Consider the following 115343-nt stretch of genomic DNA (forward strand, 5'->3'; position numbering starts at 1 on the left):
CCTGCGGGTCGGAGTAGACGCCGGCCGGCGGGGTCCACGGGCCCTGGCCGTTGCGGCTGGTGTCGGTGACGAAGTGCTTCATGGCCGACGGCGCCGCGTGCACATGCGCGTCGAGCCACGCCTGGGCGTCGTTCACCGCCCACCACTGGTTGGGGCAGTCGGCCGCCGGGCCGCCGGCCGACACGTAGCTCAGGCAGGACGAGATCAGCTTGCCGTACCAGGCCAGTTCGCTGTCGGACCGGTAGTTGGAGACGTTCAGGAAGAAGCCGGTGGCGTCGTCGATGCCGCCGGCGACGAGACGGGGCACGATGTCGTTGACGCTGTGCCAGCCGCTGTGCCCGGCGTCCAGGTAGACCTTGGTCCCGGCCAACGGTTCCAGGGCGTCCACCGCGTAGTGGATCTCCGTGTAGCGCTCGGTGGTTCTGCTGCCCTGTGCGTCGTCCTGGCCGCAGTCCGAGGGCAGCAGCGCGAGCGAGTCCGGCTCCAGGATCACGGTGGCGGGCAGGCTGCCGATGCCCGCGCGCACGGCGTCGATCCACGCCTCGTACTGCGGGGTGTCGGCGGCGCCGCCGGCCGAGTACTGGGCGCAGTCCCGGCCCGGGATGTTGTAGAGCGCGAGCACCGGCAGCGCGTGGTGCCGGGCCGCGTCCACGACCGTCTTGTGCACCGACGCCCGCACCTCGTCGGGCGTGCCGTCGCCGTACCACACGGCCTGTGGGGTCAGCGTCATCGCCAGCACGCCGGCCGCGTCCTTCAACTGCCTGTGCCGCACCAGGTCCAGGATCTGCTGGTCGGCGTCCGGGTTCGCGGGCGGGGTGTACAGGGCGGCGGGCGGCGCCGAGTGCGCCGGCGCCGCGGCCTGCGCGGGAGCGGCCGCGAACGCGGTGGCGGCCAGTGCTGCGGTCGCTGCGGCTGCGGCGACGGTGCGTGGCAGCGGGGCTCCGCCGGTTCGGCCCGTTCTGCCGGGTGTTCCGGTGCTTGCGGCACGGTCGCGTGCGGTCATGCGGATGGCTCCTCGGGTGTGTGGGGTGGCCGTGCACGTTCACGGAAGTTCTGGGAGCGCTCCCATGAACGGCACCAAGGAATTAACCCCTCATACGGGAGCGGCGTCAATCCCCCCGACGAGCTTCGAGAAATGAAGGAACACGGCATGACGGGAACTCAGGAAGGCGACGGTGACACGCCGTTGCCGCGGGGAGGTACGGGTCCTGTACACATGACTGACGAGAAGCTACTCACCCACCTCGCGGCGATCGTCGGGCGCGAGCTACCCGGCCCGCAGGTACTCCGGCGGCCGGCGGGACGCCGACGTGGCCGTGATCGGCGACGAGAAGGCGGTCGGAGCCGAGGCACGGTGTTACCGCGACGCCGGCGCCACCGAGGTCGTGTTCTCGGGCACCGAGATCGCGGGCGAAGCGGACCGCCGGCGCGCACCTGGGTGCTCCTCGGCGGGCCGGCCTAGTGAGTCCATCGGTCCGGCGGACCGCTTACGCGAGGCGGTGGAGCAGCACGATCGATGCCCATCGGGTATCACAGGCGCCGGAAGAGGTCTTGGACGCGGGTCCGTCTCCGGGCGCAGGCTTTTCAGGGAAGCCACCAGCCTCGACGGACAGGAGCCACGACCATGAAAATCTTCCTCACCGGTGGATCCGGATACCTCGGCAAGGCCACGATCAGCGCGCTGACCCGCCACGGGCACACGGTTGAGGCGCTGGCCCGCAACGACCGCGCCGCCGACATCGTCAGCTCCCTGGGGGCGACGCCGGTGCGCGGTGGGCTCGGGGACCTCGGTGTGCTGAACGCGGCTGCGGCCCGCGCGGAGGCGGTCGTGCACCTGGCGCAGGCCGAGACCGGGGAGGAGGACCTCGCGGCCGCCACCGCCCTGCAGGACGGCATCGGCCACGGCACGTACGTGCACACCGGCGGCACTTGGGTCTACGGCGACACGGACGGTGTCGTGGACGAGACCGCCCCCTGGAACCCGCCGTCCCTGGTCGCCTGGCGCAAGCCCGTCGAGGAGACCGTCCTGCGGCGTGCCCAGCAGGGTGGCCGACCCGTCGTGGTGCGGCCCGGCCTGCTCTACGGCGGCGAGAACCGACTGATCGACATCTTCTACACCACCCCCGGCAAGGAAGCCGGCGCCATCCCCTGCATCGGCGACGGCGCGAACCACTGGGCGCTGGTGCACGTCGACGACATCGCGGAGCTGTACGTCGCCGCTCTCAAGGCCGAGCCCGGTTCGGTGTACGTCGGCGTCGGCGGCGTCAACCCCACCGCCATGGAGTGCTCGCTGGCCGTCGCCCGTTCCGCCGGCCTCGACGGCAAGGTCGCCTCCCTCACGCTGGAGCAGGCCCGCGAGCAGATGGGCCCGATCGCGGACGCCTTCGCCCTGGACCAGCAGCTCACCCCCGCACGCGCCGAAGCCGAGCTCGGGTGGACCCCCGCGCACACCGACCCGCTCGCCGTCCTCGCCGGCGGCCGGTGAACCGGCCCGGACAAGGGTGCGGCGCCGTCTGTGACGGCTCGCCGCGCCCAGGGCGGTAGATTCGTGATCAACTGCCCCGGTCGTCCCACGGGGCGATCGAGGAGTCGTTCCGAACGGCCGACCGCCCAGGAGGTCGTCGCCTCGGAGAAAGTGAGCGGTGAGTCCGGGTGGATCTCGATCTGCGCAAGCTCCGGTATTTCGTGGCCGTGGCCGAGGAGCTGCACTTCGGGCGTGCCGCCGAGCGACTGCACATCGCCCAGCCGGTGCTGTCCCGGCAGATCCGAAGCCTGGAGGACGACCTGGGCACCGAGATCTTCGTACGTGACCGGCGCGGCACGCTGCTCACACCGGCCGGAGAGCAGTTGCTGGAGGACGCCGTCCCACTGCTTGCCTCGGCCGAGGCGCTGGTTCGGCGGGTGAAGACGGCGGCGCTGGGCACCCCCACGCTGACCATCGGCTTCATGCCCGGCATCACGGTCACCCCTGCCACGGCCGTCTTCACCACCCGTCACCCCGACGTCAACGTACGTCTGCTGCGTACCAGCTGGCACGACCAGGTGGAGGTACTGCTGGACGGCCGGGCGGACGTCGGCGTGGTACGGCTGCCCATCGACCAGCACGGCCTCGAGGTGCGGCCGCTCTTCCAGGAGCCCCGGGTCGTGATGCTGCCCGCCGGGCACCGCCTGGCGGACAAGGCGTCGGTGACCGTCGGTGACCTCGCCGCCGAGCACCTGCTCCAGGATCCCGACGCCGTACCCGAGTGGCGTGACGTCGCACTGGAGTTGCGCGGCGATCGGCGACCCGAGGTGCCGCCGATCCACCAGGTGGAGGAGAAGCTGGAACTGGTGGCCTCCGGAGCCGGCATCTGCGTGATCCCTCTCTCCACCGCCGGCTTCTACACCCGCCCGGACGTGATCGCCCTGCCCGTGGAGGGCATCGGACCCAACAAGGTGGCCCTGGCGTGGGTGGCGTCCCGCCGCTCCCCCCTCGTCCGCGACTTCGCCGAGGCCGCTGCGCAGACCCTGGGCCGGCCCGCGGAACGCCCACCAGCGCACTGAAGCACGCACGAGACGCCCGCCGTGGGTCGGCCCCGGCAAGGCGGCGGACTGCGTGTGACCGGCAGGTGATCACGTGCCCGGCGACCGGCGACCTCGCGGCCGCCCACGGCCTGCTGTGACCCGGGCGCCCGGCGGACGCCTGCGGCCGAGGGTCCGAGTCCCGCTGCCGCAGGCGTCCGTGAGCCGTGGAGCTAACCGCACGTCAGCGTCGGCATCGCCCAGTCGCCGTGGTCGCTGCCGTTGCCGTCTCCGGCGTCGCCGACCTTCAGGTCGACGACCTGCGCGCCGCTGACGTCGACGTCGATCGGCACCGCGGCCTGCCTGCCCCGGATCGTCGGCGTGGTGATCAGGGTCTTGCCGTCGGCGATCACGGAGAACGTCACCGTCCCCGCGCCGCCGGTCTCGTCGTCGACGCCGACGTCCGCCGTCAACCGCGAGCACTTTCCGGCGAGGTAGAGCTCGACGTCACTGACCGAGTTGGTGCCCAGGCCCTTCGTATAGCCGGCGCCGGCGATGCTGATCGGACGGCCGTCCCCGGCCGCCTGCTCGCCGACGCTGCTGTCGCGCTCCACCGGGCCCCACCCGTTGGTGGACGACAGGAACGGCAGGTCGCTCACGGAATTCTGCCCGGTCGGCGGGGCCGGCGGGATTCCGCTGACGATGCGCTCGTCACTCCCGGCGGCCGGCCGTCCATTCTGCACGAAGTGCACCGTGGCGGTGAGGGCAGAGGCGGATGGCAGCTTCCCGTCCGGTGGCTGCACCTTCCAGGTGAAGGTGGCCGACTCGCCGGGGACGAGGCGGTCCACCGACTCAGGGCTCGTGGCGCTCGCGCTCCAGCCCTCGGGCAGGGTCAGCGAGGCCGTCAGCCGGGAGGCGGAGGGCCCGTCCTCGGGCAACCGCACCGTCGCCTCGGCCGTGAAGGCCTGTCCCGACTCCGCGGTGTTCGGCGTGCCCAGGGTGACGTCCGCTCCGGGCCGCTTCGGCATCTCGTACGTACGGTGGTCGTAGCGGGGGCTGTGGTTCTGGGCCACCCGCAGGGAGGAGGCGTAGGTGCCATAGTCGGTGAGCGACACCTTGCCGAGCCCGCCGGTGCTGCCGTCCAGGTTCCACACGGCGATGGCGATGCTGTTCCGGCCGTTCGGATCCAGGATGCCGTTGGGCACGGGGAACGTGTGCTGCGGTCCGAGGTAGTTGACGTAGTTGCCGACCTGCCAGCCGTTCACGAAGATCGTGGCGCGGTACTTGCGCGAGGGGTCGTCGGTGAACGTCAGGCCGAGCGAGGTGTCCTGGCCGTGCGGCAGGTCCAGGTCGACGTCGGTGCGGTACCACGAGACGCCGGGGCGGGTGTCGGTCGTCGGCAGGGACACCCGGTTCCAGTCGTCGTCCGGGTAGCCCGGCAGCGACCAGCCGGCCCGTTCGCCGTACAGGCCGCCCGTCGAGAGCGGGCCGCGCACCGGGTCCTGCGGGTCCTCGCCGCCCCGTACGCCCTGCAGCCGCCAGGTGACCGGGGTCAGCGGCGCCCCGACGAGGGAGGCGCTGGTCAGGCCGCGCGCGGTCTTGTTGCCGTTGGTCGAGTTGTAGTCCTCCTCGTGCCCCATGTTCACGGTCAGTACGGAGATGATGTTGTCGCCCTTCGGCTTCACCAAATCGGCCGGGAAGGTGAGGTCGGCGCTGCCGGTCGTGGAACTGCCCAGGAAGGTGCCGTTGAGCCAGGCGGAGAACGCCTGCGCCTTGCCGCCGGAGTCCGAGACGAGGTGGATGCCGGTCTCCTTGCCGGTGGCGCGGAAGCGGCCGCGGTACCACGTGTTGCCGGTGTGGAACCCGTAGTCGTCCGCGTAGAGCACCGGCAGCGAGTTGACGCCGGAGACGCTGTTGGTGGTCGTCCTGTCGGCGACCTGCCAGCCGGTGTCGTCGAAACCGGGGGCCGCTTCGGGGGACTCCTCGGCGTGCTTCCAGTTCGTCAGCTCGGGCAGGTGGACGGGGGCCGCGACCGGGATCGTGCCGGTGAGGCTGCCGGTGTCGGTGGCCCGGGTGTTCAGCGCGTGGCCGTTCCAGGTGACACGGTCGGCGGAGGTGAACACCTCGATGTTCTTGTCATCGGCGTTGTCGCCGGTGAGTGCCACGGTGTCGCCGCCGTCCAGGCTGGTCGCGGTGCGCAGCAGGTGGGTGCCGCGTACGAGCACCGGGCCGGTGGCCGTGTCCTGGCGCCAGAAGGTCTCCGCCGTCGCCTTGTCGCCGACGAGCAGGAGCATCGGGTGCTTTCCGCCGCCGCTGATGCCGATGCGGATCAGGCCCTTGTGCGTGTAGTTCAGCCGCAGGTCGCCGGTGGCCGCGTCCCAGGTGGTGGTGACCGTGCCGCCGCTGGTGGTCACGGTGGGCTTGGAGGAGTAGCGCAGCACGGTCTCGCCGTCGCTCCCGGAGTCGCCGTAGAGCACGGCGACGTCCCGGTCGCCGACGGCCGCGTGGGTCATGATCTCCGACGTCGAGTACTGCAACTGCGAGTCGCCGAGCCGGTGGTTCGCCACGATCACGTGCGAGTCGCGCCCGTCGAGTGTGATCGCCGTGCCCGGCTGCTGCGGCACGACCGGATAGGTCGGCGTCGCGGCGGCGGCCGTCGGCACGTCGATGGCGTCGATGGACACGTAGTTGTCCGACGACCCCGAGCCGTGGCTGCCGGTGACGACGATCTTCAGCGTGTGCGCTCCGGGCGTCAGGCCGGTCTTCTGGAAGATCACCGCCTGGTTCTCGCCGCCGGAGTCGTCGACCGTGGCCGCCTTGGTGCCGTCGAGGTAGACGTCGGCGTAGCCGTGGTTGTCGGTCTTCGAGCCGATCCAGCGGATCGCGGTGCCGTCGAAGGGGACGGTGACCGAGTCACCGGCCTTGTTGGAGAAGGACTCGGTGTGCTTGTAGTCGCCGCCGGTGTAGCTCTGGTCGGCCACGTGCGACCACGAACCGGTGTACTGCAGCGCGGAGTCGGCGTCGTCCCAGGTGTAGGTGGTGTCCGTGGACGGCTGGGCGTTGAGGTCCAGCGAGATGTGGGTCTTGTCGACCGCCGTGGACGTGGAGTTCCCGTGCCGCAGGACGTGGAACTGCGTCCTGGTGTCGGGGTTCATCCGGGCGGTGTCGACGACGGCCGGGTCGTCCGGTGGCGCGGCCTTGATCGCGTCGGTCTTGGTGAGCGGGGCGACCGACTGCGTGAAGTACCCGATCAGTTTGTCCTCGTAGTACTTCGGGTCCAGCTGTCGGTTCTCGCGGATCGCGGCGCCGTAGTCGTAGGAGGTGTAGTTCTCCGGCATGCCCAGCCAGCCCCAGTTGGTGCCGCCGTAGGTCATGTAGAAGCTCTGCGCGGTGGCGCCGACGGCTATGTTCTGCTTGTAGAACACGTTGGCGAACTGGTCGTTGATCAGCTGGGCGCACTTGTCGTAGCCCGGCCCGCCCCAGGGGTCGAAGGCGCCGCCCTGGAACTCCGGCGAGTACAGCGGCTTGCCCGCCGGATGGTCGTAGGAGATGTCGGGGACGCCGTTCCACTTGGAGGGATTGGAGCAGTTGAAGCCCTGCGGGTAGGAGTCCGGGCCGTCGACGTCCAGGGCTCCTGTACCGGAGTTGAAGGTGCCGTTGTTGTTGCCGGTCAGCGGTACGGTGATGCCGTCGGCGCGGGCCTTGTCCTCCAGGTGCTCCATGTAGGAGCGGCCGGCGGCCGAGCCGTTGTAGTACTCGTTCTCGACCTGGTAGGCGATGACCGACCCGGTGCCGTTGGTCATTTGATGGCGGGCGATGATCCGGTCGATCTGTGTCAGCCACTCGTCCGCGTACTTGAGGAACTGCGGGTCGTCGCTGCGGTTGTGTCCGGCCTTGGTGGTCATCCACCCGGGCAGGCCGCCGCTGTCGACCTCCGCGTTGATGTACGGCGCCGGGCGCGCGATCACGTAGAGCCCGGCCTCCTCGGCCATGTCGAGGAGCCTGTCGACGTCACGTACCCCGCTGAAGTCGTACACACCCGGCTTCGGCGAGTGGTACCCCCAGTCGAAGTAGAGGGAAGTGGCGTTGAACCCGGCGGCCTTCATCTTCTGGAAGATGTCGCGCCACAGGTCAGGACTCGGGAGCCGGAAGTAGTGGAACTCCCCCGACCACAGGTAGGTGCGCTCGCCGTCGACCAGGAACGAGTAGCCGTCGAACGTCACCGTGTGCGGCCGGGAGTCGGCGGCGGGCGTGGCGGCGGCCGCCTGCCCGCGGGCGTCTTCCGCCGCGGCGGGCGCGATCAGGCCCGTGGACAGCGCGATGGTCGCTGCCGTCGCGAGGATCCCCCTCCACCACCGCCGGCGGCCGGGTCTCGCATCTCTTCGACCGACCCGTTCTCTGCGCACTGCGGCCTCCCTGCCGTCCGACCAATCAACTTCAAACAGACTCAGTCAAAGTCGAACAGTAAGCGCGTGCGGGGCACTTCACAATGGGGCGGACCGAACGCGGATCCGGCCAGAACCCCGATGCGACCGATCACGAGCAACTCCCCGGTGCCGCACGGCCGTTGACCGAACGTCCTTGAGGCTGCTTCACTGAGGCAGTGGCTCAGCCACTGAACCAGTGAGTCGTCGCGCCACCGACAGTAGGTCTGGAGGTCCTCCGTGGCAGTGGAGAGCATTCCCCGTCGATCCGTGGTCGACCTGCTGGAAGCCAGGCTGCGCGAGGACATCCTCAGCGGTACACACGAACCCGGCTCCCTGCTGCCCCCCGAGCGGGAGCTGGCCGCCGGGTACGGCGTGACACGCACGACCTTGAAACACGCCCTGACCCGGCTGGAGAAGGCGGGGCTGCTGAGCACCCGGCACGGTATCGGCACCCGGATCCTGGACTATCTGCGGCTCGGCGGCGCCGAGTTGCTCCCGATGCTGGCGGCGCAGGACCCCGCGTGGCTCAGGGAGATCTTCGAGGTTCGACGGCACATCGGGACGCTCATCGCCGGCCGCGCGGCGGTCCGGCGGACAGCACGGCAGGCCCGGCGTCTGGAAGAACTTCTGCACCGAGTGGGCTCGGCCTCGGACGCGGACGCCGCCCAGCTCGCCGACGTGGAGGTGCACCGGGAACTGGCACGGGCCACCGGGAACCGGGTCTATCTGCTGCTCACCAACACGCTGCTCAACGCCTACCTCCCGGTGCGGGGAGCCCTTCGGGCACCGTTCGAGGACGCGGCGGAGGCGTCGAAGCGGCTCGCGCCGGTGGTGCACGCCGTGGTCGGCCACCGGAGCGAGGAGGCGCAGCGCGCGGCCGGAGCGTATCTGCGCGACACCGAGAAGATCATGTTGAGCTCACTGAATCACGCCCGGGCGCGCTCGGCCCACGACGACTCCGCATAGGAAACGACTCCGCACAGGAAACGACTCCGCACAGGGAACGGCGCCCCACAGGGAACGGCTCCGCACAGGAGGGGAATGCTTCCGGGCTGTTCCCGACTCGCTCCCACATATGTCATGTTCCCGTCAAGCGCATCCACCATCACACGCACGACACGCCGAATAGCAGAAGGAGCATGATGAGCAGAGCAAGCAAGCGGCGCCGCGCCCTGATCAGCGTGATGCTGTCGGCCGTCATCGCCGGCAGTGTCCAGCCGGCGATCGCCTCGACGGCCGCGAATCCGGGCAGCCAGGTCCCGCCCTCTCCGCACGCACAGGTCCGAGGTGTCGAGGAGTCGGTCGCGCGGTCGTTCTCCTCCTCACTCCGCGATCCGCGGTGGCGGGCGCAGGTGCGCTCGGCCGCGCTCGGCACACGAGAGGTGGATCTGCAGGCGCTGGCCGGCCAGGCCGTCGATACGGCGGGCGGCCGTCTGCGGGCTTCGGTCTCCGCCGCCGACCGACGAATCACGGCCCTGAAGGGGCTGCCCGAGTCGACGGGATCGCTGTTGCGTGTACGTCTGGGTGCGCCCTCCATGCGCGCGCGACTGCGTGCCGACACCACCCCCTGGGTCGCCGTCGCGGCAGCCGACGACCACGCCACGACTCTCACGGCCTACGACAGCCAGGGCGGCCGTCACACCGTGGACACCGCCCGGGTACCCGAACGTCCGCTCTACGTCCTGGACATCGACGTCTCCAAGGCTCACCGGGCCGGGATGGCAGTGCTGCGTGACGCGCTCGCCGCGGGCGGACTCGACCGGCTGCCGGACAAACCCGTGAGCACTCTCGACGCGGCGGGCTGGTGGGCCACCAAGGTCACCGGCGTCGAGGTGAAGGACGACGAGGAGCCCTGGTTCAAGGGCGGAGCCGAGATGTTCTCCCTGGTGACCGGCTTCGGTCTGGACGGCAAAGTGCGCGTCGACTCGGTCGACATGCCGTACCTGGACGACGACAACACCGTCTACTACCCGAACCAGATCCTGGTCAACTGGTCGAACTACAAGTACAACCTCGCCGACGTCGTCATGATGGAGGACGACGACGGCACCAACTACAAGGCGCTGGCCCAGGCGCTCACCACGGCCCTGCTCACGGTGACCGACCAGGGAACCTACATCCCCCTGGTGAACGCGCTGCTGAGCGCGATGCCCGACTCCTGGTTCACCGATGACCCCGACTACGTGGACTCCTGGTACACCCTGTCGAAGAACTCCACCGGCCGGCTGAACGGCGCCGCGGGCAACGGCTGGATGACGGTCGAGCCGTACTTCGTCGAGGAACTCTGACGGAGCCCGCGGCATCGCTTCCACCTTCGCGGCCTGTCCGGCGGATCTCGCCGGACAGGCCCCTGGTCCTGTGGAGGGCTCAGCGCTTGAGGGTGAAGGTGAAGCCGTCGGAGAGCTTGCCGCTCAGCCGCACCGCCGAGACGAGTCTCCCCTCCGTGATCAGCCTCTCGACCTCGGCCCGCGCAAGACCGCAGCCTTCGGCGATCAGGCGCACCGGCCGCACGGGGATCCGCGCCGCGAAGCGGACCGAGACGTCGATCACCTCGCGGTCCAGGTGATCCGATCCGCCGGTGTCGAGACGCCAGGCGCCCGCCCAGTCGAGGGCGATGCGGTTACGGCGCCGCAGGACCGGATCCTGGAGCAGCTCGGCTGCCAGCCCAGGATCGTTGTCGTGCATCCGGTCCAGCAGCTCAGGTCGGACGGAGCGCACATTCGTCCGCTCCAGGACGGTGAGCTTCGCCGTGTCCCCGCAAACGGTGCAGAGCACCAGGAGCCAGGCGTCGAGAAGCTTGTGGTTCGCGTTGACGCGAAACTTGCCGTTGGCCCGGAAGCGCTCCGACGAGCACGTGTGGCAACGGCGGAGAACGGTCGGCAGGCAGGTGGGCATGACCACCCAGCTATTGAGCACAGAAGTACACCGGTTTCAGTGAGAAGTCCGCAGCAGGAAGCAGCGCGGCGCACATGCGCGACGCGCGACGAATCAGCGCTCGGGAGGTCTCACAGGGTGTACAACGGCACGTCCTTCACCAGACGACTGGGCTCGGCTGCACGGTAGCGGCGCGCAGCCGCGGTGCTCCACCGGTTTTCGAGCGACCCGGTCATGCCCTTGAGGCTGCGTCACCCGCAGGCCGTCGACCTCTACGAGGTACCGGCCTCGCCGCCTGCGGCCCGTGCCGTGTTCTCTCGGCGGGCCACCGCCACTCCGATCGCGCCGACGATCAGCAGTGCGACGACGGTGCCGAGGGTGAACGCCTCGAAGGAGGTGCGGGAGACGCCCCAGACGTCGTGGAAGACGTAGTCGATGCCGAAGAGCTGTTCCAGCACTCCGGGGAAGAGCGCCGACCACGACCCGATGAGGATCCAGGCGTAGACGAGCGCTCCGCAGAGCAGGAAGCCGCGCGTGCCGAAGGGGACGCGATAGGGCCGCGGGACGTCCGGACGGCGGATCCTGAGCAGGACCAGTGCGGGGATGACGACCAGGTAGGACAGCAGCAAGGTGGTGACCGCGACGGTGAGCACCACGGCGAACACGTCGGCCGCGTCGCCGTTCGCGAACCGCATGGCGGCGAGCATGAACACCGTGGCGACGGCTCCGGAGAGCAGGTTGGTGCGCACCGGCGTGCCGAGCCGCGGATGGAAGGTGCCGAGGGCGCGGGTGAAGAAGCCGCCGTCGGCCGCGGCCATGGCCTGCATTCGGTCGCTGACGATCATCCAGGCGCTGCCCTGGGTGAGCAGGGCGAAGACGAACATGACCGCGGTGGTCTTCAGCAGGGGGCCGGCCGCACCGCCGTAGACGCCGAAGACGAGGCGGGCGCCTTCCATGAAGCCGCCGATGCCGGTGACCTGGTGGGCGGGGACGACGGCCAGAAGGGCGAGGACCGGGAGCAGGTAGCAGCAGGCGGCGACCGCGGCGGAGCGGCCGAGGGCGGCGGGCACGTCCCGTTGCGGGTCGTGCATCTCCTCGCCGGCGGCGTTGGGTGCTTCGAAGCCGACGTAGGCGAACAGCAGGATCGGCACAAGTGCGAGGAAGCCTGCGGTGGTCGGGGTGAAGCTGGTGTCGGTCAGGCCGTGGAAGCCGTGCCGTACCCCGTAGAGCATGGCCGTGAGGGTGAACGCGGCGAGGGCCAGGACCTTCATGGCCGCGCCCGCGGTGGTGATCCATTTGCCGCGGCGCAGGGAGACGACGGCCGTGAGGATGGCGATCCAGACGAACAGGAGCTTGAAGGTGTAGTCGGCCACCGTGCCCGAGCCCAGGTGGAAGACGAAGCCGTCCCAGGTCTGCGCGGCGAGGAAGACCAGTGAGCCGCCCAGCCAGATGGGGTTGGTGACCCAGTACATGAGGGTGGTGAGTGCGGCCGCCGGACGGCCGAGGGCGAGCTTGACCCAGACGTACGGGCCACCTTCCTGGGGGAACGCGGCGCCGGTCTCGGCGAACAGCAGGGCGTAAGGGACGAGGAAGAACACGGCGATGGCCGCGGTCCAGGTGGCGGCCTCTCCGCCGCCGGTGGCGATCTGCCCGACGGTGTCGAAGGAGATGACCGCGGCGATGGCCATGGCGGTGATGTCGAAGCGCTTGAGGCTGCGCTGCAGGGCGCCCGCCTCGGGCCGGGATGCGCGTGGTTCGGTGGTTGAGACATTGGAGGACACGGGCAGTTCCTAGGGAGGGAGAGGAGTGACTGCGAGGGGGCGCGTGCGGTGCGCCGCTACGGTGTGGGGTCCGTGTCGGGTGGTACTGGGCCGGGTCCTGCCCGGGGGGCCCGGTCGGGGCCGGGCCTCCCGGGAAAGGCGTCAGGCGGCCCGGATCTCGCCGGTGGGCTCGGTGCGCTCCAGGACGCCGCGCAGGGCGGAGGCCGCTTCCTTGGCCTCGGCCTCGGTCATGATGAGCGGCGGGGACAGCACCAGGCTGTGCGCGGAGTCGCGCACGATCACGCCCGTCTCTCGGCGGATGACGTCGTGCGGCATCCGGTCGGGGTTCAGGGGCAGGGGTGCGCGGGTGGCGCGGTCCGCGACGAGTTCGACGGCGAGCATCATGCCGACGGAGCGGATCTCGCCCACGATCGGCAACTCGCCGAGCTGCGCCTGCAGTTCGGCGTGCAGGAAGGAGCCGATGCTCGTCGCGCGGGCGAGGAGGCCCTCCTTCTCGATGATGTCCAGGTTGGAAGTGGCCACCGCGGTGGCGACGGGGTGGCCGTTGTAGGTGTAACCCATGGGGAAGCCGTGGTCGCGCAGCATGACCTCGGCGACGTGGTCGCCGACCAGGAGGGCGCCGAGCGGGACGTAGCCGGAGGTGATGCCCTTGGCGGTGACGATGATGTCCGGGGTGACTCCGAAGTACTGGGCGGCGAACCACTTTCCGACGCGGCCGTAGGCGGTGACGACCTCGTCGAAGATCAGCAGGATGCCGTGCCGGTCGAGGACCTCGCGCACGCGGGGCCAGTAGTCGGCCGGCGGGACGAGCATGCCGCCGACGCCCATGATGGGTTCGCCGATCATCGCGGCGATGTTGTGCGGGCCGATCTCCTCGATGCGCTCCTCCAGTTCGCGGATGAGGAAGTCGGTGACCTGCTCCGGGGTCAGCGGCTGGTCGCCGTAGAGCTCGCGGCGGTACGGCCACGGGGGCGTGAGGTGGGAGACGTGCGGCATCATCGGGGCGAAGCCCTCGTGGTAGAGGGGGAAGCCGGTGGCCGAGCCGCCGCCGTAGCCGATGCCGTGATAGGCCTTGCTGCGCGCCAGGATCCAGGTCCGGCTGCTCTCCCCGCGCCGGTGGTGGTAGTAGCGGGCCATCTTGATGGCCGCCTCGTTGCCCTCGGAGCCGCCCGAGGTGAAGTAGACGTGGTTCAGGGGGTCGGGGGCGAGGGAGGCCAGGCGCGCGGCCAGTTCGATGGCGCGCTCGTTGGAGAACTCCCAGAAGCTGGTGAAGTACTCCAGCTTCTTCATCTGCTCGTGCGCCACGTCGGCGAGTTCGGTGCGGCCGTGGCCGATCTGGGCGAGCCAGAGGCCGCCGGTGGCGTCGAGGTACCCACGGCCCTCGGTGTCCGTGAGGCGGCAGCCGGATCCGGAGGTCATGACGACGCGCTCGGTGGCGCTGCCCGGCAGGTACGGGTGGATGATGTGCGCTCGGTCCAGCCGGGTGAGGTCTGCGGCGTCGAGGGTCATCGGTGGTGCGTCCTTTGTTCGGTACCGGAGGTGGGCGGGGTGGTCGGGGTGGTCGGGAGGTCTGTTGACGTCCGCTCGGTCAGGAGTGCGCGATCCAGGTCGTCTTCAGTCCGGTGTACTTGTCGAAGGAGTGCAGGGAGAGGTCGCGGCCGTGGCCGGACTGCTTGAAGCCGCCGAAGGGGGTGAGCGGGCTGAGCGCGTCGACGGTGTTGACGGACACGGTGCCCGCGTGCAGGGCGTCGGCGACGCGGTGGGCCCGTCCGAGGTCCCGGGTCCACACGGATGCGGCCAGTCCGTAGGCGGAGTCGTTGGCGAGGCGCACCGCCTCGGCCTCCTCGCGGAAGGGCAGTACGGTCAGCACGGGGCCGAACAGTTCGTCCCGGACGAGCGGGGCGTCGGGTCCGAGGCCGGTGACGACGGTGGGGTCGAGGTAGGCGCCGTCACGGTCGGGGCGCGTGCCGCCGCACACGAGCGTGCCGCCCGATGAGCGCAGGGCCCCGAGAATGCGTTCGACCTGGGCCTCGTCGACGAGCGGTCCGAGACGGGTCGCGGGGTCGAGCGGGTCGCCCGGCAGCCAGCCGCGGGCGTGTTCGGCGACCGCGGCCGTGAACTCCTCCGCGACCGAGGCCTCGACCAGCAGGCGTGTGTTGGCGGAGCACACCTGGCCGGAGTTGTAGACGAAGCCCCAGGCGGCGCGCTCGGCGGCGGCCTCGAGGTCGGCGTCGGCGAAGACCACGTTGGGGCTCTTGCCGCCGGCCTCCGGCCACACCTGCTTCATGTTGGACTCGGCCGCGTAGGCGAGGAACCGCTTGGCCACGGCGGTGGAGCCGGTGAAGACCAGGGTGTCCACGTCCGGGTGGAGGCCGAGCGCCCGCCCGGTCGTCTCCCCCGGGCCGGGTACGACGTTCAGCACACCGTCGGGAAGGCCGGCCGCCGAGGCGAGTTCGGCCAGCAGCAGCGCCGACAGCGGGGACTGCTCGGCCGGCTTCAGGACGACGCTGTTGCCCGCGGCCAGGGCGGGCGCCAGCTTCCAGCTCGCGATGTCCAGGGGGAAGTTCCAGGGCACCACCGCGCCCACGACGCCCAGCGGGGCGCGGCGGACGAGGGCGAGGTTGCCGGGCGGGGCGGGGGCGACCTCGTCGTAGAGCTTGTCGGCGGCCTCCGCGTACCAGGCGAAGACGCCGGCCGCGCCGGGCACGTCGGTGCCGTGGGACTCGGCGATCGGCTTGCCCATGTCGAGGGTGTCGCAGAGGGCGAGTTCCTCGCTGTTCTCCTCGATGAGACGGGCGAGGGCGAGCAGGACCCGCTTGCGCTGCGCGGGCGCGGTGCGCGACCAGCGGCCGTCCTCGAAGGAGGTGCGGGCCGCGGTCACGGCCCGGTCGACGTCGCCGGCCGAGCCGGCCGCCACGTGGGCGGTGGTCTTGCCGGTCGCGGGGTTCACGGTTGGGATCCACCGGTCCTCGGTGGGGTCGGTCCACGCTCCGTCGATGAACAGGCGTGTGCGTGGCGTGAGGTCGGCGGCGCGCTGCCGCCAGTGGTCGTACGACTGCATGTGTGTGGCCTTCGATCGCGTCGTGGGACGTGGGCGAACCGGTGCCGGTGCGGATCAGGTGCGGCCCGGGCCGCCCGAGGGATGCCGTCTCAGGTCGGCGGGCGCGTCAGGCGCGAGGGGCTCGGCAAGGAGCGCCTGGGGCGATTTCTTTGAGTCGAGATTCAAACAATAGGGGAAGCAGCCGTCAATGCTTCTGGCGGGAACTTCTTGCGAAGACTGATACGGATGACAGAGAATCGATCTCCATGGGGAAAGCCGGAAGACCACGCAACCAGACGGCACGTAGGCAGGCCCTCGTCTCCGCCGCGGGGCAGGCGATCGCCGAGCGCGGGCTCGAGGGCCTGCGCATCAAGGACATCGCGGACGCGGCAGGCGTCTCCCAGGGCTCGGTCCTGTACTACTACCCCGAGCTGGACGACCTCGTCCTGGAGGTGCACCGGGGCGCCGTCGAGAGCTACCTGGCCTCCCGGCAGCGGGCCTACGAGGAGGCCCCTGCCGAGGATCCGGCAGCGCGGCTGCGGGCCCTGCTGCACAGCGGTCTGCCGAGCATGACGGACGATCCGGTCCACGGGCTGCTGTACGAACTGCACCGGCGCGCCGGCCGCAGCCCGGGCCACGCCGAGCTGATGACCTCCCTGTTCGCCCGGGAGGTCGCGCTGTACACGACCGCCCTGGAGGTCGGCGCCGCGACCGGTGCCTTCTCCCTCGCCGCGTCCGCGCACGATCTGGCGCACAGTCTGGTGGCACTGGAGGACGGCTACGGCCTGCACATCGTCAGCCACAACGCGGCGCTGCGTCCCGACAGGGCCCGTGAGCTCCTTGTGGCCCATGCGCGGGCGGTGACGGGCCGCACGGATCTCTAGGGGGTGTCTCGTCGATCAGGGCGGATCAGGGAGCGGTGGCTGGTGCCGTACATCGCAAGGCGGAGGAGGGAGTCGATGCGGAGCATCGGCGACCGACGACAACGCCGCGAGGTGCGGTGCCAGGCGCCGCGAGCCCGGCATGATCGACGAGACACCCCCTAGGAAGAGTCCCGCCGGCCACCGCCCGGGAGCTGACCCGTGGGTGGCTGCCGGCTCAGTCCTCGGCGGGCGGCGCGGCGATCTCCCGCAGCAGGTCCATCACCGCGCGGGCGCGGGCGGTCTGGTTCATGCCCCGCACCGAGGCGATCTTGACTTCGAGCGGGGGGCCGCCGTCCCGGAGCTGGAGTTCCGCGATCTCGCCGCCGCCGTAGGTCTGACTGGTCGCCGGCCGCTGGTTGAGCACGGAGTAGCCCAGTCCCCGGGCCACCAGGGAGCGTACGGTCTCGTAGCTCTGGGTGCGGTAGCGGACATCGGGCGCGGTGCCGGTGGCGGCCACCAGCGAGCGGAAGTAGTCGCGGCTGTGGGGAAGATCCAGCAGGACGAGCGGTTCCCCGGACAGTTCGGCCAGCTCCACACTGCCCCGGCCGGCCAGCGGGTGATCGGCCGACACGATGACATAGGCGGGAGCGACGGCGATCGTCTCGCTGATCAGGTCCGGCTCGGCCGACAGACCGAGACCGTAGGTGAGGGCGAAGTCGATGCGTCCCGTCACCAGGGCGTGGACGAGCTGGTCCGTCTCCGCCTCCACCACGTCGATCTCGATGCCCGGATGGCGTCTGGTGCACTCGCTGAACAGGGGCGGCAGATAGGAGGGGGCCAGGGTCACGAAACAGCCGACGGCCACCGGCCCGGTGATGGTCTCGCCGTCCCCCCGGGCCTCCCGTTCGACCTCACGGGCGCGGGCCAGCAGATCCCGGGCCTGCTGGCGGAGCCGCTCCCCGGCGGGTGTGAGGGTCAGCCCCCGGCCCCGGCGGCGGATGAACAACTGCACCTGGAGGTCCCGCTCCAGGTTGTGGATGGCCGCGGAGACGGCGGACTGGGCGATGTGCAGCTCCGCCGACGCCTCCGTCATCGACCCGCGTTCGGCCGCGACGAGGAAGTAGCGGAGCTGAACGAGTGTGAAACCCACTGGTGACGTCATGCGTGACCCTAGTGCCCGGTGACCGTGTCCGCGCCGACCCTATACGGCGCTGGTCAGCGCACCTCCGTGCCCGCCGCTTCCCGCACGTCCTCCGGGCGCAGCAGGGCGGAACCGGCGGTCTCCCGCAGGGACAGTGCGGCGACCAGACCGCAGGCGGCGAACACCATCAGGTACGGTCCGGGCACCAGGGTGCTGCCGGTGGCGGAGATGAGCACCGTCATCAGGTACGGCACGGTGCCGGCGAACAGGGCGGCCGTGACGTTGTAGGCGATGGACAGACCGCTCTGACGTGTCCTGGTGGGGAAGGTCTCCGCCGACCACACCGCGTACGTGCCGAGGATCGCCGCCAGGATCACGCCGAGCAGCAGACCGGCGACCCAGGTCCCGGCGAGCCCGGTCCGCATCAGGAGGAAGGCCGGGGTGGAGACGACCAGCAGGGCCGCCGTCGCGCCGACGAACACCGGCTTGCGTCCCACCCGGTCGGACAGCAGGCCGAACAGCGGCACGAGCACCAGCCCCAGCAGCGAGATCACCGTGGACAGCAGGGCGGCGCCGTCGGCCGAGTGCCCCAGGTGGTCGGTCTCATAGGTGACGAGGTAGGTCAGCACGGCGTAGAAGGGCACGTGCATGGCCGCCATCAGGCCGGCCGCCTGGAGCAGTTGCCGCTTGTGGGAGCGCAGCAGCTCCCGCACGGGGCTGCGCGGGATCGAGTCGCCGGCCTCCAGGGCCCGGTACTCCGGGGTGTCCTCGATCTTGTTGCGGATGATGAATCCGATGACACCCAGCGGCGCGGCGACGAGGAAGGGGATGCGCCAGCCCCAGGAGACCAGCTGGTCCTCGTCGAGCCCCGCGGACAGCAGCAGGAAGACGAACGAGCCGGCGAGGAAGCCCAGCAGGGACCCGACCTCCAGCCAGCTCACCCCGAATCCGCGGCGGCGCCGGGGCGCGCTCTCCGCGAGGAAGCTCGCCGCGCTGCCGAACTCGCCGCCCGCGGCGAAGCCCTGGATCAGGCGCAGGACCACCAGGAGCACCGGCGCGGCGATCCCGATCGAGGCGTAGCCCGGCAGCAGACCGATCGTCAGGGTCGCGCCGGACATCATGAAGATGACCAGCGACAGGGTGCGCTTGCGGCCGATCCGGTCGCCGAGCGGTCCGAACACCAGGGCACCGATCGGCCTGATGCCGAACGACACGGCGAACACCCCGAACACGGCCAGCAGTCCGGTGGTGCTGTTCTCGGCGGGGAAGAAGACGGTGGCGACGGTACCGGCGAGATAGGCGTAGGCAGCCCAGTCGAACCAGTGCACGAACACGCCGATGGCTCCCGCGGCGACGCTCCTGCGCAGCGCGACCACGTCGGTGGCCGCCGCGGCTTGGGTCGTCGTGGCGGCGATGTTACTGGTGCGCATACGCGCCTCCTTGGGGAGAGGGATGGAGAATCCGGTGCCGTGGCTCAGACCGTGGGCCGTCCGGTCAGGGAGGCGGGAGTGGTGAGCTCGCGGAGTTCCGCCTCGGTGAGCAGCTCGCGCTCGCGTATGAGGTCGAGCGCGGGCCGGCCGGTGTGGTGCGCCTCCAGCGCGATGGCGCAGGCGGTCTCGTAGCCGAGTGCGGGGCTGAGCGCGGTGACCACTCCGGTGGAGGCGGCGACGGTCTCCGCGAGCCGGTGCCGGTTGGCGGTGATGCCGCGCACGCAGTGTTCGGTGAGGACGTCGATCCCCGCGGTGAGGTGGTCGAGGCCGGCGCTCAGGCTCCGGTAGATGACCGGCTCGAAGGCGTTGAGCTGGAGCTGGCCGCCCTCGGCGGCGAGGGTGACGGTGACGTCGTTGCCGATGACCTCGAAGGCGATCTGGTTGACCGCCTCGGGGATCACCGGGTTCACCTTGCCCGGCATGATGGACGACCCGGCCTGCCGTGCGGGGAGGTCGATCTCGCCGAGGCCGGCCTGCGGCCCCGAGGAGAGCAGCCGCAGGTCGTTGCAGATCTTGGACAGTTTCACGGCGATGCGCTTGAGCACGCCGGACAGCTGGACGAAGACACCGACGTCCTGGGTGGCCTCGATGAGGTCGGGTGAGGACACCAGGGTCGCCATGCCCGTCAGCCGGCGCAGGTGCTCGATGGCGCGCTCCCGGTATCCGGGGCGGGCGTTGAGTCCGGTGCCGATCGCGGTGCCGCCGAGGTTCAGCTCGTGCAGCAGGTGCCTGGCCTCCGACAGCCGCTGCTCGTCCTCGGCGAGGGTGGCGGCGAACGCCCCGAACTCCTGGCCGAGCGTCATGGGTACGGCGTCCTGCAGCTGGGTGCGCCCCATCTTCAGCACGTCGGCGAACTCGGCCGCCTTGGCCGCGAAGGCCTCGCGCAAGCCGGCCAGGGCGACGAGCAGTTCGGCGATGTGCGCGTCCAGCGCCAGTTTCACCGCGGTCGGATAGACGTCGTTGGTGCTCTGTCCGAGGTTGACGTGGTCGAGGGGATGCAGGACCGCGTACGCGCCCCGGTGGCGTCCGAGCAGTTCCAGCGCGCGGTTGGCGATGACCTCGTTGGCGTTCATGTTGGTCGACGTGCCCGCGCCGCCCTGGATGAGGTCGACCACGAACTGCTCCCGCAGCGCGCCGTCGCGGATCTCGGCGCAGGCGTCCTCGATCACCGAGGCCAGTGCGGGGTCCAGGGCGCCGACCTGAGCGTTGGCGCGGGCCGCGGCCTGTTTCACCGCCGCCAGGGCGGCGATCAGGTGCGGCCTGGCGGCGAGTGTCTCCCCGGTGATCGGGAAGTTGGCCACCGCCCGGGCCGTGTGCGCGCCGTAGTAGGCGTCCGCCGGCACGTCGACGTCGCCGAGCATGTCGTGCTCCGTGCGCGTGCGGTGCTCGTGGTCCGCCGGGGCGGTGCGCCGGCGGCCGGAAGTCAGGGGCATCGGTGTCCTCGGGGTCGTCGGGGATCGAGGGGGCCGGGGGCAGCGGACGGAACGGTCATGCCGCCGCTCCCCCGGCCGGCGCGCCGCGGTCTCCCCCGGCCGGCGCGCTGCGGTCCACGCCGGTCCAGGCCAGCGCGATCGCCCCGTCGAGCAGGGCGCGCTGTGCCGTCCCGCCCACGCAGTACGCGGCGAACTCGTGCTGGTGGTTGGTGGCGGGCAGGGAACCGATGCCGATGTAGGGGTGGCTGGCCGGCACCACCTGCGAGACGTTGCCCATGTCGGTGGAGGCGCGATTCATCCGGGCGGCCTGGCCGGGCGGTGCGAACTCCCGGCCCAGGGCGAGGGCGTTCGCACGGTAGTGGCCGAGGGCGGTCTCGTCCGTGCGGAACTCCGCGTACGGCTTGCTCTCCGGCTCGATCTCCAGCTCGCAGCCGGTCGCGAGGGCACCGGCCTCGAAGGCCCGCATGACCCGTGGTTCCAGCTCGGCGAGTTCGGCGAGCGTCTCCGCCCGCACGTACCACCGGCCGGCCGACCGATCCGGGATGGCGTTCGGGGCGTCCCCGGCGTGGGTGACCACGCCGTGCACCCGGGCCGAGGCCGGCAGCTGCTGGCGCAGCAGGCCGATCGCGACCTGGGCCACGGTGAAGGCGTCGGCCGCGTTGACCCCGGCCTCCGGATAGGCCGCGGCGTGCGCGGACTTCCCGGTGTAGGTGACCTTGGAGTGGCTGACCGCGAACGGCCGGGCCTCGGCGACGTCGACCGGCGCCGGGTGCACCATCATCGCCAGGTCCACCCCGGCGAAGGCACCCCGGTCGAGCATCTCGATCTTGCCGCCGCCGCCTTCCTCTGCCGGGGTGCCGTAGACCTCGACGGTGAGGCCGGCGTCGTCGGCGACGGCGGCCAGGCCGAGCGCGGCGCCCACCGAGGACGCCGCGATGAGGTTGTGCCCGCACGCGTGGCCGAGGCCGGGCAGCGCGTCGTACTCGGCGCACAGCGCGATCCGCACCGGCCCGCGGCCGAACCGTGCGTGAAAGGCGGTGTCGAGTCCCAGGTAGGAGGAGGTGACGGCGAATCCGGCGCGGTCCAGCAGTTCTGGTACGGCGGCGGCGGCCCGGTGCTCCTCCCAGGCGGTCTCCGGGTCGGCGTGCAGCCGTTCGGAGAGGCCGATCAGCTCCTCGGCACGACGGTCGACGGCCCGCCGGGCGGCCTCTTTCAGCGCGCCCGTCACAGGTCGCCCGGGACGCCGTAGGAGGGAGCGGAGGCGGGGTCGAGTCCGCGCCGCACGTAGTCGTCCCGCTGCGGCAGCCAGACGTCGAGGAGTCCGCCGAGCCGGTCCACGGGATCGTCGGCCCAGTCCACCCGCAGGTCGGTCACCCGCCAGTCCACGTCCGCGACGACCGCCAGGCCCGCGGAGTGCAGCGGCCCCTCCTCGCCGCCGGCCGCGACGCCGGCCCTCAGTGCGGCGAGCAGGCGCTCCTCCAGGTCCCCGGAGGCCGCGGCATAGGCGTCGAGGAGAACGCCGGGGATGTGCTCGCCGGCCAGCATGTTGCCGGCCGCCACGGCACCGTCGGCGGTGGCCGAGGCGTGCTTGCCGAGCGTCCGCGAGCCGCTGTACGCGAACCCGGGACCGGAGCGGCCCAGCACCGTCAGCTGCCGGTGGGCGATGGTCTTCGCGTTGCGCGCCGCGCCGATGACGTCGGCCAGGGCGCGTTCCGCGTCGCCGTGGTCCGCCAGCCCGTCCAGCAGGCTCGCGCCGAGCGTGGGGTCGGTGACGTTCTGCGAGGCCGCCGCGCCGAGTCCGGGCCGCAGATGGGCGACCCGGGCCGCGACCGCCGGGGACGAGGAGCTGACCACGATGCCGAACCGCTCGCCGTCGCGCACCACCAGGGACATGGTCATGCCCGGTCCTCCTCGGGGATCACGGCGATCGCGTCGATCTCGCACAGCCACTCCGGGCGGGCGAGGGCGGAGACCACCAGGCCGGTGGAGATGGGGTGCACGCCCTTCGTCCAGCGCCCCACGGTGCGGTACACCGCCTCGCGGTAGCGCGGGTCGATCAGATAGATCGTCAGCTTGACCAGGTGTTCCATGCGGCTGCCCGCTTCTTCGAGCAGCATCTTGATGTTGGCCATGGCCTGCTCGGCCTGCGCCTCGGCGTCGCCGATGCCCATGGACTCGCTGGTGTCGAGGTCCTGGCCGATCTGGCCCCGGACATACACGGTGTCGCCGGCGACGACGGCCTGGCAGAGGTCGTTGTCGAGGTTCTGCTCGGGATAGGTGTCGCGCGTGTTGAACGGGCGGATCCGGGTGTGCCCGCCGGCGACGATCGGGGCCTTGGCCTGGCGGCCCCCGCTCGTGGACGTCATCCTCTGCTCCTCAGTTCTTCCCGGTCGCCTGCGCGGCGACGGGTCGGTCGGTGGTGCCGTACGCGAGGTAGCCCCGCTGGGTCGCGATGTGGTCGGCGACATGCCGGGCGTCGTGCCACACGCCCCAGATGAAGCTGGAGCCGCGGCGGGACAGCCAGGGCAGGCCCAGGAAGTAGACGCCGGGCTCGGAGGACACTCCTCGCCGATGGCTCGGGCGGCCGTTCTCGTCGAACGCGTCGACCTTCAGCCAGCCGTAGTCGGCGGCGAAGCCCGTCGCCCAGACGATCGAGGTGACGCCGGCCTCGGCCAGGTCCAGCTCCAGGAGGGGACTGGTCACGCAGTCCGGGTCCGGCCCGAGGACGTGGGCCTCGGGCTCCTCGGGGAGGTCCAGCCCGTTGCGCTCGACGTACTCGTCGGCCGCCTTCAGGAAGGCCAGGTACTTGTCGTCGCCGAGCGCGATGTTCGTGGCGAGGTCCGGCGCGAAGCGCAGGACGCCGGCGTCGTAGGACGCGGTCATGCCGACGAGTTCGATGCCGGCGCCGGCCAGGGCCCGGAAGTCCACGGTGTGGCCGCCGCGGGCGCCGCTGACCGCGATGGTGACGTGTTCGGCGCCCTGGGGAGGCGTCTCCGTGTCCCAGATGCCGAGCACACCGAGCCACCAGCAGAAGTCACGTCCGCGGTACTGGCGGGGAGGACGGTCGTGCGGTCCTACGGAGAGGAGGACCCGGCGACCGGAGCGGCGCAGCTCGTCGGCGATCTGGACCCCCGAGGAGCCGGCCCCGACCACGAGGACCGCGCCCTCGGGGAGCTGCTCCGGGTTGCGGTACCCGCTGGAGTGGATCTGCACGGGCACGGCGCCGTCCGGGACGATGGGCGGGATCACGGGCCGTTGGAACGGTCCGGTCGCGACCACGACGAATCGGGCGTCGACGCAGCCCTCCGACGTCTCGACCCGGAAGCCGGGCCGGCCTGCGTGCCGGCGCACTTCGGTCACCTCGACGCCGCAGCGGACCGGGGCACCGACCTTCTCGGCGTACGCGACCAAGTAGTCCGCGACCTGTTCCTTCGAGGCGAAGGCATCCGGATCGACGTCGGTGAACTCCAGTCCCGGGAAGCGGTCGTGCCACGCGGGCCCGTTGGCGACCAGGGAGTCCCATCGCTCCGAGCGCCAGCGCTCGGCGATGCGGTGCCGCTCCAGGACTATGTGCGGTATGCCATGGGCTCCCAGGTGCTCGCTCATCGCCACGCCGGCCTGACCGGCCCCGACGACGACTACTTCGGTCTCTTCACTCGGCATTTCAGCCTCCACTCAGGCGGTAGTCCATCCCGGTGTCGCGTTGACTGTGCTACCGCGCGAAACATCCTCGGAGGCATCCGGAAACCTGTCCAACAGATGTTTCCGTTATGAGTGAACTGATTTTCCGATGTGGCCGCCACACCCCGCCGATGCAACCGTGCGGCCCGAAGTGTGGGCGGTGCTGATGGTGGTCATGCGTCGCGCCGGCGCAGCAGGAGTGCGGCGAGCAGCAGCGATGTGGCTGCCCATGCGGTGAGGACGCCGAGGCCGGCCCATGGGCCGATGGGCTCGGAGTGGGCGGTGGCGGTGGCCTGGACGGCGAGTCCGGCCGTCATGGGTGCGATCTGCTCGATGTGCCGCCGCAGCGGGTCGGCGAAGGCCTGGGCAAGAAGTGGCGGCAGGTAGAGCACGCCCATGACGACGGCGATCGCCGGGGCGGTGTCGCGCACGACGGTAGCGACGCCGAGGGCGAGCAGGCCGATCAGGACGAGGTAGCAGACGCTGCCGATGGCGGCCCGCAGGGTGGGGCCGTCGCCGAGGGAGATGAGCGGATAGCCGTGCGCCGGATCGAGCCCGGCCCCCGGGAGCATGAGCCGGCCCACCAGCAGGCACCCGGTGACTGCGAGGACCCCCGCGGCGAGGGCGAGCGCAGTGGTGGTGGCCGCCTTGGCGGCGAGCAGGACCAGGCGGCGCGGCACCGCGGCCAGGCTGACGCGGATCATCCCGGTGCCGTACTCCTCGGAGATGGTCAGGACGGCGAACACCGCGACGACCGCCTGGCCGAGGTAGATGCCTCCCAGGGCGACCTTGGTGGGATCCTCCTGCCCGCTGTGCGCTGACACGTGGGTGGCGGCGGCGATGCCCGCACTGAGAGCGACGGTCACGGCGACGGCCCCCGCGAGCAGCCACGCGCCGCCGCCGGCGGTCCGCGTCTTGGTCCACTCCGCTCGAAGCGCTGCGATCATGCGTCCCTCCGGCGCAGCACAACAGCAGCGATCGCCAGGGCGAGCGCGGCCCAGGCGGCGAGGACACCGAGGCCGGCCCAAGGGGCGAGCGGGTAGTAGCCGTTGCCGAAGGTGTATGGGTAGTCGACCAGCGCCGATCGCGGCAGCGCCTGCAGCACCGACAGGCCCGCAGCCGGGGAAAGGCGGTACAGCCACGTCACGGCGCCACCGGAGCCGAGGGAGCCGATGAGCGAGGGCAGGACGAACACCAGGATGCCCCCGGCGACCGCGGCGGCGCTCTTGCGGGTGATGGCGCCGACGGCGAGCACAGCGATGGCGGTGATGGCGGACAGGGCCGCGGTGCCGGCGATGATGCGTACGACGGTCAGGGCGCCGGCCGGGAAGACGTACGCCCCGTTGGCGTGCAGGACGTGCTCGCCGAGGGGGATGGAGGCCGCCGCGGCGACGGCGGCGATCACGAAGGCGACCGCGCCGATGACAACGGCCTTGGCCGCCAGCACGCGGCCCCGGCCGGGGATGGCGGCGAAGGTGATGCGGATCAGGCCGCGGCGGTACTCGGCGGTGATGAACATGGCCGCCACCACGATGAGCACGATCAGCGCGACGGTGAGCCCGAAGGGCTGGCTGCTGGCGGCCGTGTTGGCGCCGAGGAGCCCTTGGACGACGGCGGGGGCAATGTCTCCGGAGCCGCTGACGACGAGGGAGTCGCCGGCCCGGTGGTAGCCGCCGGAGCGCAGCGTCGGGTAGAAGTCCTGCTCGCCGGCTCCGATGTTCTGACCGCGCCAGGCGCCGGGCGTGGCGTGCCCGGAGATGACGGTGTGGTCGAACGTGGCTGTGGCCAGGGTGCGCGAGCCGTCGGCCGAGGATCGGAAGGAGACCGGCGAGGTGACGAACAGCCCGATGTGGACGGTGGCCGGCAGCCCGGCCAAGTGCGCGGTGCCGATGCGCGTCCACGTCGTGCCGTCGGCCGAGTCGTACCCGGCGAGCGTGTTGCCGGTGCGTGTCAGGCGCAGCCAGCGCGGCGCGCGTCCGGGGCGGCCGGCGTGGTCGTGACCGTAGTTGTACTGGAAGCGGTCGCCGTGGCCGCCCGTGGCCATCACCGCGGCGTACGCCGAGCCCTGCCGGGTGCTGGGGCGCAGCAGGATCCCTGCCTTGGCCCAGGGGGTCAGGCCCGGGCGGGTCTGCCGCGCCTGGGACGGGGCGACGCTGGTCGGGGCGGTCGAGGTGACGCCGGTCAGCGTGGTGATCCGGGTGGTGATGGTGCCGTCGCCGGTGAGCTGCCGTCCGACGGTGTAGTAGCTGTCGGCGACCGCCTGGCCATCCGGTCCGGTGGGCACGAAGGCGTGGCCGGGCGTGCAGTCGCCGGTGCCGGTGCAGTAGTCGGTGTGAGTGCCATTGGCGACCAGATAGGTGAAGAGGACGCACAGCACGGCGGCCATGACGGGGGCGATCACCCAGCCTCGTACGGTACGGAACTTGGTCCACTCGGCCCGCAGCACGGCCGTGAAACGGGCCCGCTCGGGCGTGCCGGCCGCCGCGGGTGGGGCGGTGGTCGTGGTCATCGCCGTACCGCCGTTCCGGTGCGGAACTCCGTCTCTTCGTTGGTGAGCTGGAAGTAGACGTCCTCCAGCGTCGCCCGCCGGGTGCTGACCTCGGCGAAGGCCACGCCGGACCGGCCGAGGGCCTCCACGACCTGGCGGGCGCTGAGGGCGGAGATGCCCAGGGTGCTGTCGTCGAGGACCGTCGTGGCGCCCCCGGCGCGCTGCAATACTTGGGCCGCCTCGGCCGGCGCCGGCGTCTGCAGCAGCACCTGCTCGCCGGTCAGCAGCTCCTCGATGGCAGCGTCGGCAAGGATCTTGCCGCGTCCGATTGCCACGATGTGGTCGGCGATGCCCTGCAGTTCACTCATCAGGTGGCTGGAGACGAGCACGGCCCGGCCCTCGGTAGCGAGGGTGCGCAGCAGAGCGCGCATCCAGACGATCCCCTCCGGGTCCATGCCGTTGAACGGCTCGTCCAGGATGACCACCGGCGGATCGCCGAGCAGCGCCGCCGCGATGCCGAGGCGCTGGCGCATGCCCAGCGAGAAGCCGCCCGCCTTGCGCCGGGCCGCCGCGGTGAGGCCGACCTGCCCCAGCACCGAGTCGACCCGGCCGGCGTCCAGGCGCTGGGAGCGGGCCAGCCACAACAGGTGGTTGCGCGCGGTACGGCTGGGCTGGACGGCGGCGGCGTCGACCAGCGCCCCGACGTGGCGCAGCGGGTGGTTCAGCGCCTGATAGGCGTGTCCGCCCACCCAGGCGCGGCCCTCGTCGGGTTCGTCGAGGCCGAGGATCACCCGGATCGTGGTGGACTTCCCCGCCCCGTTCGGGCCGATGAAGCCGGTCACCTTGCCGGGCGGGGCGGTGAAGGACACGCCGTCGAGGGCGAGCGTGGGTCCGTACCGTTTACGCAGACCGGTGACTTCGATGGTTGCCTCGTTCACGGGCTCGTCCGTCCTTGTCTCGGCGACAGCTCTCGACGTAGATGTACGACACGGCCGGTGTCAGCCCGGTGTCGGCTGCCGACACCGGGCTGACACCGGGGCCCTGGCATGGTGGGGGTGAAGGCAGCCGCCCGGACCGAAGCGGAGGACGTTCGTGAGAGTGCTAGTCGTCGAGGACTTCGAGGTGCTGGCCCGCTCGATCGGCACCGGCCTGCGCCGCGAGGGCATGGCGGTGGACGTGGTCCTGGACGGCGGCGACGCGCTGGAGCACCTGGCGATCACCCGCTATGACGTCGTGATCCTGGACAGGGACCTGCCCGGCGTCCACGGCGATGAGGTGTGCCGGAGCATCGTGGCCGACGGCTGCGGCAGCCGGGTGCTGATGCTCACCGCGGCGAGCACGCTCAAAGACCGCGTCGACGGCCTCGGCCTGGGCGCCGACGACTATCTGCCCAAGCCGTTCGACTTCCCCGAACTCGTCGCCCGCGTGCGCGCCCTGGCCCGCCGCTCCACCCCGGCGACGCCGCCCACCCTGAGCGCGGCGGACCTCACCCTGGATCCGGCCCGGCGCGTCGCGTTGCGCGCCGGGCGGCGCCTTGAGCTCAGCCCGAAGGAATTCGCCGTCCTCGAATGCCTCCTGGCCTCCGGCGGCCGCGCGGTCTCCGCCGAAGAGCTCCTCGAACGGGTCTGGGACGAGCGGGCCGACCCCTTCACCACCGCCGTCAAGACGACCATCCGCCGGCTGCGCGCAAAGCTCGGCAACCCGCCGGTCATCCACACCGTCCGCGAAGGCGGCTACCGGATCGGACACGCCTGATGCGCCCGTACGAGAAGGTCATGTCCCTGCTGCGCCGCAGGCGGCGGCCCATGCTCCGAGCCCAGCTCACCCTGCTGTATTCGGGGTTCTTCCTCGCACTGCTCGCCGCCGTGCTCCTGGCAACCAACCTCCTGTACGGGCACACGGCAGCGCGGGCCCCCGCCGGCGCCCCTGCGGGTGTCGACCACGTCGGCGGCAGCCGCCACTTCGACCTCGCCCCCGCCGCCATCGGGCTGGCCGCCGCTGCCGTTGCGCTCGCCGGAGCCTGGTGGCTGGCCGGACGGTTCCTGCGGCCCCTGCGTGCCATCGCCACCACCGCCCAGGAGATCTCCGCAGGCAACCTCGGCCGCCGCCTCGACCTCGACGGCCGGGGCGACGAGTTCACCGACCTGGGCAGCACCCTCGACGACCTCTTCGCGCGTCTGGAGGCGTCCTTCGAGGCCCAGCGCCACTTCGTGGCCAACGCCTCCCACGAACTGCGCACCCCGCTCGCCGGACAGCGCGCCCTCCTGCAGGTCGCCCTCGCCGACCCCGAAGCCGGCATTGAAGACCTGCGGGGGGCCTGCGAAGAAGCACTGCGCCTCGGCGATCAGCAAGAACGCCTCATCGAGGCGCTGCTCACCCTGGCCACCGGCGAACACGGCGTCGAGGAGTGGGAATCGGTCGATCTCGACCAGATCGCCGCCACCGTCATCGCCGGCCGCAGGCAGCAGGCCGAACGCCGCGGCATCACCATCGACGCCGCGCTCGGCCGGGCACTTGCAACCGGCGACCCCCGGCTCATCGAACGGCTGGTGGTCAACCTCGTCGACAACGCGCTGAGCCACAACACCCCTGGCGGGCACGTCGAGATCACCACGGACCTGGTGGGAGACGAGGCCTGGCTCGCGGTCAGCAACACCGGCCCGGACATCCCCCCTGCCGAGGTCGAGCGGCTCTTCCAGCCGTTCCAGCGGATCGCCAGCCCGCGCGTGCGCCCCGCCGGCGGCCACGGACTCGGCCTCGCCATCGTGCGCGCCATCGCCCAGGCCCACGGCGCCACGCTGACCGCTCGCCCCGGCCTCGAAGGAGGCCTACACGTCGAAGTGGCCTTCCGCTGACCCGTCACCGCGTCGAACTCCCTCTCAGGGACCACAGCATCGCACGGCCCCACATGGCACCCCGTTCGGGTCCCCCAGTACTCCCTTGCCGCACAAGCTGATCTGCCAGGAGTTCCGTACCTCCTGTTCAACGAGGGGTTGCCGCCGGCGGAAGGCCCCTAGGCTGGTGAAGATCCCTCTGACCCAGCTCAGGGGCTGGCCCTGACCGGCGACTTCGAGGGCGTGGTCGGCTTCGGGGCCGCGTTCCGCGCCCACCCCCGTCTACCACGCCTTCACGCTCCACAACCCGGAGCGCCTCGTCCTGGACGTCAGGCACGCCGACCGCTTGCGTGACGCCGCCGTCGGTGAACGGCACACCCGTCCCGCGGCAGCCTGCGCCGCCCCGCGTCACTCGTTCTGCCGTGCGGACGCGGGGCGCCGGGCCGGTTTCCGGGCGCTGTGCTCGAACGGCGTGCTGGGCCGCGGCCTGCGGCCGGAGTCGGGGTGGCCGGAGGCCACCAGGACGATCTCGGCGTACAGCGGCCGCTGACCCCGGCAGCATCCTGCACGCCGTGACGTCGTTACTGCCGTGTGCTGATGCTCATCCGTCGCCGTCCCGGTATTCCGTGCAGGCGTCGACGAGCCAGGTGGCCAGGTAGGACGCGAACGAGGAGCGGACCAGCAGCCAGACGCTGGAGGCCGCCTCACCGCGTACGACCAGGGTGACCGGCGCCTGCGCCAGCAGCGTGTTCAGGCACGAGCCGACGGGCGTCACCCGCGGATCCAGGTCGACGGCGCAGCCCTGGGCGAGCACCGTGCGGACCAGATGCCCGGACAGCGCCAGGGTCGTGCGCTGGGCCGAGACGTCGGTGACGGTGGCGAACTCGTCGCCGATGGCCGCCCGCAGCCGGCCGATGAGGTCGTCGGCCGGCCCGTCGGGGGCGACCAGCAGGCATTCGTCCGGGCCCATCCACAGCGCCTTGACGTCGCCCGACATCTCGGCGCTCACGGGGCCCGGCAGCGTGATGTCCAGGGCCGCCTCGACGGCCTTGGCCGCGGTGCTGCCGGGTTCCACCCGCAGGGTGAGCTGGGTCAGGCAGGGCAGTTCCCGGACCTGCACCCCGGTGGGCAGCTGCGCCAGGGGGTCCTGCCACGCGGCGAGCGGGCTGAAGCGAGTGGGCGTCTCAACCGTCACGGCGAGTTCCCTCCTTGTCGAAGAGCACGGGGTCGGTCACGGTCACCGGGATCGTCCGGCCGTCCAGCGGGACGTAGAGGGTGTCGCCGATGCGCTGGGTTCCGGAGCGCACCAGGGCCAGGGCGAACGTGCGCCGCAGGGCGTCGCTGCGGTAGCTGGAGGTGACATGACCCAGCATGGGGACCGGCGGTGCCGGGATGTCGCTGGTGGCGATGATCTGGGCGCCTTCGGGCAGCAGGAGCTGCTCGTCGGCGGGCAGCAGGCCCACCAGCTGCTTGCGGTCGTCGCGTCGGTTCTCCCGGCGCGAGAAGGACCGCTTGCCGATGAAGTCGGGCTTCTTCTTGGACACCACCCACGACATGCCCAGGTCCTGGGGCGTGATGGTGCCGTCGGTGTCCTGACCGATGATCGGGTAGGCCTTCTCGGCGCGCAGCACGTGCATGGTCTCGGTGCCGTACGGGGTGATGCCGAAGGGGCTGCCCGCCTCGAACAGGGCCTTCCAGACGGTGATGCCGTGCCAGGCGGGGACGTTGATCTCGTAGGCAAGTTCACCGGAGAAGCTGATGCGGCACACCCGCGCCGGGATGCCGGCGACGTCCGCGGCGCGCCAGGACATGAACGGGAAGGCGTCGTTGTCGACGTCCAGGCCGGGGGCCACCAGGGCGAGCACGTCGCGGGAGCGGGGGCCGACCAGGGGGATGGTGACCCAGTGCTCGGTGACGGAGGTGAGGTGCACCCGCAGGTCGGGCCACTCCGTCTGGAGCCACTCCTCCATCCACTCGAGGACCTTGGCGGCGTTGCCGGTGGTCGTGGTGAGCAGGAACTCCTGCTCGGCCACCCGGATGACGGTGCCGTCGTCGAGGGCCATGCCGTCGACGCCGCACATCACGCCGTAGCGGATCCGGCCCACCTTCAGGGTGCTCATCATGTTCGTGTAGAGCCGGTCCAGCAGTACGCCGGCGTCCGGGCCCTGCACGTCGATCTTGCCGAGGGTGGAGCCGTCCATCATGGCGACTCCGGTGCGGGCGGCCCGGCACTCGCGCAGCACCGCCTCCTCCATGGTCTCGTCCGCCTTGGGGTAGTACCAAGGGCGCTTCCACTGGCCGACGTTCTCGAACAGGGCGCCGTGCTCGACGTGCCAGGGGTGCAGCGCGGTCACGCGGACCGGGTCGAACAGCTCCCCGCGGTTGCGGCCCGCGAACGCTGCGAAGGCCACGGGGACGGCGGGCGGACGCAGGCGCATGGTGCCGAGGTCGGCGACGTCCACGCCCAGCGCCTCGGCGACGATGCCCGACGTCATCACGCCGGAGGTGCGTCCCTGGTCGTGGGCGGTGCCGATCGTGGTGTAGCGCTTGACGTGTTCGACCGACCTCAGGCCCGCCCCGGTCGCCCGCAGTACGTCGGAGACGAGGGCGTCGCGCTGCAGGTCGACGAACTGGTGGGCGCCGTCCTGGCCGTCGCGCGGGCTCGGGACCCGCCACAGCACACGGGTGGGCGCTGCATCCGGTTGCGGACTCGTGGCCGGCAGGGCGATCGTCGGGCCGGTCGTGCCGAGCGCCGACAGGGCCCGGCGGGCGGCGTCCGCGCCGTCGGCGAGACAGCCGGCCAGGGTGAACGTCCCCGTGGCCGATCCCGCCGTGCGGACTGCGTCCAGGTCCTGGGCGGGGACGAAGGCGCCGATCGCGGCGTCGTAGCGGAGGCTGCCGCGGGCCTGGCTGAACAGGGCCACGGCCGGGTTCCAGCCGCCGGAGACGAGCAGCAGATCGCAGTCGATGCCCTGCCGGTCGCCGAGTCGGCCCTGGCCGAAGGGGGCGACATGGGCCCGCGAGACGTGTTCGACGCCGCTGGTTCCGGTGACGACATGGCCCGCGCGGATGTCGATGCCCCGCTCGTCGCAGGCGGTGCGCCAGTGGGCCGGCACGTCGTCGCGGGCGTCGATCACCGCGGCGACGCGCACGCCGGCGTCGGCCAGTTCGAGCACTGCCGGGTAGGCGCTGTCGTTGGTGGTGAACACGACGGCCTGCCGTCCGGGCAGGACGCCGAAGCGGTTGAGGTAGGTGCGCGCCGCACCCGCGAGCATGATGCCGGGGCGGTCGTTGTCGTCGAAGGCGACCGGACGCTCGTAGGCGCCCGTGGCGTACACGACCTGTTTCGCGCGGATACGCCAGACGCGCTGCCGTGAGACATGGGCGGGCGCCGCGGCACCGAGGTGGTCGGTGCGCTTCTCCAGGGCCAGGACGAGTCCGTCGTCGTAGTGGCCGAAGGCCGTGGTGCGCCGCAGTACCCGCACGTCGGGGCAGGTGTCGAGTTCCGCGACTACGGCGCCGACCCACTCGGTGGCGGGCCGGCCGTCGAGCAGTTCCTGGCTGCCCAGCAACGAGCCGCCGGGCTGCGGGAGTTCGTGGACGAGGATCACGCGGACGCCGGACCGGGCGGCCGCCAGGGTGGCGGCGAGACCGGCGGGGCCGGCGCCGACGACCAGCAGGTCGCAGTGGGCGTGCATGGTGTCGTAGCGGGCCGGGTCCGGCTCGCCGCTCAGGCGGCCCTGGCCGGACAGACCACGGGCGACGAGGCCGTCGTAGAGCTCCACGGTGGTGGCCGTGAGCATGGGCTCGGGGAAGGGGGCCTCGATCTGCACGAGGGCGTTGGGCTCTTCGACACCTGCGGCCAGGACACCGCGCGGCCTTGCGTACTTGCTGCTGCCGGCCACGTGGTGCACCCCGTTGGCGAGCAGCGCCGAGGCGAGGGTGTCGCCGGGGTGGCCGGCGTAGGGGCGGCCGTCGAAGGTGAACGTGAGGGTGGTGTCGCGGTCGATGTGACCGTGGCCGCGGGCCCGGAACGGGTTGGTCATCAGCTGACCTCCTGGCCCTTGCGCTGGTGTGCGGCAGGTGCGGTGCCGGTGGTGAGGGGGTGCTGGGCGCGGATGTCGTGGACCGCGAGGAACTCGTGGGTGACGGTGTCGCGCAGGGCGTTGAACCAGCGTCGGCAGCCGGCCGCGTGCACCCACCGCTCGGCGAAGGGGCCCTTGGGGTTGTCGCGGAAGAAGACGTACTGGGCCCACTGCTCGTCGTCGAGCGCGTACGGGTCCTCGGGGTAGGCGATGTGCGCCTGCCCGCCGTAGTGGAATTCGATCTCTTCGCGCTGACCGCACCAGGGGCAGGTGATGAGCTGCATGTCGGTCTCCTTGGCTGGGGCGGTGGTCAGTGGGCGACGGCGGCCGCGCCGTGTTCGTCGACCAGGGCGCCGGTGGTGAAGCGGTCGAGGCTGAAGGGGGCGTTGTAGGGGTGCGGTTCGCCGGTGGCGACGGTGTGCGCGTAGGCCCAGCCGACTCCTGGTGTGGCCTTGAAACCGCCGGTGCCCCAGCCGCAGTTGAGGTACAGGTTCTCGACGGGGGTGAGGCCGACGATGGGTGAGGCGTCCGGGGTGACGTCGACGATGCCGGCCCAGGTGCGCAGCATGTGGGCGCGGGCGAAGACGGGGAAGAGCTCCAGTGCGGCGGCCATCTGGCGTTCCAGGATGTGGAAGGAGCCGCGCTGGCCGTAGCCGTTGTAGCTGTCGATGCCGGCGCCCATGACGAGTTCGCCCTTGTGGGCCTGGGAGACGTACACGTGCACGGCGTTCGACATCACCACGGTCGGATGCACCGGTTCCAGCAGCTCCGAGACCAGTGCCTGGAGCGGGTGGCTCTGCAGCGGCAGCCGCAGGCCGACCATGGCGGCCAGCACGGAGGAGTGGCCCGCGCCCGCGAGGGCGACCTTCCCGGCGGCGATACGGCCGCGGGTCGTGCACACGCCCGTCACCCGGCCGTCCTGGACGTCGATCCCGATGACCTCGCAGTCCTGGATCAGGTCGATGCCGTAGGCGTCGGCCCGGCGTGCGAAGCCCCAGGCGACGTAGTCGTGCTTGGCGATGCCGGCACGCGGCTGGTAGGTGGCGCCGAGCACCGGGTGGCGCACGTCCGGCGAGGTGTTGACGATGGGACAGACCTCGGCGACCTCCTCCGGCTCCAGCCACTCGGCGTCGATGCCGTTGAGCTGGTTGGCGTAGACGCGGCGCTTGCTGTCGCGGACGTCCTGGAGGCTGTGGGCGAGATTCAGGACGCCGCGCTGGCTGAAGAGGATGGGGTAGTCGAGGTCCTCCTCGAGGGTCTCCCACAGCTTCAGCGAGTGCTCGTAGATGCCGGAGCTCTCGTCCCAGAGGTAGTTGGAGCGGATGATGGTGGTGTTGCGGGCCATGTTGCCGCCCGCGAGCCAGCCCTTCTCCAGCACGGCGATGTCGGTGATGCCGTGGTTCTTGGCGAGGTAGTAGGCGGTGGCCAGGCCGTGCCCGCCGCCGCCGACGATGACGACGTCGTAGGACGGCTTGGGGTCGGGGTTGCGCCACAGGAAGTCGGGGTGGTCGGGCAGGACGTCACCGGGTGTGGCCTGAGCGTTGTCGTACGGGTGCATCACTGAGCGCCTTCCTGGGCCGCGAACTGCGGGTCGACGGGGTACAGCGGGAAGCGCTCGGTCAGGATCCGGACGCGTGCGCGCAGGGCGGCGGCCACCCGGTCGTCGAAGCCGGGCAGAAAGGCCGTCGCGATGATGTCGGCGACCTCCGTGAACTCCTCGGCGCCGAAGCCGCGGGCGGCCAGGGCGGGGGTGCCGATGCGGACCCCGGAGCTGACCATGGGCGGGCGCGGGTCGAAGGGGACGGCGTTGCGGTTGACGGTGATGCCGATCCGGTGCAGCCGGTCCTCGGCCTGCCGGCCGTCGAGCTCGGAGCGGCGCAGGTCCACCAGGACCAGGTGCACGTCCGTGCCTCCGGTGAGCACGCTGACGCCGGCGGCCTTGGTGTCCTCGGCGAGCAGCCGCCGGGCGAGGATGGCGGCGCCCTCCAGGGTGCGGCGCTGACGGTCGGCGAACTCCGGCTGGGCGGCCATCTTGAAGGCCACGGCCTTCGCCGCGATGACGTGTTCCAGGGGGCCGCCCTGCTGGCCGGGGAAGACGGCGGAGTGATCTTCTTGGCGAGGTCGGCGGTGGACAGGATCACCCCGCCGCGGGGGCCGCCGAGGGTCTTGTGGGTGGTCGTGGTCACCACGTGGGCGTGCGGCACGGGCGAGGGGTGCAGGCCCGCGGCGACCAGGCCGGCGAAGTGGGCCGCTCGCGGGTCGGGGGTCTGGACAGTCATGAGGACTCCCTCGAACGAAACCGGACGACTAGTCGTCGAGTGATGGGAGACTGAAAGGCGACTGATATATCAATGGCTCCGTTGCGATACGCTAGGAGAGTGGATCGGGCCACGTCAAGGGAGGGATGTGGGTGTGACGTCGTCGACCTTCGCCGCCGAGAGACCTGGAACGCTGGCCGACCAGGCCTATCGCTCCATCGCGGACCGTCTGGTGACCCTCCGGATCCGTCCCGGCGAGCCGATCAACGACGACCGGATCGCCGCCGAGCTCGGCTTCGGGCGCACCCCGGTCCGCGAGGCACTCAAGCGGCTGGAGCACGAACGCCTCATCGTCGCCTACCCCCGGCGCGGAACCTTCGCCACCGAGGTGCAGATTGCCGATCTCGGCCACATCTCCGAAGTACGCCTGCAGCTCGAGCCCCTCGCCGCGGGCCTGGCCGCCGAGCGGGCGAGCGACGCCGACCGCGCCGAACTCACCCGCCTGCTCACGCGGCTGGCGAAGTCGTCCGACAGCGACGACGACCTGATCCGGCTCGACATGACCCTGCATCGAGCGATCTACGCCGCCACCCGCAATCCCTACCTCGAGGACACCCTGATCAGGTACGACAACCTGGCCACGCGGATCTGGTGCCTCTTCCTCGACCGGCTGCCGGGACTCGCGGGGCATGTGCACGAGCACGGACCGCTGCTGCGCGCCATCGTGGACCGCGACGCGGAGAAGGCCCGAGCGCTGGCCGCCGGCCACGTGGAGGGCTTCGAGACGGCGATCCGCGGCGTCATCTGATCACCGGCGCGGGCGAGAACGGTTTCTGCTGGACGACCGGAACGAAGGGGGCGATGGATGCGGGTCGATCAGATTTGGCGGTATCCGGTGAAGTCGGTGGGCGGTGAGCGGCTGACCGACGCCGCGGTCGGTGCGCTGGGCATCGAGGGGGACCGGAGCGTCGCCGTTCACGACGAGCGGGACGAAGTCACCTGGGCCGGAGCGATTCCGGCGCTCATGCGGCTGCGGGCGGTCGCCGTCGGGCCGGGCCTGGCCGAGCTGATCCTGCCGGACGGCCGGCGGTTCCGCTCCGATGCGCCCGACGCCGCCGACCGGCTCAGTGCCGCGGTCCAGGCCAAGGTCACCCTGGCCGAGCACCGGCCGCCGCACCCGCCGCACGCCGCGCTCCATGTGATGACGACGACGGCGCTGCGCAGCCTGGGAGCGGCGCTGCCGGACAGTGCGCTGGACGCCAGCCGGTTCCGGCCCAGCCTGGTGCTCGACGACGTCCCCGGCGAGGTGGACGGCGACCGGGCGGGCGGGTACCCCGAACACGAGTGGATCGGCCGCCGGATGGCCATCGGCTCACTGCGGTTGCGTTTCACCGAGGGATGCGACCGCTGTGTGATGATCACCAAGGAGACTCCGACCGTCCCGCACGACCGCTCCGTGCTGCGCTGGGTCGCCCGCGAGCTGGGCAACACCCTCGGCGTGTACGCGGCGGTCGAGACGCCGGGCCGGGTCCGTGTCGGCGACACGGCGCGCTGGCTCTGAGGGTGGGTCCGACTTCCCTGTGGGCCCGGGCGGCAGGCGCACGCCGGGCCTCCTCAGGAGGTGGCCTCGTCGAGGAGTTCCAGTACGTGCCGGTAGGGGCGGCCGGTGGCGCGCGTCATGCCCATCTCGCAGGTGCGGTTGCAGGAGGCGTACGCGTCGTACGCGCCCGAGGTGATCTCGGCCGCCTGGGCTGCCGTGGCCGCCGCGGTGATCTCCGGGTGGAGCAGGCCGCGGTCGCCGGCGAACGCGCAGCAGCCCCAGTTCTCGGGAACGGTGACCGTGTCGCTCACGGCCGCGGCCACGGCGCGCAGGGAGCCGTCGATGCCCAGGTGCACGGTGGAGCAGGTCGGGTGCAGGGCGAGGCCGGCCAGGCGGCGGGGTTCGGGCAGGGCGGGCAGCAGGTGCTCGGCGGTGAAGACGACGCTGTCGACGAAGCGCAGGGAGGCGAAGCGGGTGCGGTCCGGTTCCGGGACCGCGTCGAGCAGTTGCTCCAGACCGTGGGTGCACGAGGAGGCGTCGCAGACCACGGGCAGCCGGCCGTGGTCGCTCGCCTCCCACAGCGCCTCGAGCGTGCGGGCGGCCATCGTGCGGTGCCCGGCGGTGTACCCCTTGGACTGCCAGGGTGTTCCGCAGCACAGGCCCGCCAGCCCGCTGGGCACGGTGACGGGAACGCCTGCCCGTTCGCACAGCCGTAGGAAGGCGGCCGCCGCGCCACCTGTTTCCCCGGTGGCCGCCTCGGGGGCGAAGACGCTGCCGATGCAGGCGGCGAAGAACACCGCGCGTGCCGTCGCGGGCCGCCGGGGCGCGGGGCGGGGCGGGCCACCGCGCGGGATGTCGTCGCTCCAGGCGGGCACGAGTTCCCCCGCCCCGAGCCGCCGCACGGCCCCGGTGGCGGCACGCAGCGCGGGGGCGGGCAGGGCGTGGGCGGTGTCCAGCGCGGCGCGCACGCCCTTGACCGCCGTGCCCCAGTGCCGGGCCGCGGCGTTCCCGGCGCGCTGCGCGGTGGCGCCGTGGCGTTCGGCGCGCAGGCGCTTCATGACCGCGCCGGTGTCGATGGTGACCGGGCAGGCGGTGACGCAGAGGCTGTCGGCCGCACAGCTGTCGACGGCCGCGTAGGCGTAGTCGGCCTCCAGGACGCGGCGGCGTTCGTCGTCACCGGCGGCGGTGGCCAGCGCGATCTCGCGCTGGAGGGCGATGCGCTGACGAGGTGTGGTGGTGACGTCCGCGCTGGGGCAGACGGGCTCGCAGTAGCCGCACTCCACGCACGCGTCCACGGCGGGGTCGACCTTCGGGACGCTCTTGAGGCTGCGCAGGTGCGCGGCCGGGTCGTCCTCCAGGAGCACACCGGGGCTCAGGACGCCGTGCGGGTCGCACAGGCGCCTCAGCTCGCGCATCACGTCGTGCAGTTCGTCGCCGTACTGGCGGCGGACGAAGGGGGCCATGGCGCGGCCGGTGCCGTGCTCGGCCTTGAGCGTGCCGCCGGCGTCCAGGACCAGGTCGACCATGGCGTCGGTGAACCGGGCGTAGCGTTCGGTCTCCTGGGCGGAGTCGAAGTCCTGGGTGAGCATGAAGTGCAGGTTGCCGTCGCGGGCGTGCCCGAAGATCACCGCGTCCTGGTAGCCGTGCCGGTCGAAGAGGCCGATCAGGCCCTCGCAGGTGCCGGTCAGCCGTTCCATCGGCACCGCGATGTCCTCCAGGAGCGCGGTGGTGCCGGGACGGCGCGCGCCCGCGACCGCGGTGTACAGGCCCTTGCGCAGATGCCAGAGCCGGGCCCGCACGCGCGGGTCGCGGACGAGTGCCGTGCCGGTGACGGCGGGCAGGCGGTCCAGGACCGGCTGCGCGGTGGCCACCCTCTCCTCCAGCAGTTCGGCACTGTCCTCGGCGAACTCGACCAGCAGGGCGGCGTGCCGTTCGACGCGCAGGCCGCGCAGTTCGTCCACGGGATCCGGGGACTGCTGGGCCACGCGCAGCGACGCGGCGTCCAGGAGTTCGGCGGTGCGGGCGCCCGCGGCCAGCAGTGCGGGCAGCGCGTCGGTGGCGTCGGCGAGTCCGGGCAGCACCAGCAGGCCCGTGGCGGTGTGCGGCAGGAGGGGGACCGTACGGAAGACGGCTTCGCCCACGAATCCCAGGGTGCCCTCGCTGCCGATCATGAGGTGGGCGAGGATGTCGGCCGGCTCGGAGTGGTCCAGGAACGAGTTCAGGCCGTACCCCATGGTGTTCTTCATGGAGAACAGCCGCTCGATGGTGGCGCGTGACGCGGCCGAGGTGCGGACGCGGTCGCGCAACCGCAGCAGTCCCGCGTGCAGTTCGGGCTCGCGGGCGCGCAGCGCCTGGTCGGCGTCGGGGGCCGCGGTGTCGACCACGGTGCCGGAGGGCAGCACGAACTGCAGGGACTCCATGGTCCGGTAGGCGTTGTCCTGGGTGCCGCAGTTCATGCCGCTGGAGTTGTTGGCCACCAGGCCGCCGATGGTGCAGGCGGACTCGCTGGCCGGGTCGGGGCCGAGCCGGCGGCCGTACCGGGCGAGGCGCGCGTTGGCCTGCCGTACCGTCAGGCCCGGTTGCAGCCGGATGCGCCGGCCCTCGTCGAGGATCTCGGCGGTGCGCCAGTGGCTGCGGACGTCCACGAGGATGCCGTCGCCGCCCGCCTGACCGGCCAGGCTGGTGCCGCCCGAGCGCAGGGTCAGCGGCAGTCCGGCCGCGCGTGCCCCGGCCATCAGGGCGCCGACCTCGGCCGCGGACGCGGCGCGCACGACGGCCCGCGGCGTGAACAGGTACGGCGACGCGTCGTGGGCGGCCGCGATGCGGCGGGGCAGCTCGGTGCTCACCCTGGCCGGGTCGCTGACGCACCCGGCCAGGAGTTCGGCGAGACCGGCGGCCGGGGCGGGCGGTGTGGCGGCGGTGCGGCTCATGGGTCCTCGGTGCTGGAGTGGGAGGTCAGGGGGCGATCCGCAGCAGGCGCGGCGGTCGTGCGGCGGGTTCGGGCAGACGCAGGGGCGCCCGGCCCGGGGTGATGCTGCCCAGCAGTGTGGCCCGGCGCGCTCCGGTGCCCGACGTCAGTGTGCCGGGGAGGCCGTGGGCGGTGAGGAAGCCCAGGATCGCGAAGGCAAGGGCCTCCTTGGCGTCGGAGGGCAGGCCCAGGTCGTCGCTGGGGCGCAGCGGCACGCCGGGCAGTTCTTCGGCGATCATGCGCATCAGCACGGGGTTGCGGGTGCCGCCGCCGGAGGCGACCAGCTCCGTGACCCCGTGGGCGCGGCAGGCGTCGGCGACGGTGACGGCGGTCAGCCGGGTCAGGGTCGCGAGTACGTCGTCGGGTCCGGGGGCGGGCGTGGGCAGTGCGTCCAGCGCCCTGTGCAGGTAGGGCAGGTGGAAGTGTTCCTTGCCGGTGCTCTTCGGGGCGGGCCTGCGGTAGTAGGGGTCGTCCAGCAGGATGCGGAGCAGCTCGGGGTGGGTGTGGCCGGCGGCGGCCCGGCGTCCGTCCTCGTCATAGGCGGCGGCGCCGTCGGTGAAGTGCCGTACGGCCGCGTCCAGCAGGGCGTTGGCCGGGCCGGTGTCGAAGGCCAGCGGCTCGGCTCCCTGCGCGAGGACGGTGACGTTGGCGATGCCGCCGAGGTTGAGGGCCGCGGGTGCGCCGGGGAGGGCGCGCAGCAGGAGGGTGTCGGTCATGCCGACCAGCGGGGCGCCCTGCCCGCCCGCGGCCACGTCCCTGCTGCGCAGGTCGGAGACGACCGGCAGCCCGGTGGCCTCGGCGATCCAGGCCGGCTGGCCGAGCTGGAGCGTGCCGCGGACGGTGCCGTCCTCGACCCAGTGGTGCATGGTCTGGCCGTGGGAGACCACGAGGTCGGCGTCGCCGTCGCACAGGTCGCGCAGGGCGCGTTCGGCGGCGTCGGCGAAGGCCTGTCCGATGCCGGTGTCCAGGGCGCACACGGCCTGGGTGGTCGTGGTGGCCGGCGGCAGGGTGGCGGCGATCAGGTCCCGCACCTCGTGCGGGTAGGGGACGGACAGATGGCCGAGGGGACGCAGCAGCAGGGTGTCGCCGTCCAGGGTGAGGTCCGCGGCGGCGGCCTCGATGGCGTCGTAGGAGGTGCCCGACATCAGGCCGATCACACGCACGGCGTCTCCCGGTGTACGTTCCGCCACGCCGGCGGGGTCGGTTGCGGCACGGTTGTTCTCCTCCAGGTGTCGGTGCGGGGCCGCCGTGGTGGCGGCCCCGCACCGGGTGGTCACTCCTGGCCGGCGGCCACGACCCGGTCGGGGCCCAGGCCCGGCTCGTCGTCGCCCGCGGGGATCTCGGCGATCTCGGGGGCACGGTGGAACAGGCTCATCAGGCCACCGACGACCAGGGTGATCAGCACGCCGAGCGGCACCAGCCACTGGGCGGCGATGGCCGTCGGCACGGTGGCACCGGCCACGGTCACGTCGATCTTCACGTCGCGCACGATGTACGTCATGACGCCGACCGTCACCAGGAACGCCACGATGGAGTCGATCTCGTTGGCCCGGCGGACGAGCCGGCCGAGCAGGAACGCGCCGAGCAGCGCGCCGTAGGTGTAGCCGGCGATGGTCAGGCCGGTGAGGTAGACGTTGCCGGTGCTGGTGCTGAAGGCGCAGGCGAAGATCGCCATCAGCACCGCCCACACCAGCGTCATCACGCGGGCGAGCTTGAGCAGGAACTCCTCGGAGGGCGTGCCGCGGAAGAAGCTGTGGATGATGTCGGCGACCGTCGAGTTCGACATGGAGTTCAGCGCCGAGGACAGCGAGCCCATCGCGGCGCCGAGGATGCCCGCGACGAGCAGGCCGGAGATCACCACGGGCAGCCCGTGCAGGATGAAGTTCGGGTAGAGGTTGTCGGAGCTGGTCAGGCCCAGGTCCTGGAAGCTCTTGCCCTGGTTGTACGACCACAGCAGGGCGCCGACGAGGGAGAAGGCGGCGAACTGCAGGGTGACGAAGACACCCGAGGCGATCATGGCCTTCTGGCCGTCGCGCAGCGAGCGGGTGGCCAGGACGCGCTGGACGATCAGCTGGTCGGAGCCGTGGCTGGCCATCGCGAAGATCGCGCCGCCGATGATCGCGGTCGGCAGGGCGAACGGGCTGGTGAGGACGTGCGCCAGATCGAAGTTCGTGTCGAAGAGCTTGAAGTGGCCCGTGTGCAGGGCGCTGGAGAATCCGTCACCGCCGACGTGGCCGGAGAGCACGGCGATGGCGAGGATCGCGCCGCCCAGGTAGAGGCCCATCTGGATGGCGTCGGTCCAGATGACCGCCTTGATGCCGCCGAGGTAGGTGTAGACGACGGTGATCAGGGTGAGCACGATGATGATGACCCGGTAGCTGGTGTGCACGCCGAACTCGTCGAGCAGCAGCTTGATCGGGATCGCGGAGGCGAACAGCCGGACGCCCTCGGCCAGGAGCCGGGTGAAGACGAAGGTCACCGAGGCGAGACCCTGGAGTTTCAGCCCGAATCTGCTGCCCAGGTACTGGTAGGCGCTGACGAAACCGCCCCGCTTGTAGAGCGGGATCAGCACGGTGGCCACCACCACACGGCCGATGACGTAACCCAGCGCGAGTTCGACGTTGCCGAAGCCCTGTCCGCTGTACGCGCCGCCGGGGACGCTGATGACGGTGAGCACGCTGGTCTCGGTGGCCACCACGGAGAACGAGACGGTCCACCACGGCATGTGTCCTTCGCCGACGAAGTAGTCCTTCGACGTCTTCTGGCGGCCGGCCAGGCGCAGTCCGATCATGGCGATCGCCACCAGATAGACGACGACCACCACGAGGTCGAGTTGGCGCACGCTCACTCCTAAGCAATGGCCGACGGGTTCGCCGGCCGGGTGGGGACAGGGGACGGGGTCGTCGTCCGTCGCAGGCGGACGACGTGTGGTTCGTGGGGTGCCGACGTGTTCAGAGCCAGCAGGCGTGCGCCGTCCAACGGGTCCCCGAGCGGGGGCCGCAGGTGGAGGGGGCGCGGGGAGGCGGCGAGTGCCGAGCGCAGCGGATCGAGGAGCGGTTCGCCGAGGCCGGTGAGCCCGCCCGTGATGGTGACGGGGAGAGCGTCGCCGCCGATGCGGCGGGCGGCGGCGACCACCGCCTCGCCGAGCGCGGTGGCGGCGTCCTGGATGATCGCGGCCGCGGCGGCGTCACCCGCGGCGGCCGCGCGGGCCACGTCCGGGGCGAAGGAGGCCGCGGTACGGGCCGGATTGCCGTCCCGGCCGACGGCCGAGGGCAGCCGGTCGGGATCGCCGAAGCGCTCCACGGCGGCGGCCAGCAGCGCCGTGTCCGGTCCGCGTCCGTCGTGGGCGCGGAGTGCGGCCCGCAGTCCGGCGGCGCCGATCCAGGCACCGCTGCCCTCGTCACCGAGCCAGGGGCCCCAGCCGTCGACGCGGGCGTAGGACCCGTGGTCGCCGATGCCGACGGCGACCGAGCCGGTGCCGATCGCGAGCACGACACCGGTGCGGCCGCCGAGGGCGCCCGCGTGGGCGGTGACGGCGTCGCTGGTGACGGCCACCTCGTCCGCGGGCAGGTCGTGCAGGAGCAGGCCGGCCAGTTCGCGGGCCGCCTCCGGTGCGGAGGCCGCCCCCGCCGCGCCCACGCAGAGCGCCGCGAGCCGGAGCTGTGGCTGCCCTTCCAGGAGCGGCAGGACGGCGGCGCGCACGGCGTCCCGGGCCATCGCCACTCCGTTGTCGGCGGCGAGCCCGGGGGCTCCGGGTACGTCGTGGATGTCGCGGGCGGGGCCGGTGCCGTCGTGCCACAGCACGGCACGGCAGCCGGTCTTGCCCAGGTCCACCGCCACTGCTGCTGTCATGCGCCACGCCTTCGTGTCTTCGGGGATCCGCCGCGTCCGACGCGGTCACCGGACGGCCGGCTGACGCCCGAGGCCGGTGACCGGCGCGGATGCGGTCCAGCGAGTATCGGAAGGCCAACATCGGGATGTCAATAAGTAACTTCATGCAATTCGGTACGTAACTTTTTGACGTGGCGTCCGGCGCATGGTTAACGTGTCGCCCAGCCACTGTGAAGGGAACCGCCGATGGCCCGCCAGGAACCACCCCGTGCACCAGCCCAGTCGGCGCAGGACACCTCCCCCGCCGCGACCCTGGCGCGCATCCACGCGGCACTGCCGTCCCTGCCCCCTTCGGAACGCCGGGTGGCCGAGGCCGTCCTGACCGATCCGGCACAGGCGTCGGAACTGTCCATCAGCGCGCTCGCCGAGCGTGCCGCCACCTCCGTGGCCACCGTGATGCGCTTCTGCCGGACCATAGGGATCGGCAACTACCCACAGCTGCGCCTCACCCTGGCCGCGGCCGCGGCCCGCGAGAGCGCCCTCGGCGGGGAACGCCCCGCGCCGAGCACCGACATAAGCGCCACGGACACGCTCAGCGAGATCGTCAGCAAGATCATCTACAACGAGGTACGCGCTCTGGAGGACTCCGGGGAGGAGCTGGACGTCGAGGTGCTGCGGGGCGCGGTCGACGCCGTGGCGGCGGCCCGGCGGATCGACATCTTCGGCGTCGGCGCCAGCGCGTTCGTCGGCCAGGACCTGCACCAGAAGCTGCACCGCATCGGCCGCATGGCGTTCGTCTGGACCGACCGGCACGCCGCCCTCACCGCCACCGCTCTCCTCGGGCCGGGCGACGTCGCCCTGGCCATCTCCCACTCCGGGGAGACCGAGGACACCGTCGAACCGCTCCAGGCCGCCGCCGAACGCGGCGCCACCACCATCGCCCTCACCAACGTGCCGCGCTCCAGCCTCGCGGAGAGTGCGGACCTCGTGCTGACGACGTGCGCCCGGGAGACCCCCTTCCGCTCCGGCGCGACCGTCAGCCGCATCGCCCAGCTCGCCGTCATCGACTGCCTGTTCGTCGGCGTCGCCCAACGCTCCTTCGACGCCACGACCGCGGCGCTGGAGAAGACGTACAGGGCCGTGTACCGCCGCAGGCGCCCGCAGTCGCAGCGCCGCGCCCCGGCCGGCGACTGACCCGCCGGCCGGCGACACCCCTGAGCACCACCCCGAAAGGACGACCGCTTCCGTGGACCTCAGCACACTCGGCACCGAAACCCGCAACGAACGGACCGCCGAACTCGACCGCATGCCGGTCTCCGAACTGCTCTCGGTCATGAACGCCGAGGACCAGACCGTCGCCCTGGCGGTGCGCGACGCCCTCCCGGAGATCGGTGCCGCCGTCGAGGCCATCACCGAGTCGCTGCGGCGCGGCGGACGGCTGATCTACCTCGGTGCCGGCACCAGCGGCCGCATAGGCCTGCTGGACGCCGTCGAGTGCCCGCCGACCTTCGGCACCTCCCCCGACCAGGTGGTGGGCCTGCTCTCCGGCGGCCCGAGCGCCTTCGTCACGGCGGTCGAGGGGGCGGAGGACGAGCCCGAGCGGGCGGTCGCGGACCTGGACGAGATCGGCGTCGACGAGCGGGACACGGTCGTCGGGCTCGCCGCCAGCGGCCGTACGCCGTACGTCGTCGGCGGCCTGAGGCACGCCGCCGCCAGGGGCGCCGCGACCGTGTCGGTCGCCTGCAACCGCGACGCGCTGATCAGCCGTTACGCCGACATCCCGATCGAGGTCCCCACCGGCCCCGAGGTCCTCACCGGATCGACGCGCCTCAAGGGCGGCACCGCCGAGAAGATGGTCTGCAACATGCTCTCCACCGCCTCGATGGTGCGTGTCGGCAAGGTCTACGGCAACCTCATGGTCGACGTCCGGGCCAGCAACGACAAGCTCGTCGACCGGGCCCGCCGCATGGTCGTGCAGGCCACGGGCGCCGACCCGGAGACCGCCGCCGAGGCCCTGCGCGCGGCCGGCGGCCACGCCAAGACCGCCGTCGTCATGCTCCTCGCCCAGTGCACGGCCGCCGAAGCCGCCCGGCGCCTGGAGGCGGCCCACGGCGACACACGGACGGCCATCGGCCACCCCTGAGCGGGCCGGTCCAAGAGGTGTTCGCGGCCGGGATCCGGTGCGGAAGGCGCCGAGACGGGGCACGGATGACGAAGACGTACGTCCGCTCCGAACACGGAAGGAATCGGCATGCCCCTGAGCCGCGAAGAGCGCGAGAATTTCCTTGCCGAACCGCACATCGCCGCGTTGGCGGTCGATGCCGGCGCGGGCAGGGGCCCGCTGACGGTGCCGATCTGGTACCAGTGCGAGCGGGACGGCACCGTATGGATCATGACGGGGCTGGACTCCCGGAAGAACCAGCTGATCCAGGGCGCGGGCCGGTTCTCCCTGATGGTCGACCGGCTCGAACCCACGATCCGGTACGTCTCCGTCGAGGGGCCCGTCATCGACACGACACCCGCGACCATCGAGCGGCTGCGGGAGATCTCGTCCCGCTATCTCCCGGCCGAGAAGGTCGACGCCTACGTGGACTTCGCGTGGAAGAACCATGGCGAGCAGGTCGTCATCCACATGCGGCCCGAACACTGGGTGTCGTCCGACCTGGGCTCGGTATGACGGACGCCCCCTCTTCATGACGTGTGGATCACCGTGCCGCATCCGCTCCTTGCCGGAGGGCCTCGGCGATGATCTGCACGAGGTGGCGGCTGTCCAGTCCGGCGAGATCGCTCACCTGGGTGCGGCAGGAGAAGCCGTCGGCGAGGATCTGCCGGTCCGGCCCGGCGGACGCCCGGGCCAGGATGCCGTCCCGCGCGATCTTCTCGGAGAGCTCGTAGTGGCCCTTCTCCATGCCGAAGTTCCCGGCGAGGCCGCAGCATCCCGCGGAGATCTCGACGTCGCAGCCCATCGCCTCCAGGAGCGCCTGATCCGGTCCGTACCCCATGACTGAGTAGTGGTGGCAGTGCGGCTGGACGAGGAGTTTCCGTGCCGTCCGGGGCGGTGTCCAGTCGATGGAGGTGAGGAACTCGGCGATCGTCCTGACCGACCGGGACAGCTCCGCGGCACGGGGGTCGTCGGGCAGGAGCTCGAGCAGGTCCGAGCGGAGCGTGGCGGTGCAGCTCGGCTCGAGGCCGACGACCGTCCTTCCGTCCCTGACATGGGGAAGCAGGAGGTCGACCGTCTTTCGGAGTGTGGCTTTGGCGGCGGTGAGCTGGCCGGTGGAGACCAGGGTCAGTCCGCAGCAGGCCCCAGGACGGGCGATCTCGACGTCGCACCCGGCGGCGAAGAGGACTTCGAGGGCGTCCCGTGGGATGTCCGGAGCCATGGCGTCCGAGAAGGAGTCGACCCAGAGCAGCACCTTGGGCGCGCCCGGGTCGGCGCCGCCGGTCCTCGCCGGCTTCCGCCGGCGGAACGGCGTCCTGGGCAGCGGCGGCAGCGACCGGCGGGTGTCCGCGCCCATCATCGCCATCATGGCTTTGCGCAGCACCGGGACACGGCCGGCGAGGTTGACGAGCGGCGCCAGTGGCGCGGCGAGCCTGAGCCACTGCGGAAGCCGGCCGAGCGTGTAGTGGCTGAGCGGACGCAAGCGACCCTTGTAGGTCTGGTGGAGCGCCTCCGACTTGAACATGGCCATGTCGATGCCGGTGGGGCAGTCGCTCGCGCAGGCCTTGCAGCTCAGGCACAGGTCAAGAGCCTCGTGCACCTCGGGAGAGCTCCAGCCCTCCTTGACGACTCCGCCGTTGAGCATCTCCTGAAGCGTCCGCGCACGGCCTCGGGTGGAGTCCTTCTCGTTCCGTGTGGCGGTGTACGAGGGACACATGAAGCCGCCCTGCCCGCGAAGATCGGCCCGGCACTTCCCCACCCCGACGCATCGGTGGACGGACTCGGTGATGTTCCCGCCGTCGTGCGCGAAGGCGAAGCCGTCGCCGGCACGGAGCTCAAGCGCCTGCGGACGGCGCAGGTCCGCGTCCAGCGGCGCCGGCCGGACGACGACTCCGGGGTTCATCAGGTCCTCGGGATCCAGGAGCGCCTTGAACGCCTCCATCGCTCGCAGGGCTTCCGGGCTGTACATGGCGGGCAGCAGCTCGGAGCGGGCCCGCCCGTCCCCGTGCTCACCGGACAGGGAACCGCCGTGCTCGGCGGCCAGGGCCGCCGCGCGCTGCAGGAACCTGCGCATGAGCGCGCCCCCGCTCTCGAGCGGGAAGTCGATGCGGACGTGCACGCACCCGTCGCCGAAGTGGCCGTAGGCCAGTCCGGACACCCCTTCCTCGGCCATGAGGGCCTCGAGCCCGCGCAGGTAGTCTCCGAGTCTCTCCGGGGGTACGGCGGAGTCCTCCCAGCCCGGCCAGGCCTGCTTGTCGTCGGCGGTGCGTCCGGCGAGGCCGGCGCCGTCGGCGCGGATCTGCCAGAGCCTGGTCGCCTCGGGGCCTGTGGGCAGGACCACGGCGTCGGTCGAGCTGGATGCGGCGACGAGCTTGTGCGCTGCCTCGACCGCCTCCTGTGAGGTCGCGCCGCCGACCTCGGCCATCAACCATCCCCCGCCCGCGGGCAGCGCCGGGACACCGGCGCCGCCGTGCGCCCGGCGGACGACGTCGACGAGCTGTGCGTCCAGGCCCTCCAGCGCGAGTGGCTCGCAGGGGAGCAGGTGTGGCACGTCGTCCGCGGCGGCGGCCATGTCGCTGTAGCCGAGGACGGCCAGAGCCGGCGCCGACGCTCGGGGGACGAGCCTGACGGTGGCTTCCAGGAGGATTCCGCAGCTGCCTTCGGTGCCGGTGAGGGCGGCTGCGAGGTTCCGTCCGTTCTCCGGGAGCAGGTGCTCGAGGGAGTAGCCGGAGATCTGGCGTCCGAAGCGTCCGAACTCGGTGCGCAGCACGGCCAGGTTCTCCGAGACGAAGGCGTCCAGCCCGGGAACCGCTGTGAGTGCGCCGGCTCCCGAGCCGGCGGTGATGACCTCGCCGCGGCCGGTCAGCCAGGTCATGGAGATCACGTTGTCGGCCGTGCGCCCGTAGGAGAGGCCGTGCGGGCCGCAGGCGTTGTTGCCGATCATTCCGCCGATGGTGCAGCGGGTGGCGGTGGACGGATCGGGGCCGAACCGCAGTCCGAAGGGCAGGGCCGCGTCCTGGAGCGCGCTCAGGACGACCCCGGGCTCCACCACGGCCGTGGAGGACTCGGGGTCGATGGAGACGACGCGGTTCATGAAGCGGGAGAAGTCGATGACGAGGCCGGGACCCACGGCGTTGCCGGCGCAGGAGGTGCCTCCACCCCGGACGGTGACCGGAACGCCGTGCGCGCGGGCGATCCGGACGGCGGTGACCACGTCCTCCTTCGCGCTGGGCGTGAGCACCGCCAGCGGGACGACCCGGTAGTTCGAGGCGTCGGTCGAATAGAGCGCTGTGGTCAGGGACGAGTCGTCGACGAGGCCGCCGAGGCGCGCGCGGAGGTCGTCGAGGAACGCCTCGGCGCCGGCCTGGGGACTGTCTGTTGCGTCTGTCGCGGTTGCGGCCATTTCTCCTGCTGTTCTCTCCTGCTGTTCCTGCGCCTCGATGTGCTGGTGCCGGTGGGGACCCTTTCGCGGCGGAGTCGTGGCCGCGCGAGCTTGCGGCCGGGACCCGGGGCGAATCGGCTTCTTCGGATCGGCCGTTGCCGGTCGTCGCCGTCAGGGGAGAACGAGCCTCCTGGGCGTGTCGCCGGCGGCGTCCCGAAGCAGTCCAGGGTCCAGTCCCTGGCCGGCGAGGGTGTCGATGAGCTGGTTCAGGGCCATGGGGGGCTGCGGGCTGTCGGGCTGTCCCGCGTCGGAGGCAAGGACCAGTCGTGGCCCCGCTGCCCGCGCGACGGCGGCCAGCCTGGAGGCCGTCATCCCCGGCTGGTGGAGGAGTTGGTAAGCGGTGATCTCGACATGGGCGCCTCTGTCGGCGAGTTCGGCGATCTCCGGCACTGCCATGTCGGGGACGGTGTAGGAGGGGTGCGTGAGCAGGAATCTGCCGATGCCCCGGTCGAGGGCCTGTTCCAGCAGCCACCTGCACTCCGCGCCGCTGAGATGCCCGGTGCACAGCACGGCGTCGTGCTCGGCGATCAGGTCCAGGACGAGGCCGATGTTCTTCACGGCTTCGTCGTCCGCGGGCAGGACCGGGGGGACGGCCAGCACGGAGCGGTCCAGTCGCTCGTCCAGGTCTCCCAGCCGCGGCAGGTGCGCGCTCTCCTGTGTGTGGGCGTCCGCTGTGGGAAACCACACGACCCGGCCGCCCGTGGACAGGGCCGAGAGGACGGCCGCCGGGTTGATGCCGCCCACCGCACGGTTGAGGGCCACTCCCCCGACGACCTCCAGCCCCGAGGAGCGGCTGAGGGCGCTGGCCCGGCCCACGGTGGATTCGTGGTGGGCCTTCAGGACGAAGCCGCTGTAGCCCGCCGCGGCGTAGCTCTCGCCGATCTGGTCGTCGTAGCCGATGCGTGCCAGCACGTCGGGGGCGGCATGGACGTGGACGTCAAACACGCGTGTGCTCCCGTTCCAGGATGTGGCCGGCCCCGAACGCACCGGCCAGAACGTCGGTCCGGGATTCCGTGAGCAGGGGGACGTCGCCGCGCAGCCGCCGCAGGGCCGTCAGGTCGAGCTCGGCCACGGCGGCCCCTGGCTGGTCTCCGAGGCGAGTGAGGACGCTGCCGTGGGGGCCCAGAACGCGTGAGCCACCCCAGAACCGGTTTCCCTCGTCCGTGCCGCAGCGGTTGACGAAGACGACGTAGCACTGCAGCAGCACGGCGGCGTGTTCCAGGATCACCTCCCAGGTGCGGCGGATTCTCGCGGGGTCGGCGCCCTCCATGCTGGCCACGGGAACGACCAGGACCTCGGCTCCGCTGTGGGCGGCCAGCCAGGGGATGACGGGGTGCCACATGTCGTTGCAGATGGCGGTGGCGATGGTGGCGGTGCCGATGTCGGCGGTCGGCAGTTCGGTGCCGGGCTGGAACGTCAGGTGCTCGTTCCACGGCGCGTAGGAGACGGGGTGGAGCTTGCGCTGCAGGTGCCGGGTCCCTGTCGCGGGATCGGACAGGAGGTAGCTGTTCCAGGGCAGGCCCGAGGCGCTCCTCTCGGCGAAGCCCACCGCGACTCCTTGCGAGGTGAGTTCGGCCAGCCGGGGGTCGTCGCTCGTGAACAGGTCCGTGTCGCTGTGGGCGGTGAATCCGTAGCCGTTGACGGACAGTTCCGGGGTGAGGGCGAGGTCGACCGGGCCGAGGCTGCCGTGCAGGTCGGCGATGTGGGCGAGGTTGTCCTCCACCGCACCGAAGACGGGCGCCGTCTGCAGCAGCCCCACACGAAGTGTCCGGGACTCGCGGCCGCTCGTCACTTCAGGTTGTTGTCGCTGAGCCACTGGCCTGCGACCTCCTCGGGGGTCTTGCCGTCGACGTCGATCCGTGCGTTGAGCTTCTGCAGCTGGGAGGTGGTGAGCAGCTTGTTCACCGGAGCCATCACCGTCGATATCTGCGGGTTCTTGTGCAGGACGGTACCTCGCACGTTGAGGGAGAGGTTGTAGGGCGGGAAATACCTCTTGTCGTCCTTCAGGAGGGTCAGCCCGAGGGCGGAGATCCTGCCGTCGGTGGCGAAGACCTCGCCGAAGTCACAGGGGTTGCTCTTGGCGACGGCGTTGTAGATCGGCCCCTCCGCGAGCTCTGCCACTTTGCCCTTGGGGAGTCGGAAACCGTAGGTCTTCTGCAGCCCGGGCCACCCGTCGTCGCGGCCGAAGAACTCCGAGGCGCCGCAGAAGCCGGCGCTCCCCGGCTGTGCCGTGGCGAGCCGGGCGTAGTCGGAGAGGGTGGAGACGTGGAGCTTCTTCGCGGTTTCCGTCTTCGCCGCGACGGCATAGGTGTTGTTCGCCGCCGCGGGCGGCAGCCACACCACATCGTTCCTGGTCTTGTCCATGGCACTGAGCTTGCGGTACAGGGCCTGTGGGTCGGTGACGGTCTCCTTCTGCTGCAGGGCCAGCCAGCCGGAGCCGGTGTACTCCCAGTACATGTCCACCGCGCCGCTGGTCAGCGCGGCGCGGACGGCGTTGGTTCCGCTCATGCCGCACGTGCGCTTGACCTTCGCGCCCTGTGACTCGAGCCGCTGGGCGGTGATCTCGCACAACAGCAGTTGCTCGGTGAAGTTCTTGGAAGCGACATTCAGGGTGACCCCCTTGAGGGGGCCGTCCTCGGCGGGGCCGCCGCCTTGGCCCGGGGGGCTGCTGGTGAGAGCGCAGCCGCTGCTCAGCGTGGCGCAGAGCAGGGCTACGGCCGCGGACATGACCTTGCGCATGCGAAACACCTCCTACGGTGAGGGACGGGGGTTGGTCCGGGAGCGGGCGCGGTCTCAGATGCCGCGCGGGCGCAGAACGCGCTCGGCGAGGCCGGCCAGCCAGTCGACGGCCAGGGCCAGGGCCATCGTGAGAGCGCTGCCGACGATGAGCACCGGCATCCGGTCGAGGGCGATGCCGGAGGAGATGACGGAGCCGAGGCCTCCGGCGTTGGTGAAGGCGGCGAGGGTGGCCACGCCGACGTTCAGGATCAGCGCCACGCGGATGCCTGCGAGCATCACCGGTACCGCCAGGGGCAGTTCGATGGTGCGGAGCACCTCGGTGGCGCTCATCCCGATGCCGCGTCCCGCGTCGATCAGTGCGGGGTCGACCTGACGGATCCCGACCATGGTGTTGCGCAGCACGGGAAGGAGGGCGTACAGCACCAGGGCGACCACCGCCATCCAGAAGCCGACGCCGAAGATCATGGCCAGCACGACCAGGACGCCGATGGACGGCACCGCCTGGCTGGCGTTGGCCGCCGCGAGCACGATCGCGCCGGCCCTCTTGGTACGGGGCCTGGTCAGGAGCACTCCCAGGGGGACGCCGATGGCGATGGTCAGGAGCGTCGATGCGACGACGAGCTGCACATGCTCCCAGAGCGCGGTCAGGACGACGTCGGGTGCCAGGCTGCGGGCCTCGATGGAGTCCATGTGGAGAGAGTGGACGTAGGCCCAGACGGCGCCCAGCAGGACGAGCACGACCAGCGGCAGCACCCATGCCGTGGAGCGGCGCGTGCCGGGTGCGGGAACTTCCTCGACCGCCGCGGTGCTCATGAGAGCACCTTCGTCGGCTGTGCGGCGGCGATGAGCAGGGTCTGGAGGTCGAGGTAGCGGCTGCCGCCCCCGGCCACGCCGACCCTGATGCCTTCCGCCCTGGACGCCAGCACGAGTTCGAGAGCCCTGTGGACGGTCTCGGTGGCGTCGACCGGAATGACGTTCGCCGTGCCGGGCATGTCCGCCGAGGACGACTCGACGACGTCCGAGACCTTGAGGAGGGACAGCCTGCGCACCGGGGCGCCGGATCCGACGAAGTCGCGGACGAAGTCGTCGGCGGGATTGCTCAGGATCTCCAGCGGCGTGTCGAACTGCGCCAGGCGGGAGCCGGGGCCGAAGACGGCGATGCGGTCGCCCAGCCGCAGCGCTTCGTCGATGTCATGAGTGACCATCACGATCGTCTTGCGTATGCGGGTCTGGAGTTGCAGGAACTCCGTCTGGAGCTTCTCCCGCACGATGGGGTCGACGGCGCCGAACGGTTCGTCCATCAGCATCACCGGGGGGTCCGCGGCGAGGGCCCGGGCCACGCCGACCCGCTGCTGCTGGCCGCCGGAGAGCTGCTTGGGGTACCGGCCGGCGTAGACGGCCGGATCGAGCCCGACCAACTCCAGCAGTTCCTCCGCCCGCTGGTGGCGTTCGGACTTCTTCGTCCCGAGCATCTTGGGCACGAGAGCGACGTTGTCCGCGATGGTGAGGTGGGGCAGCAGGCCGATCTGCTGGATGACGTAGCCGATGCCGCGTCGCAGGCTGTCCACGTCGGCGTGGGTGACGTCCTTGCCGTCGATGAAGATCCGTCCCCGGGTCGGCTCGACCAGGCGGTTGATCATCCGCAGGGTGGTGGTCTTGCCGCATCCGGACGGGCCGACCAGGACGACGAACTCTCCTCGCCCGATCTCCATCGACAGCTCCGAGACGGCTGCCTTCGCCTGGCCTGGGTACTGTTTGGAGACGCCGTCCAGGAAGATCATGGCGTCCGGGCTCGGGGCGGGCCTATCTGACATTCAGTCCTCGCAGAGCAGTGATCTTGGCAATCCCGATGAACAACAGGTCGAGGATCAGAGCGACGAGCACCACTCCGATCACTCCCGAGAGGGCTTCCTCCAGGGCGTTCGCTCCCCCGATGCGCTCGAGCCCCCGGAAGATCTCCTGGCCGAGGCCGGGACCGTGCACGACGGCTCCGATGGCTGCCGTGGCGACCAGCATGATCGTGGCCGTCCGGATCCCGTTGAGGATGACGGGCCAGGCCAGGGGCAGGACGACGGTGCGCATCCTGCGTCCCGCGCCCATGCCTAGGCCGCGCGCGGCCTCGATGACGGCGGGGTCGACTCCCTCGATGCCGGTGACCGTGTTGCGCAGGATCGGGAAGATGCCATAGACGGCGAGAGCCACGATCGTCGGTGCCACGCCGAGCCCCAGGAGAGGAATCATGAGCGCGAACAGGGCGAAGGAGGGGATGGTCAGCAGGGTTCCCGTCAGGGACAGCAGCGCGTGACGCAGGCGCGGGGCGGACTGGGTGAGGAGGGCGAGCCCGATCCCGATGACGGCGGAGATCCCGACGCTGACCAGCACGAGTTCGATGTGCTGCTCCGTCAGGAACAACAGCAGGTCGGCGTTGTCGGTCATGTAGGCGACGAGTTTCATCGGCCGGCCGGCCCTCCTCGGCCACGGCTCGCAGCCGCGCCGGGAAGCGGCCGGCGCGGGCCGGTGGCGCCGGACTCGGTGAGGGGTTGGACTGGATGTTCCATGGTTGTCGTCCTGGGCTCTGATCGATGGGTGTCGGTGGTCGTCCTCGAAGGGATGGGGTGCCGGGGGTGCCGGCGGTCGTTCAGGGGTCGCTCGGGTCGGCGCCGGTGCGCACGTCGGAGCAGAGGGAGGCCTGCAGGGCCTGCACCGTCGCCAGCAGGTGCCCGGCGAATGCCTTGATGTGCGGCTCGATCCGGAACGCCGGACCGGAGATGTTCACCGCGGCGTCGATCCGGCCGGAGAAGCCCCGCACCGGCACCCCGATACCCAGCAGTTCCGGGTCGAAGATCCGATTCGCCACCGTGTATCCCCGCTTGCGGGCCTCCTGCACCCGGGCGAGGAACTGGCGGGCTTCGCGGGGTGAGACCCCGTCCTCCTCACGCTGGACCATGGCGAGGATGTGCTCGTCGTCGTGGTCCAGCAGCAGGGCCATGCCGCTGGAACTCCTGTTCACCGGCACCGTCCGGCCCACCCAGTTCACGGCCTCGATCGAGCGCCGGGAGCTCTCCGAGTGGACGGTGAGCACCTCGCCGTCGCTGAGCACGGTCAGGTAGCTGCGCTCCCGTACGGTCTCGGACAGCCTGAGCAGCAAAGGGGCCGCGAGTTTGGTCAGCCGCTGGTCTCCCGCGCGCACCGCGAGCGCGAAGAGCCGCCAGCTCAGCTCGTACCGGCCCGATGGGCGCCTGGCGATCAGCCCCGCCTCGAGCAGGCTCCTCAGCTGCCTGGACACCACGGACTTCTCGCGCCCCAGCGCCCTGGCCACGTCCGCCACGCTCAGTCCGTCCGGGAACGCGACAGGATCGGCCGAGGAGAGTGCGTCCAGTATCGCCATCACCCGCGAAGCGCCGCTCTGCGCCGCGGGAACACGCTTCTGCTCCAGAACCATCCCGGCACCTTAGAAACAGGTTGTGAAACACGCAACGCCCGGTTGCATGTTCTGCATCACACGGCGGTAGGGCGCCCGCTGCCGCGGTCCCGGTCAGGCCGAGATGCTCCGGGCGGGAGCGGCGCCGGCCCCGAAGGCCTCCTCGAAGAACTCCTTCAGGCGGTCGCACAGGAGCAGGAACTCCGGGTGGTCGCTGTACATGAAGTCGTTGTGCCGCCCGTCGACCGTGTAGAGGGTCTTGGGGGAAGCGGCGGACGCGTACAGGGACAGAGCCTCGTCGTAGGGGTGCAGCGTGTTGCGCTCGCCGTGCGCGATGAACAGCGGGGTCGGCGAGAGGTTCGCGACCACGCTCTCCACCTTCAGGTCCAGGATGGACTCGGTGAACTGCAGCCGCGTCGGGTGCCCGAAGCCGTAGACCTGCGCCAGCTCCTTCTGGACGTAGTCGTCGGTCGCCGGGTCCAGCGGATAGTGGGCGAACGTGTCCGCGAGCTTGGACTCGCCCTGGAGGACTCGGTGCACTCGGTCCTCCTCCACCTCGCCGACGATCTTCCGAAACTCGTCGTAGGTGTGGATGGACTTGAGCCAGCGCTCCCCGTCGTAGAAGCCGTTCAGGGCGGCCACGCCGGCGACGTCCCCGCCCTTCTCGGCGGCGAGGACGACGTTCGCGGCCCCCATGCCCCAGCCGACGAGGCCGACACGGCGGGGGTCGATGTCCTCCTGCGCGCGGATGAACGTCACGGCGTTGCGCACGTCCTGGGCCTGCTCCTCGATCAGGACCCGGCCCTTCTCGCCCTCGCTGTCCGCCATGCCCCGGTAGTCGAAGCCCAGGCACACGAACCCGCGCTCGGTCATCCGTCCGGCGAACATCTTCGGGTAGAACTCGTTGAACCCCTGGTAGCCGGAGTTGATCACCAGGGCCGGGTGCTGTCCGCCGTCCGACAGGTCGTCGGGGTAGTAGACGGTGGCCTTGAGGCGGCAGCCCTCGCTGTAGAAAGTCGTTTCCTTCTCGATCACCGCAGTGCTCCTTGCGCTTGGTGCGTCCGACGGGTTCACCATCGGCGCACGATGCAATGAGCGCAATCACGCAGTGCGTTTTCTGCAACTTCCGGCCGCTGCCGAGACTTCAGGGACGCACGTCCTTGGTGCAGCGGTCGGGGGTGCCGGGCCGGACGTGGCGCCGTCCGGCCCGGCGTGCTCCGTCAGTCGGATCGCGCGGCCCGGACGGGCCCGACCGACTGCAGGGTCGGCACCACCGGCTCGATGGTGCCGTCCGCGGCGAAGCGCATACGGTCGATCGTCGTCTCGCGATGGGTGCCGTCCCCACCGGCCCTGCCGGGGCCGTTCAGGGCGAACCGGTGGTAGGCGATGTACCAGTCGTCGGTGCCGGGGACGTTCACCACCGAGTGGTGGCCGGTGCCGAGGATTCCGTGGTCCGGGCGCTTGGACAGGATCGTGCCTCGCTTGGTCCACGGTCCCAGTGGAGTCGGCCCGGTCGCGTAGGCGACGTGGTAGTTCTCGCTGCGGGTGTCGTCCTCGGACCACATGAAGTAGTACGTGCCCTTGCGCTTGATCACGAAGGAACCCTCGCGGAAGTTGTCCGTGGTGATGTCCTTGACCTCGGCCGGGTCGTACGACGTCATGTCCGCGTTGAGCGGGACGACGTAGGCATGCCCGTTGCCCCAGTAGAGGTAGGACTGCCCGTCGTCGTCCGTGAAGACGGCCGGGTCGATCATCTGGCCGCTCAGGCTCCCGCCCTTGGCGACCAGGGGCTTGCCCAGTGCGTCCTTGACCTTCGGATTGTCGGGATTTCGAACAGGGTTCGCTCAACCGGTCAGACGCTAGAGGCGCGTCCATGACCCGTCAATGCCCGTGTAAGCCCTTTCTACTCGGTACGGCACGCGCGCCGCCGCCCCTCGAAGCAAGCGGTTCCAGTGGATTGACGGCAGGTCACGCACTCACTAGTGTTCCGGCGGCATCGCGACATCCTGAACAACGTTCGATATGACGAACAGCCATGACCGTCCGGGGCACCGGACGCAGTCAGGGTTCGGCATGCGTTCAGGCACCACGCTCATCGCAGTCACCGAGGAGAACCGCCTGTGGAACTGTCCCGTCGCGCCTTCACCACTCTGACCGGGGCGGCGGCCCTGACCGCGGCCCTGCCGACCGCCGCTCGTGCCGCCGTCCCCCAGGCGGGCTCGGGCGCGCAGGCCGCGCGGCACACCGTCACCTTCGACCGGTACTCACTCGTCGTCGACGGTGAACGTGTGCCGCTGTGGTCCGGTGAGGTGCACCCCTTCCGCCTGCCCAGCCCCTCGCTGTGGCGGGACGTGCTCCAGAAGATGCGGGCGAGCGGCTACAACGCCGTGTCCGTCTACGCCTCCTGGAACTACCACTCGCCGGCACCCGGCCACTACGACTTCACCGGCGTCCGCGACCTCGGCCGCTTCCTCGACATGGCCGCCGAGACCGGCCTGTACGTCATCGCCCGGCCCGGCCCGTACATCAACGGCGAGACGGACGCCGGAGGTTTTCCCGGCTGGCTGACCGCCACCTCCGGCCATGCCCGCACCAGCGACCCCGACTACCTCGAGTACGCCGACGAATGGCTCACCGCCGTCAACGAGGTGATCGCCCCTCGCCAGTACACCAAGGGCCGCGGCACCGTCGTGCTCTACCAGCTGGAGAACGAGTACGCCTCGTACGTGACCAGCGCGGCCGGCCGGGACTACATGGCTCACATGTACGCCAAGGTGCGTGCCGACGGCATCGAGGTGCCGCTGTTCCACAACGACAAGGGCCGCAACGGCTACTGGGTCCCCGGATCCTTCTCCACCGGTGACGAGAACGGCCGTTACCTGTACGCCTTCGACGGCTACCCCTCCGCGAGCGGCAACCCGCCCGACTGGGGCTACTTCGGCCCCGGCGGTGCCAAGGGCGGCTCCACCGCGAGCCCCGACACCCCCGGTTTCCTCGCCGAGTTCGCGGGCGGCTGGTTCGACTGCTGGGGCGGCGCCGTGTTCGCCGGCCGGGGCTACGAGGGCTCCCGGGCCGAGCGGAACGCGGCGTACGAACGCCGCTTCTATCTCACCAACCTGGCCAACGGCATCAAGATCCACAACGTCTACATGACGTTCGGCGGCACCTCATGGGGCTGGCTGCCCGCGCCCGTCGTCTACACCTCCTACGACTACGGCGCCGCCATCGACGAGGCCCGCAACCTCACCTCGAAGATCCCGCCGATGAAGCAGATCGGCTCCATGCTCGAGACCTTCCCCGACCTGGCCCGGCTCGACCGTGCCGAGGACGCCGCCGCGAGCAGCACGTCCGTACGCGTCTACCACCTGGCCGACCCCGAGCGCGGCTCTCACCTGTACTTCCTGCGCAACGACACCACCGGCGACGCCATGTGCACCCTGCCGGTGACCACCGTCGCGGGCACCGTGACCGTGCCGGCCGCGGGCGGCGGCCTCAAGGTGGCCGCCAAGGACATGAAGGTGCTCGCCACCAACCTCTCGCTGGGGCGCCGGGCGCTGCTCTACACCACCGCCCAGCCGATGTGGCGGGCCACCGGTCCGGTGCAGGACCTCGCGGTTCTCACCGGCCGCCCCGGGGACCCGGTCGAGATCGTCATGAAGAGCAGCAGCCGGCCCACGGTGACAACGGCGGGCGGCAACGCCGAGGCCGTCCACGACCCGGATGCGGGCACCCTGCGGATCAACGCCGTCCTCGACGGACTCACCCGTGTCCGCGTCGAGGGCGGCGACCAGGAGGTGCCGTTGACGCTGCTGCTGGCCGACGACACGGCGACCACCGGACTCTGGCCCCGTACCACCGACGACGGCGCCCTGCTCGTCAGCGGCCCGGCCCTGGTGCGCGAGGCCCGCGTGGACGGCGCGACCGTCCACCTCACCGGCGACACGACCGCCCCGAGCGACCTGGAGATCTGGTCGCCGCGGCGGATCCGGACCGTCGTGTGGAACGGCCGCCGGGTACCGGTCACGGCCACCGGATCCGGCAGTCTGGCCTCCCGCGGCCGGCTGGCCGGCCCGGCCGACGTGGCCCTGCCCGCGCTCACGGGATGGCGCTACGCCCCGGAGAACCCCGAGTCCCGGCCGGAGTTCGACGACGGCGACTGGAAGGTCTGCGACCTGACCACCACGCACAGCACCACGAAGGTGCCCGCCGGACAGCCCGCCGTGCTCTTCGCCGACGACTACGGCTTCCACTACGGCGACGTCTGGTACCGCGCCCGGGTGGCGGACGCGAGCAGCGCGCAGAGCCTGGCCCTGACCTATCAGACCGGCACGCTCGGCCTGCTGATGGCCTGGTGGGACGGACGGCCGCTCGGCACCCACCGGCTGCCCACGCCCACCAAGGACCAGTCGACCTGGAGCACCTGGTCCGGCACGGCGACCTTCACCGTCCCCGCCGACCTGCGCGGCGACGGCCCGCACACCGTGGCGGTACTGGTCCGGCGCATGGCGCACGAGGAGGACGGCGGCGCCAACGACGCCTTCAAGTCCGCCCGCGGCCTGACCGCCGCCACCCTGGACGGTGCTCCGCTGACCTGGCGCATCCAAGGGGCCGCCGCGCCCGACCCGGTCCGCGGACCGCTCAACACCGGCGGCCTGTACGGCGAACGCGAGGGCTGGCACCTGCCCGGCTTCCCCGACCGGCAGTGGACCCCGGTGACCCTGCCGCACACCGACACCCGGCAGGGCGTGGCCTGGTACCGCACCGACTTCCAGCTGTCCGTCGACCGCGGCACCGACGCCTCGCTGGGTCTGACCTTCACCGACGATCCGTCCCGGGCCTACCGGGTGCAGATATTCCTCAACGGCTGGAACCTCGGCCAGTACGTCAACGACGTCGGCCCTCAGCACACCTTCGTCCTGCCGAGCGGCATCCTCGATCCCCGCGGCCGCAACACCCTGGCCCTCGCTGTCCTCTCCGACGGCACCGCGCCCGCGGGCCCGCCGCAGCCCACGCTCACCGTGCTCGGGCTGGCGGCCGGTGGTGTGCCCGTGGAGAAGGTCACCTCACCCGTCTACACACCAGGCACCATAGGCACTAGGCACTAGGCACTAGGCACTAGGCACTAGGCACTAGGCACTAGGCACCGAGATAGTCGATGCGCCGCCCGCCGCCGGCGAGTTGGGTGACGACCTCGGGGTCGAGGGCGGTGCCGCCCGCCGCGACCCTGCTCAGGGCATCGGTGAACTCGGCCACGCTGGCGACCCGGTCCTTGAGCAGGTAGCAGACGCCCACGGAGCCGGCCGCGAGGAGCCCGTTGGGGCCGAGAAAGCCGGTGACGGCGCCGGGACGGACGTCGAAGTCGAGGGCGTCGACGGCGACGGTCCGTCCGTAGCGTTTGGTGAGTCCGCGGGCTTCGATCATGGGTGTTTCCTGGTCGCTTGGCTCATGCCTCGAAGCCATGGCTCACCGTCCCACGCCCGGAACGTGGCTGGCCTCCGTCTTCGGCTGGGGTATTTCCCCCAGACCCCGCCCGTGAGCCGGCCGCCACCGCGCTGACCGCAGGCGGGCCGTCCGCGCGCGGTCGATCTCCGCCACGGTCTTCGGCGTGCTCTCAGCTGATGGTGACGACGCGTGCCCAGGGCGGCGGTGCGGCGGGTGTGTAGTCGGGGTTCTCGTCGTTCACGGCGCGGGCGGGGCGGGGGAAGAGACCGACGACGGTGCGGCAGGGCGGCTGCGCGGAGGGCCACGGCGTCTGTCCGTCCGTCAGGGCGACGATCACGTCCGGGCGAGGCCGGGAGCGGAGCGCCCGGGAGAAACCGGAGCGCAGATCCGTTCCCCCGCCGCCGACCAGTTCGATGTTCTCGGCCCGGCACAGCGGTACGGCGACCCCGGCCGCCGCGTCGCAGGAGATCACCGAGACCAGGTCGCGCCGCCCGCCCACCGCCCGCGAGATCGCCGCCACCTCCAGCAGCGCGCTGCCCAGCTCGGCGTCGCTCACCGACCCGGAGGTGTCGATCACCACGCACACCCGGGGCGGCGTGCGGCGCAGGCTGGGCAGCAGCACCCCGGGGACACCGGCCGAGCGCCGGGACGGCCGCCGGTAGCTGTGGTTCTCGCCCACCCCCGGCGCGCCCGCGGCCGAGCGGACCGCCGCCCCCAGCAACTGCCGCCAGGGCTGCGGCGGATGGAACGCCTCTTCCGCCCACCGGCGCCAGCCCTCCGGCGCGTTGCCAGGCCGGCCCTTGATGCCCTCCGCGACCCGGAAGCGCACGGCGTCCCGCTGCTGCCTGCTCAGCCCGTGCGCCCCGTCCGGCCCCAGCTCCCACGGCCGGTGCTGACCGTCGGCACCGCTGCCGCAGTCCAGCCAGGCCAGATCCGCGGCGAGCCCGGACATCGACGCCGTCCGCAGGTACTCCTCCATCAGCAGCCCGTCGGGCAGCCGCAGCAGTGACGGCAGCGCGGCTCCGGCGGGCACGGGGAGGCCATCGCCGTAGATGTCGTCGTTGATCTCGAAGTCGGCGGCGATGTTCCTCCGCAGCCTGCTCCGGCTCTCGGCCGAGGAGAACCCCGTCTCGTTTCGCTCACCCGGCCCGTGCTCCTCATGTTGGCGCGCATACCGTTCGCCCCGCTCGTGGTGGTCCCGCAGCAGATGGGAGACCTCGTGCACCCAGACGCCCGCCAGCTCCTCCACAGGGGTGCGCGCCACGAAGCCGGGAGAGACGTAGCAGCGCCAGTACGCGTCCACCGCCATGGTCGGCACCGACCGGTCCTCCACGACGTGCAGCGCGAAGAGTGCGTCGGCCAGGTAGGGACGGACCTTCACCGCGTGGAGGCGGGCGGCCAACAACTTCTCCATGTCCAGAGCAGGTCCGGGCCGCTCGGCCGCTCGGCCCGGCACGGTGGCCCGCACCGGGCGCGGCGGCGCGGGCGGGGACATCGGGCGCGGGCGCGGCATCGGGCGTGGAGCCGGGTGCGGGCCCGCGTGGGGACCCGGGTGCGGACCCTGGTGGGGGCCCAGGTCGGGACCTGAGTGCGGGCCCGGGTGCGGGCCCGGGTGCTTGGTGGTTCCCGTCATCGGCGTTCCCCCGAAGCGCGCCCGCCGCCGGCCGCCGCGGCCCGCCCCACCGACCTCTCCGCCCGCCGGGCGAGACCGACCACCCCGGCCAGCCGCTCCACCGACTGCGGCACCTCCCACTCATCGCGCCGCAGCGCGGCCAGTGTCGTCGCCGGGGCGACCAGCAGGTCCGGGGCGCCGGTCTCCAGCGCCCGTGCCAGCACCGCCCAGCCCGCTTCCCAGCGCTGTCGCTCCGGCCGCGCTCCTACGGCGGCCACCACCGCCTCCAGCGCCGCCTGACGCAGGTCGCCTCGGACCGGAAGGTCCGCGGATGCCGGATCGGCCAGCAGGGACTCCGGGTCCGGCAGGTCCATCCGGTCCAGATGAGCGAGGAGTTCGAGCCCCGGCCCGTCCCCCACCGCGCCCCGCACCAGCAGTGCCAGCACCTCCCGGGACACGGAGGCCGCCGTGGCGAAGGCGAGCAGGGTCAGTGCGGCCTCCCAGCTCCGAGGCGAGGGCCAGGCACCGCCACGCCGTGTCTCGCTGCTCGGCAGCCGGTGGATCAGTGTCGGCCGGGCCCGAAGGAAGCCGCAGACCGCGCGCCGCGCGAAATCGACCGCTTCCACCAGCCGCTGCGGCACCAGCCGGGGCAGCTGCGCCCGGGGCCAGACCCCGCCCAACCCGCGCACCACCACATCCGGATCGTGCACCCAGTACAGGTGCACGAAGCGGTTGGCCAGCGGCGGGCTCAGCTCCCATCCGTCCGCGGCCGAGGCGCGCGGATTGGCGGCAGCCACGATCCGTACCCCCGGCGGCAGTTGCAGCGCACCGACCCTGCGCTCCAGGACGACCCGGAGCAGGGCGGCCTGGACGGCCGGGGTGGCGGTGGACAGCTCGTCCAGGAAGAGCAGCCCCCGCCCGGCCCGAACGAGCTCGACGGCCCACTGCGGCGGCGCCATCGGCACACCCTGCACGGCCGGGTCGTCGCCCACGACGGGCAGCCCGGAGAAGTCGGACGGCTCGTGGACGCTGGCGATCACGGTGGTCAGCGGGAGGTCGAGGGAGGCGGCGAGCTGGGTGAGGGCCGCGGTCTTGCCGATGCCCGGCTCGCCCCAGAGCAGCACGGGCAGGTCGGCCGCGACGGCCAGCGTGAGCGCTTGAAGCTGCTCGTCGGGGCGCGGCTCGGTGGTGCTCGTCCGCAGGAGGGTCAGCAGGTCGTCGGCGAGGGTGAGTTGGGCGGCGTCTGCGGACCGGTCGGCGGGGGCGGATTCGGGCGCGGCGGCCGCGGACGGACCCGGGGACGGGGCAGGCAGGACAGTGCTGGAGGTCATGGGCATCACCTGGGGTGGGACGAGGGAACGGGCGGAACGGCCCGCCCCGGAGGACGGTGGAGACGTGCGGCGCGGCGCACCATGCGCGGTGCGCGGTGCGGAAAAGGGAGTTTCGGCGGGGAGACGCCGGTCAGCGGTGCAGGCCGGTGCGGGGCCGGGCCCGGCTGCTCAGCTTGCGGCGCAGTACGGCTGGCGTACGGCGGTCGAGCCGGGGACGGCGGCTTGCGTGTGCGTGGTCCACGCCCGAGGCCTGCCCGTCCCCCACAGCACCGGCACCGGGGCGCAGGGTGAGCAACCCCGAGCGGAAGAGTCCGTGGTCGATACGGCGGGCCGCGGCCGACTCCAGTTCCTCTCGCAGCGGCCCGTCCCGCAGGACCGCACCGGGACCGAGCAGGGCCTCGACCACGGCCAGCGCCCCGGCCACATCCCCGTGGCGAAGCCGTTCCCGGACCGCGGGCAGTGCCTGCGGGCTGCGGTGCACCGCGTCGATCGCCCGCAGGCACGGCAGCGCCGGCCCGCCGAGCGCCACCAGCAGCTCCTCCCTGCGCAGTTGGACCGGATCGTGATCGATCGCCGTCAGCACCCCGTCCCGCAGCGCGATCCGGTGGACCTCCCCGCGGCATTCCACCCGGTGCGGATCGCCGGGCTCTTCGGCGGGGCCGCCCACCCGTGCCGAGCCGGACGCCGCCAGCGCTGCGGCGACGAGCGGATGCAGCCGCTCGGCCACGACCAGCCCGGCCCGCAGCAGCTCCAGATCCGGAAGGACCCGGGCCGCGGCCTCCGGCAGCACCGGAAGCGCCGCGACCTCCTGTGGCGCCGGCGCCTCCCGCAAGGGCCGGAACGTCGGGGCATGGCTGTCGTCGGGAGCGACCAGTTCGAGCACGGCGCGGCGTTGCGCGTCGAGCCGCACGGTGAAGGCCCCGCGAGGGCGCCCGTCGGCCCGCAGCAGCAACTCCGCCTCGGCGGCCCACCGTGCCACCGCCCACGGTGAATCGTGGACGGTGAGCCGATCCGGCAACACCGGTCGACCGGGTACGCCGGGCTGGTCGGGCCGGTCGGGTACCCCGGACCGGCCGGACGGCGCCGCGGACGGTGCACCGCCCGCCCCGCACCGCCGCGCCAGCTCGCCACTACACCCGGAGTCCCACAGATGCCGATGCAGGTCGAGCCGGAAACGCCGGTCGGGGTGGGGGTGCGGATGCGGAGGATGCCCGGGTGCAGCATCCCAGGACCCGGGCCCCTCCCACAGCGCCAGGGACATCCATTGCCCGGCGTCCGCCCAGGCCGGCGGTGTTCGCACCACCAGTTGCAGCGGTGTGGCGCCGTGGGTGCGGTAGCGCGCCAGGGAGAGGGTGAGGCCGGGCCGGAGCCGCCCGTCGGGGGCGATACGGGGCATGTGCCAGCGGAGCAGATCCGGCGCCAGCCGACGCAGATCCGCACGCAAGCGGGTGACGAGGTCGCTGCCGTGACGGTCGCGCACGGCGCGCAGATCGAAATCGACGTTGATCCGGGCGGCGGCGCAGGCCCCCGCCCAGTCACCGACGGCACGCCGTGCGGTCGCGGCTTCGATCATGGACGGTGGCACGGCGTACGCACGTACGCGCTGCCACATCAACAGGCGGGCTGGAATCTCGTTCGCGATGTGATGTGCCATCAGCACTCACCTTGCGCGAACGATTCCCCCAATCCGTACGAGGAGAAGTTCTTCACCCGAACATCATAAGACAACGTCTCCAGCAGCGGTGGGCATTTGACGACCGGGCAGGGGCGGCCCGGGGACCACACATGATGACCGGGCAGGGGCTGCCCGGGCCACACAAACCGCGCGGACACCGATGCGGGCCGCGCGCCCAGTGATCGCCCGGTCCCGGACAGCGGCTCCAGAGGCCGTGCTTGACGGTCTTCATGGTGAAGTGCGAGGTGACGTTCTTGACCCGGGGGATGGTCATCACCCGCTGGCTGAGGAAGGTCTCGTAGGCCGCGAGATCGGCGACCGCCACGCGCACGAAGTAGTCGGGGGTGCCGAACAGCCGGCGCAGTTCCAGAACCTCCTCGGCCTGCGCCAGCATCTGCTCGAAGCGCTCGACCGTCTCCGCGTCCTGCGCCTCCAGGCTGAGGTCGATGAGCACCTCGAAGGACCGGCCCCGGGCGGCGGGGTCGATCACGGCCCGGTAGCCCCGGATGACACCGTCGGCCTCGAGCCGTTGAACGCGCCGCAGGCAGGGCCCGGTAGTGAGCCCGACCCGCTGGGCCAGCTCCACATTGGTCAGCCGCCCGTCGCGCTCCAGTTCGGCGATGATTGCACGATCGATGTCATCCACACACAATAGATTGCACCAGCGGCGGCTCCTACCGTCACGCCGCTCGCCGCGGTGGCCGGGACCGTCCTCATGGTCAACTTCCGGCACGTGTTCTACGCCTTCTCCTTCCCCCTGCACCTGGTGAGGCACCCGGTGGCGAAGGCGTACGCGGTCTACGCGATGATCGACGAGGTGTACGCGGTGAACGCCTCCCTCGACGAGCACGAGCGCTCGGCGCCACGCCTGCTGGCCATGCAGATCGCCTGCGAGGTCTACTGGGTGGGCGGCGGCCTGACCGGTGTGGTCCTCGGCACGGCTCTTCCGGCCCCGGTGAAGGGCCTGGAGTTCGCTCAGTGCGCCCTGTTCACCGTGCTCACCCTGGACGCGTTCCGCTCCCGCCAGGAGATCCTCCCGGTCCTGCTGGCCGGCGCAAGCGTGACCGTCGCCCTGGTCCTGACACCGGGGGCGGCCATGTTCACCGCGCTGCTGCTGTTCGTCGGCCTGCTGCTGCTCCTCCCCCGCCGTCCGCTCCGCTCGAGCGGGGGGACTCCCATCGCCGTCACCGCCCGCCGCGCCGCCGAGGAAACCGCCGATGCCTAGCACCTCGTATCTGATCGCCGTCCTCGCGATCGTCTTCGCCATCACTCTCGCGCTGCGGGCCCTGCCCTTCGCGGTCCTCGGGCGACTGCGTGGCTCGGCCGTCGTGCAGAAGCTGTCGGTGTCGATGCCGGTGGGCATTCTCGCGATCCTGGCCGTGACCGCCCTGCACGGCACCATGGCCAAGGACGCGCACGGCGCGTGGTACGCCCTGCTCGCGACCGCCGTCACCGTCGCCGTCCACCTCGCGTTCGGCCGGCGCACCATTCTCAGCGTCGGCATCGGCACCGGCCTCTACGTCGTCCTGCTCAACACCCTGTGAAGCACCAGAGGAGAACCGTCCGTTGAACTCCCACTCCGACACCGGCAGCTACTACACCCGCATCGACACGTCCCGCTACAAACCCACTGCCCATGCCGGCGGCGCCTGGGACCCGGACGAACAGCACTTCAGCCCGCTCGGCGGCCTCGTGGCCCACGCCATCGACCGTCACCTGGCCGCACGGCCCGACGGTGGCCGACTGCTCCTGGCCCGGATCAGCTACGACATTCTCGGCCGCCTCGCCCTCGACGAGTGCGAGATCCAGGTCGAGACCGTCCGGCCCGGCCGCACCATCGAACTCCTCGAAGCCACCGTCCGCATCGCCGACCGGCCGGTGGTCAGGGCCCGCGCCTGGCGGCTGGCCGCCCTCGACACCTCGGCCGTCGCCGGTGACCCCGCCGAGCGGCTCACTCCGCCGGAGCGACTCGCCCCCTGGCCGATGAGCGACCTGTGGCCCGGCGGTTACATCGCCTCTCTCGACGTGCGGCCCCTCACGCCGCCGCTGCCCGGCCGCACCACCGCCTGGGTGTCCACCCCGCTCGCCCTGGTGGCCGGCGAACCCAGCAGCCCGGTCGCGTCCTACCTCGCCCTGGTGGACACGGCCAACGGCATCGCCGTACGACAGCCACCCACCGCGTGGATGTTCCCCAACGTCGACCTGACGGTGCACCTCCACCGGCAGCCCGTGGGCGACTGGACCGGCCTGGACACCACCGTCACCTTCGGACCCAGCGGCCAGGGACTCACCAGCACCGTCCTGCACGACATCACCGGTCCGGTGGGCCACGCACAGCAGATCCTCACCGTTCGCCCGCTGACCCACTGACCGAGCCGGTCAGCCGAGACATGGTCGACTTCTGGTCCTCCACGTCGGAGACCGGATGTCGGCCCCTGCCGCCGACCGGCTGGAAGAGGCGGGCGCGCAGGTGCGGCGTGAGGTTCTCGAGGATCTCGCGCAGCCACGGGCTGCGGACGGCCGGCAGCCGGACCAGGGTGTCCTGGAACGTTCCCGGGTCGGCCCGGAGCAGGTGACCGGGGTGCGGCGTGGGCGGGTCGTCGCGGAGGACACCGTCGGGCATGCCGCCTGACAAGGGGACGGGCGGATGCGGTTCAGGTGAGGCCAGCCACAGCCACACGCCGAACGGCAGCGGCACCGGGTACGCCGAGGCGGCCGGGCCGGCCGGTGTCCAGGTCTCTCCGGTCTGCGGATGGACCGGCACGAGGAGGATGTCGGCGTCCGTGTCGGAAGCGGACCGTCCTGGTCCGGCAAGCGCGGCGGGCCGCGCTTGCGGACCTGCGGGCAGCAGGGCATCGAGGGCGCGTTGGAACATCTGCGCGATCAGGCCGTCCGGGACGGTCACCGGCCGGCCTTCCGAGGCCGCCAGCAGGTGGGCGAGCGCCCGGCCGCGGCCTCCCACTGCGGGCTCCACGACCACCAGTGGTTCAGGCCCAGCCGCGACCCCCACGTGATCTGCGCCCGCAGTCCCACAGGTGCCGGGATGCCCGCGGGTGCCTGTCCAACGCGGCGAGGAGGCTGCCCGTTCCGGCGGCCACCGCGAAGAGCATCGCGACGAACAGCAGACCACTGCCGAGGAAGACCGTGGCGAAGAACCTGTCCTCGGCCTCTCCGATGTGGCTGCGCACCGCTCCCATGACCACAGGAAGATTCCGTCGAACGGCAGCACCGCCGGCTCCGTGCGAGCCGCGGTACGGCTCGAGGAACTGCTGAGCCAGTCCGTGCCGTGCGCCGGCCCGCCCGGGATCGCGCTGTGCACCAGGACGATCGTGGCCGCCGGCAGCACGGCGAACAGGACGCCCGCCGCACCCGCTGCCCGGGGTGTGCTAAGAGACCGGCCCACCGGCCCGACGGCGCCCGCTCCTGGCTGACGCACCCGCCGGTCACCCGGCCCCGGCCTGGAACAGCGGCCCTGTGACGGACAGGTGGGCGCCGGACTGCGTGAGGGGGGAGACGGTCACTTTCACGAACGTGACCGTGCGTGCGGAGGTGGCCAGGTCTGTCACCCAGTCAGGCACGGAGGCGGGTGTGACGGTGACGGTGCGCTCCGGCGGGAGCGGGGCGCCGCCCAGGTCTGTGAGCGTGCCGGACAGCGCGCGGAGGTAGAGCGTCACCACATCGTTGCCGCCCTCCCCCTTGAGCGTGGACGTGGTCCCGGCTCTCGTGCGCAGCCGCGTCACCGCGCGGCCCCGGCCCGCGGTCATGTCGAGGCTGACGGCGTCCACCGATCGCGCGGTGAACTTCAGCGCCTCGACGGTGCCGGCCCCCGTGCGCACGGTGACCACGCCGCGGAAGGCGGCGGCGCGCAGTACGAGTCGGTCGGCGCGCAGCACCCAGGGGGCGTCCGCGGGACGAACCGGCGGCGGGTCGAGTGGTGGTGCACCGGAGGACGAGGGCGCGGCGCTCGTCACCGATGGTGCGGTACTACCGGACGGTTGTGCCCCGTGCGCGGGGGCGGACACGCCGGCGTCGGGGATGGCCGGCGAGGAGCCGGCCGGTGCTGGGACGGCGCTGATGGGGGGCGTTGTGCTGCCCGGAGACGGTGGTGCGGTGGGCGTGGGTGCCGGCACGGCGCTCACCCGTGCCGTGGGCGTGGCTGTGCCGCCGGGGGTGGAGAGCGGGTCCGGCGAGGGCCAGGGGGTGGGAAGGTGCAGGGCCAAGGGCACGGTGGCCAGGGCGAGCGCGCGGGCGATGGACCGTGGTGCCCGGCCGGGCGCGTGACCGAACGGCCGGGTGCGGTCCGGGCGGTGGGGCTCGGGGCCGAAGGGGTGGCCGATGGAGTGGCCGAAGGGGTGCGTGTTCCGGTGGGTGTGGTCAGGTGCCACGTCGGCTGTCTCCTGGCGGCACGGTCGTGGATTCCTCGTGCGCGGTGACGGTGGACGGTTCGGCGGCGTCGGGCGGGATCCAGGAGCAGGCCAGGCTGCCGCCGATCAGGCCGCTGATCAGCCCGAGGAACAGGCCGCCGAGGTTGGCGACGGGAAAGGAGACGAGGGTGAGCAGCAACGTGGCGATCCCCGCGAACACGCGAAGATGCTGGCGGTACCAGAGGGTGAGCCCCAGGACGACAAGCAGAACTCCGATGATCAGGGATCCGGCACCGGATGTGGTCGAGAGGGCCAGCGGAACTCCGCCCAGGTCCAGGTCGGCGTACGGCCAGTACAGGATGGGCAGGCCCGCCATCGAGGTGAAGAGCCCCGCCCAGAAGGGGCGTTCACCGCGCCAGGTTCTGAACCTGCGCCGGGCGTGCGCGGCGAGGACGCGCAGTCGGGGGCGTTTGCCGGAGAACGGTCGGGGCGGTCTGCGGGCGAGCAGTCGGAGTCGTCTGCCGGAGAGCTGGATGATCACGTGCCGTCCTGGTCAGCGGTGTCGCGTACGCGAAGAGCCGAGTGGGGTGGAGCCCGGGCCCACCGCGGGTGCTCCCACCGGGGACAGGAGCACCGGGGACAGGAGCACCGGGGACAGGAGCACCGGGGTCAGGAGCACCGGGGTCAGGAGCACCGGAGTCAGGGGCATTCGTGGTGGCCCTTCTCGATCCGCAGGCGCAGGTCGGGGATGTTGAACGTACCGGCGGAGATCGCGACCGCGGTCACGCGCACATGGGTCAATGTGGCCGACACGGCCTGCTGCCCGAAGCCGCTGGGGTCGAAGAAGCGGGAATTCCTGTCCCCCGGGTCGATCGGTCCCTTGGTGATCGCACCCTGCGCGACGCCGATGTCGATGTCCCGGAAGTCCGCCTGCCCGACCGACTCGGTCGTCGCGTCGAGGAACATGTTCGTCGCCGTGGCGGGGCGTGTGTCCCCGCCGGTGATCTTGAAGGTGTGCGGACCCAGCAGCGGCAGGTCGATCGGTACGGACTGGCACAGCCCGCTGATCGTCGCGTGCCGGGCACCGGTGACCATGACCGGCACTCGCTCGCCCTTCTTGGTCACGTCCACCATCACGTAGATGCTGAACCCGCGGATGGTCAGGGTGTCCACGTTGACCTGGAACCTCTGTCCGGAGATGAGGAACGACGCGGCGAGTGCTCCCTGGGCCATGGCGATGCCGAGCGCGGCGCAGGCTGCGACACTGGGGGTCAGGATGAGCGCGAACCGTCGCCACCGGGTTCTGCCGGCACGGTGCGACATCCTGTCTCCTTCGCTCATGACCCGCGACCCGCCGGTTCCAGGCACGGCAGACATCTGTTGTCCAGTGACGGATCCTAGGCTCGCGGTCACATCGATCCGCGGCACGTCAGGCCCGGCGTACGGGTGATGCGACTCCCACCGGGCCCTTCGGGCTGTGGATGTGGAGCCGGGCGAGTGACCGCACGCCCCGTTCACGCCCTCCCCCGTCCGCCCTCCCACGTTCTCCACCTGGTCTTCACCAGCCTTGCCGACCGCGCCCGTACCGGCCAACTCGCCCATGTGGCAAGGTTTTTGGCCGGTGCCCACCCGCTGGGACGGCGAGCAACCCGCGCTCCCACCCTCGGTGGCGACAGGAGAGGACCGATGGCCGACTACGTGATGGCTGCCACCGAGGTCGGCGGCGAACGGCTCGGCGAACGTCTCCTCTCCACGGCGCCCACGCTCGGCGAAGCCGCCGAGTTCGGCGACCGTCACCGGACGAACTACGTGTCGGTCCGACATGGCCACGACATCACCCTCTACGGCAGAGACGCCACCGGCGCCTGGTCGGTCCTCGTCTCCGATGCCCCCGCCGCTGTCGTCGTGGAACTGCGCCGTCAGCACGATGCCCTGTGCCGGCCGGAACCGGCCTCGCACGGCAGCTCCCACGTCGGCTTCGAGTACCCCTCCACCCCTGAGGACGACTACGTGCTGACCGCCGTCGACGTGGACGGCGAGCCGATCGCGGAACGCGTCAGCTCCACGGCGCCCACGCTCGCCGAGGCCGCCGAACTCGGCGAACTCCACAAGGCGAACTACGTCATAGCCGGCCGGGACGGCAGCGACGTGGTCACGCTCCACGCGCGGGACGCCGGCGGCGGCTGGTCGGTGGTCGCGGCCGATGTCGATGTCGAGACCGCCGAGGAGGTGTGCCTCTGGTTCGACCTCACGCACCACTACCAGGGCCGGTCGTCGGCCGGCAGCGCCGCCGGCGGCCCCACCGGCCGCCACCCCCTCGACCACGTCACGACACCCGAGGGTGGGCAGATCGCCGCAGCGCAGGCGGTCTCGCTGGTCGTGGAACGGATCCGGACCCGCCGTCTGGACTACCCCACGCAAGGGCTGGCCGCGGATCGCTTCGAAGGAGGTTGGAGCGTCTACGCGCCGGTGGACGTCGACGACAGCGACCCGATGGCCTTCCTGGACATGCCGGTGGGCCGGTCGGTGTTCCTGGTGAGCGACATCGGGCGGGTCAAGGAGACATCGAGCGCGATCCCTCCGCGGCAGGCGGAGGAGATGTTCACCGCGGAGGAGGCGTACGTTCGCCGCAGGCCCGCCGAGGAACGGTTCATGGAGCTCCTCCGGGACGAGGTCACGCGGCTCGACGCCGCGCCGGAAGGTCCGGCGGGCATCGCCTCGTTCACCATCGACGCCCCCGCCACGGAGGTGACGGCGGCCAGGGCGTCGGCGCTGCTCGGTCCGATCGCTCAGCAACTGGCCCAGCTCGGACCTCCGGGGTGGGACCGCTTCACCGCGGTCTTCTCCTTCACGGTCTCCGCCGAGGTCGCCCGACTGCGGTTCGGGTCCGGAAACCAGAGCACCGAGGTCAGGGTGCCCGAGCAGATGGCCGTGCTGGTCCGCAGGCAGCGGCACCTCGCCGCGCTGATGCCGGCGGGGCCGTGGTGGCGCCTGCTGCTCACCGTCAGCCACAGCACGGGAGTGAACGCCCGGATCACCACGGAGTACGACTACGGCGACCGGCCCTTCCCCGACGATCATCTGCTGGCCCCCGCGAACTACCGCGACGACCTGGCGGCCTACCCACGCGCACAGACTCCGGCATGGCTCTTGGAGTACATCGCCGCAGCCGACGGGCCGACCCCCGCGACCCGCACGGCACCGCACACCGCCGACGCGACGACACGGCCGGGCCAGGTTCCGGTCCTGGGCACCAAGCTCGGCTGGACCAGGCTTCACGCCGACCCTCACGTGATCACCTACGGCCGCAGATCGATCACCCTCGACCAGGTGGAATGGATCAGCTACTCGGCGACCCAGACCGCCCAAAAGCGCTTCCTGTACCCGACGACCTACGACAACACGTGGGACTTCCAGGTGGGCCGGTACCCGTACCACGGGGGGCCGAAGGTCTCCGTGCACTTCTTCAGAGCGGGCCGCCGAGCCGACCAGCCGGAGGAGTGGACGTTCCTGGTGAACCTGACTCACCAGTACCTGGCTCCCCGGTTGCTCACCGAACTGCTCACCCAGGTCCGCCGAGGTGAGACCGTCACCGTCGGCGGCAGCGTGAAGGTGACCCAGTCCGGCATCTCGTGCGCGAAGCCACGCCTCTCCCTGCCCTGGGATTCCATCAGCGGTGCGCAGTTGCACAACGGCATGATCTGGATCCGTCAGACAGGCGTGGAGAAACCGGTGCTGACCGTGCCACTGAGCCACCCCAACGCGGTGTTGATCCCAGAGCTGTTCACCACTCTCATGCGGTGACGGCCGAGCACCGGCCGGCCCCGGCTCGTCCCCGCCCGGGCCGAACCCGGCGTGCGTGAGGCTGTCACGAGTAGGCAACTCCTACACGGAATCAGCACACCAGCTTCACAACTCACGCTATTTTCGGCACCCTCAACACGCCCTGGGGGGACCACATGGCCAATCCGTACACCAGACCGCCGCAGCCTGCCGCGCCTGCTCCCAGGTGGGCGCGCAAGCGATATGTGCTGCCCGCGATGGGCCTCGCCTTCTTCCTCGGTATCGGTGCCGGCGCCGGCGGGCAGGACAACGGGAACGACGCGAAGGCTGCGTCCGCGAAGGTGCAGCCGACCGCCACGGTCACCGCGACAGCCACGGCCACGCAGACCGCGACGCCGAGCCCTGTGCCGACGGTGACGGCGACGAAGACGGTCGAAGTGAAGGTGACCGTCACCGCGAGGGCCGTCAGCTCCGGTTCGGGAAGCAGCGGCAGTTCGTCCAGCGGGTCGTCCGGGAGCGGTGGCTCGGGCTCGTCGGGTGGTTCGAGTTCCGGCAGTGGCGGCTCCAGCGCCTCGGGAGGGTCCAGCAGTGCCGGAAACGGCGCCACCGCCCTGTGCAACGACGGCACCTACTCCTACGCGGCCCACCACCAGGGAGCCTGCTCGCACCATGGCGGCGTGGCCGTCTTCTACAGGTAGGCCGACTACGTGACCAGGGACGAACGCGGCGGCCGACCCGGGAGGATCCGGGACGGCCGCCGCTGCGGTGCCGGATGGTGCGGCGTCAGGAGACGGTGCACGCAGCACCGTTCAGGGTGAACGCGGTGGGTGAGGTGGTGCCGGAGCCCGTCCCCTGGAATCCGAAGCCGGTGGAGCCGCCGGCCGGGATGGTTCCGTTGTAGCCCAGGTCGGTGGCGGTCACGGTCGCGCCGGACTGGGTGGTCTTGGCGTTCCAGGCGCTGGTGATCTTCTGGTCGGCGGGGAAGGTCCATTTGAGCGACCAGCCGTTGACGGAGCCGCCGCCGGTGTTGCGCACGGTCACGTCCGCGGTGAAGCCGCCGGACCAGGCGTTGGAGACCTTGTAGCTGACGGAGCAGGCGGCCCCGGCCGGGGGCGTCGTCGTGGGCGGCGTGGTCGTCGGCGGGGGCGTCGTGGGCGGGGTGGTGGTCGGCGGGGGCGTCGTGGACGGCGTGGTCGGCGACGTGGTCGGGTCCGACGATCCTGCGGAGGCCAGCGCGTAGGCCACGTCCGGCAGGAAGGTACCCGCGGCGCCGGCGCAGCCGTCCGCCTCACCCGGGGGCTTCACCCAGAGGAAGGCGTCGATCGCCGGGTCCCCGGTGTTGGCCGTGGGGTAGTTGCCGATCGCCCGGCCGGACGGATCGCACCATGCCCCGCCGGGGGCCGGGCCGTTGCCGTTGCGGCTGGTGTCCACCACGGCGTGCAGATTGGCCGGGTTGCCCAGCGCGGCCAGCACGTTCTTGGCGAAGTTGACCTCGTTCGCCGTGGTGTTGAAGTTGGAGACGTTGGTGAAGAGGCCGTCGGCGTTGGTCAGGATGCCCGCACTGCGCAGCCGGCCGGCCTGCTCCGAGGCGCTGTTCCAGGCCGAATGACCGCCGTCCAGGTAGACCTTGGCGTTGGGCGAGGCGGCGTGGATGGCGCCCGCCGCACGGGAGAGCGAGGCGAACCGGTCGGCCTGCTGCTGCGCGGAGAGGCAGGTGGTCAGGGCGATGGAGTCGGGCTCCAGGATGATGATCGACTGACCGCTGCCCAGCCCGGCGGCGAAGTTGCGCACCCAGGTGTCGTACGAGGCCAGGTCCGGCGCGCCGCCGGCGGAGGCGCCGCCGCAGTCGCGGTTGGGGATCTCGTAGACCGCCAGCACCGGCACCTGTCCGGCGGCCGCAGCGGCTGTGGTGACGGTCTTGACGTCGTTGGTGACGGTGGAGGGGCGGTAGTTGGAGAACCAGATCGCCTGCGGCTGGGAGGCGATCCGCCGGGAGATGACCGGCTGGCGGGAGTCGCCGGGGTTGGCGGCGACCCAGCGGGCGACCTGGGAGTTGGGGTCCTTGTAGAACTGGGTACCGGCGGGGATGCTGCCCTGCACCGCGGCGCCCGCGGTGACCTTGGTGCTCAGCGCGATACCGGCGGCGGCGAGGCCTGCGGCCAGGCCGATCGCCGTGGCCCTGCGCAGCCGCGACCCGCGCGCGGGGGCGGCCGCCCCGGCGGGGTGTGGGGTGCGGATGAGGGGTGTCACAGTCGTCCTCCGTGCTCTCGGGGGGAGAGGGCCCCCAGGGGTGCGGGTGGGATGCGGCGGGCGTTCATGGGAGCGCTCCCGCGGCAACCGGGCCGAGCCTAGCCAGCTTGACGTGGGCACGTAATCCCTTGGGAGGGGTACATTTTTGGCCATCATGGGAGCGCTCCCGAACCAAGACAAGTCATGTCCCGTACCGGCCGCTCAAGCGGCCGGTACGGGACATGACTTGCCGACGGGTCGGTTCCGTCGCGGGGCGTTATCGCCCACGGTGGTTCAGGCCACGAGGAGGCGGAGTCCGAGTTCTGCCGCGTCGAGGGCGACGAGGTCGCGGTTGCGCTCGGCCCACCGGCCCGAGGACAGGTCGTCACGGAGGCTGTTCACCGCCCGCTGCTCGGCCTTCGGTCCGACTCTCGTCCACACCGATACCGCGCGGCGCACATGGTCGTCCAGGTACGCCTCGGGCCGACGCCAGTAGGCTTCGAAGAAGCCGTCAGCGCAGTCCCACGGGATGAGGACCGGCTCCGCGCGGCCCCCGATCGCGCCGGTCAGGTCGGCCAGCGAGGGCCAACCGGCGAGCAGGTCGGCGAATTCAGGCAGGTAGTCGCGGGAGAGCCAGAAGCGCTCACGCCAGCCCGGGCCGCCGGCGTCGTACGTGAGCACCACCACACGGCGGGCCACGCGCCGCATCTCCCGGAGCCCGGCGACCGGGTCCGGCCAGTGGTGAACGGTGCTGACCGCCATCGCGGCGTCGAAGGACCGGTCCTCGAACGGGAGGCTCTCCGCACTGGCGGCCACGCACGGCGCCGAGCCCGCAGGACGCTGTGCCCGCATGACCGCTGAGGGTTCCACCGCCGTGACGTCGCGGTCGGACGGCTCGTAGGAGCCGGTGCCGGCTCCGACGTTCAGCACCGTCCGCGCGTCCCCGAGCGCCTCCCAGATCCTCGCGGCGATCCGCGGCTCGGTGCGCCGCGTCGCCGGGTAGGCGGAACCGATCGCTTCGTACAACTGCGCGCCGAACATTGCCAGTTGTTCCTCCGGCGTCGTCCTGATCCCCATGGCCCGCGCCTCCAGTTCCCTGTCTATGGCCGTCACCATGGCACCTGCGCGGTCGCGCTGTTCCAGCAGCAGACCACGCAGGCGGTACAGGTGCGCGACCGTGTCGGTGGCCGGGTCGTCGACCAGATCCGCGATCTCGCGCAGACCGAAACCCAGCCGCCGGTAGGCAAGAACCTCCCGCAGTCGCTCCACGTCCGCCGCCGAGTAGGCCCGGTACCCGGCCGCGGTCCGCGCGGACGGCTGCACAAGGCCGATCCCGTCATAGTGATGCAGCGTGCGGACACTCACCCCGGCCAGCTCGGCCACACGTCCTACCGTCAGGTGTTCTTCCACGCCGGTGACAATGCGGCATGACGCCACGTGAGGGTCAAGCGCCGCGACCGGGGGTGGACACCTCGGCAGGAGGTGCGGGCGGTCAGCCGGCCGGGGTGAAGCGGTGGTGGGGGGCCGGCCGCAGCGGTCGTGCGGCGGCCGGCCCGCGGCTGGTGGCGTGCCATGATCCGACCTCAGGGGCACCACTGCCGCGAAGTGGGGTCCGCCCGAAGGAGCGACAGCGCATCGTCGATGCCGACTGACCACTTGAAGCCGGCGCCTGTCTCTTTGAAACGTTCAATTCAGGTTCGTCACCGTCACGCCGCAGCCGGCGACCCCCGGATGAGGGAGCCGCCGGCTTCCGGGCCGAGGCCGCTGCCGACTCAACGGTTGCGCAGGATCATGCCGAGGTCGATCGCGTCGGCCATCACCTTGTAGCCCAGGTCGCCCGGGTGCAGGTGGTCGCCCGAGTCGTAGGCCGGGAGCATGTACGACGGGTCGGCGGGGTCGCGCACCGCCTTGTCGAAGTCGATGACGCCGTCGAACGCGCCGCTGGTGCGGATCCACTGGTTGACGGCCAGGCGCTGTCGCTCACCGTAGGCGCTGCCGTAGTCGCCGCCGAACCGGGGGTTGGAGCCCATGAAGGGCGTCAGCGTGCCGCCGTAGATCCTCAGCCCGCGGGCGTGCGCCCGGTCGATGATCTCCTGGTAGCCGGAGATCAGGGACGTGGCACTCGCGCCGGCCGCGCCGATGTCGTTGATCCCCTCCAGCAGGATCACGGACTTGACGCCGCTCTGGGCGAGCACGTCACGGTCCAGGCGGCGCAGGGCGCTGATCCCGAAGTAGACCGGGACGCGGTCGACCAGCACCTCGTTGCCGCTGATGGCGGCGTTGGCCACGGCAGGGACGGAACCGGGCAGCGCCGACAGGCGGCGGACCAGGTAGTCCGGCCAGCGGTGGTCGGCGTTCAGGGTGGAGGCGGCGCCGTCGGTGATGGAGTCGCCGAGGGTGACGACGGTGCCGTCGGCGTCGCGGTTGCGCACCACGTCGACCCCGTCGACCAGCATCATGCAGGTGATGGACGTCGGGTAGCCGGAGCCGTCGCCGCTGCCGGCGTGGTCACCGGCGCCGGACATGAAGCTGTGCTGCATGCCGAGGCGGTGGTTGGTGACGGGGCCGGTGGAGCCCGGCACATACACGCTCACCGACAGGTGCGCGAGTTCCTGGACGCTCAGGTTGACCGGGTCGCTGAGCAGCTGCGCCCCGGCCGGCACATCGACGGACTTCTTGCCGGAGAAGGTCAGTTCGCGCAGCGTGCCGGGCTGGAGGGAGGCACCGGTGCCCTGACGGGCCACGGTGGCATGGCCGACGTGCAGTTCGCTCGTCCCGAAGGAGTTGCTCAGCCGGACGCGGATGCGGTTTCCGGCCGCCCCGGTGGTGACGACGTTGCGGACCGTCCGGTCCGTCAGGCCCTCGGCGCTGGGGCATGTGGCGGTCGAGGTGATGCCCTGCACCGGGCTGCCGGCCCAGGCCGTCGCCCACTGGCCGGCGGCGGCCCCGGAGGTGGCCGAGGACGGGGCGGCCACGGCGAGGCAGGCACCCGCGGCGAGGGCGGTGGAGAGGGCGATGATGCTGGTGCGTGCTCTCGGTCTGGCCATGGAATCTCCTGGTCCGATGCTGGCGTTGGTCCTTGCGGTCGCGCACGTGCGGTGGGAGATGGGGAAGCGCCGGGAGTCGACGGATGCGTCGGTTCGGGTCGGCGGTGCCGGCAACCCGTGCCGGCGATCGGCGTCGGTCAGTGCGGTCCCTTATTGCCCGTCAGGAGTGAGCGCCACCTGTTCGAAGGGGGTGGGGGACTTGCCGGTCCAGCGGTAGAGGCGGATTTCGCCCTCGTACTTCGGTACGCCGCCGTCGTCCACGGGCCGGCTCTCGGCCACGTAGTAGTAGCCGCGGCCGAGGGCCTCGAAGCCGTACTCGCCGTGGAACTCCCAGCCCCAGACCCCGGTGGCCGGGTCGTACAGCCCGTTCGGGCGGAGGGTCAGCAGCTTGCCGGTCTCGGGCTTCGGCTGTCCGACGATCTCGCCGCGCTCGGGCTCGGCGGTGGCGTCGACGGTGAAGAGGGAGTAGTTCGGGAAGCCCGCCTTCTTGCCCCGGTAGACGGCCATGATCCAGTTCTTGGTGTACGGGTCGTACTGCAGGTTCTGCACACCGTAGGTGGTGTTGCCGGTGTACGCGAAGTACTTCCCCTCTGGGTGCTTGGGGCCGCTGCGGTGCGGCGCGTCCTGGGTCAGCGGCCGCTCGTACTTCTGCCAGTCGCCGATGTCGTACTCGAGGACGACCTGGTGGTCGTTGTCGGTGCGGGAGGTGTTGGAGTAGATCCCGTAGGCGACCATGAGCTTCTGCGGGCCGCCCCGCTGGCCGAAGCCGGGTCCGAAGGAGACGCCGTCGATGCCGCTGCAGCCGTAGCGGTGGTCGGCCGTGTCGGCGGTGTCGCCGTCGAAGACGCCGTTGCCGTCCATGTCGGCGGTGAAGTCCTCCACCACCTCGTCGAGATGGACGGCGGTCATGATCCCGTCGGTCTCGGCGTCCATCCCGACCCGGTCGATCCGGTCCACGTCGAAGACGGCGATGTAGAACGCCTTCTCCGCCTTGTACTCCAGCGACCCGTAGACGCGCCCGTCCTGGTGGTTGAGGTCGATGTCGCCCAGGTGGCCGGTCAGGCCCTCGACCGTGCCGATGACATTGCCCCGCAGATCGGTCTTCACCAGCATCTGGGTGAACGACCAGTAGGCGTAGCCCTTCTTGGTGTCCACGGTGACGCCCTGCAGATGGCTGGTCGGCCATGCCCCGCCGTAGATGTGTGCCGGCAGTGTGGCGGCAGCCGGCTCCGGAGCCGCGGTGGCGGCGACGCCCCGTGCCGGCAGGAGGACCGATGCGGCCATCGCGGCGACGATGACTGCTCTGCGTTTGCGCATGCGTGTTCCCTTCGTCGGGTGCGTCGATGGATCTTTCCGCGTTCACGGAAGTCGAACGGGAGCCCTTGCGCGGAACGTTGGCGACGAGGTCTGCCCGGATCCGCACTGTGCCTGCGGGGTCGGCGTCAGGATGCCGTGGGACCGTCCGCCAGGGCCTGCGGGTTGGCGCAGTGGTGCAGGGGGCGGCCCGTCAGGTAGCGGTCCACCTCCGCGGCGACGATCGCGGCGGCGTTCAGCGCGGTCTGCCTGCTGGCGCCGGCGAGGTGCGGCGTCAGGACGAGGTTGGGGGTGGTCAGCAGCCGTGAGTCCGCGGGGAGCGGCTCGACGGGGTAGACGTCGAAGGCGGCACCGAAGAGCCGGCCGGCGTCGAGGGCGTCGCAGACGGCGTCGTAGTCGACCAGGGAACCGCGGGCGCAGTTGACCAGCACGCCGCCCGGGGGCATGAGCTCGATCCGGCGCCGGGAGAGCAGGCCGGCGGTGTCCGCGGTGGCGCGGGCGTGGACGGTGACGAACGTGGCGCGCCGCATGAGGTCGTCGAGGTCGGTGAGTTCGTACGGGGCGACGCCGGCCGCGGTGGCGAAGGGGTCCGCCACCAGTACCTGGGCTCCGAAGCCGCTGACGATGCGGGCGACCCTGGAGCCGACGGCGCCGTGGCCCACGATGCCCACAATGCTGCCCGCCAGCTCCGGGCCGACCTTGTCGTACATGTAGTAGTCGCCCCGCCAGGTGCCGGCGGTGAGGTCCGTGTGGGTGGCGGGAACGCGGCGGGCCGCGGCCAGCATGAGGGCGACGGTGTGCTCGGCGGTGGCGCCGGCATTGCGGCCGGGCGCGAAGGTGACGGCGACGCCCTGCCTGGTCGCCGCTTCGAGGTTGGCGTTGACCGGGCCGCCCCTGCTCACGCAGAACAGCCGCAGGTCGGGGCTGGCCTTCAGGATCCGCTCGGTGAGCGGCGCCATCTGCGTGACGCAGATCTCCACTCCGTCCAGTGCCTCGATGAGCTGGTCCTCGGTGCCGGATGCCTCGTGCACCTCGGCGACGTCGCCGAAGGGCTCGACCGGCCAGGGCAGGGTGAGTTCGCGGACGGTGGCGTCGGGGACGACGGGGCGGAGCCGGTCGCGGAACAGGGAGTTGGAGACGAAGTGGTCGCCGGCGGTCAGGATGGTGGTCACGTGGGTGCTCCTGGGGTCACGGAGGTCACGGGGTGGTTCAGCGCCAGCAGCGAGGGCACGCCGTCGCGGAGGATCAGCTCGTTCAGCGCGCAGTTGGCCAGGAAGGGGAAGACCTGGCGGTAGGAGCGCAGCGGCAGTCCCAGCATGCGGCAGAGGGTGAGCCGGATCGCCGTGGAGTGGGCCACGACGAGGACGCGGCCGCCGTCGGGGTGGGTGGCCTTCAGGTCGGCGAGGAACTCCAGATAGCGGTCGGTCGCCTCCAGCGGGTTCTCCCCCTTGGGGAAGTGGTGGCGCACCGGGTCGTCCTGGAAGGCGGCGAGGTGTTCGGGGAAGCGCCGGCTCATCTCGTCGCGGGTGAGGCCCTCGGCGATGCCGAAGTCGAGCTCGCGCAGCCGCGGGTCCACCTCCAGCGGCAGCCCGGTGTGTGCCGCGCTGGCGCGCGCCGTGTCCAGGGACCGCACCTGCGGGGAGGCCCAGACGGCGGTCAGGTCCGCCTGCTCGGCCCAGTGGGCGAGCGCGCGGGCCTGGGCGTGCCCGCGCTCGGTGAGGGCGATGTCGGTGCCTCCGGCATACCGGTTCTCGGCGTGCCAGACGCTCTCCCCGTGCCGTACGAGGATGACGTGCAGGCTCATCGCGCGGTCCTCTCTCGCGCGTGGGCGGCGACCGGGCCGGGGAGCCAGCCGCGCTCAGCGAGCAGGTCGAGCAGCCGGAGGTAGCGTTCGTCGTGGATGGTTTTCACAGAGCTCCGTGGTTCCAGGATGTGGTCGGTGCGCACCATCGCGGCGGCGGCAGCGTCGAGGGTGTCGCGGGTGGACGCGGCCAGGACGGCCATGCCGAGCGCCGGCTGGGCGTGGCGCGGCAGGGTGACCGGGCGCTGGAGCACATCGGCGCGGAGCTGGTTCCACACGGGGTTCCGGGTCGCGCCGCCGGTGAGGACGACGGCGCCGTCCGTCGGGGCGCCGAGGTGGTCCACGTAGTCGAAGCAGAGGCGTTCGGCGTACGCGGCCCCCTGCAGCAGGGCGGCGAACGCCTCGGCCGGTGAGGCGGGCTCCCGGCTGGAGAAGGCGCGGGCGTCCGGGGCGGCGAAGGGGAACCGCTCCCCCGGCGAGACCAGCGGGTAGCGCAGCAGGTCGGTGGGGAGCAGCGGCGCGGCCTGGGCGGTGAGCCGGTCGAGGTCGGCGTGCGCGAACTCCCGGGCGATGAGCCCGGCGCCCACGCTGGAGGCGCCGCCGGGCAGCCAGTGGCCCGACGGGGAGCGGTGGGAGTAGAGGACGCCGTGGGGGTCGCGTACGAGGTCCTTGCTGACGCCCTTGAGCACCAGGGTGGTGCCCATGACGGAGTTCCAGCTGCCGACGGCCGTCGCGCCGGAGCCGAGTTGGGCGGCACAGCCGTCGGTCATCCCGGCGACGACGGGGGTGCCCTCTCTCAGTCCGGACTCGGCGGCGGCGGCCGCGCAGACGCCGCCGATGACCGTGCCGGGCAGGACGAGTCCGGGCAGCAGCCGGGGCGCGATGTCCAGGGCCGCGAGCACCTCCTCGGGCCATGTCACGGTGGCGGCGTCGGCGCCGGTCTTCAGGGCGTTGCTGGTGTCGGTGGGCACGTCGTGCCCGACGAGGGCGCGGTTGACGACGTCGTTCTGGTGGACGAGACGCCAGCCCTCGGCGGCGGCCCGGGGGTGCCGGTCGAGCAGCCAGCGCAGTTTGGGCAGGCCCCAGGAGCGCTGCATCCGGCGGTAACCGGCCTTCTTCCACTGCTGTTCGCCGACGGTGTTGACCTGGTCGGCCTCCGCGCCGGCGCGGCCGTCGTCGTACATCAGGGCCGGGGTCGTGCACCTGCCGCCGCGGTCCATCAGGGCGATGGTGCCGGAGGTGGCGTCGACGGCCATGCCCCGGACGCGGCCGAGGTCGGCGCCGGCGGCGCGGGCCCGGCCGATGGCGGCGCACACCGCCGGCCACCAGGAGTGCGGGTCCTGTTCGTGGCGGTCGCCGCGGCGGCGGCTGGTGAGCGGGGCGGAGCCCTCGCCCAGCAGCCGGCCGTCGGACGCGGCGACCACGGCCCGCACGCCCTGGGTGCCCAGGTCGATGCCCAGCCAGGCGTCCTCGTCGTACCAAGTCATGCGCCGGCACCGCCGATGGGGCGGTTCCCGCTCTTGCCGCCGCTCCCGCCGGTTGCGCCGCCGTCGTGCCAGGCCGGCCGGTGTGTCTCCCTGAGCCGCAGGAAGCCGCGGTAGCGGTCGCCGTAGCCGTCGGCGGTCCGCGTGTCCGGCTCGTAGGTGGCCGTGGTGCGCACGTGCCGGGCGGCGGCGGTGCTGAAATCCGGCTCGCGGCCGGTGGCGACCAGGCCGGTGAGCCAGGCGCCGCGGGCGCCGACCTCGGCGTCGACGGGGACGGTCACGGGCAGCCCGGTGACGTCGGCGATGAGCCGCATCCAGAAGTCGCTTCTGGTGCCGCCGCCGCAGAGTGCCAGCCGGTCCGGCAGGGCGGGCGATGCGGCCAGGCAGTCACGGATGGCCATGGTCACTCCCTCCACCAGCGCGCGGGCGACGTCCTCGCGGCCCGCCTCCAGCGACAGGCCGGCCAGTGAGCCGCGGGCGGCCGGGTCGAAGAACGGCGCGCGCTCACCGGCGGGCGAGAGATAGGGCAGGAACCGCACCCCGGCCGCGTCGGGCCGGCCCTGTGCGGCCAGGGCCATCAGCTCGGCGACGGAGTCGAGGCCGAGCATCCGGGTCCCCCAGTCCAGCACATCGCCGCCGCTCATGGTGGGGAAGGCGCGCAGATAGCGGTCCGGCACCCCGAGGGTGACGGTGATGCCCACCGGCTCCACCGGCTCCTCGGTGACCACCTCGTCGGTGACGATCTCCGTGGACAGGGTGGTACCGAGGATGCAGCAGGCCTGTCCCGGGGACACCGCGCCGGCGCCGATGGCGGTGGCGCAGATGTCGTACGGGGCGAGCACCACGGGGATGCCGACGGGAAGTCCGGTCGCCTCGGCCGCCGCGGCGGTCAGGGCGGTGACGCGGTGGTCGTCGTCGCGCAGGTCGGGCAGCAGCCGCCGGGCCCAGGGCATGCCGTACAGCTCGAGCAGCCGGTCGGACCAGGCGCGCTTGCGTACGTCCAGGAACGGCGCCGAGGCGTCCGACTCGTCGACGACCGGCTCGCCGGTCAGCCGTAGGTACAGCCAGCCGCCGCAGGTCAGCACCTGGCTGGAGCGCTCGATCCGCTCGGGGTCGTGGGCGCGCAGCCAGGCGAGCACGGCATGCGGCATGCCGGTGGACAGCCGGGAGCCGCAGATGCGGAACGCCTCATGGACGGTGCCGTCGCGCTCCCAGCCGGTGAGCAGGTCCGCGGCCCTGCCGTCGTTCCACAGCACGGCCGGCCCGGTGGGCCGGTCGCGGTCGTCGACGAGCCAGGCGCCGTCGCCCTGGGCGGTGACGGCGACCATGTCCGGCGGCTCGGGCAGCCGGGCGGCGACCTCGCGGGTGGCGTCGGCCACCGCGGCCCAGACCTCGGCCATGTCCTGCTCGGACCAGCCGGGGTGCGGACGCAGCACCCGGGTCGGGCGGCGGCCGACGGCCAGTTCGGTGCCGTCGTCCGCGTAGCCGACGGCCTTGACGAGCGTGGTTCCGGCGTCGATGGCGATCGCGGTCATCTGCCTCATCCCCTTCCGTGTGCCTGCCGCGAGCGGCGGGCGGCGGAGTCGAGGGCGACGGCGACGATCAGCACCGCGCCCGTGATCACGAACCGGTACGAGGAATCGAGGTTGAGCAGCGTGAGGCCGCTGGAGATCGACTGGATGACCAGCACGCCGAGGAGCGCGGCGAAGGCCGAGCCGCGCCCGCCGAACAGGCTGGTCCCGCCGATGACCGCGGCGGCGATGGCGTTGAGGTTGACGTCCGCGGTGCCGGTGCTCTGGTTGGCGGCGGCCAGCCGGGCGGCGAAGAGGATGCCGCCGAACGCGGCCAGGCCGGAGCACATGACGAACGCCGAGGTGTAGACGCGCGGCACGTCGATGCCGGCCCGGCGGGCGGCCTCCGCGTTGCCGCCGACGGCGTAGATCGACCGTCCGAACTTGGTGTGGCGCAGCGTGTAGTGCACCGCCAGCACCAGGGCGACGAAGAGGACGAACATCCAGGCGACGCCGCGGGTGCGGTTGAGGTAGTAGACGGCGAACACCAGCACCGCCAGGAGCAGCAGCGACTGCGCGAGCAGCCACTGGAGCGACGAGGAGGACAGGCCGGCGCGGCGGCGGCTGCGGCTGCGGATCCACCCGGCGGCCAGGAACCCGCCGGCGGCGGCGACGGCCAGCAGGTAGGACAGCCAGCCGGGGACGAACCACACCTGGGCGAACTTCACCAGTGTGGAGTCGTAGGGGATGTTGATGGCGTTCTGTCCGCGCAGCAGCCACAGCTGGGCGCCGAGGAAGGCCAGCAGCCCGCCCAGGGTGGCGACGAAGCTGGGTACGCCGAAGCGGTTGAACGCCTGCCCGTAGATCCAGCCGATCAGGCAGCCGGCGGCCACGGCCGCGAGGATCGCCAGCACCATGGGCTGCTCGTACCGGACCATGACGACCGCCGTGGTGGCGGCGGAGACGCCGCTGACCGAGCCGACGGAGAGGTCGATCTGGCCGGCCAGCAGCACGCAGACGATGCCGAGCGCGATGACGCCGATCGGCACCATGTCGAAGGACAGGTTCACCAGGTTGGTGCTGGAGAGGAACGTCCGGTTCAGGGCCTGGAAGATCGTCCAGATCAGCACGATGCCGGCGACGACGGGCAGCATGCCCAGGTCGCCGTCGCGCACCCGGCGGGCCGCGGCGCGGAGGTGGCCGCCGATGCCCTGCGGGGCGGTGAGGCGTTCGTCCTGCAGGTCGGTGGCCGGTGCCACCGAGGTGTCGAGGGAGGTCACGGCACATCCTTCTCTGTCCGTGGGGTGGCGGCGCGGCGGGCGGCGCGCCGGGCGACCACGTTGTCGGCCGCGCCGGTGATGGCGGCCACGACGTCTTCGGAGGAGACGTCCGCGGCGTCGAACACGCCGTTGTTGCGGCCGAGCCTGAGCACCGCGACGCGGTCGGCGACCGCCCGGACGTCCTCCATGTTGTGACTGATCATCACCACGCCGAGCCCGTTCTCGCGGAGCCGCTCGATCAGGTCGAGCACCTCGGCGGTCTGCGCGACGCCGAGGGCGGCGGTGGGTTCGTCGAGGAGGATGACCTTGGGATCGCCCAGCAGGCAGCGGGCGACGGCGACGGTCTGCCGCTGACCGCCGGACAGGGCGGCCACCGGCACGTCGAGCGTGGGGATCTTCGCGGAGAGCTCGCGCAGCAGCCGCCAGGAGTCCTTCTCCATCGCGACGTCGTCCAGCATCCAGGGGCGCAGCTCCTGGCCCAGGAACAGGTTGGCCTTGACGTCGAGGTTCTCGCACAGCGCCAGGTCCTGGTAGACGGTGGCGATGCCCATCTCGCGGGCGGCGGCCGGCGAGTCGAGGCGGACCTCCTCGCCGCGGAAGAAGATGGTCCCCGCGTCGGGTGTGTGGACGCCCGAGAGGACCTTCACTAGCGTCGACTTGCCGGCGCCGTTGTCCCCGACGATGGCCACGACCTCGCCGGCCGCGACGTCGAGGTCGATGTCGGTCAGCGCGGCGACCGCGCCGAACTGCTTGCAGATCCCGCGCAGCGACAACACGGTGTCCGTGGCCGCGCCGGGAGCGGCGGGGGCTGTCATCATGGCCCTTCCTCGGTCCGGGAGTCCGCTACTTGATGCCCAGCCGCTCGCAGTCGGCGGCGTACGGGCGGGTGCACACGTCCTTGACCTTGAGGACGCCCTCGGGGCCGAAGATGACCTGCTTGAGGTTCTTCTGTGTCACGACCGTCGGATGGAACAGCTGTGCCGGGGTGTTGAAGAGCGTGGTGTCGGCCTTGGGCTTCTTGCCCTGCATCAGGTCGTGCGCGACCTCGGCGGCCGCCTCGGCGACGATCTTGATCGGCTTGGAGATGGTGTTGTACTGGTCGCCCGCGACGATGCGCTGGACGGCGGCCAGCTCGGCGTCGTTGCCGGTGACCGGCGGGACGTCGACCTCCGCGGCCTTGAACGCGGCGATGGAGCCGCCGCCGGTACCGTCGTTGGCCGCGACCACGCCCGCGATGCGGCCCCGGTACTGGGCTATCTGCCCGCTCACCCACTGCTGGGCCTTCTCCGGTGACCAGTCGGGCGTGTCGTACTCGGCGAGCAGCTTCAGGCCGCTGTCGTCGACGGCCTTGTGGATGCCCTTCTTGATCAGGCCGGCGGCGGCGTCCGTGGGCGAGCCGTTGACCTCGAGCAGCCCGCCCTTGGCCTTGGTCTCCTTCAGGTGGTCGACCAGGGACTGGCCGATGGACCGGCCGATGGCCTCGTTGTCGAACGACACGTAGAAGTCGGCGGGCTTGGCGGGGATGGGGCGGTCGTAGGCGACCACCTTGACACCCTGGGACTGTGCCGTCTGCACGATCGTCGCCGCGGACTGCGAGTCCACCGGGTCGAGCACGAGCACCTTGGCGCCCTGTGCCATGGCGGAGTTGGCCTGCTGCTGCTGGAGCGAGGCGTCGCTGGCGGCGTTCTGGTAGATGACCTTGCACTTGGCGCACAGTTCGGCCATGCGCTTCTTGAACAGCGGTGCGTCGTACTGCTCGTAGCGAGTGGAGGCGAGGTCGGGCATCAGGAACGCGACCTTGCCCGAACCCGAACCGCCGCCCTTCGCGGCGTCCGCGGTGCCCGGCTCCTCGGCGCACGCGGTGAGGCTGCCCAGCGCGAGGATGCCGGCGAGAGCGAACCCGGGCAGTTTCCTCATGTTCCACTCCTTCGTGGGGCCGTTCCGGGGACGGTGGATTGCTGTGAGGTGACGCACACGTAACCTGTGGGCTCGCGAAAGTGTCAACTATTCCTGAGAATTGAACATCAGGGGTTCACATTTGATCGCCTACGATGTTCGTCAAGCCGGTGCGTTCTCACCTCGGTAGACCGTGTCCGGTGCCGACTCTGCAGCGACACAGGTCGGTTGCGCCCGCGCCGCCTCGGGGGGATCACGACAGCTGGGACGAAACCGGCGCGCGACCAAAGATGTTCGCTTCACAGAAAACGAACAGGAGTCATCGATGGGGGAAGAAGTGCAGCCGTCGGCCGACGAGGGCGGGCGAAAGCCCCGCGAGCGGCGGGAGCAGATCAAGAGTCGCGTCGTGGACGAGGGCTTCGTCCGGATCGAACAGCTCGCCGAGGAGCTGGGCGTGACCCCGATGACCATCCGGCGCGACCTCGACCATCTGCAGAGCAAGGGATGGCTGCGCAAGGTGCGCGGCGGGGCGACGGCACAGCCGTCGACGGCGTTCCACGGGGACGTCCGCCACCGCACGCGGGCCATGGCGGAGGAGAAGGACGCGCTCGCCCGCACCGCGCTGCCCCTGGTCAAGCCCGGTCAGTCGGTCATCCTTGACGACAGCACCACGGCGCTCGCCCTCGCCCGGCTGCTCACGCAGCGCGGGCCGCTGACGGTCATCACCAACTTCGTGCCCGCGACCCAGGTCCTCGCCGGCAGCCCGGGCATCGAGCTCATCTCCCTCGGCGGCACCTATTTCCCCGCCTACGACGCCTTCCTCGGCGTCCGCACCGTCGACGCCGCGGCCAGCCTGCACGCCGACCTGCTGTTCGCCTCGACGACGGCCATCACCCGCGGCCACTGCTACCACCAGTCACAGGAGACGGTGGCGGTGAAGCGGGCCCTGATGGCCGCCTGCCACCGCAAGGTCCTGCTGGTGGACCACACCAAGTTCCGGCGCCGCGGCCTCTACCAGCTGGCCCCCGTGACGGCCTTCGACCTCGTGATCGTGGACCCCGGCATCCCCCTGGCCGACCTCGACGCGCTCCAGGCACAAGGCGTGGACGTCATCGTGGCCGGCCGGGAGTGACCGGGTGACCTGGTGTCGTCCGGCAACCAAGATCGATTGTCAGTGGTGGGTGGGACGATAGGAGCATCGACTCGGAAAGAAAGAGGGGGGAGCCGTCGTGTCCGGAACCCAGAACTACATCAACCACGTTGCTCTCGTACTGGATGCCAGTTCGTCCATGTCGCACCTGAGCCGCACGGTCGTCGAGGTCGCCGACCAGCAGATCGAGTACCTGGCCCGGCGATCGAGGGAACTGGACCAGGAGACCCGCGTCACGGTGTACGTCTTCGCCGACAAGGTGGAGTGCGTCATCTACGACAAGGACGTGCTGCGGATGCCGTCGCTGAAGCAGCTGTACCGGGTCGGTGGCATGACCGCTCTGCTGGCGGCCGCGCTGAAGTCGCAGCGGGAGCTGGCGCAGACCGCTCAACTGTACGGCGACCACAGCTTCCTGACGTTCATACTCACCGACGGGCAGGAGAACGCCAGCCATCGCTGCCCGGACGCCCCTGCCCGGGATCCGCGTGAACTGGTCGAGGCCGTGGCCGAGATGATCAAGACGCAGGAGGACAACTGGACGCTGGCCGTCCTGGTGCCGGACCAGATGGGCAGGCGCGAGGCCATGCAGTGCGGTTTCCCGAAGGACAACGTCGCCATCTGGGACGCCACGAGCACACAGGGTCTGGAGGAGGCCGGGCAGGTCATCCAGCTGGCCACCGAGAAGTTCATGGTGGGCCGCACCAAGGGCATCCGTGGATCGCGGGCGGTGTTCTCCATGGGCGCGGAGGCGGTCAACAAGGACACCATCGAGGCGGCCGGCCTCACCCCGGTCAGTCCGTCGGAGTACCAGCTGCTCACGGTGGATCGCGAGGCGGCGATCCGGGACTGGGTCGTCGAGCTAGGGCACACCTACCGTACCGGTGGCGCGTTCTACCAGCTGAGCAAGTCGGAGAAGATCCAGGCGCGGAAGCAGATCGCGGTGGTGGAGAAGAAGACGGACCGGGTGTACACGGGGCCGGAGGCCCGGGCCCTGCTCGGCCTGCCGGACGTGGAGGTCCGCGTCAAGCCGGACCACAACGACGACTTCACCATCTTCGTGCAGAGCACCAGCGTGAACCGGAAGCTCGTGCCGAACACGCGGCTGCTGCTGATGCTCTGACGCCGTGAAGTCCTCACCCGGTCCCGGACCTCGTCGTGCCGACGTCCGTCAGTTCAGTTCCGTCAGCCGGCGTTCGAGGAAGCGTCGTTCGACGCCGTCGTCCGTGAGTCGTCCGGCTCGCCGGTAGGCCTCACGTGCCTCCTCGGTGCGCCCGAGGCGTCGCAGGAGGTCGGCCCTGGTCGAGTGCAGCTAGCGGTAGTCGTCGAGACGGAGCTCGTCGACGATGCGCAGACCTGCCTCGGGGCCTTCGGTCTCGGCGACGGCGACGGCACGGTCGAGTTCCGCGATGGGTGAGCCGGTCCGGCGGGCGAGTTCGCCGTACAGGGCCGCGATCTGTCGTTCCTCCTCATGGCCGCCATCAGGTGGCAACGCATTAAGACGAACGGCGAGCCGCGAAATCGACAGGCCGGCACCGGAAATTTTTCCGCACCCCTGCAGCGCTCGGCCTGCCTCATCAATCCGGGTGTGGACAAATCAGTCATCCGGGTACGGACAAAACGCGTGGCCCGGATCGAAGGCTGCTCGGTACGGTCGCGGCCATGTCCACCGTTCCCGCGGCCCGCGACAGCGGACGAGCCTGGGCCCTGCTGCTCGTTCTCTGCGGCACGATCTTCCTCGAGGGCAGCGATGTCGCCATGCTGGCCGTTGCCGTCCCCACCATCCGCGCGGACCTCGGTCTGACCACCGGCACCGCGGCGTGGGTGATGAGCGCCTACGTGCTCGGCTACGCCGGCTTCACCCTGCTCGGCGGCCGCGCCGCCGATCTGCTGGGCAGGCGGCGGATGTTCCTCACCTGGCTGGGCGTCTTCCTGGTCTTCTCCACGCTGGGCGGCTTCGCCGTCGACGGCTGGATGCTGATCGTGGCCCGGTTCGTCGCCGGCGTGGCTTCGGCCTTCATGACACCCGCCGCCATGTCGATCATCACGACCTCCTACCCGGAGGGGCCGCGGCGCGACAAGGCCCTGCTGGTCTTCGCCGGCGTCGGCGCCGGCGGCTTCTCGCTGGGCCTGGTCATCGGCGGGCTCCTGACGGAACTCGGCTGGCGCTGGGTGTTCTTCGCCCCGGTGTTCCTGGCCGGCGCCATCCTGCTCTCGGCGCTCAGGCTGGTGCCGGCCCAGGCCCGCCCCGAGCCCGCGCGACGCGGCTACGACCTGTCCGGCGCCGCCGGCGCCGCCGCCGCGATGCTGGTGTTCGCCTACGGCATCGTCCGGCTGGAACACGGCAGTGAAGGACTCGGACCGACGCTCGGCGCACTCGCCGCCGGGCCGGCGCTGGTCGCGGCGTTCATCGTGATCGAACGGCGCGCCAAGGCGCCGCTCGTCCCGCTGGGGATCTTCCGAAAGACCGCGATGGTGCGGGCCGACCTCGGCGCGCTGCTCTTTCTGGGCGCGTTCTTCGGGTTCCAGTTCATCGTCACGCTCTATCTTCAGGAGCTGCGCGGCTGGTCCTCGCTGCAGACCGCGATCACGCTGATCGCCATGGGCTGCGACGCCGTGCTGGCACCCACCCTCACTCCGCGCCTGGTCAACCGCTACGGCAACAGCCGGGTGATCCTCGGCGGCTTCCTGCTGGCGATCGTGGCCTACGGACTCTTCCTGCCGGTCGGGATGCACTGGCCGTTCGCGGCGATGTTCCCGACGCTGATCATCGCGGGCACCGCCTTCGCCCTCGCCTACGGGCCGCTCACCATCGCGGCGACCGAGAGCGTGGCCAAGGAGGAGCACGGCCTGGCCGGCGGGCTGCTGTACACGTTCACCCAGTTCGGCTCGGCGGTCGGGATCTCCGCGGTGACCGCGGTGTACGGGAGCGCCGTGGCCGGCACCGACGGCTCACCCGGCGCGGTGCTGGACGCCTACCGCACCGCGCTCGTCGTCCCGGTGGTCATGGTGCTGCTGGGCGCGGCCGTCTCCGCCGTCGGCCTGCGCGGCGCCAGGGCCGCCGACGCCCGGCGCGAGGGCACGGCGCCCGCGCCCCGCGACGAGGTGGGCGACGTTCTCTCCGGGCCCTGACGACGGCACGCCGCGGCGGCTACGACGCCGACGAGCCGGTCGACCGGGCCGTCGAGACACCCTGCGCGGCCACCTCCTTCGCGCACCGCCCGTCCTCCATGGGCGCCTACCCCAGGGACCGGAGCCTGGCCACGCTGTCGGCGAGGGTACGACGGCAGAAGGCGAGGTGGTCGGAGCCGAAGCCGCGGGGGCCGCACTCGATGACGAGCAGCAGGCCGAGATAGAGGTGGTAGAGGGCGAGCCGGTGGTGGAACGCGGGGCCGAAGTCCAGGCTGCCTCCGGCCCCGGTGTAGCCCGCGACGAGGTCGCTGTCCGGACCGGCGTCGCCGCCGAAGGCCAAGGAGACCAGTTCGGCGGCGGGATCGCCCCAGAACGCCCGCTCATGGTCGATGAGTCCGGTGATCCGGGCGTGCTCCCCGTCGTCGGTGAGGTGGACGAAGATGTTGCCCGGCCACAGGTCGAAGTGGACCAGTCGGGGTTCGGTGACCTCGTCGAGGGCGTACCCGCCGTCGGCGACCAGTTTGCGTATGTCGGCGTGGGACACCCCGAGCGGGGACTGCCAGCGCTCGGCGTCGTCCAGGAGCGCGTCCACCATGGCGGAGAACGCTGTCCGCCAGTCGGTGGCGGACAGCGCCGACTCGGCGGCCGGGTAGCCGAACCGGCCGTCCTCCGGTGCCAGGGTGTGCAGCCGTGCGGTGATCGCGCCCAGCTCGCGGCGCAGTGCCGCGTGGACGGTGGGTGACAGGCTGTCGGTCGCCTTGTCCCAGGGTGTGCCCACCAGGTGGGAGAGGACGAGGAACTCCTTGCCCGCGTGCAGCAGGGAGGGGGCCGGCACCTCACCGTCCGGGAGGCCGGCGATGCGCCGGTAGACCATGGCCTCCGTGCCGAGAATGCCCAGTTCGTAGCGGAGGACCGCGACGTCGGCCGGTGGGGCGATCTTGACCACGGCGGGCCGGCCGTCGTCCAGCGCGACACGGTAGGCGGTGTTGAACCAGCCGTCGGCCAGTTCGGCCTCCACGCGGCACCCGACACCCGCGGAGGCACGGAGCATGGTGTCGAGTTCGTCGGGGGTCACGCTGCGCTTGGTCTGGCTCTGCATGAGGCACGCTTTCGGACACGGGACTTGGAAGCGCTCCCATGGTGCCGGTCGTCCGCGGCCCCGTCCATACGCGGTCTTATTGGATTGCCGCCGCCCGGCCCGGTCGGATAGGAAGCCCGCATGCTGAAGGGCGACAAGGTCGGGCTCAGGGCCCGGCACGAGGACGACATCCCGATCCTGCGGACCGAGCTCTACGACGACGTGGTCAACTCCTCGCGGGCCGAAAGTGGGCCGTGGCGGCCGATCGGGCCCGGCTCGAAGGATCCACGGCTCGTGGTGGACGACAAGGAGCAGGGGCACGTCCCGTTCTCCGTGGTGGAGTTGGACGGCGGCACGCTGGTCGGGACCGCGACGCTGTGGGGGATAGACAATCACAACCGGTCCGCGCACATCGGGTTGGGGCTGCTGCCGTCCTGCCGCGGCAAGGGCTACGGCAGCGACGTGGTCGCGGTGCTGTGCCACTACGGTTTCGTCGTGCGCGGCCTGCACCGGCTGCAGATCGAGACCCTCTCGGACAACGCCGCGATGCTGCGCGCAGCCGAGCGCAACGGCTTCGTACGCGAAGGCGTGCTGCGCTCCTCGGCCTGGGTGATGGGCGAGTTCCTGGACGAGGTTCTGCTCGGACTCCTCGCCCGGGACTGGAAGCCGGACTCGAAGGGTTAGGGCCTGTCCGGCGGATCAAGGTGCGGGTAAGGGCGCGGTCAACCCGGTCTGCGCGATGGTCCGCCAGACACCCCTTGGTCCGCATCAGCACGCGGGCGGTCCGGGCATGCCTGGGGTGGCCGAGGTGCCACGACTTCCGGACAACCGCCCTTACGCGCGGGCAGCGAGTCACCGGCAAGGGTGTACCGGCAGTACACCCTCCCACGGCCTGCGGGACGTACGGTCGAGGGGTGGACAACCGTGAAGAGGTCCGCGAGTTCCTCACCTCGCGGCGCGCAAATATCACCCCCGAGCAGGCCGGACTGCCCGCGGGCTCCCGGCGCCGCGTGCCCGGCCTGCGCCGCAGTGAGGTCGCCGCCCTGGCCGACATGAGCGTCGAGTACTACGCCAAACTCGAACGCGGCAACCTCGCCGGTGTCTCCCCGGCCGTCCTGGAGGCCGTCGCCCGCGCCCTCCAGCGGGACGACGCCGAACGCGCCCACCTCCTCCACCTCGGGCAGGCCGCCGACGGCTCCGACGTCCTCACCCGTCCCCGGCGGCGCCGGTCCAAGGGCCAGTGGAAGCCCCACCGCAGCCTGCAGTGGACCCTGGACGCCATCACCGCCGGACCCGCCTTCGTCCGCAACGGCCGCATGGACCTCCTCGCCGCCAACCAGCTCGCCCGCGCCTTCTACCGCGACGTCTACGCCGGCCCCGCGAACCAGTCGAACCTCGCCCGCTTCAACTTCCTCGACCCCGCCTCCCGCCGCTTCTACCCCGACTGGGGCCTCTTCGCCGACATGGCCGTCGCCATCCTGCGCACCGAGGCGGGCCGTAACCCGTACGACAAGGAGCTGCACGACCTCGTCGGGGAGCTGTCCACCCGCAGCGAGGAGTTCCGCACCCGCTGGGGTGCCCACAACGTCCGCCACCACGGCACCGGCACGAAGCGGTTCCATCATTCGGTCGTCGGCGAACTCACCCTCGCCTTCGAAGGCCTCGACATGGCCGCCGAACCCGGCCTCACCCTCACCATCTACACCGCCGAGCCCGGCTCGCCCTCGGAAGAGGGCCTGCGCCTGCTCGCCTCCTGGGCCGCCACCCACGAGGCCCCGGCGCCCTGGCGACAGCCCACGACGAGCTGACGCTCCGCGCCTTCCCCTGAGCTTCCTGGAAGGGTGCGCCGGCACGTCGCAGCCAATTAGGTAGACTGACCTACCTAGCGACTGCAGGAGGCGTGATGAGCAAGACCGATGCCGTGGCACCGGAGCCCGGTAGGCGGCGGAGACCCGCACGCGAGCGGTTGCTGGCCGCCGCGTCCCGCCGCTTCTACGCCGACGGTGTCGCCGCCACGGGCATCGACACGATCACCGCCGAAGCGGGCGTGGCCAAGATGAGCCTGTACAACAACTTCTCCTCCAAGGCCGACCTGGTGATCGCCTACCTCGACGCGCGGCACGAGGAGTGGCTGGGCCTGTACCGGCAGCGGCTGGCCGAGGCGGAGGGCGCGCGCGGCGGCGTCCTCGCCGTCTTCGACGCGTACGCGGACCATGCGGCCTTCGCCTACGAGCACGGCTTCCGGGGGTGCGGTCTGCTCAACGCGGCCGCCGAACTGCCCGCGGGAGACGAGGGGCGCCTCGTCGTCCGCCGGCACAAGGAGGAGGTCGAGTCCCTGCTCGCCGAGCACGTCGAGGACCTCCTGCCGGATCAGCCCGAGCGGGCCCGTGCGGTGGCGGAGCATCTGGCGTTCCTGCTGGAGGGCGCGATGGCCCGCGCGGGTCTGGAGGGCGCCGGCACCCGGCTCGAGCACGCCCGGACGATCGCGGCCGACCTGCTGGACCGGCTGTGACGCGGCCCGCCCGACACATGACCGGCATGACCGGCTCGACGGGCGTGGGCTCGCTGTGCGTGCTGCTGGCGTCGGTGCTCTGGGGCACCACGGGCACCGCGGCGACCTTCGCTCCCGACGTGGGACCTCTCGCGATCGGCGCCGTCGCCATGGGATGCGGAGGGCTGCTGCAGGCGCTCGTCGCCGTCCCCCGCATCCGCAGGGAAGCACCCGCGCTCCGCAGGCGGCGCGGAGTCGTCCTCCTCGGCGGGGCGGCGGTGGGCGCCTACCCCCTGGCGTTCTACAGCTCCATGCACCTGGCCGGAGTCGCCGCGGGGACCGTGGTGTCGATCGGCTCGGCCCCGCTCGCCTCGGCCCTCGTCGAACGCGTCATGGACGGACGCCGCCTCACCCGCCGCTGGACGGCCGGCGCCGCCCTGGGCCTGACCGGCACGGTGCTGCTCTGCGCGGCCGAATCCGCCGGTGCCCACTCCGGCCCCGCCACCCGCTCGACCGGGTCCATCGTGCTCGGCGTAGGGCTCGGCCTGGTCGCCGGCCTCACCTACGCCCTGTACTCCTGGGCGGCGCACCGCCTGATCAGCCGCGGCGTCAGCTCCGCCGCGGCCATGGGCACGGTCTTCGGCCTCGGCGGCGTGCTGCTGATGCCCGTGCTGCTGGCCACCGGCGCCCCGCTCCTCGACAGCCGGTCCAACGCGGCCGTCGGCGCCTATATGGCCCTGGTGCCCATGTTCATCGGCTACGTCCTCTTCGGCTGGGGCCTCGCGCACGTCCCGGCGAGCACCGCGACCACCCTCTCCTTGCTGGAGCCCGCCGTCGCCGCCGTACTGGCCGTCCTGGTCGTCGGCGAACGCCTGCCCGCACTGGGATGGGCCGGCATCGCGTCGGTGGTCTGCTGCCTCGCCGTGCTCACCGCACCGACCGCACCAAGACCTCGGACCACCACCCCACCGCACACCGGCGCCCACGCCGACGGCAGACCTCAGCCGGACCCCGCCCCGGCCCTGGACACCACCCGCTAGCGTGAACCGAACTTTTCCGCCGCACGATGCGGAACGGTCTCGTCGTCCAGGACAGGAGAACACCGACTCATGCGCATACGTCTGGCCCTCGCCGTCACCGCGGTCGCCGCCCTAGCCCTCACCGGCTGTTCCGATCAGCACAAGCCCGGTCCCGCCGGCAAGGTGACAGCGAAGGACACCGACCGCGAGTGCAAGTCCAAGGGGACCGGCAAGAAGAAGAAGCGCTCGTGCCACACCGAGTACGAACTGACCGTCCGTACCTCGAAGGGGGACGAGGTCGAGGTCGACGTGTCCGGTTCGGACTACAACTCGTGCTCCGAGGGCGCCTCCTATCCGAGGTGCGCGAAGCAGTGACCGGGCCGCGCACGGCCAGGTGCGCGCAGGACCGCGGACGTACGAAGGCCTCCGGTCGTCCCGCGTACGGCGGGACTGCCGGAGGCCTCAAGCAGTCGGCGAGGAAAGCGAAGAGACTGGAATCAAGGAGTGATGAGAAGGAAGCCTCTTCATGGCCTCGCCACGGCCACGGTAACAGTCAGGCGGGGATCAGGTCACCCAGATTCCCGGGGGTCACGATCCGCGAGTCGGGGTGCAGCCCATCGGGCCGCTCCAGGCCGATGTAGGTGACGGGGCCCGCCGGCAACGTCTTCCCGTCCCACATGGTGACGGTCGTCGTGCTGTCGGTCATGAGGTCGACGAGATGACGGACCGTGAGCTGCTCGACCTCGACGACGGCGCGCAGCAGCGCCGCGACCGTCACCCGGTTGCCCTCGACCCGGTTGGACGTCGGAGTCCCCTTCAGGTACAGATGCAGCCACTTGGCGCGCCACCGGCCGTCGGCGCCCCGCAGGAACACCAGCGGCAACGCGACCCGGCCGGGACCGCGCAGCTCCGACTTCATGCGCACGGTGCGCGGCTCGAACGGGCGTCCCTTCTGCTCGGCCTCGCGCAGCATGAACCCGAAGAACGACTCCTCGACCTCCTCGAAACCCTCCCCGGAGAAGATGTTGACCTGCGGGACGACGCAGCTGCCCCGCACAGCGCCCAGTCGTAGGTTGATGAACTCCGAGGCCCCCTCGGGCGCGTCCGTGATGTCGCCGGAGTGCTCGCCCTCGGCGTCACGGAGGTTGGTGTACGACAGCCAGGAGACGGTCGCGTAGTCGGCGTCCAGCAGCAGCGCGGACAGGTCGTAGTCGGTTGTCCGCTCGGTCTGCTTCCAGTACACGAAGAAGCGCAGCAGTTCCCCGTCGACCGGGGACACCGAGCCGCGCGGCAGCACACCGAACCCGGACGCGGTCGCCTTGCCGCTGAGCGGCAGCGCCACGTCCAGGGCGTCCGGGTCGATCAGCAGGTGGTCCACGGCGGGCAGCCGGCGGCGCAGCTCCGCGTCCAGCGCGGCGATCAGCCGCTCGCGCTCGGGCGCGCGCACCGGCGCGCGGGTGTCGTCGGTGACCCAGGCCCGGCCGAGGCGGTTGACGAACACCCGCCGCCGGCCGGTCTCCACCGCACGGTTGTGCAGGTGCTGGCGCGCCGACAGCACGACCCGGCCGGACACGTCGGCGACGACCTGCTCGGCGGCGGCCACGACGGCGTCCCGTTCGCGCTGCGTGCGTGCTGCGCGCAGCAGCCGGTCCAGGGAGCGGAACAGCCTGCCGGGCGCGGTCCTCAGCAGCTCGACCGCGCCGGCGACGTCGCTGATGGCGAGCAGCTCCTCCACTCGGCTGTCCAGGGAACGCGCCGCCTTCTCACCGCGGGCGACGGCGAACACGTCGGCCGCGTGCGGCCACTGCGGGTACTCGTGCGGGTGCAGCCGCTCGCCGAGCCGCTTCCACATCTCGCGGTGCGCGTGTACGTCGGCGAGCTTGGCCGGCGCGGCGGCGACGACCGCGTCAAGGCCCGCGAGCAGCGCCCGACGCACCGCACGGGGCAGCGTCCGGAGCCGCGTCGGCTCCCGCAGGGTCACGTCACCGCCCACGAGCGCGCAGGCCAGCCGGAGCACATCGGTGACCGTGTCCACCAGCAGGCTCGCACCGGCCATCAGCCGGACCTGGTTGATCAGGGCCCGGTTCTCCCGCACCGGGATCCGGGCAGGCTGCGGTCCGTCCGCACAGTGACCGGCGAGGTCCTTCAGATCCCGCAGGCCGTCCTCGCCCAGGGGCGTGCTGCTGCCCGCCAACGCCAGGTAGAGGCCGGTGAGTTCGTCCTCCGACGCGCGGCCCAGGTGCAGAACGGTCAAACGGTCGCCCGCCGCGGCGATCAGCTCGTCGTGGTGGGCGAGCATCTCGGCGTACGTGTGCCGGTAGTTGCCGTACGACGGAAGGGTGAGCAGGTTCACCAAGCCGGCGCTCAGCTGCTCGAGCGTGCTCGTGCGCGTCCTGTCGTCGGCGAGCGCCTCGGCGATGCACCGCATCCAGAAGTCGAACGTGTCCGGCACGTTGGCCGGGAAGTCGATGAAGTACGTATTGTGCCGGACGTGGTCGCCGACCATCTCACGGACCGTCTCCAGCGTCCGTACGGCGGTGTCGACGACTGTGCCCTCGGACAGCCCCGACAGATGCTCGAGCACCTCCGCCGAGAGTTTGAAGCCCACGGACATCAGCGCGGCGTCGAACTGCTGCGCCGCGACGGCGCCTTCCCCGGCGGGACCCGCGGGAGCGGGGATGCGGTGGGTGTGCCGGATGACCAGAGGGTCGAGTCGGTGGGCCATCCCCGCATGCTCCCAAGGCCGGGCGAGCGGCCGCACCCGGTTTTCGCGAGAGCCGGCGGACCGGGGTCAGGTCAGGGTGTGCCGGCGAGAATCGCCTCGCCCAGGTCCCCGGTTCCGGCGTCGTAGGTGCCGACGTCCATCTCGCTCGCCTCGGGCGGACAGGAACGCTAGGCTGTGATCTTCGGTCGGTGGAAGCCGGCTGGAGTCCCAAAGGCTGTGCCGACGATGAACCTCCCCGACGGTCCCTCACGACTCCGACTCGACCGCGCCATGGACAGCTTGGCCGTCACCTTCCGCGGTATGACCGCCCGCAGTGACGAGACACAGTGCGACTGCCACTGGGGCAGCGAGGAAGAGCTCGCGCTGTTGAAGACCCCGGACGTGGAGCTCGATCCGGACCTTCTGCATCGCACATGGCGTGCCCCCGACTGGACCGACCACGGCGCGGTACTGCGCCGCATCCTCCCCCAGTTCGCCAGAGCACTGGTCGGCGGGCTTGTGGAGCCCCTGTTCGGCATGGACGAGGTCGGACTCTCGTTCACGCGTGGCCACTGGCAGCAGTGGCCCGCGCACCAGAGCGCGGCGGTGTCGGAGTTCCTGCGTGCCTGGTGGGCTCACAGTCTCATCGAACCGGATCCCGCCGTGCCCGTGTACGAGGTTCTCGCGCTGTGCGCGGAGGCGTCCTCCGTGCTCGGCCCGTGGCTCGGTACCTGGGAGGCGCTCGACCATCCGGTGGCCGACCGGCATCTGGCCGAAGCCGCTGCCCACTGGGAGTACGACCTGCTGGGAGACCAACTTCCCTGGGACACATGGCACGACGCCGACGCGTTGCGCACCGAACTCGCGGGATGGCTGGTCCGTCACGCGCCCGCACGGCTGCGCGCCCAGGGTGCGCCCGAGGAACTGCTCCACCGGATACGGCTCATAGGACTCACCGGTCTCGCTCGCTGGGAGGACCCGCACTGGCCCGGCCACCGCTACTGAACTCGCTCCGAGCGCCGTCGGCCGGGTGGTGGGGGCGGCTCGCCGACGGAGAGGCGCGGCTCATGTGTGCGAGCCCTCGGCCACCGCGACGATGAACAGCACCATCGTGATCAGAAGGAGTGCGGCGAAGACGACGGCGCTCGGGCGACCCGGTCGCGGCCGCTCGACGCGGCCCCGCTCACCCGCTTCGTCCGCGACCGACGCCTCGGACGTGGCCACGTAACGCCAGCCGCGGCACGCGGCGCAGGGCCGCACCGGGAAGGGGACCCGGACGCTGCGGCTGCTCAGCCCCGAGGTGGGGAAGACGGGCCGCACGCCGACGGAGGTGGGGGTGAATCCATGGAGGTAGATGGCGGTGCGCCCGCGGTCGAGGATCGCCGAGACGTCGTCGCCGGGGTGAGCCAGCGCGGCCACGACGTGTGCCGTGACCAGGGAGACCAGCTGGATGTCCACCCGGGCGCCACGCGCGGCCTCGGTGTCGGACGCCGCGCGCCGGAACGCCGCCGCGCACTCGTAGCAGGGCGTACGCCTGCCGGGGAGCACCCACAGGATCTCGCCGACCTCGGCGTCACGGATCCGGGGATCCACCCAGAGTGCCGGGTACACCGCGGGTCTGCCGACCGACAACGCGACCCGGTTGACGTGCCGTTGGCACGCCGCCGAGTCGGTCGCGGCCACCACCACGTCGGCGTCGCCCACCAGCATCCGCTGCCGGTCGGCCGGCAGCGCGAGGAAGTCGGCGCGCAGACCGGTGCTGTCGCACGGCGGGAAGTCGCGGCGGATCTTCTCGGCCAGTGCGGGCGCTTTGGGCCGTCCCAGGGCGCCGGCACCGAGCGGGTGCCGGACCAGGTTCTCGACCTCGAGCGTGTCGGGATCGATCAGCCGAAGCGGACTGAACCCGATCCGTGCCAGCTCTTCGGCCAGGAATCCGCCCACCGCTCCCGCACCGACGATCAGAACCGAGCCCGTACGCCGCCGGTGCCGGGCCCAGACGCGGTCCTCGGGCAGCTCGGTCAATCGAAGGTCCAGCGGGACACCCTGACGGCGCGCGGCCCGCTCTGCGGGTCGCGACCGGACCGCTGGTCCGGCTCGTCCGGCTTCAGCTCCCCGGTGTCGGTGTCGAGGAACCATGAGCGCTCGCTGTCGCGGGCCTCTTCCCGCGTCGGTTCCGCATGCTGCAAGGTCTCTGGTGCTGTACCCACCATCGCTCCTTCCGTCTCCGGCGACGGCGCGGCCTCGCTGTCTCGCCGCTTCTCGCCCGCCGCCATCGGTCACCACCCCGCGTACCACGGTGTGACAGAAGGGATGCGTCTCCCGCCTCGGCCGGTGTCGGCCGTGTGCCTCTGCGTCTTCTACGTTACCCGTCGGTGTGGACGCTGCATCCCGGGAGCGGGCGATGACCGCGGCGGCGTCCTGAGCGCGACACGGACGACGCGTGGAACCGTCCGATCCCGGTCACTGCGCCCGCCGCTCCGTCGCACGGATCCGGCGCGGTACGGGCGGCGAGGCATCGCCGCCCGCGGTCATCGACGCTGCGCCGAAGACCGGCGGTGCCCGGGCGTGCCGTGCGGGCACGCGTTCGCGCCGTCTTCAGCGGCACCTGTCAGCTGCAGGTGGCGGTGGTGCCGTTGGCGGCGCTGTAGATGTTCGACGCGTCACGGATGGTGCGGAAGTTGGTGCGGTAGGCGTCGAAGACGGAGCCGGCGGCCGCCGGGCTGGTGTCCTCGTACTGCAGGACCGTCTCGTCGCTCTGGCGGAGCGAGTTGTAGCTGAAGTTGGCGCTTCCGGTCCAGGTGATCGAGCGGTCCGGGACGTCGTAGTAGTTGCCCTCGACCTGGATGTACTTCGAGTGGATCCACACGTTGGTGTGGTCCTTCTGGCTGCCCGAGGCGGCGTTGTCGGTGCAGTAGTAGTGGACCGCCACGCCGTTGTACGCGCTCGACGTCGCCTTGAGCAGGGCGCTCATGGCGGCGTTCTGGTTGGAGTCGGTGGGGTCGTAGGTCTCCGCGACCTCGACGTAGCAGCCCTGGTTGTCCAGGGCGGCCAGCTTCTGCGCCAGGTAGCTGCGGCTGAAGATGTCCATGGCCACCCGGATGATCGTCCGGTGGGTGCCGTCGTTCGTCCCCACCGTTGTGTTCCCGGTGCACTTCACATGGTCGAGGACCGTCTCGATGGTGTCCGTGGACGGGTCGCTGTAGGGGCTCGAGGCCCCGCTCGACTCGTGCCGCGGGAAGAAGTGGATCTTCGCGTTGCCGGACGCCACCGGAACCCGGCCGGTGTTGTAGTAGTCGTCGTTGCGCTGCTGGGCCTTCAGGTCCGAGAAGTAGCCGCTGTAGGCGTTGTAGATGCCGGTGTTCCCCACCAGCATCAGCGCGTTGTTCCAGCCACCCAGGCCGTCCCGGCCGGTGTGCAGGTTCGCCGACGACTGCACCACGACGTTGGTGGCGCCGTTCGTGCTGGAGAACAGGAAGAACTTGTTGTGGTTGATGGCCTCGGTGGAGCCGAGGGTGCGCTGTCCTATGCATCCTCTGCCGGCGCCGCACGCCAGCACCCACGACGAGGCGGAGAGATTGGTGCCCAGCCCGGAGACCAGCGTCTGGTACGGGGCCATCCCGGTTTCCTTGTTGCTGAAGACGGCCTGTACGTTGACGCCGCGGTTCTTGGCCGCGACCAGCGCGTTCGGGATGGTCGGGTCGTCGGCGTAGAACATGGCCATGCGGACCAGCGAGCCTGCCGGGGCGCCGTTGATCAGGGAGACGATCTGGTCCTGGATCACGGTCTTCTGGTCCGCGATGTTCGGGTTGTTGAAGTACGCGGTGCTGACGGGCGTCGCGGCGTGGGCCGGCGCGGGAAGGACGGCGGTGGCGGTGGCGAGGGCGGCCACCGCGAGCAGGCGTCTGATCACGCCGTTGATCGTCTTTTTCATGGATACCACCTTGGATGATGTGGACCTGACAGTACGGGGACGGTGGGGGTCGGTGGGTGCGGATCTCGCCGGTCCGCAAGGGGGCGGACCGGCGAGATCCGGTGGGAGCCGGTGGTGAGGGCGGTGCCTAGCCGGCGGTGATCTCGGCCGCGGAGCAGTAGGAGCCGCCGCTGGCCGAGATGGCCTCCAGTCGTACGTACCGGGCCGTGACCGGCGTGAAGGTGGCCGTCTTCAGGCGTGCGTCGGCGGCCCAGGTGCCGCCGGCCACCTTGGTGAAGGCCTGGCCGTCGGTGCTGACGTAGACGTTGTAGCCGGTGATGGTGCCGTTGAGGTTCCCGTCGAAGCGGGGCTGGTAGATCAGCTTGCTCACCTGTCGGCTGTCCTCGAGATTCAGGGTGATCGACTGGGGCAGCGGGGTGGGCGGGGAGTATTCGGAGTGCCAGAAGGTGTTGATGTCCCCGTCGACGGCGTTCACGGGCGGGAAGCCGGAGTGGTAGCTCGTCGCCACCACCGGCGGCTCGGTGCACTGCGACGGCGCGGACACCGGCAGCTCCGTGGTGAGCTGACCGATCGTCACCCTGACGTCATAGGTGCCGACGGCGCTCTGCTGAGGTGCCGTCACCTTCAGCGGCAGGGTGCGTGCCTGGCCCGCGGGCACGGTGAGGCTGCCGGACCCCGGGGTGACCTGCAGCGGTGCCGGCGCGTCCACGGTGACGTCGTCGGTGATGCCCTGGCCGGTGCCGTTCACCACGCGGGCGAGCGCGGCACCCTTGCGCACGCCGAGTTCGCAGCGGTCCAGCGTGACACTCGCCGGGGCCACCGAGCGCCGTACCGGCTGCCCGGCCCGCACCACCGCCCACCCGAAGGGCGCGTCGGCGTAGTACATGCTCCGGCACTTCGGCGGCGCGGAGGCCGACCGGCCCGCGTCGAACGCCTGCTTGCACGCGGCGCGGTCCGCCGACGGCAGGGCCTCGTCGTATGCGGTGTCGACGTACGCGTCCGTCACGTTCCCTCGGGCGAAGACATAGGCGGTGTTCTTCAGCGTCGGCGCGGCCGAGCGGGCGAAGAAGGCGTCGTCGTAGCCGTAGGTGCTGGTCAGCGTCGTCCAGAAGGCCTGGGCGGCGCAGTCGACGGGCTGGTAGGCGCTCGGGTCGACGCAGCGGCCGGCCCGGTAGTCGCCGCCGAGCACCGGTACGGCGTCCTGCGGTCCGGCGGTGCCGGCCAGGCCGGCCGCGACGGTGTGCAGTTGCTGGGCGGCCGGCAGCGGATCGCCGGCGGCATGGGCGCTGATCAGCGACAGCCGCAGGCCGGTGGCCTTCTGCGTGACGGCCGCGGATGCCTGGTCCTCGCCCTGGACGCGTACGAATCGGCCCTTGTCGGCGACCCGCATGGTCGTGGTGTTGACGACGATCGCCGACTCACGCACCGCGCCGTCCGCGAGGAACGCGGAGCGGCCCGGCGCCAGCAGCACCTGGTAGCCCTTGCCGGTGGCGGCCGTGAGCCGGTCGGCGATCCGGTGTGCGCCGGGCCCGAGCACCTCGGTCAGCAGCAGCACATCCGGCGGACGCGGGGTGCTCGCCGTCAGACGCCGGACGAAGGTGTCGAGGTCGTGGGTGTCGGCGGCATCGGCCGGACGGACGGCGTCCTGCAGGTCCGCGGAGACCACGAGGGCGCCGGCGTTCGAGGACGACCGCGCGTTGTCCGGGCCGAACCGGTGCAGGTCGGCCAGGCCGACCGTGGCGGCGACGAGGACGGCGGCCAGCGCGGGCATGAGCCATGCCGTCTGGCGCCGTCTCTTGCGGGGCGGGTGTATCGCGACCTCACGCATTCTGCAGTCCCCTCCGGCCGGCTTCGACGACGAACGACGCGCGCAGCGAGGTGGTTCCGCCGGGCCTGGTCACCTTGTCCATCACCAGGTAGTCGGTGGTCCATTCGGTGGGCGTCACCCGGCAGCGCACGTAGCCGCGCTGGTTGTTGTAGAACTTCAGATGCGGGTTGGCGGCCAGCCACTCCTTGCCGCCGGTGGTCATGTCTGAGCCGTCCTGGCCGGAGGTGATGGAGGTGCCGAGGAATTCCGAGGCGACGACGGGCGAGTCGGGGTCGTCGAAGTCGGCCTTGAGGTCGGCGGCGCAGTTGAAGTGAGCGTCGCCCGACATGACGATCGGATTGGCGACCTTGCGCTCGACGATTCCGTGCAGCAGCCGCTCGCGCGCGGTGGCATAGCCGTCCCAGGTGTCGGGGTTGAGCTGCTGCAGTCCGGGGTCCGTGAGCCGGTCGAGCTGAAACATCATCACCTGGTTGGCCAGTACGTTCCAGGTGGCCCGCGAGCCGCCCAGGCCGTCGAGCAGCCAGCGCTCCTGGGCGGCCCCGAGCATCGTGCGGCGCGGGTCGTCGCGCTCACCGATGTTCTCGGGACTGCGGAACTGGCGCTCGTCCAGGACGAACAGCGTCGCCAGCGCGCCGAGGTCCAACCGCCGGTACAGCGCCATGTCGTACGCACGAGGCAGGGAGGACCGGCGCAGGGGCAGGTGCTCGTAGAAGGCGCGCAGCGCGGCGGCGCGACGGCGCAGGAAGTTCTCCGGCGTCGCACCCGTCGGCTCGCTCGGACCGGCCCAGTTGTCCTGCACGTCGTGGTCGTCGACCATCGCGACGAACGGCGCGGCCTGGCGGGCGGCTATGAGGTCGGGGTCGGAGCCGATGAGGGCGTGGCGCAGGCGGTACTGCTCCAGGGTGATGGTCTCGAGGGAGTGGGCGGCCGACAGCGGGATGCCGCGTACTCCGGCGGTCGCGTTGATGCCGCCCTCGTAGATGAAGTCGCCGAGGTGGACGACCGCGTCGAGGTCCTGGTCGGCCAGGTGCCGGTAGGCGGTGTAGAAGCCGGCGTCGTACGCCTGACAGGAGACGAAGGCGAGGCTGAGAGGGGTCGCGGCGTCGCGCGGCGGGGCGGTCCTGGTCCGGCCCACGTCGCTGATCTCGCCGGCCGCCTCGAACCGGTACCAGTACTCGCGCCCCGGCCGCAGCCCGCCGACCTCCACGTGCACCGAGTGCGCCCAGTCGGGATCCGCCGTGACGGTGCCACGGCGGATCACCCGGCGCATCGCACTGTCCTCGGCGATCTCCCAGCGCACCGGTACGGTCCGGCGCGGCATGCCCGCGAGCCCGTCTTCGGCGAGCGGGACCGGTGCCAGCCGGGTCCACAGCACGACACCGTCGGGGGTGGGATCGCCCGAGGCCACGCCGAGCCGGAAGGGGTGGTCGGGCAGCCTGACGGCACCACTCCCCTGCCCGGCGGGCAGCCTGTTCAGGGCGAGCAGCCCGGCACCCCCGCCGCCCAGCGCGAGCAGCCGTCGGCGGGACAGCTCTGGTCTCGCCCTTGGAACCCGCAGGGCAGCACTCCGTTCGTCCCATGGAACCCGCATGGCTGGACTCCGTTCGTCGGTTGGTGAGCAGATCACATGAAGACCGTGGTCGTCCGATGAACCCGCCTCCGATCGTATTCATTAATTAGGATTAATAGTTAAGTGTTGTTGAGTTGGCCGGTTCTCGCCGGTGGCCCGGATCACTTCTCCAACTCGCGCGTGCGGCGGCAGGGCTGACGCCACGGCAGGGCACCTGCAGTCGAGCTTTCGCCGGGAGGCTCACGCCGCCGAGATCGAGGCCGCGGCGGGGCGGCCGGGCGCGGCTGGATCCGAACGGCGCCCCGCGCCCCGCCTGCGTCCCGGGGCTCCTTCTTACGCCCGGGGGATACACGCCCGCAGTCGTGCACCCGCACCCGGGTCGCCCGCTACCACGCAGAGCGTCCCCCCGTGTGCCCGCGCGATGTCCCGCGCGATCGGAAGCCCGAGGCCCGAGCCCCCCGTGTCCCGGGCGCGGGCGTGGTCGAGACGGGTGAAGCGGTCGAAGACGGTGTCGTGGTGTTCCGGGGGGATGCCCGGACCGTCGTCCGTCACATCGAGGATCGCGTGATGCTCGCGGGTGGTGAGGCGGACCGTGACCGTCGTCGTGGCGTGGCGTACCGCGTTGTCCACGAGGTTGGTCACCAGGCGGCGCAGGCGTTCCGGGGCGCCGTTGACCTCGATGTCCGAGGTGAGGGCCAGGTGGACGCGGACGTCGGGGCGAGGGCGGGTGCGGGCCGCTTCCTCGGCGACCAGTTGGGCGAGGTCCAGCGGGACGGCCCGCAGGGGCTCCCGGGCGTCCAGGCGGGACAGCAGCAGGAGGTCGGCCGTCAGCAACTGGAGGCGGTCCACGTCGTCCAGGGCCTCCGCCGCCAGGTCCTTCGCCTCCGGGCCGGCCAGTTCCAGGCGGGTTCGCAGGACGGTCAGCGGGCTGCGGAGTTCGTGCGCCGCGTCGGCCACGAACTGGCGGTGTGCGTCCACGGCCGTGCGCAGGCGGTCCAGGGTGGCGTTGACGGTGCGGGCCAGGGCCGCGATCTCGTCGCGCGTGGGCGGTTCGGGGACGCGTTCGTGCAGGTCGTACGCCGTGATGTCGGCGACCTTCGCCCTGATCGCGGAGACGGGGCGCAGGACCCGGCCGACCGTGAGCCAGGTGAAGAGGGCGACGAGGGCGAGAAGGGCCGGGACGCCGGGGACCAGTACGTCTTTCAGGGTGGTCATGGCCGCTCGGGCGGGGGCCGTGGAGGCCGTACCCGTCACCGTCACCGGGCCGTTCGCCGTCTCGACGACCTTCGTGACCACCACCTTGCCCTGGGTGTCCTCGACGCCGGTCGGTGGGGAGCCGGCCCATCCGGGATCCCCTGGCGCGATCAACCCGTACTTCGTCACGGTCCCGCTGTCGGCCCGCCCCTTCAGGTAGGCCGCCTTCGCCTTGGCGTCCTGAAGCGCCGTCAGGCGGGTGGAGTCGGCCAGGCTGGCATCGAGCGTGGCGAACAGGGCGGCCGCGGCCAGGAAGAGGGCCACCGCGACCGCCGCGGTGGCCATCAGCGTCGTACGAAGCCGTACTCCCATCGTCACGCCTCCAGGCGGTAGCCCGCGCCCCGCACCGTGCGCAGCGTCGTGCGGCCGAAGGGTTTGTCGATCTTGCGACGCAGGGCGCTGATGTACACCTCGACGACGTTCGAGTCGCCGTCGTAGGCGAAGTCCCAGGCTCTGCAGAGGAGTTCGGACTTGGTGACCACCTCGCCGGCGTGCCGTGCCAGGCAGTGCAGGACCGCGAACTCCTTGGGGGTCAGCGCGATGCGTACGTCTCCTCGGCTGCACTTCAGGCCCGCCGGGTCGACGGTCAGATCCCCTACCGACAGTGCCGTCGGCCGCTCGCGGACCGCGCGGCGTGCCAGCGCCCGTAGCCGGGCCAGGAGCACCACGAAGGAGAACGGCTTGGTCAGGTAGTCGTCGGCGCCGGTGTCCAGCGCCTCCGCCTCGTCGTACTCGCCGTCCTTCGCGGTCAGCATCAGGATCGGGGTCCAGTTGCCGCACTCGCGCAGCTCGGCGCAGATCCTGTAGCCGTGCATCGACGGCAGCATGACGTCGAGGACGATCACGTCGTAGGGCTGCTCGGTCGCCAGCCACAGGCCCTCGCGGCCGTCATGGGCGACGTCGACCGCGAAGCCCTCTCGGGTCAGGCCCTCCCTCAGCAGCGCCGCCAGCCTTGCTTCGTCTTCCACCACCAGTACGCGCACAGCAGCAGCATGCGCCGCGCGGCTGAAGCGAACATGAAGATCATCTGTGTGTTCTTCAGGTTGGCTTCAGGTGGAGTGGATCACGGTGTGCGGTGTCCGATCAACCGATCCACGGAAGTGGAGCAGAGCATGAACAAGACTCGGGTCCTCGCCGCCGTCGCCCTCACAGCGGGGCTCGGCATGGCAGGGGTGACGACGGCCTCGGCGAGCGGCGCCGCCGGCTCCACCGGCTCGCGCGTCGAGTACGGCACGGTGGCCGCGGCCAAGGCCAAGGGGCACGGTCGCGAGGTTGTCGTCGTCTGCCACGCCAAGCGCGGTCCGGCCAAGGGCGCGCCGGCGAAGACCACCGTCAGGCTCGTGGACGGGAAGGTCTACGTCAACGGCAAGGAGGTTTCCAAGGCCGGGCTGAAGAGCAAGTTCAAGAACTCCTGCGGGCCGCTGCCCGTGCCGCCCGTTGCGGGCAAGGGCGGCAAGGGCGCCGTCGTCGTGTGCGCCGTCGAGGGCGGCGGCAAGGGGGACGGTCCGGTGCTGAAGAAGCCCAAGGCCGGCACGCCGAAGATCGTCGTCAAGGCCGTGGACGGGAAGATCTACGTGAACGGCAAGCAGGTCCCGCCGGCCAAGCTGCATCCCGAGCCGGCCCAGAAGGGCAAGGGCGGACCGAAGGCCACCTGCCCTGTGAAGCCCGCCGTCCACTAGGGGGCGTCCGCGGCCACCGTTGGGGCGGCGGATCGTGTGCCACACGTCCGCCGCCCCTTCGCGCCTCCGCGATGGACCTGGCCACCTCCTCACAGAATTTCCGTACACCGGCGGAACGTTTCGCAGGGACGGTCCCTCTGGTGGGTGACGGATCACCGAAGTCCCGCAGGAGGACCCCATGCCGTACCGGCCCGACGCACCCGCCCCCGCCCCCGCCCGCGCCGCCGCGCTCGTCGCCTCGGTGCTCGTCGCGGACGCGCTGCTGCACCTGTACTGGACGACGGGCGCCACCTGGCCCGCGACCGACGACAGCAGCCTGTCCGAAGCGGTTCTCGGTACGGACGTGCCGTTCACACCGCCGGTCCTGCTTCCGCTCGTCGCCCTCCTGCTCACCGGCGCCGCCCTCGTCGTCGGCCACTCCCGCCGCCCCGGCAGGCTGGTCCTCCGCCTCGGCGCCCTGGCCGTGTCCGCGGGTCTCTCGCTGCGCGCCCTCGCGGGAATCTACTGGCTGTTCGCCAAGGAGACAGGCACCGCCTTCTACTGGCTGAACCTCGCGCTCTACACCCCGCTGTGCGCCGTCCTGGCGATCGCCGCCCTGCGCGTGGCGCGGTGGAAGGATGAGGCACGTGCCCGATGAGCGATCCGACGACCGATCGGTCCGGCTCGTGCGAGCCGCGCAGCGAGGCGACACGCTCGCCATGGCCGAGCTGGTGGACCTGCTCGCCCCGTACGTGGGCCGCGTCTGCTCGGCCATCGCCCTGGACCAGGGAGCGGACGCGGCGCAGGAGGCCCTGGTGGCGGTCTTCAGATCGCTGCGCACCCTGAAGGACCCGGGCGCCCTGCGCGGTTGGGTCCGTGCCATCGCGGTGCGCGAGGCGGTCCGCGTCGCGCACCGTGCCGCCCGCACCGTACCGGCCGACCTCAGCGCGCTCCCCGCCCGGGGCGACCCCCAACTGGCCGCCGACATCAGGGACGTACTGGACCGGCTCTCCCCCGAGCACCGGGCGGTGCTGATGCTGCGTGACGTGGAGGGCCTGGACGAGCGCACCGCCGCGGCACTGCTCGGTGTGCGCACGGGCACCGTCAAGTCGCGGCTGCACCGGGCCCGCGACACCTTCCGGAAGGCGTGGACGTCATGAACGAGCTCTGGCCCACCACCGACCTCGACCCGGTACGCCGTCTGCACGCCCTGGCCGCCGGTGTCCGCGGCGCCCAGGTGACCGAGGCGTACCTCGACGCACCCTTCGAGCGGGTCTGGTCCCTGCTGGGCGACCTGGAGGGCGGGTTCGGACAGGTCGTGACCGACATGCGGCGGCTGCGGGTCGTCCGCCGGCAGGGCGAGCGCGTCGAGGCGCTGGCGCGCAGCAGGTACGGCATGGGGGCCCGGCTGCGCGGAGTGCAGCGGCCGGGCTGGTGCTGGCTGCAGAGCCGGTTCCTGCTGATCGGCGTGGCGGCGACACCCGAGGGCCTGGGCACACGGGTGGCGTTCACCGGAGGCGTCCGGCTGCCGTCCCGTGCCGCACTGGTCCCGGTGGGCGTACGGCGTGAGGGAGCCCGCAGCGTGGAGAAGCTGACCGCCCTGCTGTGAGCCAGGGCGGCGAGCCCCCGCACATATTCCGTGGCAGATCGGGGCGGAACCCCCGTAGGGTCCCCGGACACCCGACGATCCGACCGTGGAAAGCGCAGGCGAACTCTGCGCCGGCCTGCTGCCCGCGTACGGCCCGGTGCGCGCCGTCTCCCGGTTCGCCGAGGGGTCGGTCACCGGCGCGTATTGCATCGAGTTCGCGCACGCCGATTCGTTGCCGGTCGTGCTGAAGATCTACGGGACCGACGACCTGCGGCTCGCGTCCAAGGAGGCGCGTGCCCTGAGGTTCCTGACGGATCACGGCATCGACATCTCGCCGCGCGTGCTGGCGTTCAGCAGGTCCGCCGGGGCGCTCGCAGGGCGTCCGTGTGTCATCTCCTCGCTCTGTCCGGGCCGTACGCTCGCGGCCGCCGACGACGAACTCACGTGCGCTCAGCGCCATGAGGTCTACCGGCGGCTCGGTCAGGTGCTGGGGCGCCTGCACGCCGTCCCCGCCCATGGTTACGGCTACGTCCACGGTGAGAGCCGCGACCCTCTGCTGGACAACTCCGCGCACATGGCCCGCATGGTCGAACGCTATCTGCGCGAGTTCCGTGAGCACACGGCCGACCCCGCCCTGGCCGACCGGATCGCCGCGCACGTCGCCGCGCACGCCTCGGCGTTCGCCGCGTGCCCCCGGCCGTGGTCACCGACGTGGTTCCTCGACTCACCGGCTCACCGGCGACCCGATCTCGAACGCAGCCTGGTGGCCCGCGCCGAACACCGCTCGGGGTACCGCTGAGTTGAGGCGGAAGCGAAGCCAAGGCGGTGCCCTGTGTGGTGAGGCGGTCGTCGGCCGACTCCCGGCGGATCCGGGCCGCCGCCAACCAGTCCTTGCCACACGTAAAAAGCAGGGGCGAATACGGCGTACGCCCAAGGCGTCCCCTCAGGAAGGCCCAGGCGAGCCTCGGGAGCGCCGTCCATCAGTGCGTGCAGGCATGCTGCAGTACGAGAACAAGGCCGACACCGAGGACGACTGCGATCACTCCCAGGACCATCACTTTCGTCTGATCGCTCATCTGCGGCCGTTCCTTCCTGCGGAGGGCTCGGTTCCTACCGGCGACTCGAAGTCCTTGACGGCCCGGACAGCGAGCCGGCCGTCGCCCGCACTGCAGGCCCGCAAGAGCTGCCGGACACACCCGACATCCGCACGGGCGAGGGGAACGTGGCTACTGGTTTTCTGCCTGGTCAGAATGGCACGGCAAGGAACTGAGGCGCATCACATGATCTGGTGATCGGTCCGACCGATCCCTCCCCTGTCGCGAGTAACTCCTCCTTACTGGTGACCGTGCGTTGGCGACGAGATACTCGACGGCGCACCCAGGGATCGCCCTGAGTCGATCTTTCTGCGGTCAAGCCCGAAAGGGACGCCTCGAAGAAGGGCGGCCAGCTCGCGGTGAGGCCGCAAGCTCCTCATCCACGCCTACCGCGTGCTGCGCGAACTCGACGCGGCAATGTGCTGGCACCATCGCATGTAGTGGCGGACCTCGTACTTCTACGACAGTGGCCGCCAGCGGGGCGCAGGCGAGGTAGTACGCGATCTTGTCGGGCTTGCTCATGCTGCGGCGGCCCAGCATCCGCCGCTGCCAGGTCGGCTCGCGCGGGCCGTGCACGGGCCGCGACTTGGGCACGGCGAAGAGCGGCGGGGTGCCGGCGTCGATGGCGCACCCCGCCCGCTCACCGCGGCGAGACCGGTCAAGCGGCGAAACGATCAGGATCGGCGGCCTTCCAGTCCACCGCCCAGGACTCCGGCGGCTCGATCAGCAACTGCCCCGGGTCCAGCCATTCATAGAGCTCCGCGTAGGAGCGGACCGTGACCGGATCCACGCGCCGGCGCAGCATGTGCGGGCGCAGCTCGGCCGGTCCGTTCACGCCCAGCGAGGCGATGATCTTCAGGGAGCTGTTCACCGTGGCGGACTGGAAGCGCTGGACCCGGACCGACTTGTCGTCGACGTGCAACGCGCGGGCGCGGCGCGGGTCTTGTGTGGCGACTCCGGCGGGGCAGGTGTTGGTGTGGCAGCTCTGCGCCTGGATGCAGCCGATCGCGAACATCATGGCGCGAGCCGCATTGGTGAAGTCGGCGCCCTGCACCATGCGCTTGACGATGTCGGCTCCGGTGGCCACCTTGCCGCTGGCGCCGATCCTGATCCGGTCCCGCAGGCCGGCGCCGACCAGAGCGTTGTGGACCGTGATGAGGCCCTCGGTGAGGGGGCTGCCCAGATGGTCGGCGAACTCCAGCGGGGCGGCTCCGGTGCCGCCCTCCGCTCCGTCGACGATGATGAAATCGGGCGCGGTGCCCTCCTCGATCATGGCCTTGCACACCGCCAGGAACTCACGCCGGGAGCCCACACAGAGCTTGAAGCCGACCGGTTTGCCCCCGGACAGCTCGCGCATCTCGGCGATGAACCGGATCAGTTCCCTTGGGGTACTGAAAACCTCGTGGTACGGGGGCGAGATGACAGTCCGCCCCTCAGGGACTTCGCGTACCCGGGCTATCTCGGCGGTGACCTTCTCCCCGGGCAGCACTCCTCCGATGCCGGGTTTGGCTCCCTGGGACAGCTTCAGCGACACGCACTTCACGCTGTCGTGAGCAGCCTTTTCCGCGAACCGCGCCCGGTCGAAACGGCCGTCCTCGGTGCGGCAGCCGAAGTATCCGGTACCGATCTCCCACACCAGGTCGCCACCGTGCCGCAGATGGTATTCCGACAGGCCGCCCTCACCCGTGTCGTGTGCGAAGCCCCCGAGGGCGGCGCCCTGGTTCAGGGCGAGGATGGCGTTGGCGGACAGCGAGCCGAAACTCATCGCCGATACATTGAACAGGGCCATGTCGTAGGGCTTGGTGCAGTCCGGACCACCGATGCGGACCCTCGGCTGCTCCGTCGGCACCGGGCGTGGCCTCATCGACGACTCGAAGTACTCGTAGCCTTCGGCATAGACGTTCCGTTCGGTCCCGAACGCTTGCTCCGCTTCCAAGCCCTTGGCGCGCTGATAGACAAGACTGCGCACATCCCGGTCGTAGGGACGGCCGTCGTAATTGCGCTCAATGAAATACTGCTGCAACTCCGGCCGGATCGACTCCAGCATGAAGCGCACATGTCCCAGCACAGGGTAGTTGCGCA

92 protein-coding genes and 8 pseudogenes (2 of these 100 cut by a window edge) are annotated in these 115343 nt (G+C 71.4%); 34 read left to right on the top strand and 66 right to left on the bottom strand.

The annotated features are described in order from the left end of the window. A protein-coding gene (locus tag IE318_RS04765) for a glycoside hydrolase family 6 protein (RefSeq protein WP_189896694.1) crosses the window boundary here: on the bottom strand, positions 1–1003 show its 5' portion. The gene continues 239 nt to the left of window position 1, outside the view; 1003 of the gene's 1242 nt are visible here — the first part of the coding sequence; its start codon is at positions 1001–1003; its stop codon lies beyond the left edge, outside the window. A 283-nt stretch (positions 1004–1286) separates the two neighbouring features. Between IE318_RS04765 and IE318_RS44705 the strand changes: the two are divergent. The 3 genes and pseudogenes from IE318_RS44705 to IE318_RS04775 form a co-directional block, all read left to right on the top strand. Beyond that, positions 1287–1462, top strand: a pseudogene (locus IE318_RS44705) (LLM class F420-dependent oxidoreductase); the annotation flags it as partial. Between the two features lie 162 nt (positions 1463–1624). Next, entirely contained in the window at positions 1625–2485 is an 861-nt protein-coding gene (locus IE318_RS04770; protein ID WP_189896697.1) for an NAD-dependent epimerase/dehydratase family protein, read from the top strand. A gap of 167 nt (positions 2486–2652) precedes the next feature. Next, positions 2653–3543, top strand: coding sequence for a LysR family transcriptional regulator (locus IE318_RS04775; protein ID WP_189896702.1), 891 nt, complete (start codon positions 2653–2655; stop codon positions 3541–3543). Between the two features lie 191 nt (positions 3544–3734). Here the strand turns inward: IE318_RS04775 and IE318_RS04780 are convergent, their stop codons facing one another. Then, positions 3735–7907 (bottom strand): beta-galactosidase, encoded by a 4173-nt coding sequence (locus tag IE318_RS04780; protein ID WP_189896705.1) that lies wholly within the window; start codon positions 7905–7907, stop codon positions 3735–3737. 258 nt (positions 7908–8165) lie between these two features. Here IE318_RS04780 and IE318_RS04785 point away from each other — a divergent pair, with 258 nt between their 5' ends. Both IE318_RS04785 and IE318_RS04790 read left to right on the top strand, forming a co-directional pair. Then, entirely contained in the window at positions 8166–8894 is a 729-nt protein-coding gene (locus IE318_RS04785; RefSeq protein ID WP_229903335.1) for a FadR/GntR family transcriptional regulator, read from the top strand. Between the two features lie 173 nt (positions 8895–9067). Next, positions 9068–10216, top strand: a complete 1149-nt coding sequence (locus IE318_RS04790) for a DUF3103 family protein (RefSeq protein WP_189896708.1) — start codon at positions 9068–9070, stop codon at positions 10214–10216. A 79-nt stretch (positions 10217–10295) separates the two neighbouring features. On the opposite strand, the gene IE318_RS04795 is transcribed toward IE318_RS04790, so the two are convergent. The 4 genes from IE318_RS04795 to IE318_RS04810 all read right to left on the bottom strand — a co-directional run bounded on the left by IE318_RS04795 (position 10296) and on the right by IE318_RS04810 (position 15644). Further along, complete coding sequence (locus tag IE318_RS04795) at positions 10296–10823, bottom strand: DUF1062 domain-containing protein (RefSeq protein WP_229903336.1); 528 nt, start codon at positions 10821–10823, stop codon at positions 10296–10298. 251 nt (positions 10824–11074) lie between these two features. Continuing rightward, a complete protein-coding gene (locus tag IE318_RS04800; RefSeq protein WP_189896713.1) occupies positions 11075–12583 on the bottom strand; it encodes an APC family permease in 1509 nt (502 codons plus the stop codon). Between the two features lie 141 nt (positions 12584–12724). Then, complete coding sequence (locus IE318_RS04805) at positions 12725–14092, bottom strand: aminotransferase family protein (RefSeq protein WP_189896715.1); 1368 nt, start codon at positions 14090–14092, stop codon at positions 12725–12727. Between the two features lie 79 nt (positions 14093–14171). Further along, positions 14172–15644, bottom strand: coding sequence for an aldehyde dehydrogenase (locus tag IE318_RS04810; protein WP_189896718.1), 1473 nt, complete (start codon positions 15642–15644; stop codon positions 14172–14174). 245 nt (positions 15645–15889) lie between these two features. Here IE318_RS04810 and IE318_RS04815 point away from each other — a divergent pair, with 245 nt between their 5' ends. Continuing rightward, on the top strand, positions 15890–16507 hold the full coding sequence (locus tag IE318_RS04815) for a TetR/AcrR family transcriptional regulator (protein ID WP_189896721.1): 618 nt from the start codon (positions 15890–15892) through the stop codon (positions 16505–16507). A 214-nt stretch (positions 16508–16721) separates the two neighbouring features. On the opposite strand, the gene IE318_RS04820 is transcribed toward IE318_RS04815, so the two are convergent. From IE318_RS04820 to IE318_RS04865, 10 genes are all read right to left on the bottom strand, one after another. Next, complete coding sequence (locus IE318_RS04820) at positions 16722–17648, bottom strand: LysR family transcriptional regulator (protein WP_189896722.1); 927 nt, start codon at positions 17646–17648, stop codon at positions 16722–16724. Positions 17649–17701: 53 nt separating this feature from the next. After that, entirely contained in the window at positions 17702–19057 is a 1356-nt protein-coding gene (locus IE318_RS04825) for an MFS transporter (RefSeq protein ID WP_189896725.1), read from the bottom strand. Positions 19058–19101: 44 nt separating this feature from the next. Next, on the bottom strand, positions 19102–20550 hold the full coding sequence (locus IE318_RS04830) for an aspartate ammonia-lyase (protein ID WP_189896727.1): 1449 nt from the start codon (positions 20548–20550) through the stop codon (positions 19102–19104). A 55-nt stretch (positions 20551–20605) separates the two neighbouring features. After that, a complete protein-coding gene (locus tag IE318_RS04835) occupies positions 20606–21778 on the bottom strand; it encodes a M20 family metallopeptidase (RefSeq protein WP_229903337.1) in 1173 nt (390 codons plus the stop codon). After that, positions 21775–22449: a DUF1028 domain-containing protein gene (locus IE318_RS04840; RefSeq protein WP_189896730.1), complete on the bottom strand. Its 675-nt coding sequence runs from the start codon at positions 22447–22449 to the stop codon at positions 21775–21777. The genes IE318_RS04835 and IE318_RS04840 overlap by 4 nt, the downstream gene beginning before the upstream one ends. Beyond that, a complete protein-coding gene (locus IE318_RS04845) occupies positions 22446–22916 on the bottom strand; it encodes a RidA family protein (RefSeq protein ID WP_189896732.1) in 471 nt (156 codons plus the stop codon). Before IE318_RS04845 ends, IE318_RS04840 begins: the two co-directional genes overlap by 4 nt. A 10-nt stretch (positions 22917–22926) precedes the next feature. Beyond that, the gene (locus tag IE318_RS04850) at positions 22927–24213 is read right to left on the bottom strand and encodes a flavin-containing monooxygenase (protein ID WP_189896734.1); all 1287 of its coding nucleotides are present in this window, start codon (positions 24211–24213) and stop codon (positions 22927–22929) included. Positions 24214–24404: 191 nt separating this feature from the next. Continuing rightward, the gene (locus tag IE318_RS04855) at positions 24405–25178 is read right to left on the bottom strand and encodes an ABC transporter permease (protein ID WP_189896736.1); all 774 of its coding nucleotides are present in this window, start codon (positions 25176–25178) and stop codon (positions 24405–24407) included. Continuing rightward, complete coding sequence (locus IE318_RS04860; RefSeq protein ID WP_189896739.1) at positions 25175–26740, bottom strand: DUF1349 domain-containing protein; 1566 nt, start codon at positions 26738–26740, stop codon at positions 25175–25177. The genes IE318_RS04855 and IE318_RS04860 overlap by 4 nt, the downstream gene beginning before the upstream one ends. Further along, on the bottom strand, positions 26737–27657 hold the full coding sequence (locus IE318_RS04865) for an ABC transporter ATP-binding protein (protein WP_189896742.1): 921 nt from the start codon (positions 27655–27657) through the stop codon (positions 26737–26739). The genes IE318_RS04860 and IE318_RS04865 overlap by 4 nt, the downstream gene beginning before the upstream one ends. A 154-nt stretch (positions 27658–27811) precedes the next feature. Between IE318_RS04865 and IE318_RS04870 the strand changes: the two genes are divergently transcribed. From IE318_RS04870 to IE318_RS04880, 3 genes are all read left to right on the top strand, one after another. Beyond that, complete coding sequence (locus tag IE318_RS04870; RefSeq protein WP_189896745.1) at positions 27812–28474, top strand: response regulator transcription factor; 663 nt, start codon at positions 27812–27814, stop codon at positions 28472–28474. Next, a complete protein-coding gene (locus IE318_RS04875; RefSeq protein ID WP_229903338.1) occupies positions 28474–29574 on the top strand; it encodes a sensor histidine kinase in 1101 nt (366 codons plus the stop codon). Before IE318_RS04870 ends, IE318_RS04875 begins: the two co-directional genes overlap by 1 nt. A 325-nt stretch (positions 29575–29899) precedes the next feature. Further along, positions 29900–30103 carry a hypothetical protein gene (locus tag IE318_RS04880; RefSeq protein WP_189896747.1) on the top strand — a complete coding sequence of 68 codons (204 nt, stop codon included), beginning with the start codon at positions 29900–29902 and terminating at the stop codon, positions 30101–30103. A gap of 51 nt (positions 30104–30154) precedes the next feature. Here the strand turns inward: IE318_RS04880 and IE318_RS04885 are convergent, their stop codons facing one another. From IE318_RS04885 to IE318_RS04905, 4 genes and pseudogenes are all read right to left on the bottom strand, one after another. Further along, entirely contained in the window at positions 30155–30748 is a 594-nt protein-coding gene (locus IE318_RS04885; protein WP_189896749.1) for a sarcosine oxidase subunit gamma, read from the bottom strand. Next, positions 30738–33922 (bottom strand): annotated as a pseudogene (locus tag IE318_RS04890) (sarcosine oxidase subunit delta family protein). Before IE318_RS04890 ends, IE318_RS04885 begins: the two are co-directional and overlap by 11 nt. A gap of 26 nt (positions 33923–33948) precedes the next feature. Next, positions 33949–35196, bottom strand: a complete 1248-nt coding sequence (locus IE318_RS04900; RefSeq protein ID WP_189896757.1) for a sarcosine oxidase subunit beta family protein — start codon at positions 35194–35196, stop codon at positions 33949–33951. Continuing rightward, a pseudogene (locus tag IE318_RS04905) lies at positions 35196–35887 on the bottom strand (serine hydroxymethyltransferase); the annotation flags it as partial. The gene IE318_RS04900 and the pseudogene IE318_RS04905, both read right to left, overlap by 1 nt. A 163-nt stretch (positions 35888–36050) precedes the next feature. Between IE318_RS04905 and IE318_RS04910 the strand changes: the two are divergent. Next, a complete protein-coding gene (locus tag IE318_RS04910; protein ID WP_189896759.1) occupies positions 36051–36704 on the top strand; it encodes a GntR family transcriptional regulator in 654 nt (217 codons plus the stop codon). Between the two features lie 57 nt (positions 36705–36761). Beyond that, positions 36762–37457 carry an MOSC domain-containing protein gene (locus IE318_RS04915; RefSeq protein WP_189896762.1) on the top strand — a complete coding sequence of 232 codons (696 nt, stop codon included), beginning with the start codon at positions 36762–36764 and terminating at the stop codon, positions 37455–37457. A gap of 53 nt (positions 37458–37510) precedes the next feature. Here IE318_RS04915 and IE318_RS04920 read toward each other — a convergent pair whose 3' ends face one another. The 4 genes from IE318_RS04920 to IE318_RS04935 all read right to left on the bottom strand — a co-directional run bounded on the left by IE318_RS04920 (position 37511) and on the right by IE318_RS04935 (position 44256). Next, entirely contained in the window at positions 37511–40366 is a 2856-nt protein-coding gene (locus IE318_RS04920) for an FAD-binding and (Fe-S)-binding domain-containing protein (protein WP_189896764.1), read from the bottom strand. Positions 40367–40391: 25 nt separating this feature from the next. Next, complete coding sequence (locus tag IE318_RS04925) at positions 40392–41567, bottom strand: anhydro-N-acetylmuramic acid kinase (RefSeq protein WP_189896767.1); 1176 nt, start codon at positions 41565–41567, stop codon at positions 40392–40394. 110 nt (positions 41568–41677) lie between these two features. Continuing rightward, positions 41678–43246 carry a sodium:solute symporter gene (locus IE318_RS04930; RefSeq protein ID WP_189896769.1) on the bottom strand — a complete coding sequence of 523 codons (1569 nt, stop codon included), beginning with the start codon at positions 43244–43246 and terminating at the stop codon, positions 41678–41680. Between the two features lie 8 nt (positions 43247–43254). Then, positions 43255–44256, bottom strand: a complete 1002-nt coding sequence (locus tag IE318_RS04935; RefSeq protein WP_189896771.1) for an N-acetylglucosamine kinase — start codon at positions 44254–44256, stop codon at positions 43255–43257. Between the two features lie 225 nt (positions 44257–44481). Between IE318_RS04935 and IE318_RS04940 the strand changes: the two genes are divergently transcribed. The 3 genes from IE318_RS04940 to IE318_RS04950 all read left to right on the top strand — a co-directional run bounded on the left by IE318_RS04940 (position 44482) and on the right by IE318_RS04950 (position 46912). Next, positions 44482–45429: a MurR/RpiR family transcriptional regulator gene (locus IE318_RS04940; protein WP_030174745.1), complete on the top strand. Its 948-nt coding sequence runs from the start codon at positions 44482–44484 to the stop codon at positions 45427–45429. A 52-nt stretch (positions 45430–45481) separates the two neighbouring features. After that, the gene (murQ, locus tag IE318_RS04945) at positions 45482–46378 is read left to right on the top strand and encodes an N-acetylmuramic acid 6-phosphate etherase (protein ID WP_189896774.1); all 897 of its coding nucleotides are present in this window, start codon (positions 45482–45484) and stop codon (positions 46376–46378) included. 108 nt (positions 46379–46486) lie between these two features. Further along, positions 46487–46912 (top strand): pyridoxamine 5'-phosphate oxidase family protein, encoded by a 426-nt coding sequence (locus tag IE318_RS04950; RefSeq protein WP_189896776.1) that lies wholly within the window; start codon positions 46487–46489, stop codon positions 46910–46912. A gap of 28 nt (positions 46913–46940) precedes the next feature. Here IE318_RS04950 and IE318_RS04955 read toward each other — a convergent pair whose 3' ends face one another. The 10 genes and pseudogenes from IE318_RS04955 to IE318_RS05000 all read right to left on the bottom strand — a co-directional run. Next, on the bottom strand, positions 46941–49799 hold the full coding sequence (locus tag IE318_RS04955; protein WP_189896778.1) for an FAD-binding and (Fe-S)-binding domain-containing protein: 2859 nt from the start codon (positions 49797–49799) through the stop codon (positions 46941–46943). A gap of 150 nt (positions 49800–49949) precedes the next feature. Next, positions 49950–50783 (bottom strand): DUF6282 family protein, encoded by an 834-nt coding sequence (locus IE318_RS04960; RefSeq protein ID WP_189896780.1) that lies wholly within the window; start codon positions 50781–50783, stop codon positions 49950–49952. Continuing rightward, on the bottom strand, positions 50776–51597 hold the full coding sequence (locus tag IE318_RS04965) for a carbon-nitrogen hydrolase family protein (protein ID WP_189896782.1): 822 nt from the start codon (positions 51595–51597) through the stop codon (positions 50776–50778). The genes IE318_RS04960 and IE318_RS04965 overlap by 8 nt, the downstream gene beginning before the upstream one ends. A gap of 29 nt (positions 51598–51626) precedes the next feature. Further along, positions 51627–52577: a glycine betaine ABC transporter substrate-binding protein gene (locus IE318_RS04970; RefSeq protein WP_189896784.1), complete on the bottom strand. Its 951-nt coding sequence runs from the start codon at positions 52575–52577 to the stop codon at positions 51627–51629. 54 nt (positions 52578–52631) lie between these two features. Then, the gene (locus IE318_RS04975) at positions 52632–53390 is read right to left on the bottom strand and encodes an ABC transporter permease (protein ID WP_189896786.1); all 759 of its coding nucleotides are present in this window, start codon (positions 53388–53390) and stop codon (positions 52632–52634) included. A gap of 119 nt (positions 53391–53509) precedes the next feature. Then, positions 53510–54391: pseudogene (locus tag IE318_RS04980) on the bottom strand (ABC transporter ATP-binding protein); the annotation flags it as partial. Further along, on the bottom strand, positions 54381–55031 hold the full coding sequence (locus tag IE318_RS04985; RefSeq protein WP_030174773.1) for an ABC transporter permease: 651 nt from the start codon (positions 55029–55031) through the stop codon (positions 54381–54383). The pseudogene IE318_RS04980 and the gene IE318_RS04985, both read right to left, overlap by 11 nt. Before the next feature lie 184 nt (positions 55032–55215). Continuing rightward, a complete protein-coding gene (locus tag IE318_RS04990; protein ID WP_189896790.1) occupies positions 55216–56019 on the bottom strand; it encodes an IclR family transcriptional regulator in 804 nt (267 codons plus the stop codon). Between the two features lie 93 nt (positions 56020–56112). After that, positions 56113–57033: an alpha/beta hydrolase gene (locus IE318_RS04995; RefSeq protein WP_051844338.1), complete on the bottom strand. Its 921-nt coding sequence runs from the start codon at positions 57031–57033 to the stop codon at positions 56113–56115. Between the two features lie 185 nt (positions 57034–57218). Then, positions 57219–57806: pseudogene (locus IE318_RS05000) on the bottom strand (family 43 glycosylhydrolase); the annotation flags it as partial. A 312-nt stretch (positions 57807–58118) separates the two neighbouring features. On the opposite strand from IE318_RS05000, the gene IE318_RS05005 reads away from it, so the two are divergent. Beyond that, a complete protein-coding gene (locus IE318_RS05005; protein ID WP_189896793.1) occupies positions 58119–61103 on the top strand; it encodes a glycoside hydrolase family 35 protein in 2985 nt (994 codons plus the stop codon). Positions 61104–61143: 40 nt separating this feature from the next. On the opposite strand, the pseudogene IE318_RS05010 reads toward IE318_RS05005, so the two are convergent. From IE318_RS05010 to IE318_RS05030, 5 genes and pseudogenes are all read right to left on the bottom strand, one after another. Continuing rightward, positions 61144–61308, bottom strand: a pseudogene (locus tag IE318_RS05010) (DNA-binding response regulator); the annotation flags it as partial. 301 nt (positions 61309–61609) lie between these two features. After that, a complete protein-coding gene (locus tag IE318_RS05015; RefSeq protein ID WP_189896795.1) occupies positions 61610–62854 on the bottom strand; it encodes a vWA domain-containing protein in 1245 nt (414 codons plus the stop codon). A gap of 215 nt (positions 62855–63069) precedes the next feature. Beyond that, a complete protein-coding gene (locus IE318_RS05020; RefSeq protein ID WP_229903339.1) occupies positions 63070–64383 on the bottom strand; it encodes an AAA family ATPase in 1314 nt (437 codons plus the stop codon). A gap of 130 nt (positions 64384–64513) precedes the next feature. Then, positions 64514–66037: a hypothetical protein gene (locus IE318_RS05025; RefSeq protein WP_189896797.1), complete on the bottom strand. Its 1524-nt coding sequence runs from the start codon at positions 66035–66037 to the stop codon at positions 64514–64516. Positions 66038–66275: 238 nt separating this feature from the next. Beyond that, positions 66276–66704 (bottom strand): annotated as a pseudogene (locus IE318_RS05030) (Lrp/AsnC family transcriptional regulator); the annotation flags it as partial. 9 nt (positions 66705–66713) lie between these two features. On the opposite strand from IE318_RS05030, the gene IE318_RS05035 reads away from it, so the two are divergent. Genes IE318_RS05035 through IE318_RS05045 form a run of 3 tightly spaced genes read left to right on the top strand, consistent with a single transcriptional unit; the run spans position 66714 to position 68428 of the window. Further along, entirely contained in the window at positions 66714–67283 is a 570-nt protein-coding gene (locus tag IE318_RS05035; RefSeq protein WP_268256728.1) for an AzlC family ABC transporter permease, read from the top strand. Next, entirely contained in the window at positions 67276–67602 is a 327-nt protein-coding gene (locus IE318_RS05040) for a branched-chain amino acid transporter permease (protein WP_030174809.1), read from the top strand. Before IE318_RS05035 ends, IE318_RS05040 begins: the two co-directional genes overlap by 8 nt. 22 nt (positions 67603–67624) lie before the next feature. After that, positions 67625–68428 (top strand): thioesterase family protein, encoded by an 804-nt coding sequence (locus IE318_RS05045; protein ID WP_189896800.1) that lies wholly within the window; start codon positions 67625–67627, stop codon positions 68426–68428. Positions 68429–68510: 82 nt separating this feature from the next. Here IE318_RS05045 and IE318_RS05050 read toward each other — a convergent pair. The 5 genes and pseudogenes from IE318_RS05050 to IE318_RS05070 all read right to left on the bottom strand — a co-directional run. Further along, positions 68511–69070, bottom strand: a pseudogene (locus tag IE318_RS05050) (hypothetical protein); the annotation flags it as partial. Then, a complete protein-coding gene (locus IE318_RS05055) occupies positions 69046–69255 on the bottom strand; it encodes a hypothetical protein (RefSeq protein WP_189896802.1) in 210 nt (69 codons plus the stop codon). The gene IE318_RS05055 and the pseudogene IE318_RS05050, both read right to left, overlap by 25 nt. Before the next feature lie 246 nt (positions 69256–69501). Further along, on the bottom strand, positions 69502–70443 hold the full coding sequence (locus IE318_RS05060; protein ID WP_189896804.1) for a hypothetical protein: 942 nt from the start codon (positions 70441–70443) through the stop codon (positions 69502–69504). Then, the gene (locus tag IE318_RS05065; RefSeq protein WP_229903366.1) at positions 70433–70882 is read right to left on the bottom strand and encodes a DUF6114 domain-containing protein; all 450 of its coding nucleotides are present in this window, start codon (positions 70880–70882) and stop codon (positions 70433–70435) included. The genes IE318_RS05060 and IE318_RS05065 overlap by 11 nt, the downstream gene beginning before the upstream one ends. A gap of 239 nt (positions 70883–71121) precedes the next feature. Continuing rightward, positions 71122–71745 carry a DUF6230 family protein gene (locus tag IE318_RS05070; RefSeq protein WP_189896809.1) on the bottom strand — a complete coding sequence of 208 codons (624 nt, stop codon included), beginning with the start codon at positions 71743–71745 and terminating at the stop codon, positions 71122–71124. A 363-nt stretch (positions 71746–72108) separates the two neighbouring features. On the opposite strand from IE318_RS05070, the gene IE318_RS44715 reads away from it, so the two are divergent. Both IE318_RS44715 and IE318_RS05080 read left to right on the top strand, forming a co-directional pair. Then, complete coding sequence (locus IE318_RS44715; RefSeq protein WP_229903341.1) at positions 72109–74226, top strand: hypothetical protein; 2118 nt, start codon at positions 72109–72111, stop codon at positions 74224–74226. A 155-nt stretch (positions 74227–74381) separates the two neighbouring features. Beyond that, complete coding sequence (locus tag IE318_RS05080) at positions 74382–74903, top strand: DUF3761 domain-containing protein (RefSeq protein WP_189896811.1); 522 nt, start codon at positions 74382–74384, stop codon at positions 74901–74903. Positions 74904–74988: 85 nt separating this feature from the next. Here IE318_RS05080 and IE318_RS05085 read toward each other — a convergent pair whose 3' ends face one another. From IE318_RS05085 to IE318_RS05135, 11 genes are all read right to left on the bottom strand, one after another. After that, complete coding sequence (locus tag IE318_RS05085; RefSeq protein WP_229903342.1) at positions 74989–76455, bottom strand: glycoside hydrolase family 6 protein; 1467 nt, start codon at positions 76453–76455, stop codon at positions 74989–74991. Positions 76456–76728: 273 nt separating this feature from the next. Continuing rightward, a complete protein-coding gene (locus IE318_RS05090) occupies positions 76729–77817 on the bottom strand; it encodes a MerR family transcriptional regulator (RefSeq protein WP_229903343.1) in 1089 nt (362 codons plus the stop codon). A 389-nt stretch (positions 77818–78206) separates the two neighbouring features. Next, positions 78207–79481, bottom strand: a complete 1275-nt coding sequence (locus IE318_RS05095; protein ID WP_189896815.1) for an SGNH/GDSL hydrolase family protein — start codon at positions 79479–79481, stop codon at positions 78207–78209. A gap of 150 nt (positions 79482–79631) precedes the next feature. Beyond that, entirely contained in the window at positions 79632–80798 is a 1167-nt protein-coding gene (locus IE318_RS05100) for a hypothetical protein (RefSeq protein WP_189896817.1), read from the bottom strand. Positions 80799–80923: 125 nt separating this feature from the next. After that, complete coding sequence (locus tag IE318_RS05105) at positions 80924–81967, bottom strand: 2-hydroxyacid dehydrogenase (RefSeq protein ID WP_189896819.1); 1044 nt, start codon at positions 81965–81967, stop codon at positions 80924–80926. Continuing rightward, positions 81964–82599: a histidine phosphatase family protein gene (locus IE318_RS05110; protein WP_189896822.1), complete on the bottom strand. Its 636-nt coding sequence runs from the start codon at positions 82597–82599 to the stop codon at positions 81964–81966. The genes IE318_RS05105 and IE318_RS05110 overlap by 4 nt, the downstream gene beginning before the upstream one ends. Further along, the gene (locus IE318_RS05115; RefSeq protein ID WP_189896825.1) at positions 82596–84083 is read right to left on the bottom strand and encodes an FGGY-family carbohydrate kinase; all 1488 of its coding nucleotides are present in this window, start codon (positions 84081–84083) and stop codon (positions 82596–82598) included. Before IE318_RS05115 ends, IE318_RS05110 begins: the two co-directional genes overlap by 4 nt. Further along, positions 84080–85615: an FGGY-family carbohydrate kinase gene (locus IE318_RS05120; protein WP_189896827.1), complete on the bottom strand. Its 1536-nt coding sequence runs from the start codon at positions 85613–85615 to the stop codon at positions 84080–84082. Before IE318_RS05120 ends, IE318_RS05115 begins: the two co-directional genes overlap by 4 nt. A 5-nt stretch (positions 85616–85620) precedes the next feature. After that, positions 85621–86871, bottom strand: a complete 1251-nt coding sequence (locus tag IE318_RS05125) for a sugar ABC transporter permease (protein ID WP_189896830.1) — start codon at positions 86869–86871, stop codon at positions 85621–85623. After that, positions 86868–87686, bottom strand: coding sequence for an ATP-binding cassette domain-containing protein (locus IE318_RS05130; protein WP_030174861.1), 819 nt, complete (start codon positions 87684–87686; stop codon positions 86868–86870). The genes IE318_RS05125 and IE318_RS05130 overlap by 4 nt, the downstream gene beginning before the upstream one ends. Positions 87687–87714: 28 nt before the next feature. Beyond that, a complete protein-coding gene (locus tag IE318_RS05135) occupies positions 87715–88788 on the bottom strand; it encodes an ABC transporter substrate-binding protein (RefSeq protein ID WP_189896832.1) in 1074 nt (357 codons plus the stop codon). Positions 88789–89092: 304 nt separating this feature from the next. Between IE318_RS05135 and IE318_RS05140 the strand changes: the two genes are divergently transcribed. Together IE318_RS05140 and IE318_RS05145 are read left to right on the top strand one after the other, a co-directional pair. Beyond that, positions 89093–89899 (top strand): DeoR/GlpR family DNA-binding transcription regulator, encoded by an 807-nt coding sequence (locus tag IE318_RS05140; RefSeq protein WP_189896835.1) that lies wholly within the window; start codon positions 89093–89095, stop codon positions 89897–89899. Between the two features lie 97 nt (positions 89900–89996). Then, positions 89997–91037 carry a vWA domain-containing protein gene (locus IE318_RS05145; protein ID WP_189896837.1) on the top strand — a complete coding sequence of 347 codons (1041 nt, stop codon included), beginning with the start codon at positions 89997–89999 and terminating at the stop codon, positions 91035–91037. 189 nt (positions 91038–91226) lie between these two features. On the opposite strand, the gene IE318_RS46295 is transcribed toward IE318_RS05145, so the two are convergent. After that, positions 91227–91406, bottom strand: a complete 180-nt coding sequence (locus IE318_RS46295; RefSeq protein ID WP_189896839.1) for a hypothetical protein — start codon at positions 91404–91406, stop codon at positions 91227–91229. A 170-nt stretch (positions 91407–91576) separates the two neighbouring features. Between IE318_RS46295 and IE318_RS05155 the strand changes: the two genes are divergently transcribed. After that, positions 91577–93046: an MFS transporter gene (locus IE318_RS05155; RefSeq protein ID WP_189896842.1), complete on the top strand. Its 1470-nt coding sequence runs from the start codon at positions 91577–91579 to the stop codon at positions 93044–93046. A 106-nt stretch (positions 93047–93152) separates the two neighbouring features. Here the strand turns inward: IE318_RS05155 and IE318_RS05160 are convergent, their stop codons facing one another. After that, positions 93153–94145, bottom strand: a complete 993-nt coding sequence (locus IE318_RS05160; RefSeq protein WP_189896844.1) for a phosphotransferase family protein — start codon at positions 94143–94145, stop codon at positions 93153–93155. Positions 94146–94265: 120 nt separating this feature from the next. Here IE318_RS05160 and IE318_RS05165 point away from each other — a divergent pair, with 120 nt between their 5' ends. From IE318_RS05165 to IE318_RS05185, 5 genes are all read left to right on the top strand, one after another. Next, positions 94266–94808: a GNAT family N-acetyltransferase gene (locus IE318_RS05165; RefSeq protein WP_189896846.1), complete on the top strand. Its 543-nt coding sequence runs from the start codon at positions 94266–94268 to the stop codon at positions 94806–94808. A 230-nt stretch (positions 94809–95038) separates the two neighbouring features. After that, positions 95039–95932: a helix-turn-helix transcriptional regulator gene (locus IE318_RS05170; RefSeq protein ID WP_189896849.1), complete on the top strand. Its 894-nt coding sequence runs from the start codon at positions 95039–95041 to the stop codon at positions 95930–95932. 95 nt (positions 95933–96027) lie between these two features. Further along, the gene (locus IE318_RS05175; RefSeq protein ID WP_189896852.1) at positions 96028–96636 is read left to right on the top strand and encodes a TetR/AcrR family transcriptional regulator; all 609 of its coding nucleotides are present in this window, start codon (positions 96028–96030) and stop codon (positions 96634–96636) included. Positions 96637–96662: 26 nt separating this feature from the next. Next, positions 96663–97655, top strand: coding sequence for a DMT family transporter (locus tag IE318_RS05180; protein ID WP_229903344.1), 993 nt, complete (start codon positions 96663–96665; stop codon positions 97653–97655). A gap of 69 nt (positions 97656–97724) precedes the next feature. Then, the gene (locus IE318_RS05185; RefSeq protein ID WP_189896857.1) at positions 97725–98009 is read left to right on the top strand and encodes a DUF2500 domain-containing protein; all 285 of its coding nucleotides are present in this window, start codon (positions 97725–97727) and stop codon (positions 98007–98009) included. 178 nt (positions 98010–98187) lie between these two features. On the opposite strand, the gene IE318_RS05190 is transcribed toward IE318_RS05185, so the two are convergent. Beyond that, entirely contained in the window at positions 98188–100359 is a 2172-nt protein-coding gene (locus IE318_RS05190) for a TerD family protein (protein WP_189896860.1), read from the bottom strand. Positions 100360–100584: 225 nt separating this feature from the next. Between IE318_RS05190 and IE318_RS05195 the strand changes: the two genes are divergently transcribed. Next, positions 100585–101343, top strand: a complete 759-nt coding sequence (locus tag IE318_RS05195) for a hypothetical protein (protein WP_189896862.1) — start codon at positions 100585–100587, stop codon at positions 101341–101343. A gap of 60 nt (positions 101344–101403) precedes the next feature. Here IE318_RS05195 and IE318_RS05200 read toward each other — a convergent pair whose 3' ends face one another. From IE318_RS05200 to IE318_RS05230, 7 genes are all read right to left on the bottom strand, one after another. After that, a complete protein-coding gene (locus IE318_RS05200; RefSeq protein WP_189896864.1) occupies positions 101404–102360 on the bottom strand; it encodes a ThiF family adenylyltransferase in 957 nt (318 codons plus the stop codon). After that, positions 102357–102611 carry a hypothetical protein gene (locus IE318_RS05205; RefSeq protein ID WP_189896866.1) on the bottom strand — a complete coding sequence of 85 codons (255 nt, stop codon included), beginning with the start codon at positions 102609–102611 and terminating at the stop codon, positions 102357–102359. Before IE318_RS05205 ends, IE318_RS05200 begins: the two co-directional genes overlap by 4 nt. 335 nt (positions 102612–102946) lie before the next feature. Beyond that, positions 102947–104269 (bottom strand): phospholipase D-like domain-containing protein, encoded by a 1323-nt coding sequence (locus IE318_RS05210; protein WP_189896869.1) that lies wholly within the window; start codon positions 104267–104269, stop codon positions 102947–102949. Between the two features lie 127 nt (positions 104270–104396). Then, on the bottom strand, positions 104397–106040 hold the full coding sequence (locus IE318_RS05215; protein ID WP_194717494.1) for a discoidin domain-containing protein: 1644 nt from the start codon (positions 106038–106040) through the stop codon (positions 104397–104399). Between the two features lie 49 nt (positions 106041–106089). Next, complete coding sequence (locus IE318_RS05220) at positions 106090–107688, bottom strand: alkaline phosphatase D family protein (protein ID WP_189896873.1); 1599 nt, start codon at positions 107686–107688, stop codon at positions 106090–106092. A 312-nt stretch (positions 107689–108000) separates the two neighbouring features. Next, positions 108001–109233 (bottom strand): sensor histidine kinase, encoded by a 1233-nt coding sequence (locus IE318_RS05225; RefSeq protein WP_189896875.1) that lies wholly within the window; start codon positions 109231–109233, stop codon positions 108001–108003. Positions 109234–109235: 2 nt separating this feature from the next. Beyond that, complete coding sequence (locus tag IE318_RS05230) at positions 109236–109904, bottom strand: response regulator transcription factor (RefSeq protein ID WP_189896877.1); 669 nt, start codon at positions 109902–109904, stop codon at positions 109236–109238. Between the two features lie 129 nt (positions 109905–110033). Between IE318_RS05230 and IE318_RS05235 the strand changes: the two genes are divergently transcribed. The 5 genes from IE318_RS05235 (at position 110034) to IE318_RS05255 (ending at position 112966) form a co-directional block, all read left to right on the top strand. Then, positions 110034–110600 (top strand): ExbD/TolR family protein, encoded by a 567-nt coding sequence (locus IE318_RS05235; protein ID WP_189896880.1) that lies wholly within the window; start codon positions 110034–110036, stop codon positions 110598–110600. 178 nt (positions 110601–110778) lie between these two features. After that, complete coding sequence (locus tag IE318_RS05240; RefSeq protein WP_189896883.1) at positions 110779–111237, top strand: DUF3995 domain-containing protein; 459 nt, start codon at positions 110779–110781, stop codon at positions 111235–111237. Continuing rightward, positions 111218–111739 (top strand): RNA polymerase sigma factor, encoded by a 522-nt coding sequence (locus tag IE318_RS05245; RefSeq protein WP_189896886.1) that lies wholly within the window; start codon positions 111218–111220, stop codon positions 111737–111739. The genes IE318_RS05240 and IE318_RS05245 overlap by 20 nt, the downstream gene beginning before the upstream one ends. Beyond that, complete coding sequence (locus tag IE318_RS05250; protein ID WP_189896888.1) at positions 111736–112188, top strand: hypothetical protein; 453 nt, start codon at positions 111736–111738, stop codon at positions 112186–112188. The genes IE318_RS05245 and IE318_RS05250 overlap by 4 nt, the downstream gene beginning before the upstream one ends. Before the next feature lie 85 nt (positions 112189–112273). Beyond that, a complete protein-coding gene (locus IE318_RS05255; protein WP_189896891.1) occupies positions 112274–112966 on the top strand; it encodes a phosphotransferase family protein in 693 nt (230 codons plus the stop codon). A gap of 953 nt (positions 112967–113919) precedes the next feature. Here IE318_RS05255 and IE318_RS05260 read toward each other — a convergent pair. Beyond that, on the bottom strand, positions 113920–115343 hold the 3' portion of the coding sequence (locus IE318_RS05260; RefSeq protein WP_373311079.1) for an FMN-binding glutamate synthase family protein. Its footprint extends 151 nt past the window's final position; only the last 1424 of its 1575 coding nucleotides appear in the window; the start codon falls outside the window, past its right edge — the gene reads right to left on this strand; it ends in the stop codon at positions 113920–113922.

It is taken from the genome of Streptomyces spiralis (assembly GCF_014654675.1).
In the GTDB taxonomy this organism is placed as follows: Bacteria; Actinomycetota; Actinomycetes; order Streptomycetales; family Streptomycetaceae; genus Streptomyces; species Streptomyces spiralis.

Bases quoted from the DNA above. Each gene is read 5' to 3' on its own strand.
- IE318_RS05220 (WP_189896873.1), bottom strand. From the start codon at position 107,688: ATGCGGGTTCCATGGGACGAACGGAGTGCTGCCCTGCGGGTTCCAAGG.
- IE318_RS05215 (WP_194717494.1), bottom strand. From the start codon at position 106,040: ATGCCCGCGCTGGCCGCCGTCCTCGTCGCCGCCACGGTCGGCCTGGCC.
- IE318_RS05175 (WP_189896852.1), top strand. From the start codon at position 96,028: ATGAGCAAGACCGATGCCGTGGCACCGGAGCCCGGTAGGCGGCGGAGA.
- IE318_RS04970 (WP_189896784.1), bottom strand. From the start codon at position 52,577: ATGCGCAAGGTCATGTCCGCGGCCGTAGCCCTGCTCTGCGCCACGCTG.
- IE318_RS05040 (WP_030174809.1), top strand. From the start codon at position 67,276: ATGCCTAGCACCTCGTATCTGATCGCCGTCCTCGCGATCGTCTTCGCC.
- IE318_RS05195 (WP_189896862.1), top strand. From the start codon at position 100,585: ATGAACCTCCCCGACGGTCCCTCACGACTCCGACTCGACCGCGCCATG.
- IE318_RS05025 (WP_189896797.1), bottom strand. From the start codon at position 66,037: ATGGCACATCACATCGCGAACGAGATTCCAGCCCGCCTGTTGATGTGG.
- IE318_RS05120 (WP_189896827.1), bottom strand. From the start codon at position 85,615: ATGACCGCGATCGCCATCGACGCCGGAACCACGCTCGTCAAGGCCGTC.
- IE318_RS04855 (WP_189896736.1), bottom strand. From the start codon at position 25,178: ATGATCGCAGCGCTTCGAGCGGAGTGGACCAAGACGCGGACCGCCGGC.
- IE318_RS05130 (WP_030174861.1), bottom strand. From the start codon at position 87,686: ATGACAGCCCCCGCCGCTCCCGGCGCGGCCACGGACACCGTGTTGTCG.
- IE318_RS04900 (WP_189896757.1), bottom strand. From the start codon at position 35,196: ATGCACCCGTACGACAACGCTCAGGCCACACCCGGTGACGTCCTGCCC.
- IE318_RS05020 (WP_229903339.1), bottom strand. From the start codon at position 64,383: ATGACCTCCAGCACTGTCCTGCCTGCCCCGTCCCCGGGTCCGTCCGCG.
- IE318_RS04875 (WP_229903338.1), top strand. From the start codon at position 28,474: ATGCGCCCGTACGAGAAGGTCATGTCCCTGCTGCGCCGCAGGCGGCGG.
- IE318_RS04915 (WP_189896762.1), top strand. From the start codon at position 36,762: ATGCGGGTCGATCAGATTTGGCGGTATCCGGTGAAGTCGGTGGGCGGT.
- IE318_RS05135 (WP_189896832.1), bottom strand. From the start codon at position 88,788: ATGAGGAAACTGCCCGGGTTCGCTCTCGCCGGCATCCTCGCGCTGGGC.
- IE318_RS04820 (WP_189896722.1), bottom strand. From the start codon at position 17,648: ATGACGTCACCAGTGGGTTTCACACTCGTTCAGCTCCGCTACTTCCTC.
- IE318_RS05235 (WP_189896880.1), top strand. From the start codon at position 110,034: ATGAACAAGACTCGGGTCCTCGCCGCCGTCGCCCTCACAGCGGGGCTC.
- IE318_RS05115 (WP_189896825.1), bottom strand. From the start codon at position 84,083: ATGACTTGGTACGACGAGGACGCCTGGCTGGGCATCGACCTGGGCACC.
- IE318_RS04985 (WP_030174773.1), bottom strand. From the start codon at position 55,031: ATGAAACTCGTCGCCTACATGACCGACAACGCCGACCTGCTGTTGTTC.
- IE318_RS04830 (WP_189896727.1), bottom strand. From the start codon at position 20,550: ATGCCCCTGACTTCCGGCCGCCGGCGCACCGCCCCGGCGGACCACGAG.
- IE318_RS04990 (WP_189896790.1), bottom strand. From the start codon at position 56,019: ATGGTTCTGGAGCAGAAGCGTGTTCCCGCGGCGCAGAGCGGCGCTTCG.
- IE318_RS05210 (WP_189896869.1), bottom strand. From the start codon at position 104,269: ATGAAAAAGACGATCAACGGCGTGATCAGACGCCTGCTCGCGGTGGCC.
- IE318_RS05225 (WP_189896875.1), bottom strand. From the start codon at position 109,233: ATGGGAGTACGGCTTCGTACGACGCTGATGGCCACCGCGGCGGTCGCG.
- IE318_RS05160 (WP_189896844.1), bottom strand. From the start codon at position 94,145: ATGCAGAGCCAGACCAAGCGCAGCGTGACCCCCGACGAACTCGACACC.
- IE318_RS05240 (WP_189896883.1), top strand. From the start codon at position 110,779: ATGCCGTACCGGCCCGACGCACCCGCCCCCGCCCCCGCCCGCGCCGCC.
- IE318_RS04770 (WP_189896697.1), top strand. From the start codon at position 1,625: ATGAAAATCTTCCTCACCGGTGGATCCGGATACCTCGGCAAGGCCACG.
- IE318_RS05155 (WP_189896842.1), top strand. From the start codon at position 91,577: ATGTCCACCGTTCCCGCGGCCCGCGACAGCGGACGAGCCTGGGCCCTG.
- IE318_RS04940 (WP_030174745.1), top strand. From the start codon at position 44,482: ATGGCCCGCCAGGAACCACCCCGTGCACCAGCCCAGTCGGCGCAGGAC.
- IE318_RS04805 (WP_189896715.1), bottom strand. From the start codon at position 14,092: ATGACCCTCGACGCCGCAGACCTCACCCGGCTGGACCGAGCGCACATC.
- IE318_RS04920 (WP_189896764.1), bottom strand. From the start codon at position 40,366: ATGAGCCGCACCGCCGCCACACCGCCCGCCCCGGCCGCCGGTCTCGCC.
- IE318_RS04840 (WP_189896730.1), bottom strand. From the start codon at position 22,449: ATGACCATGTCCCTGGTGGTGCGCGACGGCGAGCGGTTCGGCATCGTG.
- IE318_RS05165 (WP_189896846.1), top strand. From the start codon at position 94,266: ATGCTGAAGGGCGACAAGGTCGGGCTCAGGGCCCGGCACGAGGACGAC.
- IE318_RS04850 (WP_189896734.1), bottom strand. From the start codon at position 24,213: ATGCCGAGTGAAGAGACCGAAGTAGTCGTCGTCGGGGCCGGTCAGGCC.
- IE318_RS05140 (WP_189896835.1), top strand. From the start codon at position 89,093: ATGGGGGAAGAAGTGCAGCCGTCGGCCGACGAGGGCGGGCGAAAGCCC.
- IE318_RS04790 (WP_189896708.1), top strand. From the start codon at position 9,068: ATGATGAGCAGAGCAAGCAAGCGGCGCCGCGCCCTGATCAGCGTGATG.
- IE318_RS05070 (WP_189896809.1), bottom strand. From the start codon at position 71,745: ATGTCGCACCGTGCCGGCAGAACCCGGTGGCGACGGTTCGCGCTCATC.
- IE318_RS04825 (WP_189896725.1), bottom strand. From the start codon at position 19,057: ATGCGCACCAGTAACATCGCCGCCACGACGACCCAAGCCGCGGCGGCC.
- IE318_RS05190 (WP_189896860.1), bottom strand. From the start codon at position 100,359: ATGGCCCACCGACTCGACCCTCTGGTCATCCGGCACACCCACCGCATC.
- IE318_RS04975 (WP_189896786.1), bottom strand. From the start codon at position 53,390: ATGAGCACCGCGGCGGTCGAGGAAGTTCCCGCACCCGGCACGCGCCGC.
- IE318_RS04810 (WP_189896718.1), bottom strand. From the start codon at position 15,644: ATGCAGTCGTACGACCACTGGCGGCAGCGCGCCGCCGACCTCACGCCA.
- IE318_RS05055 (WP_189896802.1), bottom strand. From the start codon at position 69,255: ATGGGAGCGGTGCGCAGCCACATCGGAGAGGCCGAGGACAGGTTCTTC.
- IE318_RS05205 (WP_189896866.1), bottom strand. From the start codon at position 102,611: ATGGCGGCGGGCGAGAAGCGGCGAGACAGCGAGGCCGCGCCGTCGCCG.
- IE318_RS05245 (WP_189896886.1), top strand. From the start codon at position 111,218: ATGAGGCACGTGCCCGATGAGCGATCCGACGACCGATCGGTCCGGCTC.
- IE318_RS05100 (WP_189896817.1), bottom strand. From the start codon at position 80,798: ATGCGCAAACGCAGAGCAGTCATCGTCGCCGCGATGGCCGCATCGGTC.
- IE318_RS05110 (WP_189896822.1), bottom strand. From the start codon at position 82,599: ATGAGCCTGCACGTCATCCTCGTACGGCACGGGGAGAGCGTCTGGCAC.
- IE318_RS05180 (WP_229903344.1), top strand. From the start codon at position 96,663: ATGACCGGCTCGACGGGCGTGGGCTCGCTGTGCGTGCTGCTGGCGTCG.
- IE318_RS05095 (WP_189896815.1), bottom strand. From the start codon at position 79,481: ATGGCCAGACCGAGAGCACGCACCAGCATCATCGCCCTCTCCACCGCC.
- IE318_RS04950 (WP_189896776.1), top strand. From the start codon at position 46,487: ATGCCCCTGAGCCGCGAAGAGCGCGAGAATTTCCTTGCCGAACCGCAC.
- IE318_RS04795 (WP_229903336.1), bottom strand. From the start codon at position 10,823: ATGCCCACCTGCCTGCCGACCGTTCTCCGCCGTTGCCACACGTGCTCG.
- IE318_RS05080 (WP_189896811.1), top strand. From the start codon at position 74,382: ATGGCCAATCCGTACACCAGACCGCCGCAGCCTGCCGCGCCTGCTCCC.
- IE318_RS04845 (WP_189896732.1), bottom strand. From the start codon at position 22,916: ATGACGTCCACGAGCGGGGGCCGCCAGGCCAAGGCCCCGATCGTCGCC.
- IE318_RS44715 (WP_229903341.1), top strand. From the start codon at position 72,109: ATGGCCGACTACGTGATGGCTGCCACCGAGGTCGGCGGCGAACGGCTC.
- IE318_RS05250 (WP_189896888.1), top strand. From the start codon at position 111,736: ATGAACGAGCTCTGGCCCACCACCGACCTCGACCCGGTACGCCGTCTG.
- IE318_RS05015 (WP_189896795.1), bottom strand. From the start codon at position 62,854: ATGGAGAAGTTGTTGGCCGCCCGCCTCCACGCGGTGAAGGTCCGTCCC.
- IE318_RS04815 (WP_189896721.1), top strand. From the start codon at position 15,890: ATGGGGAAAGCCGGAAGACCACGCAACCAGACGGCACGTAGGCAGGCC.
- IE318_RS05185 (WP_189896857.1), top strand. From the start codon at position 97,725: ATGCGCATACGTCTGGCCCTCGCCGTCACCGCGGTCGCCGCCCTAGCC.
- IE318_RS04860 (WP_189896739.1), bottom strand. From the start codon at position 26,740: ATGACCACGACCACCGCCCCACCCGCGGCGGCCGGCACGCCCGAGCGG.
- IE318_RS04955 (WP_189896778.1), bottom strand. From the start codon at position 49,799: ATGGCCGCAACCGCGACAGACGCAACAGACAGTCCCCAGGCCGGCGCC.
- IE318_RS04935 (WP_189896771.1), bottom strand. From the start codon at position 44,256: ATGACAGCAGCAGTGGCGGTGGACCTGGGCAAGACCGGCTGCCGTGCC.